This is a genomic window from Sphingobium sp. FG58, from assembly GCF_057809055.1.
Genome location: NZ_JBMDJF010000008.1, coordinates 55660 through 169500, shown reverse-complemented (window position 1 = coordinate 169500; position 113841 = coordinate 55660). Strand labels below are relative to the sequence as shown.

Genomic DNA, 113841 nt, shown 5'->3' with positions numbered 1-113841 from the left:
GATAGGGCCGCCCCTGATCGACATCGCGCAGACGCGGCATGTCGCCCGGCGGCCCGATCAGCCGTTCTTCGAACACATCGCCATCTTTGGTCAGGTCGAAGGTCCATCGGGTCAACCCGCCCTGAATCTCACGCTGGTCACACTGAATACCGCCAGCCTCCCGCATGAAACCAAAGGCGTTGCTGTCCGACAGGCAAAGGTCCAGATGAACGAAGCCGTCCTGTTCGAATGCGTTCACCAGATGGAAGGCCGACACGCCGTTGCGCCCCCTGAACCAGCGCATCTCCTCTACCTTGCCATAACGCGGCATGATGCCGACCCAGCTTTCCAGATCGTGATGATGCGCCCAGTGCTCCCCGCCCGCTTTCAGCCGATCCAGATCGGCTGTGGTCGGAAAGATCGGGAAGATCGCATAATGTTCGGTGATCGCGAAATCATGGACGCTCGAACAATAGGGCTGGTCGAACCATTGTTCGGAGATCAGCTTGCCGTCACGATCCGCGATCGCGTAGGAAATTTTCGTCGAACACAGCCCGTCGGCTTCATAGCCGAAGAAGAAGATCTCGCCGGTCTGTGGATCAACCCTTGGATGAGCGGTGAAGGTTTGGGATTTGAGCGCGCCATCATAATCCCAGCGGCCCAACGTCTCCAGCGTGTCGGGATCGACCTGATAGCCAAGGCCGTCCTCCTTGGTCATCAGCAGCCGCCCGGCGTGCCAGACCGGCGTGGTGTTGGCGACGGTGCGGTCGCAACCGGCGGCGCTGGCGTCGTCGGTGAAGGGGTTGCGATACCGGCCGAAAAGGGCGCGCCGCGCGTCCTTTTCCAGCCGATAGCGTTCGGTTTCGACATAGCGGATCGCATAATCCACCTTGCCGTCATGAATGGCGAATTTCGCGACCATGCCGTCGCCTGACAGTACGACATCATCGTCGAACATCGGCGGATGAGCAGGGTCTGGCACGGCGCGGAAGAAGGCGCCGTCAATCTCGGCAGGGATCGTGCCGATCACGTCCAGATTGCGCGCGGACCATTCGATGCCCACGGGCGTGTTCAGCCCGATGAAATGGATGGTCTGGGGATAGCTTGGCATCGCCCTTGGTTCCTTATTCTCTCCTGGGATTTATACTAACATTCGTTACTATTATTGCAAGCGTAGAATGTATGCCTGTGCAACCTTTATGCCGCCTGCCGCGTGTTGCGGCGCAGGGTCTTGAGAACATGATCCGCACCCTTGTCGCCGATCATGATCGCGGTCGCATTGGTATTGCCCGCCGGTAGCGACGGCATCACCGACGCATCGGCGACCCAAAGCCCGTCCATGCCAATGACGCGCAAATCCGCGTCGACCACAGCGGCCGGATCATCGCGATGCCCGATCCGGGCAGTGCCGACCGGATGATAGAGTGGGATCGACGCCATCTTCACATAGTCGCGCAACTGCGCCGCATCGGTCAGCGCCGCGCCGGGGCGCAGTTCCGATTTCACATGCGCCGCGATGGCCGACTGGCGCAGAATATCGCGAGCGATGCCGATGCCTTCGACGATCTGTTCTATGTCCAGCTCACTGTCGAGTTGCCGGTGCGCGATGACCGGCGGGGCCAGCGGATCGGGCGAACGCAGCGTGATCCGCCCGCGATGGCTGGGCCGCATCAGGCCGACCAGCGTCGACACGGACGGATTTTTCCGCAGCATCAACCGGCCGCGCTCGTCAAAGTCGAAGGCGAAGGCAGCAAAGCTGATCTGGAGATTGGGCGCGGGCAAGTCCGCCCGACTTTTGACGAACGCCTGTGCATGACCGATCGCTGTGGTCAGCGCGCCGCGTTTCGCCAAAGCATAGCGCAGCACCTGCCAGGCCCCGCGCAGTCCCTGCGCATCGCTGTTGAGCGTCGCGCCATCGACTTCGTTGACGACATGGGTGCCGACATGATCCTGCAAATTGCGGCCGACGCCGGGCAGGTCGCGCACAACCTGTATGCCCATATCCGCCAGATGATCGGCCGGGCCGATGCCCGACAGCATCAGCAGGCGCGGCGTATTCATCGCGCCTGCCGACAGCACCACGCCATGCCGCGCGCGCAGGATTTTCTCGACGCCGTCCTGACGATAGACGATCCCGACCGCGCGCTGATCTTCGATCAACAGCCGGAATAATTGCGCCTCCAGCAGGACGGTCGGCGCCTTGCCACCGCGCCGTTCGTGCAGATAGCCCCGCGCCGCTGAACAGCGGGCGCCGTTGCGCTGCGATACCTGGACATAATCGACGCCCTCGGCGCTTTGCCCATTCAGGTCGGTCGAACGGGCTATGCCTGCCTGTTGCGCCGCCGCGATCCACTGGTCGGTGATCGGATAGCGCGCGCGTCCTTCCGACACCGCGATCGGGCCGCCAGTCCCGCGCCATGTATCCGCGCCACGCTCATTATCTTCCATCCGCCGGAAATAGGGCAGCACCGACGCATAGTCCCAGCCGTCCGCGCCCATCGCCGCCCACTGGTCATAGTCCCAGCGATGGCCGCGAATGAACATCATGCCATTGAGCGCGCTCCCCCCGCCCAGCAGCTTGCCCGCGGGCCAGATGTCCGCCCGCCCGCCCAGCGTCGGGTCTGGTTCGACCTGATAACACCAGTCATAGTCCGGATTCTGTACGATCGCGCTGGTCAGTGCAGGCACGCGCGAACGCATATGCCGGTCGGTCTTGCCCGCTTCGATCAGGGTGACGGCCAGCCCGGCTTCGGCCAGCCGCCCGGTCATGGCGGCCCCGGCCGATCCGCCGCCCACGACGATGATGTCGGTATCTTCCATGGATGATCCTAAAAATTCGACATAACGGCGATGCTGGGCGCATCGAGCGGCTTGCCCGCCGCCTTGAGCTTCGTCTCGCGCGCCCGCAACGCGCCCTGCTCGGCGATCAGCCAGGCGTGGATCGCATCGACATCCTGCATCGACAGCAGATCGTCCCAGCGCGGCATCCCGCCCGGTAGCAACAGGCCGTCGCGCACGATCGCGCCGAACATGTCATGGGTCGCAGGCTGCATCCGCCGCAGGTCGGGTGCGGTCGATCGCAACTGGTTGCTGTGGCAGATGGCGCAATTCTGGAAGAACAGCCCCTGCCCCCGCGCGATCATCGCGGGGTTAACCCCCGACTTCTGCGCGGGCGGTGGGGAGGCAACCTCCAATGGCGGCAGCGGCCCGGGCTTCTTCACCGGTGCGCCATCCAGTTTGAACACCAGCAGTCGGTTGGCATTGCCATAGCGATAGGCCGCGGAATATTCCGGCACAAAGCCCCAGCCGCCGCCGCCAAAGCCGGTCGCTACCGCCACATATTGCACACCCTTGACCCGGTAGGTCATCGGCGCGGCCATGATCGAACTGCCGGTATCAATCTCTTTGAGCAGCTTGCCGGTGTCCGCGTCCCGCACCATCAGCTTGCCACCGATCGTGCCGTGAAACACCAGCCCCGACGCGGTGGCCAGCGTCCCCATCCGGTCCTGCCACCCCTGCGTCGGCACTGCCCATTTCGCCTTGCCGGTCAGCGGATCGATCGCGCGCAGTTCGGAACTATAGGGCTTGTCCTCCACCCATTGCATTTCGGGCAGCTTCTCCACCTGATCGCGGATCGCAGCGGGCAGCGTCGGCAGCACCTGTTGCAGCATCGGCGTGAAGATCAGGGTCGTCTGGACGTTCAGCGCCTTGGCACGGCGCGCCTGTTCCGGCGTGCCGGGTGGCGGGCCGAACATGAGATTGCCCATGTCCAGCACATGCGCGAAATAGAGTTTGCGCGTCGGGTCATAAGCGGCGGGATACCAGTTGCGCGCGCCTGCCGAGGCTGGATAGACGATGCGCGGGCCGTTCCAGTAATCGACATTTTTGGGCGTCATCTGCGCAACGCCGTCCTTGTCGAACCCCTTGGTCCAGTTGGTCCGCACCAGCGCATTGATCCGCAGCGGCTTGCCGGTTTCCCGGTCGATCACGAACAGATAGCCGTTCTTGGGCGAATGGAGGATGGCGGGGCGGACCTTCCCCTCCACCTCGACATCGGCCAGCACCATCGGCTGGGTCGCGGTATAGTCCCAACTGTCGCCCGGCGTTTCCTGATAATGCCATTTGACCGCGCCCGTCTTGCGATCCAGCGCGACGATGGAGGAGAGATAGAGGTTGGTGCCGCCCTTGGGCGATCGCGTCTTTATCGCATAGGGTCCGCCATTGCCGACACCGATATAGACAGTGTCGAAGGCCGGATCATAGTTGATCGCATCCCATACCGTACCGCCGCCGCCAATGTCCCAGCGGCTGTCCTTGTCCCAGGTCTTGAGCGCAGCATCGAGCGCGGGATTTTCCTGCGGGCCGGTTTTGGGATCATGCGGCACGGTGAAGAAGCGCCACGCCTGCTTGCCATCGGCGATGCGATAGGCGGTGACATAGCCGCGCGCGTCATATTCCGCGCCCGCATTGCCGATCAGCACCAGATCGCCCGCGACTTCCGGCGCACCCGTGCTGGTGTAGCCGCGGCTGTGATCGGTGACGGTGACGGCCTTCCAGACCACCGCGCCGGTTTTTGCGTCGAGCGCGTAGAGCATCCCGTCGAGCGCGCCGACCATCACCTTGCCATCGGCCACGGCCACACCGCGATTGGCCTGGTCGCAACAGGCCGAACGGTTGGCCTGCATGTCCACTTCCGGCTCGAACGTCCAGAGCGACGCGCCGGTCGCGGCGTCCAGCGCATAGACCCGGCCGAGATTGCCGCTGGTGTACATCACGCCATCGACCACCACCGGGGTGGCTTCCTGCACCCGGTTGGTGCCCAGATCATGCGACCAGGCGAGGCCGAGCCGTTCGACATTGCCCGCGTCGATATCGGTCAGCCGCGAAAAATGGCTGCCGCCGACATCGCCCCCGGTAAAAGGCCAGTCGTCGCCCGCGCCGCCTTTGTCGCCCGCCGCGCAACCCGCCAGTAACAGCAAAGCCAGAATTGCGCCTCTCACAGCGGCCAGCTCCCCTTGTGCGCCAGCATGACCTCGTGCAGCGATTTGGGCTTCTTGCCTGTGATCCGTTCGACGCAATCGGTGGCCTGGGCAAAATAGCCTTCGCGGATCGATTGGCCGAAGGTGACCATGTCATCGCTCGACCAGGGAATGGGGCCATCGGGCGCGATGTCGGACGCATGGCGGGGGATGCCGAGCGAATCGAAATAGGCGAACATGGCGTCGTCATCGACCGGTTCGACGACGATCGGCTTGCCCGCAATGTCGCTGGCCATCGCCATCGCTTGCGGAATGGTGACGAGGTCCGGGCCGGTCAGCGTATAGGCCTTATTTTCGTGACCCGGCTGGGTCAGCACGCCCACGGCGGTGGCGACGCAATCGTCGCGGCTGACGAAGGCGACCGGGCCATCAGCGCAATTGTCGGGCTTGGTCCCGGCGATCAGCGCGGGGATGACCATCGCGGCGGCGACCGCTTCGGCATATTGGCTGTCGCGCAAATGGGTCCAGGCTGCGCCCGACGCCTCGATGATTTCCTCGGTCGCGCGATGATCATATTTGACGATGGCGGGATTGCCCGGTTCGTCGGCGGCAATGATCGACGTATAGACGATGTGGCGCACCCCTTGGGCGACCGCCGCCTCCACCGCGTTGCGATGCTGGCCGACGCGGGTGCCGACGCGGGCGGTGCTGATCAGCAGCATCCGTTCGCCTCCTGCCATCGCAGCGGAAAGAGTTGCCGGAACATCGAAATCGGCGAAGCGGACGTCGGCGCCTTTGGCGGCAAAGTCGGCTAACTTAGCAGGCGTGCGCGATAGCAGGATGATGTCCTGCGGCGCGACCTTGTCCAGCAGCAGGGCTGCGGCGGCGCGGCCGAATGCGCCGGAAGCCCCTGAAATGATGATCTTTCCCATGCACCCTCTCGCCTATCATTCTTATCGCCAGTTGCGCATAATAGTAACGAATGTTATTGTTGCGTCAAGAGAGTGAAAACAGGAGAGTGACTATCATGCCAAGCCTGCCCATCGAGGACCGGATCGCCCTACAGGATCTGATTGCCGCCTATAGCTGGGCGTTGGATACGGGCGATGTCGATGCGCTGGTCGCCTGCTTCACGCCCGATGCGCGGATGGTGGAGGAGGTGTTTGACGAACCCGATATCTGGGAAGGGCATGAGGGGATTCGCGGGATTGCCGAACATTATCGCAACGCGCCGGGCTTTCCGGGTCGCCAGCATCATGTGACGCAGGTTCAATATAGGCCGCAGGACGATGGCGGCTGCACCATGCGGTCCTTCGCCTTCGTCACGGAATGTGAAGGCGAGCCGCCCTACCTGCTGCGTTTTGCAGGCTGGTATGATGATCATGCTGTCAAAGGCGAAGATGGCGAGTGGCGTTTCCGCCGCCGCACCGTGCGGCTGTGGGACGGCGCCGTGCTGAGCAAATTCCCTGGTCGGGGCGAGTGGGTGCCACGCAAGCGGCCGGAGTCGCTGATCATTAAGCGCTAGCCGGTTAGCGGGACCGGACCAGCACCCAGCTGAGCGCCGGTTCCGTTGCTCCTGTCACCGGAATGATTTCGCACTGCTCCACCCCGCCCAGCGCCAGTTCGGCAAAGGCTTCGGGCCAGCGCACGCCAGCGAGGCGTGCCAGCGTGGCGATGGTTGCGCCATCGGGCGCGCAGATCGGCACCATCACGCCGACGGCGCGATGCAGGACCAGCGCGACGCGGCGATAGCCTGCTTCCGCTGCAATCTCGCCGATCAGCAGTTCATCGCTGCGCCGGGTGACGCCGAACATCGATGTCGGTTCGCCGGCCAGCAGGCCGCGCAATTGTCGTACCCGGTCCCCCTCCAGCGCCAGTGACGCACCGCCCAGCGCGCTCGCCCGCGCAGCAAAACGCTGTCCTGCGCCAAGGCCCGGATCATGCAGCAGCAGCGCCCCGCCCGGCCGCGTGGCCATCGCGCCGCCCGATCCGGCGAGGGCGGACGCCACCGCTGCGCTGGCCAGAAAGCCGCGCCTTGTCACGATGGTCATTGTCCCCCCTCCCCGGCTCGCGCCAGATGTTTCGCGATCAGGTCCATGTCCGCGTCGCTCACCTCGCCACGCGGAATGGCGGGCATGTTGCCGATCCCCATGCGCGCGGCCTGCACCACATAATCGACGGTCAGGTCGGTGCGCTTTTCGAGCAAAGGCTGTTCCGTCCGGCGCGCCAGCAGTCCCGTCCCCATGCCGCCCGGCCCATGGCACATGGCGCATTTTTCGAGATAAAGCCGCTCGCCCGGTCCCGCCTTGGGCCGGGACGAAAGGGTTTCAGGCGCGGGCAGCGGCGGCGGTCCCTTGGCCGCCGGTGCCGACGCGCTCTCGTTCGCGCGGCCGCACGCTGCCCCGGCCAGCACCAGGGCGGACGCTACCAATACCATCCATCCCCGCCGCATCATGCCCGGCCTCCCGCCTTGCGGGTGGGCCAGATGCCGCTCTTGCCCGGCGCGATCACGCCGTTGGGATCGAGCGCATCCTTGACCTTGCGGTTGATCTGCCACAGCGCGCCCTTGTTGAAATCATAGGTGGCAGCGACCGCATCCATATAGTCGAGATGGGTCCGATATTCGCCATAGCCCTGGGCCTTGGCGTCGGCGATCAGTTGCTTGAGGAAGGGATCGACCCGGCCCATCAGCGCGGGATCATCCTTGTTGATCAGCACGGCGTTGACGTTGATGAGATGGCGTTCGCCGAACGCAAAGCTGGCCTGATAATCCATGCCAAATTCCTTGTAGCGGGCATAGGTGCGCTGGAACTGCGCCATGGCCGCCGCGCCCGATTGCGGCAATATGGGCGAAAAGCCGACATGGCCGCCGCGCCCGCCATGCCAGTTCGCATTCTGCATCGGCATGGTCAGCGGCGTGCCGGTCCAGCCGCTCGCCTCCATCGGTTCGCCCGCCTTCCAGCTGGTCGGGCGCATCGCCATGGGTTTCAATGCACCCATCGCCTGTTCCAGCACGGCATAAGCCGCCTTGTTCACCGACTCGCGACCATAGAGGCGCAGGCTGACGCCCCACCAGCCGACATTGAATTTCTTGCGGATCGCCGCGATCACATCGTCCGCCAGCGCGCCGGGCTTGTCGGTCCACTGGTCGCGCGTCGTCACCACGGCGGCGGCGCGCAGCCAGTTGCCGATGGTGGGCGACTGCTGCAACAGCCCTTCGCGTCGCAACGGGGCGATGGCGTCGATCAACGGACCCAAATCCTCCGGCCGGTCAAATTCCAGATCCATGCCCATCAGCGATTCGGGCGCTGGCATCAGCCAAAGCCCCATTTTGGTGACGATGCCGAAATTGGACTGAACGAACATCTGGTCCCAGCTGGGACCAAAGCCGAAACGATAGAGCTGCCAGGTCGGTGCGCCGTCGAGCGCCCCCATCCCGGTGCGCACGACCAGCCCATCGGCCATCACCGCTTCGATACCGCAGATGCGCGCCGCATGTTCGCCATAGGGGGTATAGCCGACCCCCCGGTCGAGCGCATTGCCGACGACCGATCCCCAGCTATTGCCCGGCACCGACAGCCAATGCTTCATGCCCTTGGACTTGAGGAAATCATAGAGATCGTAGAAGCCGACCCCCGGCTCCAGCAGCACGGTGCCGTTCGCCTCGTCATAGTCGATCTTCTTCATCCGGCTCATGTCGAGGACGACCGATCCCGCCAATAGAGGTGCGGAACCGCCATAGCCCAGATTCTTGCCCCGGCTGATCGGCCAGAGCGACAGGCCACGTTCCGCCGCAACGCGGACGATCGCCTGCACCTGCTCCACCGTGGCGGGCGCTACCGCACCGGCAGGATGATGGAGCGCGTCGTCGATGGCGAACTTGTCCTGATAGGCAAGCTGGTCCGCTTCATCGAAAAACACATGATCCTTGCCAACGATCGCGGCGAAGGCGGCGATGGCGGCGGGAGGGAGGGGTTGGGCCATGCTGCTAATATGCCTTGTGCTTGGAAAGGGGTTCAGGCCGCTGCCGTCCAGCGGGTGCGGGCCGGGGGGCGCGCGCCGCCGTCCAGCCGCAGCACTTCGGCGTTGATCATCGGGCTGCGGATCAGGAACATGGCGGCGTCGGCAAATTCCTGCGCGGTGCCAGCGCGGCGGGGAAATTCCATGCCGTCGATCAGCTCATCGACCAGCGCGGCGGGCATATGCACGGTCATCGGGGTGGCGAAAAAGCCGGGCGCTATCCCGACGCAGCGGATCGCATGGCGCGACAGGTCGCGCGCCCAGATCAGCGTCAGTGCGGCCAGCGCCGCCTTTGAGGCGCCATAGGCCCCCATCCCTTCCTGTCCTTCAAACGAGGCGATCGAGCAGGCATTGAGGATGATGCCGCGTTCGCCATCCGCGCCGTCGGGGGCGTTAGCGATCATGGCGTGGGCGACATGGGCGGTGACGGCGACCGCGCCAATGAGATTGACGTCGATCACCCGGCGAAAGGCGGCGACGTCGCCTGGACCGGCAGGGGTTGCGATGGAACCAATGCCGCCGATGCCCGCCATATTGGCCAGGATGCCGATCGAGCCGTGGCGATCGACAATGGTGGTAATGATGGCTGCAAGAGCCGCTTCATCGGTGATGTCGCAAGGGATCGACTCGATGTCTGTCAGCGTGGCCAGCTGCCGGTCCAGCACCACGACCCGCGCTCCGGCGTCGCGCAAGGCCAGCGCCACCGCTTCGCCCAGACCCGATGCGCCGCCGGTCACGAGCGCCACTTTGCCCTTCACGTCCATCCCGCCTCGCTCCATCGATCATGTCGATGTTTTTAATAACGATCGTTATCATCTAGTGGCATGTGGACGTTGTCAAGCCAGCGCTATGTCCAGCATTTGACGCCGTCATAAAATTCGCTTGCCAATTCCGCCTCCCGTATTGTATCCCTAGCATACATATTCGGTGAGGCCGCCCCCGGCCCGCCTGTCACAGGACCAGCCAGGGAGCAGGATGATGGAAAACGAAAAAGACGTCGTGTCGGTGCATGTCGATGACCGGATCGCCTGGGTGAATTTCGCCCGCCCCGCCAAGCGCAACGCGATGAGCCCGACGCTCAACCGGCGCATGATGGAGGTGCTGGACGAGCTGGAGTTTCGCGACGATGTCGGCGTGCTGGTGCTCAGCGGCGAAGGCACCGCCTGGTCGGCGGGCATGGACCTGAAGGAATATTTCCGCGAGACCGAGGCTGACGGCCTGCGCGGCGTGCGCAAGTCGCAGCGCGAAAGCTATGGCTGGTTCCGCCGCCTGCGCTGGTTCCAGAAGCCGACGATCGCGATGGTCAATGGCTGGTGCTTTGGCGGCGGCTTTGGCCCGCTATTCGCCTGCGACCTCGCCATCTGCGCCGATGAAGCGCAGTTCGGCCTGTCCGAAATCAACTGGGGCATATTGCCCGGCGGCGGCGTGACCAAGGTGGTGGTCGACCTGCTATCGATGCGCGACGCGATGTGGTTGACTCTGACCGGCGATCTGATCGACGGCAAGCAGGCGTCGGCGATGCGGCTGGTCAATGAAAGCGTGCCGCTCGACCAGCTTAAGGACCGCACTCGCGCCGTCGCCGACAAGCTGCTGTCGAAAAATCCGGTCGCGCTCAAATTCGCCAAGGATGCCGTGCGTCGCGTCAATACCATGACTTATGACGAGGCTGAGGATTATCTGGTGCGGATGCAGGAAGCCGCCAATTTCCACGACAAGACCGAAGGTCGCAAGGAAGGCATCCGCCAGTTCATCGACGAGAAGAGCTACAAGCCGGGTCTGGGCAGCTATGACCTGTCCAAGGCGAAGGCTGACAGCGAAGCCTGATTTCCGCTATCCCTCCTGACAGGCGCCGAACGGGGTTCGGCGCCTTTTTTTCATATCCGTGATATATCCATATCCGCGAAACTGTGGCAGGATGCTCTAAACAGGAGGAGGATCTTCATGCCCATTGCCACCACCCATGTCGGCAGCCTGCCGCGCGGCGACGCGCTGACGCCGCTGTTGCTGGCCCGCGACAAGGGCGAGCCTTATGACGCAGCGGCGTTCGATACATTGGTGCAGGCTGCCGTGTCCGAGGCTGTGACTGCGCAGATCGAGGCGGGCGTATCGATCGTCAGCGATGGCGAATTGGGGAAGGTGGGCTATTCGACCTATATGATCGAGCGACTGTCGGGCTTTGGCGGGCATACCGACCGCAGGCCCGCCGCCGATCTCGCCCCGTTGCCGGACCTTCGGCAGAAGTTGGCTGTGATGATGGGCAGTCAGGATTTCACGCGGGCGTCCTGCATCGGCCCGGTGCGGAAGGTGACGCTGGCGCCGCTGCATGACGATATTCGCCGGTTCAAGGCGGCGCTGGCTCCGCATGGCGAGGGCGTGCGCGCCTTCATGAATGCCGCGTCGCCGGGGCTGATCACCGCGTTCCAGGTCAATCGCCATTATCCCAGCCATGAAGCCTATCTCGCCGATCTGGTCGATGCGATGCGCGAGGAATATGAGACGATCGTGGCGGCGGGGTTCGACCTGCAACTCGATTGCCCAGACCTCGCCATGTCGCGGCATACCGGCTATCAGGATGCGAGCGAAGAGGAATTTCTGAAAATCGCCGCGGCCAATGTCGAAGCGCTCAATGCCGCGACCGCCAATATTCCGCCCGAACGGATGCGGATGCATATTTGCTGGGGCAATTATGAGGGGCCGCATGATCATGACATACCGCTGGAGAAGGTGATCGACATCATCCTGCCCGCGCGGCCAGCCACGGTCCTGTTCGAGGGGGCGAACCCCTGCCACGAGCATGAATGGACGGTATGGCGCGACGCGACCATTCCCGATCACAAAATCCTCGCCCCAGGCCTGATCGATACCTGTTCCAACTATGTCGAGCATCCCGAACTGATCGCCCAACGGATCGAGCGTTTTGCCCGGATCGTCGGCAAAGAGCGGGTGATCGGCAGCACCGATTGCGGTTTCGGCACCTTTGCGGGCTATGGCAAGATCGACCCGGCGGTGACATGGAAGAAGCTGCGGTCGCTGCGCGCGGGGGCTGATCTGGCGGACGCGCGGCTGTGACGGCGGAGGAGCGACGCGCCATCGAGGCGGATTGCGCGCGGTTAGTGGCGCTCTATGCCAATTTGAACGATGCGGGCGACTGGCGGGGTGTGGCGGACCTTTATGCGCCCGACGGGCGGATGGCGCGGCCGACGGCACCTGACGATTGGGTCCAGGGGCGTGAGGCGATACTGGCGGCGTTCCTCGCCCGCCCGGCGCGGGTGACGCGGCATATCTGTTCCAATATCGTGATCGATGTGGTGAGCGCCAGCGAAGCCGTGGGGGAAAGCGCGATGCTGTTGTTCACGGGCGATGGCGCGCCTAAGGTCGGATCGTTTCACGACCGCTTCGTCCTGAGCGCGGCGGGATGGCGCTTTGCCGAGCGGCGGGGCAGTCTGATTTTCCAAGGGAGCTAGCAGCCCATGAATGGCACCACGCCGTCCACCGTCAAATCGGCGATGCGCACCATCGACATCATCGAATATGTCGTCGCGCGGCCCGCTGGCGTGGTGGCGCAGGAGATTGCCGCGGGCCTGACCATTCCGGTCAGCAGCCTGTCCTATCTGCTCGCAACGCTGGTGGAGCGGCATTATCTGGCGCGGGAGGGGCGGCGTTATCTACCCGGCCCGGCGCTGGCGCGGCTGGTGTCGCCGCGCATGGCGCTGTCGCTGGCGGACAAGGTGCGGCCGCTGGTCAAATCGCTGCGGACCCAGACCAATGAGACGGCGTCCTTCTTCGTACGCGACGGGTGGCAGCTGGAAGCCATCGTCACCGAGACGGCGGAACAGTCGCTGCGCTATTCGATCAGCGTTGGGACGCGCATTCCGATGCATAGCCTGGCGGCTGGCAAGGCGCTGCTGGCGACGCTGGCGGATAGCGAGATCGACGCCTATTTCGCGCAGGTGCCGCTGGAGCCGTTCACGCCGCAAAGCCTGACCGACGAGGCAGCGTTGCGGGCCGAACTCGCCGCGATCCGCGCGTCGGGCGTGGGGCGCACGCGGGAGGAATATACGCCGGGCATTTGTGGCCTCGGCATAGCGGCGATGGTCGATGGCGTCGCGGTGGGAGCCTTTTCCGTCGCCATCCCCCTGCCCCGCTTCACGGCGGAACTGGAAGCCCGCGCGGTGATGCAGTTGGAGCAGGCGGTCGAGTTGTTTGCGGCGGCTGAGGTGGGGGCGGAGTGACGGATATGGCGACGCATGATTTGGTCGCCTACCAACTGCAGTTCAGTCCGTCCTAAAGATGACGGATGGCGTCCATGCGGTGGTGCAGGACTCGGATGATGGCGATGCCGTAGCTTGTCTCTCGAAAATAGAGGATGTGCCGCTCGATATTACGTCGCCGGTAGCCGGGTCGGATGTTGGCGCAATTTTGGGCGCGTTGCGGCGCTTCGGCCAGTTCGGCGCAGGCGGCTTCGATGAGATCGGTATAGTGCAGGGCTTGGGAGAGACCCCATTTCGCTACCGTATAATCAAATATCCCTTCCAGATCGCGCTGCGCCCGCGGACTGAGGCGATATTCAGCCATGCTGGGCGGATTTGCGCTGCTTGAACGCGGTAAAATCAAAGGGTTCGGCTTCGCCGCTCTGTTCACCCTCGATCAGGGCCTGGCGGATCGTTTCGACTTCAAAGCTGCGTTCCTGTTCGCGGCGGATAAGATCGCGGATGGCTTCGCTGTCATTGGTGTAGCTTCCCGCCTCGATCTGTGCGGCGATCCAGGCATCCTGCTGCACGGTGAGCGTGATGGTCTTGCGAACGGTTGCCATAAATGCCTCCACATGGGGAACAGTAATCTTATTATTGGTGCAATTTAAGGCAGCCACAGGGTTGCAGCAACCCCAACGAAAACGGGGGACGCCTTTCGGCATCCCCCGTTCCTCCCGCTCACAAAAAGTGATCAGGCCTTCTTCGTGCGCCAGCCGTCGGCATAATTGTCGCGGGCGGCTTCCGAATAGGGGACCGAGGAGACGATCGCCTTGATTTCGGTCTGGACGTGACGTTCGACGGTCGGCTTGGAGGTGCCGCCATTGGGTTCGCCCCACAGTAGGGTCACTTCGGTGCCGGGTTCGGCATATTCGGCATCGACCATCGCCAGCGCCAGGAAGCGGCCGGCGTTGATGGTGTAGCCGATCCAGGTGGACAGGCCGATGGTCTTGCCGTCCTTCAGCACCGCGTCGTAAGGGTGCATACAATAGACCGCGCTGGGGAATTCCAGGAACTTGGCCTTGTCGCCGGTCTGGAGCATCGAACTCATGACGCGGACGATATCTTCATTGTCGAGGGCCAGCGTCACCTTCTGGCGGTGCGGCTGATCCTTGACCTTTTCCAGCGCTTCGCGACCGATGAAGTCATGGTCGAACTTGACCATGATGCCATAGCCCAACTCCCACGGGTTGAGATAATAATCCTCGATATTGTCGGAGACGAAGCTGCCGCCGAGCGAGCACATGCCTTCATAGGATTTGGCGGGCAGCCATTCGCGGAACGCCTTGGAACCTTCGCCGGTATAGGTGGCGGGTAGCGGCGACGGGATCCAGCCCGATTCCAGCGTATTGGACGAATAGGTGCGACCACCGCACAGGGTGAGGCCATAATCCTTGCCCGCTTCGATCAACGCGTTGCGGACGGTGTCATAATCCTTCCAGGGACCAAACAGCTCGTAGCCCGGCTGGCCGGCCATGCCGTGGCGCAGCGCGCGCACTTCGACGCCAGCGATCATGATCGGCGCCATGTGGAAGAATTTAAGGTCCGGCGGAGTCTGGCCCATCGCCTTTTCCAGCACGGGCATGGCGTTTGGCCCCTGCAGCTGGAAGCGATAGTTGCGGCGATAGCCCTGCTGGTCGAGCGGACGGGCGGCGGTGCGTTCGTCGCGTTCGACCTTCACGTCCCACTTGCCGGTCGAGGCCCAATATTCGACCCATTCGATCGAGGGCGCGCGGCCGACCAGCTCGAACTTTTCTTCTTCCAGATAGAAGAGGATGACGTCGCCGATGACATAGCCTTCGGGCGTAACGGGCGCGAACTGCTTGGCGCGGTTCGGCACGAAGCCCTTGAAGCTGTTGGGGGCGAGATAGGCGAGCATGTCGAACGCGCCGGGGCCGGTGACGAGCAGGTCGACCATGTGGAAGCTCTGGTTGAACAGGACCGAGCTTTCCGCCCAGCTGCGCTGTTCGTCGCGCCAGTTGCTATATTCGCCCGGAACGCCCGGATAGGCGTTGGGGCCGACCTGCTGGTTGCGCAGGAATTCGACGATGTCGCCCTTTTCATCGAGCAGTTGTTGCAGGGACTTGTCGGTCATTCAAACCTCTCCTTTGGCATGATTGGAAATATTAGGGAAATCGGGTGCAGCAGGGATGGTGAGCCATTCCCCGACCAACCTGTTGAAAGCCTGTGGCGCTTCGGCGGGCATCATATGGCCCGCGCCTTCGACGATGCGCAGCTGCGCGCCGGGTATCGCGGCGACAATCGCTTCATGCTGGGCGACCGGGGACCATTGGTCCTGGCGTCCGACCATCGCGACCGTCGGGCAGGCTATGGTCGGCAGCAGCGCATCGACGGACGGGCGGCCCAGCAGTGCCTCTATCTGCGCCTCAAACACGGGCAGGCCTGCCGAAACGGCCATTGTGTAGAGGCTGTCCATCAGGGGTTCGTTGCGCAAGCCCGCAAAGCCGACCATCGGCGGCAGCCAGCGTGCGACCAGCGCGGCCATGCCCTGTTCGCGACCAATATCGCGCAGCGCATAGCGCGCTTCGCGTTCGCCGGGTTTCGGGCAGTGAACGCCTGTATCGACCAGCGCGAGTCGCTCGACCCGTTCGGGTGCCTTGCGCACAAGCTCCAGCGCTATGCGCGCGCCCATGGAATGACCGAGTAGCGAGACGCGCGCGGGCATCCGCGCCAGCGCATAGTCGGCCATCGCCTCTATCCGGTCGCACCCGGCGTAAAAGCCGTCAATCACCTGGGCTGCGGGGAAAGCAGCGACCAGTTCAGCGAACATGCGCGAATCGCACATCAACCCCGGAAGGATGATGAGCGGCGCGGCCTGGCTGCCCTGATCGGACGTTTTCGTATCCATGAAGTTTTCATCTATACGAATGTTTACGGATAGGCTAGGGGAAAATGCGCCGGGGAGAGGCACGCCGCATTCGTCCTGCTGGCCACCCCTGATCGAATGCTACCGGGAGAGAGACATGAGCCTGCCGTCGATCCATCCGAACTGGGATTTGCCGCCAAAGGGCATGACCGATGGCTATTCGCTGGAAATTACTGCGAAAGACATTGATGCACTGCGCGAGGCCGCGCCCGCCATGGCCCCTGAAACCCCGGTCGCCGTCACCTTCCTGCCGGGCGAATCGCTGGAGGCGCGGATCGAGGCAGCGCGGACGGTGCGGGCGCTGGGTTTTGAACCGATGCCGCATTTTTCCGCCCGTCGTCTGGAGTCGGGCGACGATTTCGAGGCCTATCTGGCCGCTGTGGTGCGGGAGGCGGGCGTCACCCGCTGCTTCATCATTGCGGGCGATCCGCCTGAAGCCGCCGGTCCCTATACAGACAGCATGTCGCTGATCCGCACCGGGGCGTTCGAGCGGGCGGGGATCAAGGCGATCGGCATTGGCGGCCACCCGGAGGGTCATCCCAATATGACGCCCGACCAATGTTTCGACATATTGATCGCCAAATGCGCCGAGATAGAAGCGCGTGGCATGGCCCCGCTGATCGTCACCCAGTTCAGTTTCGACGCGGCACCCGTGCTGTCCTGGCTGGCGGAGTTGCGCACACGCGGCATAAATGCGCCCGTGCGGATCGGCATTCCCGGCCCTGCGGGGATCAAGACGCTGATGCGCTTTGCCGCGCGCTGCGGCGTGGGGGCGTCCGCGTCAGTGCTGACCAAATATGGCATTTCGATCACCAAGCTGATCGGCACCGCTGGTCCGGATAAGCTGGTCGATGCCCTTGGCAAAGGGCTGGGAAGCCAGCATGGCAAGGTGCGACTACATTTCTATCCATTTGGCGGCCTCGCCCGCACGGTCGAATGGATCAACGATTATACAAAAAGCCGCTAAAGGCGGCGCGATTTGAGCGGAGAAGCGATGTGACCGAGATTTGCACCCTGACCCTGCAATGCGACGACCGGCCCGGCCTGGTGGCCGACGTCGCCGGCTTTCTGGCGCAGCAGGGCGGCAATATTACCGACGCCCAGCAGTTTAACGACAAGCTGACCGACCGTTTCTTCATGCGGGTGGAGTTTGAGGCGGCGGACGGCAGCATCGACGGGCTGCGCGCGGCCTTCACCAACGTGGCGCAGAAGCGTGGCATGGAATGGAGCCTGCGCCGCCGCAGCGAACGGCAGAAGGTGCTGCTGCTGGTCAGCAAATTCGACCATTGCCTGGGCGACCTGCTCTATCGCTGGCGGATCGGCGAGCTGGACATGGATGTGGTGGGCATCATCTGCAACCATCCGCGCGAGGCGCTGACCATATCGCTGATCGGCAATGTCCCCTTCCACCATCTGCCGGTGACGAAGGACACGAAGGCCGAGCAGGAAGCACGGATCAAGGCGATCGTTGACGAGACTGGCGCGGACCTGATCGTGCTGGCGCGCTACATGCAGATTTTGAGTGACGATCTGGCCGGGTTCGTATCCGGCCGGTGCATCAATATCCACCATAGTTTCCTGCCGGGCTTCAAGGGTGCCAAGCCCTATCATCAGGCGCATGAGCGCGGGGTCAAGATGATCGGCGCGACGGCGCATTATGTGACCGCGGACCTGGATGAAGGGCCGATCATCCATCAGGATGTCGAGGCGATCGGCCATGCCGACACGCCCGACGATCTGGTGCGCAAGGGGCGCGACATCGAACGGCGGGTGCTGGCGACAGCCGTGCAGCATCATTTGCAGGGCCGGGTGTTCCTGAACGGCGCGCGCACCGTCGTCTTCAAGGCCTGACCATGGCGCAGGTCATTGACGGGCGCGCGATGGCGCGCGCCCTGTCGGACGAGACCGCCGCGCGGGTGGCGGCGCTGGTCGAACGGACCGGCCAGCCGCCCGCCCTGGCGGTCGTGCTGGTTGGCGATGATCCGGCGAGCCATGTCTATGTGCGCCGCAAGATCAGCGAATGTCGGCGCGTGGGGATCAGGTCCATCGAACATCGGCTGCCGGTCGATTGCCCGCAGGCCGATCTGCTGGCGCTGATCGACGCGCTGAATGCCGATGCGGCGGTGCATGGCATATTGATCCAGCTGCCGCTGCCCGCCGGGATCGATGCGGCGCTGGTGCTGGACCGGATCGATCCGGCCAAGGATGTGGACGGGTTCCATCCGGTCAATGTCGGGCGATTGTCCACCGGGACCGGCGGGCTGGTGCCATGTACGCCATTGGGGATCATGAAGCTGCTCGACAGCGTGATCGACGATTATCGCGGGTTGAACGCCGTTGTGATCGGCAAGTCGAATATTGTGGGCAAGCCGGTCGCCATGCTGTTGCTGGAGCGGGAGGCGACGGTTACCGTCACCCATATCGAAACGCTGCACCTGCCCGACATTGCGCGCAAGGCGGACATCATCGTCGCGGCCGCAGGTGCGCCGCATCTGGTGCGGGGCTATTGGGTCCGGCCCGGCGCGATCGTGATCGACGTCGGCATTAATCGCGTCACCCAAGCCGACAATAGCACGCATATTATCGGCGATTGCGCTACCCATGAACTCGACCATGCCAAGGCGGTGACGCCGGTGCCGGGCGGGGTCGGACCCATGACCATCGCCTGCCTGCTCAGCAACACCGTGCTGGCAGCCGAAAGGAGCCAAGATGCCTGAAACGATCTGCACCACCCGCGTGAAGGTGCGCGACCTGCCCCTGCTGGCTGACATCGGCATCAATCCCGACGAGATCGGCCGTCGCCAGCCGCTGGTGATCTCGGTCGATCTGCTCCTGTCCGCCGACCGGGTGGACGGGATTGGCGACACGGTCGACTATCGCAAGGTCGCGCAGGCGGCCGAGGATCTGGCGCTGGTCCATATTCCGCTGATCGAGACATTCGCGCAGAAGCTGGGCGAGCGCTGCCTGGACTTTGCCTGCGTGGTCGAGGCGCGGATCAGCGTGGACAAGCCTTTCGCGCTGACCCGCGGGCTGGCGGGGGTCGAGGTGACGGTGCGGCGGGACTAATTCTCATCCGAGGGACGGATGCGGGAGGCCAGCAGGACCAGCGCGGCGATGCCTGACCCCAGCGCCAGCAACAGCGAGGTGGTGCCTCGCCCTGCCCCTGCCGCTAGCAATTGCCCCGCCGCGAAGGGACCAAAGGCCGCGCCGAAGCGGCCGAAGCCGATCACCGCGCCAGTACCCGTCGCGCGCAGGGTGGTGGGATAAACGTTAGCGATGAGCGCATAGAGGCCAACCACCGAGCCGTTGGACAGGAAACCCAGGATGAACGCCGCGCCCTGAAGCAGGACCAGTTCGGGCGGTACGGCACCGAAGGCGGCGACCGCCACCGCTGCGCCAGCGAGGCCAAAGATGACGAGCGGGCGCAGGCCAAGGCGGGGCGAAAGCAGGCCCAGCATCAGCCCGCCGATCGCGCCGCCCGAATTCATGAACACCGACACGATCGTCGCGCGCGACGGATCGAACCCCAGCGCCACGACCAGCGATGGCGCCCAGCCAAGCGCATAATAGAAGGTCATCATGTGCAGGCCGTACATGACGATCAGCGCGATGGTGGTGACGCGGTAACGGTCAGCGAACAGGGACCGCATCGATGCTTTGGGTTCGTTGAGCGCCACCAGTTGCGCCGCCTGCGGCTGGCCAAGCCGTCGCAATATCGCGTTGATCCGCGCCAGCGCATCCGGCCCCCCGCGCGTCGCCAGCCAGCCGATCGATTCGGGCAGGCAGGCCAGCACCAGCGGTACCATGATGAGCGTGGCGACGCCGCCGAACAGGAAGATCGCCTCCCACCCCTGCGTCCGTAGCAATTGCGCCGCGCCCCAGCCGCCGATGATGCCGCCAACCGGATAACCCGCCGCCATGATGCTGACCGCCAGATCGCGGCGGCGACGGTTGGCAAACTCCGCCGACATGGCGTTGATCGCAGCCAGCATCGCCCCCAGCCCCAGTCCGGTGAGCGCACGCAGCAGGCCCAGCGACACGACCCCGGTGGCAAAGGCGGACGCGAACATGCCGACCGTCATGATGCCAAGGCAGAGCAATATCTGGCGGCGGCGGCCGATACGGTCGGCCAGTTGCCCCAGCGTCAGCGATCCGATGACCATGCCGACAAGGCCGGTCGAGACGATGATGCCGATCGCGCCCGGCCCGATCGCCCAGTCCTTCGCAATGCCCGGCGCGGCGAAGGTCACCGCCAGCACGTCGAAACCATCGAGCGCGTTCAAGAGGAAGCAGACAGCGATCGCGACGATCTGCGGCAGGCGCATCGGGCTGTTGGCCATGATGCTGCGCGGGTCATCCGCTGGCAGGGTGGCGATGGCCATATTCATCCTCTCCTGTCGCGCCGTGCTGCCGCCATGGCGATATTGTATGCTGACGACACAATTAGGCGATCCTGCCCGCTTGCGCCAGCCCTATGATAAATGTAACGATCGTTATTAAATGGGAAGAGGGTGCGGATATTTATGACCGATGCGAGCCGGATAACGGCCGGGGAACGCACGCAGCCCAGCCTGTTGCTGGGGATCGGCTTTGGCTTTCTGTCGTCGCTTGGTCCCCTGGCGATCGATCTCTATCTGCCCGCCATGCCCGGCATGGCGCGCGAGCTGGCAGCCGATAGTGGCGCAGTGCAGCGGACTTTATCGGCCTTTTTCCTGGGGCTGGCACTGGCGCAGATCCCGCTCGGCACGCTGGGCGACCGGTTTGGGCGACGCTGGCCGCTGATTGGCGGGCTGGCGCTGTTCATCGCTGCGTCAATGGCATGCGCGCTGGCGACCAGTCTGGAGCAGCTGATCGCGTTTCGCTTCCTTCAGGGCATGGGCGCGTGTGCGGGGACGTCGAGCGTGCGGGCCATGATCCGCGACCGGCATAGCGGCCATCGCGCCGCGCAGCTGATGGCGTTCACCTTTCTGGTGATCGGCATTTCGCCGGTGCTGGCCCCGCTGGCAGGAAGCTATTTATTGCAGCTGACAAGCTGGCGCGGGCTGTTCGGGTTGCTGGCGTGCGGCGGCCTCGTGGCGATCGTCGCGGTGTTGCTATTCCTGCCCGAATCGCTGCCATCGGAGCGAAGGGTGACGCGCCAGTCGATGCTGATATCCTATGGCCAGCTGCTGGCGACCCCAGCCTTTGTCGGCTGGACGCTGGTCGCGGGGTTGGCGACGACCATCCCCTTCGCCTTTGTGACCGCAGCGCCCTTTGTGTTCAGCATCGGCTTTGCCCTGAGCGCGCATGAGTATAGCCTGTTGCTGGCGCTGAACGCCGTGACGTCGATCATCGCGACCCAGTTTGCGCCGGGCTTGATGCAGCGCCTTGGCGCGCGGCGGCTGGTACTGAGCGTTGCGAGTATTGCGATTGCCGCCACGGCAGTGATTGCGCTGGTGGCGACGCGGCAGGCCATGCCGTTGTTGCTGTTCCAGCTTTATTCGATGCTGTTGTTCGCGATCGCGGGCCTGATCCTGACCCCGGCGGCGATTTCGGCGTTGGATGCTGCGGCGGGCGGGGCGGGCGCGGCGGCGGGATTGCTGGGCACGCTGCAACTGGCGATCACGGCGCTGGCGAGCGGGGTTGTGTCGCTGTTGCCGTCTTTTACGGTACTGCCGCTGGTCGGCGTGTTGGGGGGGGCGTTCGTCATCATGTGGGTGACGAGCATTGCGATGGGTGCGCGAAGTGGAAGCACCGTTCGTCCTGAGTAGCCGTTGAGCTTGTCGAAATGGCGTATCGAAGGACTGCAATTGGACGCAACCCTTCGATACGGGCCTTCGACTTCACCTTCGGTGAAGTTTATCCTGAGCGCCTGCTGCAAGCAGGCAGTCGAAGGGCTCAGTCCCTACTCAGGGCGAACGGAGTTTAGATAATTTCTAAACCTCTTCGTCGTCGGGGCGGGTGGATTCGAGGAAGCGGCTATTGCCTGCCTCGTCCTTGGCTTCGAGCGTATCGACCAGCGTGTCGAGGAAATGGTTGAGCGTATCGACCTGCGCCGCTTCCAGTCCCGACACCAGATAATCGGCGACCTTGTCGGTCTGGGGACGCATCAGCAGATAGAGACGCTGGCCTTCGTCGGTCAGCACCAGCGTCTTGCGCCGCTTGTTGCTGGCGTCGCGCTCCACCGTGATGCGGCCATGTTTTTGCAGGGCGGCGACAGCGCGGGAAACGCTCATCGGGTTCACCCCGGTCATCTCCGCCAGTTCGTGGCTGGCGGAATTGGGGAAGCGGCCGATCAGCATCAGCAGGCGAAATTCATTGAGGCTGATCTTGTAGCGATGCTCCAGATAGGTGGAGAAGGGCGCCATCAATTTATTGGCCAGCCGCAATATGCGGTGCAGCGTATCGGACTGGCTGACTTCGTCAGCACGGGACCGGGGCGACTTGCGCGGTGCGGTCGGGCTTTTGGGCGCAGAACTGTTCGACATGGCTATCCGATAGGACATTTGCCGGGCCGCAAGTCAAGCCGGGCATGGGGAAAGACAAACTCTCAGGCAGGGACGATCGCGCAGCCGACGCTGGTGAAGCGGTCGTTGGCGACATGATAATGGATATATTGGCGCATCTCCTGCACCTCGCCTTTTTTGATCGGGACGAACTGATCCAGCCCCTGCTCGTGCAAAGCCTCAGCGGTCAGGTCCTGGGTTGCCTCCACCCGGATGATGCCTTCCAGCGCGACCAGCTCTTCGCTGGCGGCGAAGCGCTCAATCGTCAGGGTTTCGATGACATGGGCATGGAGAAAGCCGTAGAAGCGCTTGAACGCCTCGCGCGTGCCAAGATCGACGCCAAAGAACTGGATCGTCGCGCCCGGCGCATAGAAATCGAACACCGTGTCATAATCGCGATTGTTGAAGGCGTGCGCGTAACGCTCATAATCGGCGCGGTTCATATTGGCCTCTCCTGCTTTCCGGGCGGCGATTTTTCCCCTGCCCGCTTGCCTTATTAATAACGATCGTTATCGTAAGGGCAAAGGACGATCAAACGCCAGCAAAAAGATGGGAAGAGGATGATATGGCCCGCACCGAGCAGGAAGAGCGCAATCTCAAACTGGTCATGGCGATGTTCGACCATGTGCTAAAACCCATGGATGCCGACGCGGTGGACCGCTATCTGGCCCCCGATTATATCCAGCATAACCAGTGGGTCGATACCGGGACGGAGCCGCTCAAGGCATTTTTGCGGCAGGTGCGTGGGGAAAACCCGGACGCCGTGCATGACATCAAGCGCTGCTTTGTCGAGGATGACCATGTCATCGTCCATTATCATGTCCGGCGGCGGCCGGGCGATCCGGGATTTGCCGTCATCGACATTTTCCGCGTCGAAAACGGCCTGATCGCCGAACATTGGGATGTGGTGCAGGATGTGCCGGCCGACAGCCCCAATCCCAATTCCCCCTTTTGACGGAGAGCGACATGCGGTTCAGCGACAAAATCGTTCTGGTCGTCGGTGGCAATAGCGGTATTGGCCTCGCCAGCGCGCAGGCCTTTGCAGCCGAGGGCGCGATCGTGCGGTTGACCGGGCGCGATCAGGCGACGATCGACGCGGCGGTGGCAGGCATCCCCGGCGCGAAGGGCTATCGCGCGGACATTGCCGATCTGGACGCGATGGACGCGGTCATGGCCGACATGGCGGCGCAGGACGGGCGGATCGACACGCTGTTCGTCAATGCAGGCGTCGGCGGTTTCGCGCCCTTTCGCGACCTGACGCCCGCAGACTGGGACCATGTCCATGGCGTCAATCTGCGCGGCTGCGTATTTGCGATCCAGAAGGCGCTGAAGCTGATGCGCCGGGGCGGGTCGATCGTCGCGACCGGATCGATCGGCGGTCATGCCTTCGTGCCTGGGAACACGGCCTATGCCGCGGCCAAGGGCGGGCTCTATGCCGCAATGAAGGTGATTGCGGGCGAATTGGTGGGCGAGGGTATTCGCGTCAATCTGGTCAGCCCCGGCCCGATCGAGACGCCGCTGCTGCATCGCAATCCGGGGATGAGCGACGCGGATGTCGTGGCGATGCGCGAGATGATGATCGAGGCGGTGCCGATGAAGCGGATGGGCCGGGCGGACGAAGTGGCGCGCGCGGTGCTGTTTCTGGCATCGGATGAGGCGAGTTTTATTACAGCGGCAAATCTGTTTGTCGATGGTGGAACATTGGAGCTTGGATAATGGAAAATCTGTTTTCGACGCTGGATAATCCACGGCTGGAATTTGCGATGGAGGTGCGGCTGCAATTTCCGCGGGTGCAGACCATCGTGAATACGCCGATGGGGGGCAATCGCAGCGCCGTCTATGTCGATGGCGGGACGTTTGAGGGGCCACGGATCAAGGGCAAGGCGGTGCCGGGATCGGGCGGCGACTATGCCTATTTCCGACCCGACGATGTCGCGGTGTTCGACGCACGCTATATGCTGGAGGAGGAGGATGGCACGCTGATCCTGCTCAACAATCGCGGTTTCCTGTGGGGGCGCAAGCCCGACACGATGGCGAAGTTGCGCGACTGGGCCTTTGGCGAAGGGCAACCGGTGGAGCAGCAAGACTATTATCTGCGTGGCAATCCAACCTTTGAATGTCCGGTCGGCAAGCATGACTGGCTGACCAAACATGTGTTCATCGGCGTGGGCGAGCGGCGCGCGGATGGCAATGTGCTGCGCTATTATGCGCTGACCTGAAATGCACCATCAGCCGTTCGCTTCGAGCGAAGGCGAGAAGCTTTGAGCGGAGTGCTTGGCGTTTCTCGACGTAGTTTATCCTGAGCGCCTGCCGTAGGCGGGCAGTCGAAGGGCTCGAAACGAACGGAGGTAACTTAAAGCGAAATCAGCGCGTCGAGCGCCAGCGCGCCCTGTCCTTCGGGATAGACGATCACCGGGTTGAGATCGACCTCGCGGATAGCGGGGGTGGCGGCGACCATGCGGCCGAGGCGCTGGACCACGTCGGCGACTGCGCCGATGTCCATGATCGGCGCACCGCGGAACCCGTCAAGCAAGGGGGCCATGCGCAGCGTGCGGATGCGGGCGATGATAGCGTCGCGCGGCAGGTCGGCTGGAAGCAGACAAACGTCGTGCAGCAATTCCGCCGCGACGCCGCCGAAACCGACCAGGATGGTCGCGCCCCAGTGCGGATCATTGCGCGCGCCGACAATGAGTTCGACACCCTTATCCGCCATCCCCTCCACCAGCACGCCGTCCAGCACCAGACCGGGGCGGGACGCGGCGATATTGGCGGCGAGGCGGTGCCAGCCTTCGGCCAGTTCATCGCTATTCTTGAGGTTGATGATGACACCGCCGGCGTCGCTTTTGTGCGGCAGGTCTGGTGATTGGGCTTTGAGAACAACGGGATAGCCCAGCGTATCGGCGGCGGCGATCGCCTCATCCACGCTCTGCGCCATGGCGAAGCGCGGGAAGGCGATGCCGTGGTCCGCCATGATCGCCTTGGACCGATATTCGGGGATGGAGTGGCCGACCTGCGCCAGATCGGCGATCGGCGCAGCATCCAGCGGGGCTGTCGTGAAATCGCGCGCGGCAGCGGCGCTGATCCGGGCGAGCGCGCGAACGGCGCGTTCGGCGGTGGGCAGATAGGTCACGCCTGCCTGGCGCAGGGCGGAAAGGTCGTCCGCGAACACGCCGCCGCCTTCATCGACGCCGCCAACGATGATCGGCTTGTCGGGACGCAGGCTGGCGAGAGCGTCCAGCACGGCGGCGAATTTGATGTGGGATGTGCCGGTGTCGGTCTGGATCAGGGTCAGCAGGATGGTGGCGATGCGCGGATCATCGACCAGCGCGGCAAGCGTGCGGCCATAGAGGCCGGGATCGACCAGCCCCTGCGCCGTGACGTCAAGCGGGTTGGTGACGGGGACGAAATCGGGCAGCGCCGCGCGCAGCGCCGGGCTGTCGGCATCGGACAGGGTCGGCAAGTCGAGCGCGACCGCTTCGGACAGGTCGAGCATCATCGCCTTGAACGCGCCGGATTCGGCGATGACGCCGGTGCCGCCCGTGCCGATCGACGCATTGCGGGTCAGCATTTCGGCGACGTCGCCCAATTCTTCGAGCGAGTCGACCAGGATGACGCCGGCGCGTTCGACATGGACGGCCATGACGGCATGATCGCCCGCCATCGCGCCGGTGTGGGTGGCGGCGCTGGCCGCACCCGCCGCACTGCGGCCGGGATGGAGCAGCACGACCTGCTTGCCTGCAGCCCGTGCCGCGCGGGCAGCGGCGAGGAAGCGGGCGGGGTCGCGGATATGTTCGGCGATCATGGCGATGACCATGGTTTCGGGTTCATCGACCAAATGGGTCAGATAATCCTCGATCCCGCTGGCGGCTTCATTGCCGGTGGAAATGTAGCAGCTCAAAGGGACGTCGCGATGGATCATCGTCGTTGCCAGCACTGCGGCCATCGCGCCCGATTGCGAGACGATGCCAACGCGGCGGTCGCCCTGCGCCTTTGCTTCGGGCATTTCGATGAAGGTCAACGAGACATTGTCGCGGAAATTGACGAGGCCCAGGCAATTTGGCCCTTCGACCACCATCCCGGCGTCGCGGGCGATGCGGGCGATTTCCTGCTGGTCGGCCAGTCCCTGCGGCCCGTCCTCGGCAAAGCCTGCTGAAAAGATCACCGCCGCGCCGACATGACGACGAGCCAGGCCGCGCATCGTATCCAGCACGCCTGCACGCGGGATGGCAAGGACAGCGACATCGACACCTTCGGGCAGGTCATCGACCGAGGCGACGCAGGGACGGCCACCAATCTCGGAACGCTTGGGATTGACCAGATGGATGGCCCCGGCAAAGCCCTGCCGCACCAGATTGGCCAGCACCGATGCGCCCAAAGCGCCCGGCTTGTCCGACGCGCCGACGATGGCGACGGAGCGGGGCCGCAATAACCGGTCGAGCGACGGGGCGGCCATGGACGATGCGGGCCGGTCGAGGTCGATCATGTCGGTCAAGCGTATCTCTCCCCAGAAATCAGGTCATGGAAGCGGGTCGAATCAGCCCCTCCCTGACGCTGATATTGTGCGCCTGTGATACAATTTGCGCAACCGCTTTTGCGCTGCCCCGTCCTTTAGTCGGTGCTAGCGGCGCGCGGCGCGGGGCCGAGTTTGCGAAGCAAAGCACTAAGCGTGCGGACTTCCTCCGCGCTCAGCCGTGCCGTCATTCGGGCGTCCGACACGCGCAGCGCATCCACCATGACCGGCACCTGCGCCTGACCATCGGACGTCAGCCACAGCGCATTGGTCCGCAAGTCTCGCCCCGGCCGCCTTTCGACCAGGCCGCGTTCTGCCAATATGTTGACCAGCTTCATCGCGCTCGACCGGTTGATACTGAGCGCCCTGCCCAGCGCAGTCTGGTCGCAGCCAGGATTGTCACGGATCAGGATGAGCGCGGTCAGCTTGGCAGGCGACAGGTCATGCGCGGCCATTGCGGCGCGCGCGTCCGTGTCGATCACCAGATGTGCGCGCTGGATCTGATAACCGACCAGCCCACGAAGATCCGCCCCCTGTTTCATCGCTGCCTTTATCCTCTTGCCAAAATTGTATCACAGGCGCACAAATACATGCTACAGGCTAGCAGCGCACAAAGCGATAGCCAAAGCCGTTCCGAATCAGGATTTGCAGTCAAGGAGAGCGATAATGGATCATGAATACCGCCTGTTGATCGACGGCGAACTGGTGCCGGGCGTCAGCATGTTCGACGTGGTGAACCCCGCGACGGGCGCTGCCTTTGCATCCGCACCCAAGGCCGACGAGGCGCTGCTGGAGCGCGCTGTTGCCGCCGCCAAGCGCGCGCTGCCCGCATGGTCGGCGCTGCCGGTCGATGAACGGGCCGCACTGGTCAATAAGCTTGCCGACGCGCTGGAAGCGCGAATTGGGGAATTTGCCAGCCTGCTGACCGCCGAACAGGGCAAGCCGCTGGATCAGGCCGGTTATGAGATTATGGGCAGTGTGTTCACGCTGCGCGGTTTTGGCGCGATGCGGATCGAACCCAAAGTGCTGAAGGACGAAGGCGGCAACCGCGTTGTCGAACATCGTACCCCGCTGGGCGTGGTCGCGTCGATCACGCCATGGAATTTCCCGATGATCCTGCTGATGAACAAGCTGGGTCCGGCGCTGGTCACCGGTAATACGATGATCGCCAAGCCCGCGCCGACAACGCCGCTGACCACATTGCTGTTCGGCGAGCTGGCACAGGCGATCCTGCCGCCAGGCGTGTTCAACATCGTGTGCGACCAGAATGAGCTGGGCGCCCTGATCACCGGCCATCCCGATATTGCCAAGGTCGCCTTCACCGGATCGACCGCAACCGGCAAGAAGGTGATGGCATCGTCGGCGGGTACGGTGAAGCGGGTGACGCTGGAACTGGGCGGCAATGACGCAGCGATCGTGCTGGACGATGTCGACGCCAAGCAGGCGGCGAAGAAAGTCTATCAGGGAGCGATGACCAATGCCGGGCAGATCTGCGTCGCGATCAAGCGCGCCTATGTCCCCACCCCGATGTATGACGAATTTTGCGATGAGCTGGCCAAGCTCGCCAATGAAGCGATCGTCGACGACGGGGCCAAGCAAGGGACGACGATCGGCCCGGTGCAGAACAAGATGCAGTTCGACAAGGTCAACGCCCTGATCGAAGATGCGCGCACCCGCGGCACGGTGATGACCGGTGGCGCGCCGCTCGACCGGGCGGGCTATTTCATTGCACCCACGATCGTGCGCGATCTGGACGATGATGCGCCATTGGTGCGTGAAGAGCAGTTCGGCCCCGTGCTGCCGGTGCTGAAATATGACGATATCGACGATGTGATCGCACGCGCCAACGACAGCGATTACGGGCTGGGCGGCACGGTGTGGGGCAAGGATCTGGCCCGCGCCACGGCGGTCGCGATGAAGATCGACAGCGGCACGGTGTGGGTCAACCAGCATCTGGCGATCGACGCCAACATCCCGTTCCGGGGCGTGAAACAGTCCGGCCTGGGCGCGGAACTGGGCGAAGCGGGGCTGCTGGAATATACCCAGGCGCATATCGTCAATTCGGTGGAATTTGCCGACGCCTGATGGACAGGGGACCTTTGCTTAACTCACTCACCTGTAACCGTTCGGGCTGAGCCTGTCGAAGCCTTGTCCTTCTTCTCAAGAAGTACGGCCCTTCGACAAGCTCAGGGCGAACTGATGAATTTGACTATCCCTCATGCAGGGCAAAAAGGGTCGGAGAAGCAGATCGCTCCTCCGGCCCTCTCTTTTTGACATTTTCGCGTCGCCCATATGACGTATTCGGAATTTTCGTTCGCGCGGTCATCATAGCCTCAACCCAGGAATTGGCCCCCTTTGTCGAGGAACTTCCCTATGCGTTTCGCTCCTATGGTGACTGCCGCCGTTACCGCTGCCACTCTGATCGCCGCCACCGTTCCTGCCAGTGCGCACGGCATCTGGTTCGCCCAGCGCGCGCGCCAGATTGCCCTGATCTACGGGGTCGGCGCGGACGATCTGGATGCGGTCAAGCGGCTACCGATGATCAAGTCCGTCGCTGGCTATGATGCCGATGGCGCGCCGGTGATGACCTCGCTGCGTGCGGCTGGCGCAATTCCAGTAGTGGACAGCGACGAGCCTGTCACGATCGTCGCGGCGGTCATGGATTATGGCCTGTGGAGCCGGACGCCCGATGGAGAATGGCATAATAAGGGCCGTGACGAGGTGCCGACGGCGGCACTAGCCGAACATAATTGGAAATATGCCGTCCATCTGACGCAGGTGCCGACCAAGGCGCTGCCGATGATCCCAGGGCATATGCTGCAGATCGTTCCGGTCGATCCCGCCATCCCGCAGAAAATGGGCCAGCCGATGAAGGTGCGCGCCCTCTATCAGGGCAAGCCGATGGCGGGCGTCACGGTCATGACCGATTATGTCAATGATCCCGACGAAGCCGCGGTCAAGACGGGCGCTGACGGTACAGCGACCATCACGCTGCGCAATCAGGGTCTGAACGTGCTGATGGGCATTTATGTCGGCCCGGCAGACGACAAGACGAAGGTCGACCATGTCGAACATCGCGCGTCGCTGTCCTTCGTCCTGCCGCATCTGCCCGAATGATCCGCCTTTCCAGGGAGAACCATGTCATGAACACCGCTTTTTTCCGCACCGACATCGCCGCACTCGCCCTGATCGCGGCGCCCGCCATGCTGCACGCCCATGGCAGCATGAAGCCGCAGCATGGCGGCCTCGTCCAGATGTCGGGTGAGACGATGATGGAACTGGTCGCTGGGCCAAAGGGCGTCGACGTCTATCTGAGCGAGGAGGATGAACCGCTGGCAGCAGCGGGCTATACCGCCAAGCTGACCCAGAGCGTCGCCGGGGCCAAGACCGAGGCAGCGTTGAAACCGGCAGGCGGCAACAAGCTGACTGCACCGGGCTTCAAGACCGCCAAGGGGGCCAAGCTCGTCGTCGCGCTGGTCGACAAGAGCGGCAACAAGATTTTCGCAACCTTCCAGGCGAAATAAGGAACACAGCCGATGCGCAACGCGACCCTCCCCCCGTCTCTCTCTCCAGGCGTGCGGCGGGTCGCGCTGCTGCTGGTATCGTTGCTGTTTGCGCTGCTCAGTCAGGCGGCGATGGCCCATGGCGTCGATGAGAATGACAAGGCCTTCATAGAAGGCGCGTCGGGCGTCAATATCATCCCGTACATGTATCTTGGGGCCAAACATATGGTCACCGGCTATGACCATCTGCTGTTTCTGGCAGGGGTCATTTTCTTCCTCTACCGGATGAAGGATGTCGGCGCTTACGTAACCTTGTTCGCGATCGGCCACAGCACGACTTTGCTGCTGGGCGTATTGCTCGACATTCGCGCCAACCCCTTTCTGATCGACGCGATCATCGGCCTGTCGGTGGTCTATAAGGCGATCGACAATCTGGACGGGTTCCGCACCTGGTTTGGCATAGCGCCCAATCCCAAGGCGGCGGTGCTGATCTTCGGTTTCTTCCATGGCTTTGGTCTGGCGACCAAATTGCAGGAGTTGACACTCGCGAAGGAAGGAATGATATATAATCTCATTAGCTTCAACGTCGGGGTCGAGCTGGGCCAGTTCATGGCGCTGGCGATCATCCTGCTGCTGATGAATCTGTGGCGCATGAGCGGCAATTTCCAGCGCTCCGCCATTTTCGCCAATGCCGCACTGATGACGGCGGGTTTCGTCCTGGTCGGCTTTCAGCTGGCCGGTTATTTTACGCAAGGGGCATGACATGACAGCATCTGCGCTTCCCACCCGCATCACCCCGTCGCCTGCCACGCTGGCCAAGGCGACCGGTGGCGCGGCGATCGCCGCCGTGGCGATCCTGACCCTGTTCGTGCTGCCGGCCGAATATGGCATTGACCCTACGGGAGTCGGCGGCGCGCTGGGCCTGACTGGCATGGTCGCGGCCAAGGCGGATGCGCCGCAAGCTGCTGTCGCCGTACGGACCGCGGCTGCACCGGCGCTGCCGACAGGCGCGAGCATCGCGCGCACCGGCACGCTGCGGCAGGACAGCATGACCATCACCCTGGAGCCGCATAGCGGACAAGAGGTGAAGGCGCATATGCAGGCGGGCGACAGTTTCGTGTTCAGCTGGACCACCACCGGCGGGCCGGTGAAGGTCGATATGCATGGCGAGAAGCCCAATGCCGCCGAGGGTGAATTCACCAGCTATTGGGAAGAGCGCGAACAGACCGGGGCGCAAGGTAGTTTCACCGCGCCTTTTGCCGGCACCCATGGCTGGTACTGGCGCAACAAGGGCGACACGCCCGTAACCGTGACGGTAAAAACCGCCGGTTTCTACAAGGATCTCTTCCAGCCCAAGGGCGCGTGAAGCAGAGGATAGAGGGACAGACTATGAGCAGCATTGCGGGCCACGCGCCCCCCACCGCCTTCGGCCCAAGTGCCACCTCGCCGGTCGCGGCGGCCAAGGCGCGCACGCGACTGATCGCCATCGACGCGCTGCGCGGCCTTGTCATGCTGTTCATGCTGGTCGATCATGTGCGCGAGACATTTTTCCTGCATTTGCAGGTCACCGATCCGGTCGATGCCAACACGACCGATCCGGGGCTGTTTTTCACACGGCTGCTGTCGACCTTCTGCGCGCCGACCTTCGTCGCGCTGACCGGCCTGTCGGCCTGGCTCTATGGCCAGTCGCACAGCAAGGGTCAGGTGTCCGAATTTCTGCTCAAGCGCGGACTGTTCCTGATCTTTCTGGAAATGACCGTTGTCGGCTATGCTTGGCCGACCCAGGCGCCCGCATTTCCCCCCACGGCTATCTGGTTGCAGGTGATCTGGGCGATCGGCATTTCGATGGTCGCGCTGGCGGCGCTGTTGCATTTGCCGCGGGCCGCGCAATTTGGCGTGGGGCTGGCGATCGTCTGCCTGCATAATCTGCTCGATCCCATTCGGCTGACCGCGGACCAGCCGGGCTATGTCGCCTGGGCGATCCTGCACCAGCGGTCGCTGATCGAATTTGGCGGCGCGGCGATCAAGACCACCTATCCGGTGCTGCCGTGGATCGGCGTCATCCTGCTGGGTTATGCCTGCGGGCCGTGGTTTGCCAAGGGCAGCGATCCGCAGCGGCGCATCCGCCGTCTCGTCAAGCTGGGACTGGGGCTGATCCTGGGTTTCGTTGCGATCCGCTATCTCAATTTTTACGGCGACAAGCCCTGGTTCGTCGCGGAAACACCGTTGCGCACGGTGATGAGCTTTCTGGCCCTGACAAAATATCCGCCGTCCCTACTGTTCCTGATGCCGACCGTGGGCGCTGGCTGCCTGCTGCTAGCCCTGTTCGAGACATATGAGGACAGCGCGGTCATGCCGCATCTGGCGCTGCTGGGCGGGGCGCCGATGTTCTATTATATCCTGCATCTCTATGTGCTGAAGCTGATCTATAATATCGCGCTCGTCCTCTACGGGCCGACCAAAGGGACGGTGTTCGGGGTCGATAATCTGTCCACCGTATGGATCTGGGTCGCGCTGTTGATCCTGCCGCTTTACTTTCCCACCCGCTGGTTCGCGCAGCTGAAACAACGGCGCAAGGACATATGGTGGCTGAAATATCTGTAACGGGGTCACATGGCGGCTTCCGTTACGGAGGCCGCCATTTCCGGGGGATTTCGCCGTCTTTGCTGCGAAAATCGGGCGCAGCATTTTAATGCCGTAACGATCACCGATTCACAATTTTGCGCCGTCCTATGAGCCAAGTTTGACGGAATATTTCTGGAACTCATCCTAGCCTCGAACTCAAGAAGAGGTGAAACAAGCACCCCGTGGCCCGGCACCCGATGACAGGACCAACAGTCCGCACCGGACATAAAAAGACCAGCCGGTCCCCACTTCGCAGGACGTTCGGAACAGCGATTTTTTAAGGGGATTTCATCATGCGACCATCATCCAACATCCGCCTGGCGCTGATCGCCAGCACCGCCGTCATCGCACTGCCGTCTGCCGCGATCGCGCAGGCACCCTCCGCCGAATCCAGCGACATCGTCGTCACGGGCCTGAAGCGCCAATATTTTGGCGACACGCCGGTCAAGGAAATCCCGCAGGCGGTCCAGTTTCTGGAAGGCAAGCTGCTGGATGATTTGAACATTACCCGGCTGGACACCGCGCTGGAACTGGCCAGCGGCATTTCCAAGCAGAATAATTTTGGCGGCCTGTGGGACAGCTTCGCAATCCGTGGCTTTGCCGGCGACGAGAATTTTCCAAGCGGCTTCCTGGTCAACGGCTTTAACGGGGGCCGTGGTTATGGTGGTCCGCGTGACGCATCGAATGTGGAGCGCATCGAAGTACTCAAAGGTCCGAACTCGGCACTGTTCGGGCGCGGTGAACCAGGCGGCACGATCAACATCGTCAGCAAGAAGCCAACCTTCAAGGAAGGCGGCAGCTTTTCGATCGCGGGCGGCAAATGGAACACCTACCGGGTCGAGGGCGACTATAATCTGCCCATCACCGACACGGTTGCGATCCGCCTGACCGGCGCGGTCGAAGATGCCGAAAGCTTTCGCGATACGGTGGAAACACGCAAATATGTGCTGAACCCATCCTTCCTGGCGAAGCTGTCCGAACAGGATATCTTCACGTACGAGCTGGAATATGTGAAGCAGGACGTGCCATTCGAGCGCGGCGTCGTTGCCATCCCGACTGTTCAGGCCAATGGAACTATCAACTACAAACTCGGCGCAATTCCCAACACCCGCTACCTAAGCAACCCCAATGATGGCCCAACCAAAGTCGAAGTGTTGGGGCATCAGGCGCAATATCAGCATGAATTCGGCAATGACTGGACGTTGATGCTGGGCGCGGGCTACAGGGATACGACATTCAAAGGCTATTCCAGCGACCCGGAACTGGTGCTAAGTCGTCAGATGCTCGATAATGACGGTCGCACACTTTCGCGCCAGCGCCGGTATCGCGATTACAGCACCACTTATATGGTGTTCCGCGGTGAAATCAGTGGAAAGCTGGAAACTGGGTCGATCGTCCATAATATCCGTGTGGGCGCCGACTATGATCGGTTCAAGATCGACTATTTCCAGACACGCTACCGGCCAACGGCGGCCGACCAGAGCTATTCGATCGACATCTTCAATCCCAGTTACACCATCCCGGCCCCCATCCCGACGGCCGTGATCCAGAACGCCACCGAGGTTCAGAAGGCCTGGGGCATCTACGCCCAGGACCAGATTGAAATCGCAGAATGGCTCAAGGTGCGCTTTGGTGGCCGTTATGACGATTTCAGCCAGAATATCGACCTGCGCCTGAACGGCACTAATCCGAAAAAAGCCTATACCAAGTTCAGCCCGATGGCCGGTTTGGTGATCGAGCCGACCAGCAGCCTGTCCTTCTACGCCAGCTATGGTAAGGGTTTCCGCCCGAACAGCGGCGTCGGTGCCAATGGCCAGCCATTCGATCCGGAAATCAGCACATCCTATGAAGTGGGCGCCAAGTTTGTGACGCCCGACGGACGCCTGACCAGCACATTGTCGCTCTACAAGATGAAAAAGACCAATGTTCTGTCCACCGATCCAGGCAATCCCGGTTTCTCCAAGCCAGTGGGCGCAGCCGACAGCAAGGGCGTGGAGTTTGACGTCAACGCCAAGTTGCCAGCGGGGTTCGAGCTGTTCCTGACCTATGCCTATATCGATGCGGGCTGGGCCACCAACGTGTTCGACCCCAATTTCGGCCTGCCGATCCTGAAGGGCGATCCGCTGATCAATATTCCCAAGCATCAGGGCAATATCCTGCTGTTCAAGAATTTTTCGATCGGCGGTCATGAAGCGATGCTGGGTGGTGGCGTCAGCCATGTCGGCAAGCGCCTGGGCGAGACGGCGACAAAATTCTTCCTGCCCAGCTACACCATCGCCAAGCTGATGGGATCTGTCACGATCAACGACCAGTTCAAGCTGTCGGCCAATGTCGATAATCTGTTCGACAAGAAATATTATGCCAGTTCCTATGCAGCCCTGTGGGTGCAGCCTGGCACGCCCCGTTCCTTCACGGTGCGCGGCACGTTCAACTTCTAAACAGGTGCCGGGGAGGCGTTCGCGCCTCCTCTTTCAGGGCCGCTGGCGACATTTCTTCTCCTGTCGTCAGCGGCCTTTTTCGTTGCAGAGGGATACCCCATGAACCGCGCGCTGATGTTGCGCCTGCACCGGATCATCGGCCTGACCATGGCGGCGTTTCTGCTGGTGCAGGCGCTGAGCGGCGCGATGCTGGTCTATCGCGGGCCGTTGGCGCGGTTGATCGATCCCGTGGCGATGACCAGCGGCGGCGCGGAGCCGGAGATTTCTGTCGGCGCGGCGGTGGTGCAGGCGAACCGGTCCGCGGCGGGCTTTGCGGTAACACGTCTGTTCGCGCCCGACGCGGACGGCGCGACCTGGTTCGCGCAACTGGGCAATCGTGACGGCGCGGTGCGCTATGCGTCGGTCGATCCGGCGGGCGGCGCGGTGATGCGGTCCGGCAGTGTGTTTGCCTTTCCGGTCGAGGCGGCATTGCAGATCCATTATCGGTTGATGACAGGCAAGGTCGGCATGGCGGTGATCGTGCTGAACGGCATAGCTTTGCTGACAATGGTCGTGAGCGGGCTGGCCTATTGGTGGCCCAAGCGCGGCAAGATGGGCAAGGCGCTGGAGATACGCTGGACATTGTCGCCCCGATTGGTGCTGCGCCAATGCCACCGCACGGCTGGCGTCGTGCTGAGCGCGATCCTGCTGTTCATGGCGACGACAGGCCCGTTGCTGGCGGTGCCGGAATTATTGGGCAGCGGCGCGGCCAGTACGCCGTCGGCCGCATCGGCCGCGGCGATCGACCGCAGTTTGGTGCTAGCGCAGACCGCCTTTCCCGAAGCTGCGCTGCGTGACCTGCGGATCGACGGCGACCGGCTGATCGTCAATTTCCATGCGCCGGAGCGTAATGCGCGCGCGATCCATCGTGTCATCGTGACGCTGGCGCAGCCGCGTATTATTAGCGCAATCCGTGCGGATAATAACAAGGCGCTATGGATAACCGTTCTGCCGCTTCATGCGGGCGATGCCTTTGGCGCTGTTGGTAAGGCGCTGCTGCTGATCGTCGCGCTGGCGCTGGCGGCGCTTGCTGTTTCCGGTCCTCTCATGTGGTGGCAGGCTCAGCGCGCCCGCCGCCAAGCTCCCGCCCGAAAGTCTGTGTCATGACCCTGCTCTATACCTCCGACCCAGAACGTGGCCGCATCTGGCGCGAAATTTTTGGGGCTGAGGCGGGCGATATCGGCTTTGCCGATCCAGCCGACGCAGCTGACCCCGCCACGATCCGCTATCTGGCCGCGTGGAATCCGTCAGCCGACCTGATCGCCACCCTGCCCGCGCTGGAGATACTGTTTTCGATCGGTGCGGGGATCGACCAGTTCGATATGTCCCGCCTGCCGCCCCATGTCCGTGTCGTGCGGATGATCGAGCCGGGGATTGCGCAGGGCATGGTCGAATATGTCACTATGGCGGTGCTGGCGTTGCATCGTAATCTGATCGACCATGGGATCGCGCAGCGCGAAGGGCGCTGGTCGCCGATCAAGCTGACGCCAGCCAGCCAGCGCCGCATCGGCGTGATGGGGCTGGGCAATCTGGGGCAGGCGGTGCTGGGGGCATTGCGGCCGTTCGGCTTTCCGCTGTCGGGGTGGAGCCGGTCGGCCCATGCGGTGGAGGGCGTCGATTGTTTTGCGGGCGAGGCGGCGTTGCCGACTTTCCTGTCAGGCTGCGATATCCTGATTTGCCTGCTGCCGCTGACGGACGAGACGCGCGGCATTTTGTGCCGGGCGACGCTGGCGCAGCTGCCGCGCGGAGCGGGCCTGATCAATGTCGGGCGGGGCGGACATCTGGTGGAGCAGGATCTGCTGTCTCTGCTGGACGATGGGCATCTGTCGGGCGCGGTACTGGACGTGTTCGATCCCGAACCGCTGCCCCAAGGCCATGCTTTCTGGGCGCATCCGCGCATCATCATGACCCCTCATGTCGCCAGCATGACCCGCGCGGACAGCGCGGCACGCGCGCTGATCGCCAATATCCGCCGCCACCAATCGGGCGCGCCGATGGAAGGCGAAGTCGCGCGCGACCGTGGCTATTGAGGGCGCGGCAATCTATGCCGAAAGGGTAGCGATAAAAGCCCCATATATGCGTCCGCACCCGCAGAAATGGGCTTCATGTTCCGGTGCGCCCATGTCGTAATATGGCAGTCACATGGCCAACAGGCCGACCGTTAAGAACCCGCAAAGGACGATCAGCCGATGCCCAATTTCCGGCCTAAATATATCAGCTTCGACTGTTATGGCACGCTCACCCGTTTCCGCATGACCGAGATGGCGACCGCCTTCATGGCCGATCGTATCGACGCGGAAAAACTGCCCGCCTTTTGCAAGGACTGGAGCGCCTATCGCTTCGACCAGGTGATGGGGCCATGGGAACCCTATCAGGAGATCATCCGCAACTCGCTGCGCCGGACGTGCGAGAAGTGGGGTGTGGCTTATAATGAGGCAGACGCGGACGCTGTTTACAACGCTGTGCCGACCTGGGGTCCGCATGACGATGTCGCCGGTGGCCTGTCCAAGATTGGCGACAAGATTCCGCTCGTCATCCTGTCCAACGCGATGAACGACCAGATCCATCATAATGTCGGGATGCTGGGCGCACCCTTCCATGCGGTCTATACCGCGCAGATGGCGCAGGCCTACAAGCCGCGGATGCAGGCGTTCGAATATATGTTCGATCAGCTGGGCGCGAATCCGGAGGATATGATGCACGTCTCCTCCAGTTTCCGCTATGACCAGAATACGGCGACCGACCTGCATTTTGGCTGCCGCGTATTTGTGGGCCGGGGGCATGAGCCGTCCAACCCCTTCTATCGCGACGTCGAAATTCCCCATATCGGTTGCCTGCCCGCAGTCGTGGGTCTCTGATCGTTCGATGAGCGCCTCCCCCCTCTCTTACTGGCTCGCCAGCGCGCCGCCCTTCATGGGCGGGGCGGAGGGCGGGGTCGACGGGTCGGCCGATGTCGCCATCATCGGCGGCGGCTTTACCGGCGTGTCGGCGGCGCTGGCGCTGGCGAAGCGCGGCGCGAACGTCGTGCTGCTGGAGGCAGGCCAAGTTGTGGGCGAGGCGTCTGGGCGCAATGGCGGCCAGTGCAATAATGGCACCGCGCATGATTATGGTGCCTTGTCGGCCAAGTTTGGCAAGCCGGTCGCCAAAGCCTGGTATCGGGCGCATTGCGATGCGGTCGATACGGTCGAGCGGCTGGCGCGGGACGAAGGCATTGACTGCAACTTCACCCGGTGCGGTCGGGTGAAGCTGGCGGCCAAGCCCCAACATTATGACAAGCTGGTCCGCGCGCATGACCTGCTGGCCGCCGAAGTGGACGAGAATGTCCGGCTGGTGCCGCCGGAGCGCATCCGTGAGGAAGTCGGATCCGACGCTTTCCATGGCGCGCTGATCCAGACGACGAGCGCGCAGATCCATCCCGCTAGGTTCGGTGTCGGGCTGGCCGAGGCGGCGGCGCGGGCTGGCGCGAAGATTTACGAGGGTGCCGAGGTCACAGGGCTGGATCGGTTGCCGACCGGGTGGCGGGTCACGTCTTCGCGCGGGACCGTCAGCGCGAAACAGGTGCTGGTCGCGACCGGTGGAGCGCCTGCGGCTGCGCCGTTCGGTTTCTTCCGTCGCCGGATCGTGTCGGTCGGCAGTTTCGTGATCGCCACCGAGCAGCTGGACGATGCGCTGATCGCGCGACTGCTGCCGGGGCGGCGCAATTATGTGACCAGCAAGAATATCGGCAATTATTTCCGCCTGACCCCCGACAACCGGCTGATCTTCGGCGGGCGGGCGCGCTTTGCGATCAGCGATCCCCGGTCAGACATGAAGAGCGGGCGCATCCTTGAAGACACGCTGGGGGAGATTTTCCCGGCGTTGAAGGGCGTGGGCGTCGATCATGTGTGGGGCGGGATGGTAGACCTGACAGCTGACCGGCTGCCGCGCGCGGGCGAGACGGACGGGTTGTATTATTCCATGGGCTATAGCGGCCATGGCGTGCAGATGGCGACCCATATGGGGCAGCAGATGGCGCGCGTGATGAGCGGCGAGCCGGACGCCAACCCCTGGGCCGATCTCGACTGGCCGAGCGTGCCGGGGCATTTCGGCGAGCCATGGTTCCTGCCGCTGGTGGGGCTATGGTATAAATGGCAGGATGTGATCCATTGATGGACGGTCAGCCGCCTTTTTCGCGCCGCGAGATGATCGGTGCCGGGCTGGGGCTGGGTGCCGGGCTGCTCTTGCCCGATGGCGCGCTGGCGGCGAGCAAACCCCGCGTCGGTGGGCGCATTCGCGTCGCCAGCCTGTCCAGCTCGACCGCCGATACGCTCGATCCGGCCAAGGGTGCGCTGTCGACCGACTATGTGCGCCATTATATGTTTTACAGCGGGCTGACCCAGCTCGACCGCAATCTCGTCCCCCGTCCTGCGCTGGCGGAGCGGATGGAGAGCGCGGACCAGATCAACTGGCATGTGCGTTTGCGCAGGGGCGTGGCATTCCATAACGGTGCGGAGCTGACCTCTGCCGATGTCGTCTGGTCGCTACTGCGGCACAAGGATGCGGCCACCGGGTCCAAGATGGCGCAGATCGCCGACCAGTTCGCACAGGTGAAGGCGACGGGTAGGCATGATCTGACCATCCGCCTGACCGGGCCCAATGCCGATCTGCCGACCATATTGGCGCAATCCCATTTCCTGATCCTGCGTGCGGGAACGCGCGATTTTCGTACCGCCAATGGCACCGGTCCCTATCTATGTGCGCAGTTCCGGCCCGGTGTGAGAACGCTGGCCCGGCGCAACCCGAATTTCTGGAAGCCGGGCAAACCCTATCTGGACGAGATTGAGCTGATCGGGATTCCCGACGAGGTCAGCCGGGTCAATGCGCTGCTGTCGGGCGACGTGCATCTGGTGATTGCGGTCAATCCGCGATCGACCAAGCGGATCATGGCGTCGCGTGGCCATGGCCTGCTGGAAACCCAGTCGGGCCTCTACACCAACCTCATCATGCGGCAGGACCAGTTGCCGACCGGCAACCCGCATTTTGTCGCGGCGATGAAATATCTGCTCGACCGACCACTGATCAAGCGGGCGCTCTATCGCGGCTATGCGACGATCGGCAATGACCATCCGATCCCGCCCTTCCACCCCTATTATCGCGCCGACCTGCCGCAGACGAGCCTGGATCTGGACAAGGCGAAATGGCATTTGCAGCGGGCCGGCCTGACCGGCGTGCGCCTGCCGGTCTATGCGTCACCCGCCGCTGACGGATCGGTCGATATGGCGTCGATATTGCAGGAATATGGGTCGCGCGTGGGCTTGAAACTGGCGGTCAACCGGGTGCCGGGCGATGGATATTGGTCGACCCACTGGATGAAGCATCCACTGGGCTTCGGCAACACCAATCCGCGCCCGACCGCCGACCTGCTGTTCAGCCTGTTTTATAAATCAGATGCGGCCTGGAACGAGAGCGGGTGGAAGAATCCGCGCTTCGACCGACTGTTGCTGGAGGCGCGGGGCGAGGCGGATCAGGCGCGGCGCAAGCAGCTTTATGGCGAAATGCAGGGGCTGGTGCGCAGCCATTGCGGCGTCGGTATCCCGGTATTTATCAGCCTGATCGACGGATATGATCGGCGGTTGAAGGGGCTATATCCTGTGTCGCTGGGTGGGCTGATGGGTTATCAATTTGCCGAACATGTGTGGTGGGAAGGCTGATGGCGGGCGCATCCACCCGGAGCGGCATGAGCGCCGCGCTGACCTTGATCGGCAAGCGGTTCGCGTCATCACTGCTGACGCTGCTGCTGGTGTCGATGACGATCTTCGTGATCGCGCAACTGCTGCCCGGCGACGCGGCGCAGGAAGCATTGGGGCAGAGCGCCACGCCGGAACAGGTCGCGGCGCTGCGCCATGAAATGGGCCTCGATCGCCCGGCCCATGTCCGTTACGTCAGCTGGCTGGCGGGCATGGTGAGCGGCGATCCGGGCCAGTCTCTGGTCGCCAATATGCCGGTGTCCGAAGTGATTGCCGAGCGGCTGCCCAACAGCCTGTTGCTGGCCGCACTGAGCGCACTGGTCGCGGTGCCGGTCGCGCTGGCCATCGGTATCGGGTCGGCGATGAACCGGGGCGGGCGGATCGACCGGGCGCTCAATATCGTCACGCTGTCGATGGTCGCGGTGCCGGAGTTTTTGGTGGCGACGATCGCGGTGCTGATCTTTTCGGTCAAGCTGCGCTGGTTGCCGTCGATCGCGATGGCATCAAGCGACATGGGATGGGGCGATTATCTGCGCGGGGTCGCCATGCCGATTCTGACGCTGAGCGTCATCGTCATCGCGCAAATGGCACGGATGACGCGGGCGGCGGTGATCGACCAGATGGACCGGCCCTATGTCGAAATGGCGGTGCTGAAAGGCGTTGCGCCGGTCAGGATCGTGCTGCGGCACATCATGCCCAATGCGATCGCGCCGATCGTCAATGCGATGGCGCTCAGCCTGTCCTACCTGCTGGGCGGGGCGGTGATCGTGGAGACCATCTTCAACTATCCGGGGCTTGCCAGCCTGATGGTCAATGCCGTCACCAGCCGCGACATGCCGCTATTGCAGGCGTGCGCGATGATTTTCTGCGCCGCCTATCTCATCCTGATGCTGATCGCGGATGTCACCGCGATCCTGGCCAACCCCAGGCTGCGGGCGCAATGATGGGTAATGCTTTCCAACGGGCTAAAGCCCTGCCGCTGTCGGGCAAGGTGGGACTGGCGCTGGTCATCTTCTGGCTGGCTGTCGCGCTGTTCGGGCCGATGCTGGCCCCCTATCCGGTCGGCGCGTTCGTGGCCTATGACGTGTTCGACGGCCAGTCGGCCAAACATTGGTTGGGCAGCGACTATCTGGGCCGCGATGTGCTGAGCCGGTTGCTGTCAGGCGCGCGCTATACGGTGGGGCTGGCCGCGGCGGCGGCGTTGCTCGCCAGCACGACCGGCACCGCGCTGGCGCTGACGGCGGCGGTGGGCGGGGCGAAGGTGGATGAGCCGCTGTCCCGCTTCATGGACATGCTGATTTCTATCCCGTCCAAGATATTCTCGCTGGTGCTGGTCGCAGCGTTCGGGTCGTCGCTGGGGCTGCTGCTGCTGATCGCGGCCTTCACCTATGTGCCGGGCAATTACCGGATCGCGCGGGCATTGGCGGTCAATCTGGCGCAGATGGATTATGTGCAGGTGGCGCGGGCGCGCGGAGAAGGGCGCTTCCATATCGCCATCGCCGAAATATTGCCCAATATGATCCACCCGCTGCTCGCCGATTTCGGCCTGCGCTTCGTGTTCATCGTGCTGTTGCTGTCGGGCCTGTCTTTCCTCGGCCTTGGCGTCCAGCCGCCTGACGCCGATCTGGGGTCGCTGGTGCGGGAGAATATTTCGGGGCTGGGTGAAGGCGCGCTGGCGATCCTGGCACCGGCCGTCGCAATTGCGACGCTGACCGTCGGGGTGAACCTGTTGATCGACGCGATCGGCTTTTCGGGCAAGGGGAAAGGCCGATGAGCGCGACTCCCCATGTTGAGGTGAAAGGCCTAACGGTCACCGCGCGCAATGCGGCGGGGGAGATATTCCCGATCGTCAGCGGCATTGATTTCGCGCTGAAGCGCGGCGAAGTGCTGGCGCTGATCGGCGAGAGCGGGTCGGGCAAGACGACGATAGCGCTCACCCTGCTGGGCCATGCCCGGCCCGGCGCGACGATTGCGGGCGGGTCGATCCGCGTGGGCGAGCGTGACCTGACCAAGCTGGATCGCAGCGCGCTGGCGCAGCTGCGCGGCAATCGCATCGCCTATATCGCGCAGAGCGCAGCGTCCGCCTTCAACCCGTCGCGCACGATCATGGATCAGGTGATCGAACCCGCGCTGATCCATGACCTGATGTCGCGTGCGCAGGCGGAGGCCAAGGCGGTCGAGCTGTTCCGCGCGCTCGCTTTGCCCTTTCCCGACACGATCGGCGCGCGTTACCCGCATCAATTGTCGGGCGGCCAGTTGCAGCGGCTGATGGCGGCGATGGCGCTGATCACCGACCCCGAACTGGTGATATTGGATGAGCCGACCACAGCGCTGGACGTAACCACGCAGATCGAGGTGCTGCGCGCATTCAAGGCGGTGGTGCTGGAACGCGGCGCGACGGCCATCTATGTGTCGCATGATCTGGCGGTCGTCGCCCAGATGGCGGACCAGATTGTGGTGCTGAGCCAGGGACGCATCCGCGAGGCCGGGGCGGCAGCGCAGATCCTGCACGCGCCTGCCGACGACTATACCAAAACGCTGATGGCGGCGGCGCGGCCCGCGATCCGCCCAGCGCCCGAAAAAATCGCCCTGCCCGCTGCGCCTTTGTTGGAAATACGCGGCATGACGGCGGGCTATGGCAAGATCGGCAAGGATGGCCGACCGCGCATCCCGGTGCTGCGAGACATCAACCTGACGATCGAGCGCGGCGCGACCTTAGGCGTGATCGGCGAAAGCGGGTCGGGCAAATCGACCATCGCGCGGGTCATCGCCGGGTTGCTGCCGCCCGCCAGCGGGCAAGTGCTGCTGGATGGTGAGGCTCTGCCGCCGGGGTTGCAGGGGCGCAGCCGCGACCAGTTTCGCCGGGTGCAGCTGGTATTCCAGAATGCCGACACGGCGCTGAACCCTGCGCATAGCGTCGGGCGGATATTGGCGCGGCCTTTGGCCTTTTATCATGGCCTGAAAGGCAATGCCGCGCGGATGCGGGTGCTGGAGCTGCTGGACCTTATTCGCCTGCCAGCGACGCTGATCGACCGACCGATCGGCGGCCTGTCGGGTGGACAGAAGCAGCGGATCAATCTGGCGCGGGCGCTCGCGGCCGATCCGCAGCTGATCCTGTGCGATGAAGTGACTTCGGCACTGGATACGGTAGTCGGTGCGGCGATATTGGAGCTGATGGCGGAGTTGCGCCGGGAATTGGGCATCGCGACCATGTTCATCAGCCATGATATTTCGACGGTGCGGGCGATTTGCGACGACATCCTCGTCCTTTATTCCGGCACGATGGTGGAGACGGGACCGCGCGCCGCTTTCGGGGTTGCGCCCTTCCATCCCTACACCGACCTGCTGATCGGGTCCGTGCCGGAAATGCGCGCGGGCTGGCTGGAGGAAAGCCATGCCGGGGCCGCGCCGCCGCCGATCGGGGAGACAGGCGATCATCCCGACCTGTGCCGTTTCCTGCCGCGCTGCGCCGCACGGGTGGATGGGCTGTGTAACACCACGCCCCCGCCCCGCCGTCCGCTGAACAAGGGCAGCCAGATATTGTGCCATCATGGAGATGAAAGCTTGATCCCCTCATGAGCCGCTTCGTTCGCCTGGGCGAGACTGACCGCCCTGCCGTCACCGTGCATGTCGATGGTGCGCCCGTTGAGGCGTTGGAGGGTGACACGTTGATGGTCGCGCTGCTGAGCCAGGGCGGCGTACTGCGTCAGTCGGAATTCGGGCCGGAAAAGCGCGCGGGTTTCTGCCTGATGGGCGCGTGCCAGGATTGCTGGGTGTGGACCGAAAGTGGCGATCGCCTGCGCGCCTGCTCGACTCTGGCCGCAACGGGCCAGCGCATCCTGACCAGCCAGCCGGAGGCATCATGGCCGAACCACGCATAATCATCGTCGGTGCCGGACCAGCGGGGACGCGCGCGGCGGAAGCCTGTGTGCAGGCGGGGGTTCGCCCGATCGTTCTGGACGAGGGGCGGCGCGATGGCGGGCAGATTTACCGTCGTCAGCCCGATAATTTCACCCGGCCCTATGCCAAGCTTTACGGCAGCGAAGCCGGGCGGGCGCAGGCATTGCACGAAACGTTCGACGGGCTGAAGGGCGCGGTCGATTATCGGCCTGAAACATTGGTGTGGAACATATCGGGTGGACAAGTCTGGACAGCGAGCCAGACATATGCGGACACGCTGCCGTTCGATGCGCTGTTGCTCTGCACCGGGGCGACTGATCGGTTGATGCCGGTCAAGGGCTGGCAATTTGCGGGCAGCTATAGCCTGGGCGGATCGCAGGTGGCGCTCAAGAGCCAGGCGGTGTCGATCGGGCACAAGGTCGTGTTCATGGGATCGGGGCCGCTGCTCTATCTGGTCGCCAGCCAATATGTCGAGGCGGGGGCAAATGTCGTCGCAGTGCTGGATACCGCGCCCTATAGCGCGCGAATCAAGGCGTTGCCCGATCTGCTGGCAGTGCCGTCGGTGCTGTGGAACGGCGTGGCGCTGACGATGAAATTGAAGCGCGCGGGGGTGGCAGTGCATAATGGCATCAAGCCATTGGAAATAAAAGGTGATGCTGAAAACGGCGTAAGCGGTGTCCGCTTTCGCACGGGGGCGGGTGCCGAGCAGGAGCTTGCCTGCGACGCGGTGGCCATGGGGCATCATCTGCGACCGGAAACCCAGCTGGCCGATCTGGCGCGCTGTGCCTTCGCCTTCGATCCCGGCACCCGGCAATGGCTGCCGAAGCGGGACGGCGATGGGCGGTCGAGCGTGGCGGGCGTCTATCTGGCGGGCGATGGCGCGAAGATATTGGGCGCGCGGTCGGCGGAAGCCAGCGGACGGCTGGCGGCGCTGGCGGCACTGGGCGATCTGGGACTGCCCATCGACAAGGGCGAGATGGCGTCGCTGCGCGGCGATGTCGGCACCTATGCGAAATTTGCGCGGGGATTGGCGACGGCCTTTCCATGGCCCGTTGAACAGGCGGCGGCGCTGCCGGATGATGCCATATTGTGCCGGTGCGAGGGGGTGACGGCGGGCGACCTGCGCGGCGTTATGCGCGAAACGGGCGCGAAAGAGGCGAACCGGGCCAAGGCGTTCAGCCGGGTCGGCATGGGACGCTGCCAGGGGCGCTATTGCGGGCTGGCGGCGGCGGAGCTGATCGCGGCGGAAGCAGACATTCCGATCGAGCAGGTCGGGCGATTGCGCGGCCAGGCGCCGGTCAAGCCCCTGACCATTTCGATCGGAGACGATCAATGAGCGCGGCCAGCGACGTCATCATCGTGGGCGGCGGGCTGATGGGGTCATCGGCGGCCTTGTTCCTGCGTGGCCATGGCCTGTCGGTCACCTTGCTGGAAACCGACCTGATCGGGCGGCAGGCGAGCGGCACCAATTTCGGCAATGTCCGGCGGCAGGGGCGACCCATTCACCAATTGCCTTTGGCCAATCGCGCCATCGCGATCTGGCGGCAATCACGCGAACTGCTGGGGGCGGATGTCGAATATCTCCAGTCCGGCCATATCCGCGTCTGTTACCGCGAGCGGCCCGAACTGGTGGGGTCGATGGAGGACTATGCTGCCAAGGCGCGCGAGGAAGGGTTGGAGCTGGAATTGCTGAGCGGCAATGCGCTGCGCGACAAATTCCCCTTCTTCGGGCCGGACGTGCTGGCCGGTTCCTATTCGGCGACAGACGGTCATGCCAATCCACGGCTGGCCGCGCCTGCCTTTGCGCGGGCAGCGGCGCGGCTGGGCGCGGTGATCCATGAAAATACGAAAATTGTGGACGCGCAGAAGGTCGGCGAAGATTTCATCGTCACCGCCGCGGACGGGCGAACATTCCGCGCACCCATCCTGCTGATCACCGCAGGGGCGTGGGGCAATGCGCTGTCTTCGCAATTTGGCGAGCCGGTGCCGATCACGCCCAAAGGCCCGAATATGAGCGTGACCGAGCCAGTGCCTTACGGCATCCTGCCCGCCGTCGGGGTGATGACCCCGATCGAGGAGGAGACAGTCTATTTCCGGCAGGTCGCGCGCGGCAATATCGTGCTGGGCGGCAGCACGCGCGGACCATCTTTCCCCGACCAGTATCGCGCCTATGTCGAGCCCCAGAACACGCTGAGCCAGTTGAGAGAGATCAGGCGGCTGGCCCCGTCGTTGGGGAAGCTCAACATCATCCGCGTCTGGTCCGGGATCGAGGGCTATATGCCCGACAGCCAGCCGGTGATGGGACCGAGCGCGACGACCAGCGGGCTTTATTATGCGTTCGGCTTTTCCGGGTCGGGCTTCCAGATCGGGCCGGGCGTGGGCGAAACGATGGCGGAGATCATCGCCAAGGGCGCGACCGACATTCCGATCGAACCCTATCGCATCGAACGCTTCGCCACGCCGACCTGACATTGCCGATTGCGCGCCATCCCCCCAGGGTCAGGCTCCATTGATTTGGTCTGACGGCTGTGATTCAGGCTCGCGGTGGTCGGCGGATGGAGCCGCTTCCGGTCAAGCGACGGCATCACGCGCGACAATGCGACGGCGGGGCTGCTGGTGAGCGGGCGGGCGCGCAGCGGGGGAGGCTGACGATGGACGGCGTGAGCGCCTATCGCGCCCGTACGGAGTTTGACGGCATGTTCAGTTTCGAGCGGGTTCGCTATGGCCGCTACCGGCTGAAGGTCGCGCAGGGCCGCCACCCCCATGTCGAGCAGATGGTCGAACTGGGTCAGACACGTAGCATGGTGCGGCTGGGCGTGATCGACGTGCGCGCGGCGGCGCAGTTGGCCGCGCGCTGATCAAAATTCGATCAGCGCCACCTTGGTCTTGAGGTTGGCGACATAGGCTTCGCGACCCAGATCCTTGCCGATGCCCGATTGTTTGAAGCCGCCAGTGGGCAGAATGAAATCATTGCTGCGGCCATAGCGGTTGACCCAGACGGTGCCGGCCTCCAGCGCGCGGGTGGCACGCAGGGCGCGGGTGAGGTCGCTGGTGTGGACGCCTGCCGCCAGCCCATAGGCGCTGTCATTGGCCAGCGCATAGGCTTCGCCTTCGTCGGCGAAGGTCTGGACGGTCAGCACGGGTCCGAAAATCTCGCCCTGCACCACCTCGCTATGCTGCGCAGCATTTTGCAGCAAGGTCGGCTGGAAATAGCTGCCATCCTGCGGCGCGGTGGCGCGGGTGCCGCCGGTCAGCACTTGCGCGCCATCAGCCATAGCGCGCTGGACGATACCGTCGATCCGGTCCAGCTGGCCTTCGGAAATGATCGGGCCAAGCGTACTGTCGCTGGCCCAGGTCGGTCCCGCCTTGTGCGCAGCAAAGGCCGTCATGATGCGGTCGATCACCTGATCGGCCACCTTGTCCTGCACCAGCAGGCGCGATCCGGCGACACAGACCTGACCTGCGTTGAGCGTAATCGCGCGGGCGACGATGGCCGATGCCTTGTCCAGCCCTGCGTCGGCAAAGATGATCTGCGGGCTTTTGCCGCCCAGTTCCAGCGTCACCGGCTTTGGCCCGGTCTGGGCGCAGGCGGTCATGATCGCCGCGCCCGTGGCGGTCGATCCGGTGAAGGTGACCTTCGCGACTTCAGGCCGCCGCACCAGCGGATCGCCGACGCTGCGCCCGTCCCCCTGCACGATGTTGAAGATGCCAGCGGGCAGCCCTGCCTCGATCGCCAGTTCAGCCAAGCGAACGATGCTGAACGGCGTCATTTCGGAGGGCTTGAGGACAATGCTGTTGCCTGCCGCGATGGCAGGCGCGATTTTCCACGCGGCCATCACCAGCGGCAGGTTCCACGGCGCGATCGCCGCGACCACGCCATAGGGTTCGTGGATCGTGAGGCCGAGCTTGTCGGGTGTGGTCGCTGCGACCTCGCCGCCAATCTTGTCCGCCCATTCGGCAAAGAAGCGGACGGTTTCGGCGGTATAGGTCACGTCCCAGGCGCGGATTTCGTGGATCATCCGGGTGGAGCCGAGCGCTTCGAGCGGGGCCAGCACCTCCATATCCGCCTCAATGAGGTCGGCCCAGCGGCGCAGCACCCGCATCCGCCCGCGCGGATCGGTCTGCGCCCAGCCGCTGCTCTTATAGGCGCGCTGGGCGTCCTCGACCGCTTGCGCCAGTTGCGCGTCGTCCACGCTGTCGAGATCGGCATAGACCCGCCCGTCCGAGGGACGCCGTACGGGTATCGCCTGCCCGCGCCCGATAACGCGTCGCCCGCCGATGAAATTGCTGCCCTGCGGCAAGGCGATCAGATCGGGGTTGAAAATGTCCACGGCGCGGCTCTCCTTCATACAGGCTATATGACAGAATATGGATCGCGCGCGGCATGTGTTGCAGTTGCGCGGGAAAATCTGCGCGATAATCTTCCAAAATCAGCGCGAAGGCAGCAGCCAATGCTTGAGGGTGCCGATTAAGCTTGCCCCAAGTGATTCCTAATCTGGGCAGGCGGACGACCCTTTTCCGCCGGGGAGCAAGACGCATGGCGACAGGCATAGAGGCGATGGTGGACCTGCGGGCGATGACCGTGGATGATCTGACCGCCGCCCACGCGCTTTCCAGCGAGCAGAAATGGCCGCACCGGATCGAGGATTGGGACATGCTGCTCAGTCTTGGCTTTGGCTATGTGGCAGAACGCGACGGGGAAGTCATCGGCACGGCCATGGCGTGGCTGTACGGGACCAACGCCGCGACGCTGGGGATGGTGATCGTGTCGCCCGCCGCCCAGGGAATGGGGCTGGGCCGCCGGTTGATGGAAGCGGTGATGGCCGACCTTGGCGACCGCACGATCCTGCTCAACGCGACCGATGAAGGCGCGCCGCTCTATCGCAAACTGGGGTTCGAGAGCATCGGCCCGGTGTTTCAGCATCAGGGCGCGGCCTTTGCCGTGCCGGTCGCCGAGCTGATCCCCGACGAACGGGTGCGGCCGCTGGGGGCGAAGGATATGCCGACGCTTCATGCGCTGGCGCGGCGGGCCAGCGGCATGAACCGCGATGCGCTGCTCGATGCGCTGGTGCCGGGCGCGCAGGGCGTGGTGCTGACACGCGCCAACGAGCCGGTGGGCTTTGCCTTGTTTCGCCGCTTCGGGCGCGGCTATGTCGTCGGGCCGACCGTGGCACCCGACACCGGTGGCGCAAAGGCGCTGATTTCGCATTGGCTGGGTTCCAACAGCGGCATTTTCTGTCGGCTCGACGTGCCAGAGGAAAGCGCACTGTGCGGCTGGCTCGATGAACTGGGCCTGCCCTGCGTCGGCCGGGTGATGCGCATGGTACGCGGCCCGATGCCGCAGACCGACCCTTCGATCAAAGTCTTTTCCCTCACGACACAGGCGCTCGGATGACCCTTTCCCTTTCCAACCCTGCCCTTTTCGTTGAGCGCGCCTATATAGGCGGCGCATGGGTCGGCGCGGCGTCCGGCGCCACGGTGCCGGTCGACAATCCCGCGACCGGCGCAATCATCGGCACTGTGCCAGATTGCAGCGCGGCCGATACGCAGGCGGCGATCGATGCAGCAGAAGCGGCCTTCCCGGCGTGGAAAGCCCGGACGGCGGGCGATCGCGCCGCCGTGCTGGAGCGGTGGCACGCGCTGGTGCTGGACAATGTCGCCGACCTTGGCCGGATCATGACCGCCGAACAGGGCAAGCCGATCGCTGAGGCCGAGGGCGAAATTCGCTATGCGGCAAGTTTCATCAAATGGTTTGCCGAGGAAGCCCGGCGGATCGAGGGCGGCATCATCCCTGCGCCCGAAGCCAATCGCCGCATATTGGTGATGAAGGAACCGGTCGGCGTGTCCGCCGCGATCACACCGTGGAATTTCCCTGCCGCGATGATCACCCGCAAATGCGCGCCTGCTTTGGCGGCTGGTTGCCCGGTGGTCGTGAAGCCTTCGGAACTGACCCCCTATAGCGCGCTGGCCATGGCGAAGCTGGCGGAGGAAGCGGGTTTCCCGGCAGGCGTGTTCAACGTCGTCACCGGCCTGCCCACCGCGATCGGCGGGGCGCTGACCGCCAGTCCGGTGGTGCGCAAATTGTCCTTCACCGGATCGACCCGCGTGGGCGCGCTGCTGATGCGGCAGTGCGCCGACACGATCAAGCGGGTCAGCTTCGAGCTGGGCGGCAATGCGCCGCTGATCGTGTTCGATGATGCCGACATCGACCTGGCCGTTGCCAGCACGATGGTCAGCAAATTCCGCAATGCCGGCCAAACCTGCGTCTGCGCCAACCGAATATTGGTGCAGGACAGCGTCTATGACCAGTTTGCCGAGAAACTGGCCAGAGCGGTGTCGGCGCTGAACGTTGCGCCCGGCGACATGCCTGGCAGCACGATCGGTCCGCTGATCAACGCCGCCGCCGCCAACAAGGTGAAGGCGCATATCGACGACGCACTGTCCCACGGCGCGACCCTGTTTGCGCAATCGCCCGAAGGGGCGAGCGGTGAACGCTTTGCCCGCCCGGTGGTGCTGACCGGTGCGACGCGCGACATGCGGCTGGCCGAAGAAGAAACGTTCGGACCGGTCGCGCCTTTGTTCCGCTTTACCCATGAGGATGAAGCGATCGAACTGGCCAATGCGACCAGCTATGGCCTGGCCAGCTATTTCTACACCGAAAATCTGCACCGCGCCTTCCGCGTGGCAGAGCGGCTGGAGGCGGGCATGGTGGCGCTCAACAGCGGGTCGGTCGCCATGGAGGTCGCGCCCTTCGGCGGGGTGAAGATGTCCGGCCTGGGTCGCGAGGGCGCCCATGCTGGGATCGAGGAATATCTGGAAACCAAGGCGTTCCATATCGCCGGGCTGAAACTGTAAAGCCATGAGTTCCCGCGAAGGCGGGAACCCAGCCCTTCCCTCTGAACTGGGTTCCCGCCTTCGCGGGAACACGTCCGTTGTAAAGGATGTATCATGCGCAACTACGACATCTCCGTCATCCCCGGCGACGGCATTGGCAAGGAAGTGATGCCCGAAGGCATCCGCGTGCTAGAGCGGGCGGCGAGCCTTTATGGCTTCACCATTTCGCAAAAATGGCAGGATTTCGCCTGCTGCGATTATTACGCCAAGCATGGCCAGATGATGCCGGACGACTGGAAGGAGCAGATCGGCAAGCCTGACGCCATCTTCTTTGGCGCGGTCGGCTGGCCCAACACGGTGCCGGATCACATTTCGCTATGGGGATCACTGCTCCAGTTCCGCCGCGAATATGACCAATATGTCAATCTGCGCCCGGTCCGGCTGATGCCCGGCGTCCCCTGCCCGCTGGTCGGGCGCAAGCCGGGCGACATTGATTTCTGGGTCGTGCGCGAAAATACCGAAGGCGAATATAGCTCGGTCGGCGGCAAGATGTTCCCCGGCACCGACCGTGAGATCGTCATCCAGGAAACGGTAATGACCCGCCATGGCACCGACCGGGTGCTGCGCTATGCGTTCGATCTGGCCGCCACGCGGGACCGCAAGCATGTTACCTCCGCCACCAAATCCAACGGCATCGCCATCACCATGCCTTGGTGGGACGAACGGGTGGAGGAGATGGCCAAAAATTATCCAACCGTCACCCATGACAAATATCATATCGACATTTTGACCGCGCAATTCGTGCTGAACCCCGACCGGTTCGACGTGGTGGTCGCGTCCAACCTGTTCGGCGATATCTTGTCGGACCTTGGCCCGGCCTGCACCGGCACGATCGGCGTCGCGCCGTCGGGCAATATCAACCCGGACGGCACCCACCCTTCGCTGTTCGAGCCGGTCCATGGCTCTGCCCCCGACATTGCTGGCAAAGGGATCGCCAATCCGGTCGGCCAGATCTGGTCGGCAGCGATGATGCTGGAGCATCTGGGCGAGGCGGACGCCGCTGCCGCGATCATGCGGGCGGTGGAAACCGTTCTGGCGGAACCCGGCCTGCGCACCGGCGACCTCAAGGGCAAGGCCAACACCGAGCAATGCGGCAAGGCGATTGCCGACGCACTGGCGTGACCTCAAGCGGCGCAGCATAATATGCTGCGCCGTTTCGCTAATACGGCCAGACACAGGCCCACAACCGGCAAGATTGAGACTTTCCCGCTGCGGCACAAGGATAGGCTGCATCCCATAACCACCATGGCGAGCCCCCCAACGATGCACCAATCCAACCGTTCTTTGCTGGACATCGACCGCGATCACCTGATCCATTCGGTCACATCCTTCCGCGCCCATGAAGCGCGCGGCGCAACCATGCTGCAAAGCGGCAAGGGCATGTGGCTGACGGACATGGACGGGCGCGAGGTGCTGGACGCCTTTGCGGGCCTGTGGTGCGTCAATGTCGGCTATGGGCAGGACAGCATTGTCGAGGCCGCGGCGGAGCAGATGCGCCGCCTGCCCTACGCCACCGGCTATTTCCATTTCGGTTGCGAGCCTGCCGCGCGGCTGGCGGAGCGGCTGGTCGCCCTGTCGCCAGAGGGGCTGGACCATGTCTATTTCACGCTGGGCGGGTCGGACGCGGTGGACAGCGCGATCCGCTACATCACCCATTATTATAACGCGATCGGCAAGCCGACCAAGAAACAGTGCATCGCGCTGGAGCGGGGCTATCATGGATCGAGCAGCACGGGCGCGGGGCTGACGGCGCTTGCCAATTTTCATCGCAATTTCGACCTGCCGCTGCGCTGGCAGCATCATATCGCGTCACCCTATCCCTATCGCAGCGACTTGGAGGGCGATGACGCCGCCATCATCGCGCGGTCGGTGCAGCAGTTGAAGGACAAGGTTGCGGAACTGGGCGCAGACAATGTCGCCGCTTTCTTCTGCGAGCCGATCCAGGGATCGGGCGGCGTCATCGTGCCGCCGGTCGGCTGGCTCAAGGCCATGCGGCAGGCGTGCGATGATCTGGACATATTGCTGGTCGCCGATGAGGTCATCACGGCGTTCGGGCGCACCGGGCCGATGTTCGCCTGCGAAGCCGAAGGCGTGACGCCCGACCTGATGACCGTCGCCAAAGGACTGACCGCCGGCTATGTGCCGATGGGCGCGGTGCTGATGTCGGATAAAGTCTATCAGGGCATTGCCGACGGCGCGGCAGCCGATGTCGTGATCGGCCATGGCGCGACCTATTCTGGTCATCCGGTGAGCGCGGCGGTGGGGCTGGAAGTGTTGCGCCTCTATACCGAGGGTGGAATTTTGGCGAACGGGCAGAAGGTCGCGGCGCGCTTTGACGCAGGCCTTGCGGGGCTAGCGGACCATCCGCTGGTCGGTGACACGCGCGGGCGCGGCTTGCTGGGCGCGATCGAGCTGGTGGCGGACAAGGGGACGAAGGCGCGGTTCGACCCGGCGCTGAAAATCGCCGACCGTCTGTTCAACGATGGCTATGCCAATGGCGTCATTTTCCGTGCCTTTGCCGACAATATCATCGGCCTCGCCCCGGCGCTGTGCGCGACGGACGCCGAGATGGACGAGATATTCGCGCGCATCAGGAAAACACTCGACGGCTTGCTCGAACAGGCCGATATTCGAGCGGCGCTGGGATAAATATAAGGGGGAACAAGGACATGTTGGGCGGACCCAGACTGGACAGGATCGACCTGAAAATCCTGACGCAGCTTCAGCAGTCGGGCCGGATCACCAATGTCGAGCTGGCCGATGCGGTCGGCCTGTCCCCCAGCCCGTGCCTGACCCGCGTGAAGCGACTGGAGAAGGCGGGCTATATCACCGGCTATGGCGCCCATATCAATCTGCACAAGCTGGGCGAATTTCTGACCGTCTTTACCGAAGTGACGCTGAGCGAACATCGGTCGGGCGACTTTTCCCGGTTCGAAACCCGCATCCGCAAGCTGGACGAGATTGTCGAATGTCATCTGGTCAGCGGCGGATATGATTATCTGCTGAAATTCGTGACGCGCGGCGTCGGCCATTATCAGTCGATTATCGAGGGGATGCTGGAAAGCGATTACGGCATCGAAAAATATTTCAGCTATGTCGTGATCAAATCGCCCTTCATCAAACATCATTATCCGATCCAGCATCTGTTCGGCGAGCAGCGTTAGGGTTGAGGTCTATCTGGAGCGCAACGTGCTCCCGCGAAGGCGGGAGTCCAGTTGAGACAGTGGGACTGGGTTCCCGCCTGCGCGGGAACACGCTACTCTTTGGATCATATAGTTTAGGCTGCTCCCATGACCGACATCACCGACCTGATCGAACCGCTTGTCGCCTTCCGCCGCGACATTCATGCGCACCCGGAACTCGGCTTTTGCGAACATCGCACCGCCGGGCGCATTGCCGAGCAGTTGCGCGCGCTGGGACTGGAGGTGCATGAGGGGATCGGGCGGACCGGCGTGGTGGGCGTATTGCGCAACGGAACGTCAGGGCGCAGCATTGGCCTCCGCGCGGACATGGACGCGCTGCCGATCGAGGAACAGACCAACCTGCCCTGGGCCAGCAAGACGCCCGGCATCTTCCACGGCTGCGGCCATGACGGGCATGTCGCGATGCTGCTGGGCGCGGCGCAGCAACTGACGCGCAGCCGCAATTTCGACGGGACGGTCAACTTCTTCTTCCAGCCCGCCGAAGAGGGGCAGGGCGGCGCGCGCGAAATGGTGAAGGAGGGACTGTTCGAGCGCTTCCCCTGCGACCGGGTGTTCGGGCTGCACAACTGGCCAGACCTGCCCGCAGGCACCATCGCCACCCGCCCCGGCCCGATCATGGGGGCGGCGGACAAGTTCGAGATCGTGCTGGAAGGGCGCGGCGGCCATGCGGCGATCCCGCAGGATACGCCGGATGCGATTTTGGCGGCGGCAACACTGGTGACGCAGATGAACGCGATCATATCGCGCCGGATCGCGCCGACCGCATCTGCCGTGCTGTCGATCACGCAAATCCATGGCGGGCATACGCATAATGTGATCCCGGCAGAGGTCCGCATTGGCGGAACGGTGCGGACGTTCGACCCGGCGGTACAAGACAAGATAGAGGCATCGATCCGCGAAATCGCGGCGGGTGTGGCGCTGGCAAACGGGCTAAGTGCGAGTGTCGATTATCAGCGCTACTATCCCGCCACGATCAACGATGCGGAGGCGGCGCAGGAAGCGCTGGATGCGGCGGCGACCGTAGGCGTGGCGCAACTGGCGCCAGACCCCGCCTTCACGTCGGAAGATTTCGCCTTCATGCTGCAAGCGTGCAAAGGCGCCTATATCTGGCTGGGTCAAGCCAAGCCGGACGGCGGCGCGCCGCTGCATAACCCGCATTATGATTTCAACGATGATGTGCTGGGGCTGGGTATCCGGCTGCATGTCGCTTTGGTTGAGCGGCATTTGGGCGCGTAACACCACCCAAGTCATTCCCGCGAAGGCGGGAATCTATCTCCCAGCTTTCCGACCAGACGTTATGTTGGGAGATGGATCCCCGCCTACGCGGGGATGACGAGGTTAGTTATGCGTGGGCCTGCCCGGTCAGAACCAGAAACGCACACCCATAACCAGACTCGTGGCCGACGCACTCTCCCCCGCCACGCGCGCATAACGCGCCGTATCGCCCAGCTTGCGTTCCCAATGGACGCCGACATAGGGCGCAAATTCGCGGGCGAATTCGTAGCGCAGGCGCAGACCCAGTTCGATGTCGGACACACCCGACCCGATCCCCAGTTCCGGCACATCCTGCGCGGCGATGTTCATTTCGGCGGCAGGTTGCAGGATCAGGCGCTGGGTGATGCGCTGGTCATAGCTGCCCTCCAGCCGCAGATGGGCGTCGCCCTTGTCGGAGAGGAACGCCTGTGCGCCGACCTCGAACCAGTAAGGGGCGAGGCCTTCGATCCCGACGACCGCATAGGTGCGCTGGGGTTGCGGGCGGAAATCCTGCCGCACGCCCGCTTCGACATTGAACCAGGGGTTCAGCGCCCGGCTGTAGAGCGCCTGCACTTCGGCACTTTCCAGCGGGCCACCGATTTCGCCCTCGCCTTCCGTCTTGAACGCGAAGCGGTTGATATCGCCGCCGAACCAGCCTTCGCCTTCCCAGGCATAGCCATTCGCACCCCTGTGCGCCCGATATTCCAGGCGATCGAGCATCAGTTGCGAGAAGCTCATGCCGCCGCTTTCCTTGATCATCGCGGCGCGGGCGCGGGCCATGGTGGCGGCGGGGTAGAAGGCTTCGGCAGCGTGATCGGCCGGGATTGGCGGGGCGACGCCCTGCGGCACGCTGTCGTCGGTTGCGGGCATGGCGTGACCAGCATGGGGGTCGGCGGGCGCTTGCGGCGCGGGCGGCGTCTGGTGCGCGCTATGGTCCATCTGGCTATGGTCCATTTGCGCCAGCGCGGGCGTGGCCGTGCTGGCCAGCAGCAGGGCGGCGATCAGGCGCGTCATGCCGCGTCCTCCCCGTGGCGGACCGTGACGACGCGCATCATTCCCGCGTGCATGTGCATCAGCATATGACAGTGGAACGCCCAGTCGCCCAGTGCATCGGCGGTCAGATCGAAACTGATCTTGCCGCCGGGCAACACATTGACCGTATGCTTGCGCGGATTATGCGCCGCATCCTCCCCGGTCAGCAACTGGAAGAAGTGGCCGTGGATATGGATGGGGTGCGGCATCATCGTGTCGTTGATGAGGGTGACGCGCACCCGCTCCATATGACGGAAGGCGATGGGCTCCGCGCCGTCGGACAGCTTCACCCCGTCGAACGACCACATATAGCGTTCCATGTTCGCGGTCAGGTGAATGTCGATCGACCGGGTGGGCGCACGAATATCCTCGTTGGGTTCGAGCGCGCGCAGGTCGGCATAGGTCAGCACGCGATGGTCGACATCCTCCAGCCCCGTGGGCCGGTCCGCCGTGCGATCGGCGGGCATGGAGGATAGCGTCGCCACCCCCGGTCCCATCGGCACGTTGGGCGCGACCGAAGGGTCGAGCATTTTCATGCTATGGCCGGACATGCTGTCATTGGCGGGTTGGGACAGGTCGATCACGCCCCCCTGCCCCATGTCCATGCCGGACATGTCCATCCCCATATCCTTCATGGTCAGCAGCGGCCGGGCGCGCAGCGCGGGGATGGCCGCTACCATGCCAATCTGTGGCGCAAGCGTCGCGCGGACAAGGCCGGAACGGTCGATGGCTTCGGCGATCAGGGCATAGGCGGTGGCGTCGGTCGGCTGGACGATCACGTCATAGGTTTCGGCAATGCCGATCTGGAACTCGTCGGTTTCGACCGGCTGGACATGCTGGCCGTCGCACTGCACAACGGTCATCGCCAGGCCGGGCAGGCGAACGTTGAAATTGGTCATAGCCGACGCATTGATGATGCGCAGCCGCACCCGCTCGCCCGGCGTGAACAGCCCGGTCCAGTTTTCCGCCGTGCCATGGCCATTGACCAGAAAACTGTAGGTTGAGCCGGTGACGTCCGAAATGTCGGTCGGGTCCATCCGCATCTTGCCCCAGTCGATCCGGTCCTTGAGCGGCTGGTCCTTGCCCTTGAGCAATCCGGCAAGCGTCTGGCGCTGCATATTATAATAGCCGCCCGATTGTTTCAGCCGTTTCAATTGGACATGGGGGTGGACCGGCGACCAGTCGGACAGGACGATCACATGCTCGCGCGTCGCCTGCACCGGATCGGCGCCTGCGGGGTCGATGACGATCGGACCATAATGGCCCATCGCCTCCTGCATCCCCGAATGGCTGTGATACCAGTAGGTGCCGGACTGGCGGATCGGGAATTCATAAGTGAAGGTTTCGCCCGGCGCGATGCCGGGGAAGCTGACGCCAGGCACGCCGTCCATCTGGAAGGGGACGATCAGGCCGTGCCAATGGATCGACGTATCTTCTTTCAGATGGTTGGTCACGGACAGCCGGACATTCTGCCCTTCTCGCAGCCGGATCAGCGGCGCGGGGACGGTGCCGTTGATGGTGATGGCATGGGCGGATCGGCCCCCGGTCGCAAAATGGCTGTCGGCGACGGTCAGCGCGATGCTCTCGCCCGACAGGATGCCGGGCGCTGGATGCAGCCCGTGGGTGCCGCTTTGCGCCCAGGCGGGGAAGGCGTTGGCGAGGCTGAGGGCAGCCGCGCTCTTGAACAGGGTCCGGCGGTCGAGAGTCAGGTTGGTCATGCCCCTTCATACGCGGGGCGCGGCGTCATCCCTCAAACTTTCCGACAATTTTGCACGCGCGCGATAAAGGCGGGTTTCGACCGCTTTTTCGGTGAGGCCGAGCACGGCAGCGGTGTCCGCCTGGCTCATCGCCTCGATCGTGCGGAGCAACAGCACATCCTTGAGCGCAGCAGGCAGCGTGGCGATGGCAGCGTTAATTCGGGTAAGGGCCGCCTGTGATTGCAGCGCCTGTTCGGGGTCGGGCGCGGCGTCGGCAATGTCGCCCGCTTCGTCGATCGGGCGTGCAAAGGCGAAGAAGCGCCGCACCGCACGGCGGCGGCCCCAGTCGCGGCATTTGTTGAGCGTGATCCGCGCGATCCAGCTGCGAAACGGCCGCGCGCCATCATAGCGGGCCAGCGCGGCAAAGGCAGCGACGAACACCTCCTGCGTGATGTCGAGCGCTTCGTCGCCATCGCCGATAGCCCCACGTGCCAGTCGCCACACAGCATTGCGATGCCGCCGCATCAGAGCGGTATAGGCGTCCTGATGCCCGGCCAGCGCCCGCGCTGCCAGCGCCCTGTCATCGGGTTCGGCTGCGCTCACCGGGGGGCGGGCTGGGTCAGTGCCTTGACGACGGCGCTGTCAAACTGCGCAGCCTGATCGGGGCGCAGCACCGCGCGCATCGCGAAAATATGCTGGAGCGTCTCCTTTTGCAGCGCGCCCATGACATGATGGGTGCGGTCCACGGCTTGGCCGACTTGCGGGCCATAACCATGTTCCGCCGCAATCGCCTGCGCCAGCCGCGCATTGTCAGCGCGCATTTCCGCCTCCAGCGCTTCGCGGCGAATGGCGAACGCAGCTTCAAGTTGATGGATGCGCTGTTCCTGTGCCGCATCGAGCGTCAGCTTTTCATGCAACAGCGCATGGACTTCGCTTTCCACGCGGGGCTGCGGCGCGATCCAGACGCGCGCGACCAGCACCGCCGCCAGCGCCGCGGCGAAGGCGACCAGCGCGACGAGCAGATAGCGCTTCAAGCTCATTGGCCGAGCAGGCGCGAGGGTGCATAATCCGACATGCCGATCGGCGCGGCTTGGGCGGGGACCGACGGCACGATACTGCCCGCCCAGCCGATGCCGAGCGCCAGCAGGCCGGCCAGCATCATGCTACGCCGCGCCACGCCCCTTTCACGGCGGCGGGCAACGCCCTGCATCACCACGCCGTCCATTTGCTCCAGCCGGGCGTCGACAGGCATCGCCCGCATCTGCCCCAGCAACTGATCGAGATCACTCATCTGCACATACTCCATCCTCATCGCGGCATACGCGCGGCGCGCGCTTATCCCTCACCCGATGGCGACGAAAAAAATCATGCACCTGTGATGAGGGGTCGGGCAAGTCCATGCGTAATATCCCCTAACCACCATCATGGAGAAGCCCCGATGTCCCGTTTCCTGACCGCCGCCATCGCCCTGTCGATCGCCATCCTGCCCGGAGCCGCTCTGGCCCATAGCAAGCTGTTGTCATCCAGCCCTGCCGCCAATGCGACGGTCGCCAAGCCGACCAAGCTGACGCTCACTTTTTCCGAGAAATTCCTGGGTCCGCTTTCGGGCGTCGATCTGGTCATGACCGGGATGCCGGGCATGAGCGATCATGCGCCTATGCCGATCAAGGGGTTCAAGACCGTGGTGGCGCCCGACGGCAAGACGATGATCGTCACCCTGCCCCGCGCTTTGCCCGCCGGCAGCTATGACCTGAAATGGCATATTGTCGGCGCCGACCAGCATAAGATGGAAGGCGGCTACAGCTTCAAGGTCAAGTAAGCCGTCATGGACGGGGGGATGCTGGCACCCATGCTGCTCCTGGCGCGCTTTGGCCTGATGGTCGACCTTGCCCTGCTCATGGGCCTGCCGCTTTTCTGGTGGGCGATGGGCATGGCGGGGCAGCGCACGCTGCTGGCGGCGCTGGCGCTGGGCGGCATTGCGCTGTCGGCGCTGTGGCTGCTGGCGAGCGCCGCGAGCATGACCAGCACCCCGTTGCTGCCGCCCGACTGGGCGACGGCAGAGATTTTGCTGACGATGACGCCGATCGGTCCGGTGCTGGTGGTGCGCGGCATAGCGTTGCTGGCCGCGCTGGGGCTGGCTGTGGCCGGGCGGGATCGCTGGGTTCTGATCCCCGCCGCCATTGCCGCTGCGACGATCGCCTGGACCGGCCATGCCGGGGCAACTGAGGATGTCGCAGGGACCGTTCACCGCGCTGCCGATGTCGCGCATATCTGGGCGGCGTCAGGGTGGATCGGCGCGCTGGCAGCGTTGCTGCACGCCGTGACGATGCGCCGACCGAATGTCGAACGGGTCGCAGTGATGCTGGCGAAATTTTCGCTGCTGGGGACCGTGTTTGTCGCCACTTTGGTCGTGACCGGGGTGGTCAACAGCCTAATTATCGTGGGCGTCACTGACCTGCCGATGCTGGTAGACAGCCGCTATGGCTGGCTGCTGGGCGCGAAGCTGGCTGTGTTCGGCGGGATGCTGGGGCTGGCGGCGCTCAATCGCTGGCGGCTGACCCCGGCACTGGAGCGGGGGGCGGACGGCGCGGTGCGGGCCTTGCGGTTGTCGCTAGCGGTCGAAACGGGCGCGGCAATTGCGATCTTGGCGCTGGTCGCTTGGTTGGGGACCTTGGATCCGATGGCCTAGAAACTGATGAGGCACAGCGTGTTCCCGCGCAGGCGGGAACCCAGCTCATAGGCTGGACTGGGTTCCCGCCTGCGCGGGAACACCGATGCTTGTGGTTCGAGGCTTTCAGGCCGGGCGGTAGATGGCGTACACCTTCTTGACGTGGACCTGGCTATCCCAGCTGCATGATGCGCCCTGTTCGACCAGGAAGATGTCGCCCTTGCCAAACGTCCCTGCCGCGCCTGCACCATCGACGAAGGTCACGCTGCCATCGAGCAGATACATCAGCTCATAATGACGATAGGCCATCGGGCGGCGGTGATATGGTGTGGAATCCCAGGTGCCGCAGACAAATTCGCCGTCAGCCGAGCGATAGTCGGTGAAATTGCGGCAGGACGGCGTTGGCCCGACCAGCAGTTCAGCCAGCGGCGCGCCTGACGGTTCGAGCGGCGCGCTGGTGTCGATCGGGATGATCGCGCCGTCGGCGGCAGAGCCACCGGTACGGCGCACGAACAGGAGGCGTGCGTCAGCCGTGACTGTCCAGCCAAAACTTGCGCCTTCGCACAGGACGATGCTGTCACCTTCATTGAGTCTGCGCTGGTCAATCTGTACGCTGCCCGATTCAACGATGACAAATTCGTCGGCAGGCATCGCCGCGATTGATCCGCTGCCCTGCGACAGGGCGATCAAGCCGATCGACACCGGCCCTTCCGGCTGGGGCAGCACAGCGCGGGCGGACAGGAAGGCGTCGCCCTCCCCTCCTCCGACCATCACCCCCGCCGCCCATGCGCGCAGATCGACAAAGGAACGGGTGGCGGTCTGGCTGGTCGTCATGCTGGCTTCCCTCAACAAATTTGCGGCAAGCTAGCGCAATGCAGGCGGCAGGTTGCACCAAGCGCACGTGGGGGAAACGCACCCAGTGCCGTTTGCGTCCGGCGCGACGTTCAAAGCTGCCGCAGGGCGCTGGCCGGACGGACGGACAGCAGCGGGATCGACCCGGCAAGACCAATGCCCAGCGTCAGCAAAGCGCCGCCGCCCAGCGTTGCCAGCACGACCAGCCAGTCGGGCGACCAGCTGAATTCGAAAATCTGGACGATCACGAACCAGGCCGCGCCGGACCCCAACGCCAGCGCAACCAGCGCCAGCATCGTGGCGAGCAGGCCATATTCGAGCGCCTGCCCGCCCAGCAACTGCGCACGGGTCGCGCCGAGCGTTTTCAATATCACGCTGTCATAGCTGCGCGCCTGTCGCGATGCGGCGATCGCGCCGACCAGCACGGCTATGCCCGCCAGAATCGCGACCGAAGCGGCAGCGACGATCGCTGCGGACATTTGCGTCATGATCGCGCCAACCTGCGCGATCACTTCGCCCACCGCGATGACCGACACGCCGGGGAAGGCGGCCAGCAGATCGCGGGTGACGGCGCTGTCGTGGCGCGTGTCCATGGTGATGGTCGCGGCCAGGCTGTGCGGCGCGGCGGAGACGATGCCGGGGGAAAAGACGAGGATATAGTTGAAGCCCATCGTCTCCCAGTTGATTTTACGCAGGGAGGCAATGCGCGCGGTGATTTCCCGCCCCAGCAGGCTGACAGTCAATGTGTCGCCGACGCCGATGTTGAGGATTTTCGCGGCTTCCGCGTCGAAGGAAACGAGCGGCGGCCCGGCATAATCGGCGGGCCACCATTGCCCCGCGACCAGTTCGCTGCCCTGCGGCAGGGTCGCGCTGTAGGTGACGCCGCGCTCGCCGCGCAGGAACCAGGCGCCTTCGGGTGGCTCCTTCAGGTCGGCGACGCGCTGCTTGCCATAGGCGACGATGGTGCCGCGCAGGGCGGGGACAATGTTGAACTGCGCGTCGGGGGCCTGTTTGCGCACGATGGTGCGGAAACGATCCGCTTGCTCCGACGGGATATCCAGCACGAACTGGGCCGGGGCGGTCTTTGGCACGACATTGCGGATTTCACTGTCGAGGCTGGTCTGGATGCCCGCCAGCGTCACGAACAGTGTGAGTGCCAGACCCAATGCAACGATCAGCGCGGCGGTCTGCGCGCCGGGGCGGTGGAGATTGGCCAGCGCCAGCCGCAGCAAGGGCCGTCGCGGACGCGGCGCGCGCAGGGCGATCTGGCGCACAGCCCAACCGATGCCGAGCAGGAGCAGCAGGACCGCCGCAGTCGCCCCCAGCACGGCGGCGGAGAAAAGCGGCTCGCGCGCGGTGCCGAGCGCCAGCGCTACCAGCAGCGCGCCCGCCGCCGCCATGGCGAGAATCGTGCGTCGGTCGATGCCGTGGCGCGGATCGACAACGCCGCGAAAGATCAAGGCGGCAGGCTGGGTCCGGGCGCGGGCAAGTGGCGGCAGGGTGAAGAGGAAGGCGATCAGCAGGCCATAGGCGGCGCTGGTGACGAGCGGCAAAGGATGGAGGCGAAAGCCGGGGCTGACCGGCAGCACATCGCCCGCCAGCGCGACAATGGCAGACGGCAGGAGCGCGCCAACCGCCAGCCCGCAAATGATACCAAGCAAAGCGACGCAGCCGATCTGGAGCAGATAGATGCGCGCTATGTCGCCCGACGTTGCGCCCAAAACCTTGAAGGTCGCGATGCCGGCGCGTTTCAATGCGAGATAAGAGGCGACGCCATTGCTGACGCCGATGCCCGCGATCACTAGCGCAGCGAGGCCGATCAGTGAAAGAAATTGCCCCATGCGCACGATGAAGCGGCTGGCACCGGGAGCCGCCCGATCGCGATCCTTGAACTCCCAACCGGCGGACGGATAGCGTTTTTCCAGATCCTCGCGCACCGCCTGTGCATCCGCTCCAGCGGGCAGGCGCAGGCGATATTTGCTGTCATAAAGGCTGCCTGGCTGGATCAGGCCAGTGCGGCGCAGCCCGTCGAGCGAGACGATCGCAACAGGGCCGAGGGTGAAGCCCTCGCCCAGCCGGTCGGGTTCGTCGGATATGATCGCGGCGATGGTGAAGGTGACGGTGCCATAGACCAACCGGTCGCCGGGCTTGACGTTCAGCCGGTCGGCCAGCGCAGGGCCGATCAGGATGCGGTCGGGCGCTAGCGGCGCGCGATAGCGCCCACCTTGCAGCGCCAGCGTGCCATAGAGCGGATAGGCATTATCCACGCCCTTGAGTTCGGTCAGCACGGCCGGTCCGTCGGCTCGTTCGCCCCGCGCCATGGCGCGCAGGCGGATGGTTTCGCTTAATGTGCCAAGGCGGCGGAAGGCCGCTTTGTCGCCCTCCGCCGCTTCGCGCTGGGTCATGGCGATTTCGACGTCACCGCCAAGCAACCCCTGCCCGCGTTCGCTCAGTTCCTGCGTGATCGCCGACGTCAGGCTGCCGATCGCGGCCAGCGTAGCGACACCCAGGAACAGGCAAAGAAACAGCAGCCGCAATCCCCGGAACCGGCCCAGAAGGTCGCGCCGGGCGATGCGCCAGCTTGTCGCCCAATCAAGCGCCATCACGCTGCGCGGTCCGATACGATCCGTCCGTCGCGCATCTCTACGATCCGGCCGCAGCGGTCGGCCAGTGCCGGATCATGGGTGATGATGACCAATGTTGCGCCCGCCGCCCGCTGGCGATCGAACAGCAGGTCCATGATGGTGACGCCGGTGGTCGCGTCGAGATTGCCGGTCGGTTCGTCAGCGAACAAGATGGTCGGGCGCGGCGCGACGGCGCGGGCGATGGCGACGCGCTGTTGTTCGCCACCCGACAATTGGGCGGGATAATGGTCCAGCCGGTGGCCAAGCCCGACGGCGCGCAATTCTTCGGCTGCGCGGGCGAAGGCATCAGCTTCCCCCGCCAGTTCCAGCGGCACCGCGACATTCTCCAGCGCGGTCATGGTGGGGAGCAGGTGGAAACTTTGCAGCACGATGCCGATGCGCCCGCGCCGCGCGCGGGCCAGCGCATCCTCGTCCAGTGCGCCAAAATCGACCCCGCCAATATGCACGTCCCCGCCGCTCGCCCGCTCCAGCCCACACAAGACCGCCATCAGCGAGCTTTTGCCCGAACCCGATGCGCCGAGGATCGCGATACTTTCACCGCGCAGTAAGGTGAGGTCGACGCCCTTCAAAATCTCGACGGGCGCATCGCTTGTGCCAAGCGAAAGGGTGACATTGTGCGCGCGGATCGCGATAGTGGCCGGATCGATGGGCATGTGCATGAAGAAGGAGCGCTCCTTGGCGGGCAGATTTTTGCAATATGGGGCGCTGGCGCTGTTTGTCCAACTGGCTTGCGCCTGTTCGGACAAGGCACCGCCCCCGCCACCGGTCGCCAACAGCGCCCAAGGCATGTCAGCTTCCACGCCAGCCGCTGCGCCGGTGGCCGATGGCAAGCTGGTCGTGGCGTTCGGCGACAGCCTTTATGCCGGTTATAATCTGGATCAGGGCAAGGGGCTGGCCCCGGTGCTGGAGCAGGCTTTGGCCGCGCGCGGGGTGAAGGCGCAGGTCGTCAATGCCGGCGTGTCGGGCGATACCAGCGCAGCGGGTCTGGCGCGCTTGGCCTTCACGCTGGACGGGCTGGCGCGCAAGCCCGACCTGATGCTGGTGGGGTTGGGCGGCAACGACATGCTGCGCGGCTTAAGCCCGGAGGCGACGCGGGACAATCTCGACGCGATCCTGGCAGAGCTGAAGAAACGCGGCATCCCCGTGCTGCTAACCGGCATGTTGGCGTCGCCCAATATGGGGCCGGATTATGCCGCTGCCTTCAACCCGATCTTCCCGGCGCTGGCGAAGAAATATGACGCCGCCTTCTATCCCTTCATGCTGGACGGGGTGATCGGTAACCGGGCGCTGCAACTGCCCGACGGCATCCACCCCAATGACAAGGGGGTCACGGTAATCGTCGGCAAGCTGGCACCCATCGTTGAGGGGAAATTGCGTGGCTGATGTGATCCGCGTTGGGCTGGTGGGCTATGGTCCGGCTGGCCGTATCTTCCATGCGCCGTTGCTGCGCGCCGTTCCGGCGATGGCGCTGATCAGCATCAGCACCAGCAAGGCCGATGAAGTGGCCGCGCTCGACCCCGCTATCCGTTGTGTCGCGACCGCTGCGGAGATTTTCGCCGACCCCACCATCGATCTGGTGGTGATCGCGACGCCCAGCGCCACCCATGCACCGCTGGCCGCGCAGGCGCTGCGGGCGGGCAAGCATGTCGTCGTGGACAAGCCGTTCGCGCTGACGCTGGCCGAGGCGCAGGATCTGGCGGCGCTGGCGGCCCAATGTGGCAAACAGCTGGCGGTGTTCCACAACCGGCGTTTCGACAGCGATTTTCGCAGCATCCGCGCGGCGATCGAGGAGGGCTTGGTCGGTCGGGTCGCCCATTTCGAATCCCATTTCGATCGCTTCCGGCCGGAGATACGCGATCGCTGGCGCGAGGATGGGTCGCCGGGGTCGGGTCTGTGGCTCGATCTGGGACCGCATCTGGTGGATCAGGTGCTGGCGCTGTTCGGACGGCCTGATGCGGTCAGCGCCGATTTTGCCGCATTGCGCGACGGCGCGGTATCGGACGACTGGGCGCATGTCGTGCTGCGCTACCCCCAAATGCGGGTAGTGCTGCACGCGAGCCTGACCGTGCCGGGGGCCGAGGCCGGGGGTAGCCCACGCTTCATCGTCCATGGCACCGGTGGGACTTTGATCAAGCGGCTGCTCGATCCGCAGGAGACGCAGCTGGTCGCAGACCTCCGACCGGGCGATAGCGGCTGGGGCGTCGATCCCGATCCGCTGGAAATCTATGATAAGCAGGGCGGGATGACCACGCGCCCGGCGCTGTTGGGGTGCCAGGAACGCTTCTACGCGCAGGTCGCCGCCGCGATCCAGTCCGGCGGCCCTTTACCCACGCCGGTGGAGGACGCGCTTGCGGTGCAGGCGGTGATCGAAACGGCGCAACGTTCCGCCAGCGAAGGTCGCTGCCTGCCGCTCCGCTGATATCATCGCCCCCGCGCCGAACCGGCGCGAAGCTGGCCAAGAGCGCGGCATCGGATTACGGGTCAAGGCGGGATCAAGGAAAGGATGAGCGTGGCGACAGCTGACGATGATGCACCGCTGCACCGGCGGCATCTGGCCGCCAAGGCGACCGAGCAGTTGCGCGACATCATATTGGCGCAGCCGCCCCAGACCCAGATCGGGGCGTTGCCCGACATCGCCAAATTGCTGGGCGTGGGCATCGCCACCGTGCAGCAGGTCGCCCGTGTGCTGGAGCATGAAGGATTGCTGGAAGTGCGCCGGGGTCCGGGCGGGGGCTATTTCGGCACGCGACCCGATGTCGCGGCGCTCGAACGGTCGGTCGCGGCCTATTTGCGAGTGCGCGGGTCGGACGCCTATGAGGCGCTGGAAATGATGACGCTGCTCGATTGCGAGCTGATGCCTGCCGCCGCCACATGCGATGACGCCGCGCTGCATGAGGCGCTGGCGATGCTGGCGCAACGAGTGGATCAATGCGCGGATGGCGGCGCGCGGCTATTGTTCGAAGATGACCTGCACGATATCCTGTTCCGCATGGTCGACCGGCCGCTGATCGAACTGCTCGCCCGCGTCAGTATGCGCTATTATCGCAGCGCGCCGATCGCACCGATTTTCGACGGCGCAGACGGGTTTGCAGCATGGCGGCAATGGCGCAGCGGTATCATCGAGGCCATCGTCCGCCGCGATCCCGAACTCGCCCGGTTCGAGGCGGAACGCCATCGGCGCAGCCTGTTACAGCGGCTGCGCCAGGCGATGGCGGCGGGCTGATTCACGCCATCAGCGCCGATACCGGCTTGTTCGTTTCCATACTGTCGGTCCCCCATGTATCGACCGGCACACCCATCAACTGTTGCAGCGTCAGGCCGACGCGGCTGACCGGTGTGCCTTCGCCTGCAATGTGCAGACCGGTCTTCACCCGCCCGCCTGCCGACCCGGCGGTCATCATCGGGATATTGTCTATCGTATGGAATTTGGCGAATTCGGTTTCGCTATGGGCAAAAACCAACGTGTTATCGAGCAGGGTCCGGTCCCCTTCCTGCACCGCGTCCAGCGCCTTGATGAAATAGGTCCAGGCTTCCATACATTTGTTAACGTAGAAGGTGACCTCCGGCTGATAGCCCAGGCGATTGTCCATCACCTCCTCATGGGTCAGCTGATGGTGGGTGATGGTACTGCCGATGCGCGTCAGCGACGATGCACCATTGTTGAAATTCATGTTGAACACGCGGACATTGTCGCACGCCAGCGCCATGACCAGCAGGTCGGTCATCACCTGATGATTGGCCATGACATTTTCGATTTCCGCATTGACCGGACGGTCGGCGACGGATTGCGGCACGACGCAGCTTTGCATCGGTTCGGGCTTGGTCAGCTGCACGTCGAGCTGCTTTTCCAGCTGGCGCACGGATGTGAAATATTGGTCAAGCTTCTGCCGATCCGCCGCGCCCAGCCGCGCGTTGAGCGCCTGTCGCTGGTCCGCGACGCCCGACAACACGCTGCGCCGGGCGAGAAGGGCAGGATCGGGGGTGAAAGTCGCGCTGTTGGGATCGCGGAAGTCGGGGCCGAAGATACGGGTATAGAGCGCGGCGGGGGAGACTTCAGCCGGGTTGAGATTGCCATTGCCGCGCCCCGACAGCGAATTGCGCGGGTCGCCAGTCGCCGACAGTTCGAGCGAACGGAAGCGGGTGCGGGTGCCGATGACGTCGCCGATCGCCACGTCGAAGGAGGGCGCGGGCAGCCCCCGGTCGGACGCGATCGCCATGCCGGTGCGGATGCCGATGCCGCCGCTGATATGCGGCAGGTTCGGCTTGCCATCCAGCGGCAGGCTGAAATCGCCCAATATGTTGACCTTGTGCTTCAGGGGCGCAATCGCGGCCAGCTCTTCCTTCAGGTCATAGTCCGCGCCGATCTTGCTGGGATACCAGCGGGGCGGATTGACCCCCAGACCCCAAAACCAGGTGCCAAAACGCACCGGCACCGGTGCGCCGGTCGCGGCCATCGCTGCGCCATTACCGTCCAGAAATGCGTCGAGCAGCGGCAGGCCGACCGCGACCGCCATGCCATTGACCATGCCGCGCAGTGCGGTGCGGCGGTTCAGGGTGAAGCTCATGGATGGACTTCCTTGCTTGTGGTCATGGCGATTTTGGGCGCAGCGAGCGGCGTGGCGGCTATGCGATAGGCCTCCGGCATGGTGGCGACGCGCAGGAAGAGCGACGCGATGCGATAGCCATCCTTGGCAAAATCCTGCTCGATCCCGCCCGCCAATCCACCATCATCCTCCGGCACGCGGCCAGTGGCATATTGGAAGGCGCGGCCTGCAACACATTCGGTGGTGGACTTGCTCGCGGCGAGCGCCTTGCCCAGGCCGACATTGCCCTGAAACGCGACCCCTTCGAACAGGCCCGCCGTATCGATCGGCGCGCCATTTTCGCGCGGGCGAAACGCACCGATGCCATCGAATTTTTCGAGCGGCAGGCCCAGCGGATCGGTAATCCTGTGACAGGCGGCGCAGACCGGGTCGCTATTATGCGCGGTCAGACGCATTTTTGCGGTCGGCATGGCGGTGCTGGTCACGTCCTGCACCGCGGTGAAATTGACGTTGCCGGGCGGGTTGGGGACGGGTTGGCACAGCAGCAATTCACGGATCGCCCGACCGCGCAGGGTCGGCGAGCTACGCCCCGAATGGGCGTAGAGCGCGAGGAACCCCGCCTGCCCCAAAAGACCCGCACGGTCATCACCCGGCGCGAATTCATACGGCACCCAGCCCTGCGTCGATGTGACCTTGGCCTGATAGAGCGGTCCCAGCGCGCGGTTGATGAACGTGCGGCGCGTGGTGAACAGGTCGCGATAATCGCCTTTTTGCGTCACCAGCTGATCGACGATCATCCGCAGCATCTGTTCGGACAAAGCCGATGCGACATCGGGGTTGAAGCGGGGATAGACGATCTGGTCCTTGGCCATTTCGTCGAACTTCTCGAACAACAGCATGTCGGCGAAGAAGGCGCGCACGCCATCCTCCAATCGCGGGGAGCGGACCATGCGCCCGGCGATGGCGGCGAGTTGCGCCGGGTCGGTCAGCTGGCCCTGCTCCGCCGCCTTCAGCAGCGCTTCATTGGGCGTCGTGTTCCACAGCAGGAAGCTGAGCCGCGATGCGCGCGCCAGATTGTCGAGGCGCAGGCCACCGGGACTTTCGGGGTCGGGTTCCGCGCTTTCAACGACATAGAGGAAATGCGGCGACACCAGCATCGCGGCCAGCGCCAGTTCCAGCCCCTTGTGGAAAGACCCGCTCGATTCCGTCGCCTTGCCCGCCATCATGACATAGGCGGCAACCTCCTCCTGCGTCATGGGTCGGCGGAAGAGATAGCGGCCCACCGGCACCAGCACGCGCGCGGCGCAATCGGGATCGGGGGCCGCCGCGTCGCGCGGGGCGCAGGCCATGAACTGGGCGCGGCGGTCGGTATCGAATATTTGCGCTGCGATGGCGCGGGCCATGGCGTCAAATTGCTCAATGCCCGCGGGCGATATGGTGGAGGATGCCGCGCCGGTCGCGATCAACTCATGCACCGGGCGGACGATCGGCTCGAACCGGCCCGCCACGCGGATGTCGGGGCCGAATATGTCGGCGATGCTGTTGCGATATTGCGCTTCGGTCAGGCGGCGCATCGCGACGATCTGGCCCAGCGGTTCCTTGAGCGGGGCAAAAGATGGCTCAGCCGATGCACTTTGCGGAGCCTTCTCTGCCGAGCAGGCGGTCAGACCCAGCGCGACGAGAAGGGAGAGCGCGCGGATCATTGTTGCGCCACCTTGGTCGCGGGCGGAGTATCGTTGACGAAGGCGGGAATGGCCACCGCCTCCATCGCGCTGGAGATACGACGGCACTGGCCGGTCGCCGGATCGCGGTCGCCATCGGCCAGTTTCTTCAGCGCTGCGTACATGGCGGCACAATCAAAACCTGCAGTCGTCGCTGCCCCTTCTCCACCGATCGACAGTGACGCCATGATGTTCCAGATCGGCTGATAACCCCCGACCAGTCCTTTGAGCGACCCGTCCGGCTGGAACGCCAGGCGCAGGCGGGCCTTGGCCATGTCATATTCGGTGCGCTTGCCGCGAATGTCACGTTCGGACCCCTGCCCCCATGTCTGGCGCAGGCGGATATGGGCCGGATCGGTCATCAACACGCCGCCCACGATACGGCCTTTCAGCACATTGCGATGCTGCGCATTGGCAACGATGGTGTAGCTGGCGTCGGGTACGACATTCTGCTTTGAATCTATGACGGCGCGGTCCTCGCTATTGGCATAGATGACATCGACATCGGGATCGTCCTGCAAACTGTCCACGCCCGTGAGCAGCAACACCTGCGTATGTTCGCCGCTGATCAGAAACTGGTTCAGGCCGCGCACGATGTCGCCGCCCGTGCCATCGACCCCGCGCCATGTCCGCACACAGCCCATGGCGCGCCATGTCTGATTATCGATGCCGGTCTGCCCGGTCGGGCTGGTGAAGGGGTCATGGCCGCAGCCTTGCGCCTCCGCGCCCGCATCCAGATCCAGCCCCTGCGCCACCTTGCCCTGCACGGTCCGCTGCGGCGGACGGTCGAACAGGGCGGGATGGGTGCAGATATTGGTGCCGTTCGGACCAAAGGCAGAGCCGGTCCAGCGCTTGGTCAGTTCCGGCTCGTTCACCTTTTCAAGCAGACGCAACCGTTCGGCAGGCGCCTGGGTCTGGATGTAGTTTTCACGCAATGTGGTAACCGGACCATCCGGGCAATCCTGTTGCCCCTGATAGATGGCGGGCGCGAAATGGGTGAATACGAAACCCAGTTCGCCATTCGCCGGCGCTGCGGGCAAAGTCGTCGTGTCTGCCTGCGCGATCGGGGCGAGGAAGCTTGCCGCGCATAGGGCTGCGATCCTGTAGGCGATCATGATGCTCTCCTTCATCAGGGGGTCAGCGCCACGCCGTCGGCGGGTACGGGCTGGCGCGGGGCGGCGCGATAGACGGGCTTGCCGCGATAGACCCATTGGGCGAAATCGGCGGTCTGACGGACGCTCCACTGCCCCACGCTCCCCCGCGCCATGCCAGTGGAATGCGGACGCCAGCCGCAGGGATCGGCGCAGTCGGCGGATTTCGGGCTGAACAACCAATTGCCCTGCGCATCGGCCAGCACATAAGCGCCATCGGCCAGACGCGCGGTAACGTCCGGCGGCGCGACCAGCTTAGGCGGCGGCGGCAGATATTTCAGGCTGTTCCACAAATAGCTATCCGCGCCGTCATGCTCGGTCGATCCGGGTCGGGCGTCCTTCCGGGTGAACACCAGATGGACCTTCTTATAGACCCATTGCGGCCCGGCCGGTCCTTCCACCACCGTCCAGTCGGGGTTAGCGGAGGCGGGTTCTACGACCGGCGCTTCCTGACGCGGTCCGCCAAAGGCGCGCGGGAGAGGGGAGATGGGCGCACCGCGCGGGGCCAGCAATGGCTCCCATTGGGTCAGGCAATCACCGCTACAATAAAGCGCGGGCTGGCCGGTGCGGCCGGTCGCGGCGCGCATGTCCATGCCATAGAGGGTCAAGCCGCGCCGGTCGGTATAGACGCGCGCCTTGACCGAAATGCCGCGCGGAAAATGATCAGCCGCTGCGACCGGAATGTCGAGGTCAGCCGCCTGCGCCCAGAGCGGTGCGGGGGAGAAAGCCAGCAGGATGAGCGCGCGGCGCATCAGCGCTTGTCCTCGACCCGAAAGCTGCGATGGCAGGTCGCGCAACTGCCGCCCAGCGCCTTGGCCGCGACCCGCATTTTCGCCACGTCGCCGCTGCCTGCGACCCCGGCAAACGCATTGGCCTGCGCCACGAAGCCGTCCTGCGCCTTTTTGAAGGCAGGTGCCTGGCTCCAGATTTCGGCCTTCGCCGCTGTCTTGACACCGGGGCGCGGACCGCTGCCCGCCGGGAACCAGCCGACATGCTGACGCGCATAATCGCGGATTTGGCGCGCGGAAATCTGCACCACATAAAGCTGTGGGCTGCCCGATTTCAGTTCGTCATTGATATTCTTGAACGCCGCACCGACTTCGCGGAAGCCCGCGATCCGGGTGGCGACGATATCGCCGGGCGCGGCGATCAGCGGCGATGTGAGCAGGGCCGCAAATCCGGCTGCGATCAGCAATGTCCGCATGGCATATCCTTTCATGGGTTCAGAGCGCCGACTGCGCAAACAGCCACCAGGCGAGTGCCGCCGACAGCGACAGCGCGACGACCAGCGCCAATGGTCCGGCCCGGCGCATCGTCATCGGGGCCTGGGCGGCGGTGCTGCCTGTGACCATCGGTCCGATCAGGTTACGCCTTCGCACCACGAGGTAGAACAGGACCGCCAGCACATGCAGCACGATCAGCGCTTGCAGCACCGTGAAGCAGACCCCGTGAATGGCGGAGGCCAGCCGCCCCTGATCGAAATCGACAAGGTGGGAAAGCGGCCCGGACTCGATACCGTCTATATCGACCGCAAACAGACCGCTCACCACCTGCATGCCCAATATCGCCAGCATCGCGACCACGCTCCAGCCGCCCAGCGGGTTATGGCCGACGCTGGCAGATGCCTGTTTATCGGCCAGATAAGCGCGGATGGCGCGCGGGCCTTTCAGGAAATAGGCAAAACGCGCCGTGTCGGATCCGACCAGGCCCCAGAACAGGCGGAAGGCGATGAGGAACAGCACCGCCTGACCCGACAGCCGATGCCAGTCCATGTGGTAATTTTCCGCGCTCCACCAGGAAAAGCCGATCAGCACGACCAGCGCCCAGTGGAACAGGCGGACGGGCAAGTCCCAGACGAATTGGCGGGGCGCGCGCGTCATCGCAATCAGCCCTTCTTCGCCCAGCTGTCACACACGCCATTGGCGGGGACAATGCCGCCGCTCAGCAGCGCGCATGGACCGCAATCTGCACCCTTCCCGGTAAAGAAGGCGCAGGTCGCGCAATGTTTGGCAGGATCAGGCGCGGGAGATTTGAAGCCGAGCGACTTGCGCATACTCTTCTGCGCAGCAGAGAGAGTGGCAGGATCGGCACAGGACGCCGCATGGGCCTGAGCGGCGATCGCCAATGGCGCGATCGCGACCAGCCCCAATATGGTCCGGCGTGTCAGCATCCCATCGCTATCCGGCATAACCCTGTCTCCTGCATCGGGCCGGTCGAGCGGCCTCTATCCGCGAGGCTTTAGCAGATGGGGCGCCGACTAATTTGTCTGCGTTGACACAGAGGGGCGAAAAGGCGGGCGTCACTGTCCCTGCGATGGCTGTCACGCCACAATTGAATCGCCACCGGAAAAGACCGACAAGAGGAGCCAGGAGAGGAAAGCCGCCATGTCGGACGTCGAAGCCCCCGCCCGCCCCCGGCTGCTGATTGTCGATGACGATCCGGCGCTCCGCACGCTGATCCGCGATTTCCTGATCGCGCAGGGCTATGATGTGGATGAGGCGGAGGATGGGCGCTCCATGCGCGCGGCGCTGGCGCGGCAGGCCGCTGATATCGTCATCCTCGACGTGATGATGCCGGGCGAGGACGGGCTGTCGCTGGCGCGGACGCTATCGGACACCGCCGATGTCGGGATCATCATGGTGTCGGCGCTGGGGACGGAGACGGATCGGATCACAGGCCTTGAGGGCGGTGCCGACGATTATCTGCCCAAGCCCGTGTCACCGCGCGAATTGCTCGCCCGCATTCGCGCACTGGAACGGCGGCGGCGGCCGGTAGCGGGCGGGAGCGCCGAGGCGACCGCCCATTACCAGTTTGACGGATGGCGGCTGGACCCGGTGCGCCGCGTGCTGCGCGATCCGGGCGGGATCATCATCGGCCTGTCGGAGGGGGAGTTTGGCCTGCTGCTGACGTTCATCGAAAAGCCGCAGCAGATATTGAATCGCGACCAGCTGCTGGAACTGGCACGCGGCGAGGATTCGGATGCCTTCGACCGCGCGATCGACACGCAGGTCAGCCGGTTGCGGCGGAAACTGGGCACCCGCACCCATGGTGAAATCATCCGCACGGTGCGCAGCGAAGGCTATATATTCCTGCCGCTGGTCACACGCGCATGATGACGCGCCTGCGCCAATGGGCCAACTCGATCCACGCCCATATGCTGGCCATGGCATTTGGCGTCATCGCCATGCTGACCCTGTTCAGCCTCTCGACCCTCTTCCTGATCCACCCGCCCGCGCGCATCCCGCTGTCCGTCTATGAAATCGCCCGGATCGTGCGGGGGCAGCCCGTGCTGCGCGACAAGCCGATCCTGCAAACCCGCGTGCAGCCAACGACGCCGCGGGCAATGACCGACCGGACCGAAAAGCTGGTTGCGGCCATGCTGGCGCGACGGCTGGGCGTGCCGCAGGCGGATGTGCGCATCTATCTGAACAGTGGCGATCAGGCCCGTTTCGACCAGATCATCCACGAAATAACACTTTATGGCCGCGACGGCAGGGCCGATCCCTTCATATTGGGCACGTTCACGGCAGCGGTTAAGCAGCCCGACGGCGCATGGCGCATGGTGACGCGCGAATCGCGCAGGCCAGACACCATCTGGAACCTGACCGGGCGGGACACATTCCTGTTCAGCCTGCTGTTCATCATTCCGGTCAGCATGTGGTTCAGCGCGCGGCTGACCCGCCCGATCCGCAGCTTCGCCGCGTCGGCCGAACGGCTGGGAGCCGGGGTCGAGGCAGCGCCGGTGCCGGTCGAGGGACCGACCGAAATCCGCATGGCCGCCCGATCGATCAACGACATGCAGGCGCGCATCGCGCGGTTCGTGCAGGAGCGCACATCGGTTGTCGGCGCGATCGCCCATGATCTGCGCACGCCCCTCTCCCGCCTCCACTTTCACCTTGCCACAGCCCCAGACCCGATCCGCACCGCCGCGCAGGAGGAAATCGCGCAGATGGAGCAACTCATCAGCACCACGCTGGATTTCGTCGACAATGAAAGCCGCCCGCGCCTGATGGAGCCACTCGATCTTGGACTGCTGGTCGAGGGGCTGGTCGATGATTTTGCCGATATGGGCCATGCCGTCACCATCGCCGACGTCGTCCCTATCACCATCCACGGCGACATGATCCTGCTGCGACGACTGTTCACCAACCTGATCGATAATGCCGTCAAATATGGTGACGCCGCCCACGTCACGGTGCGAACGGAGGGCATGATGGCAGTGGTCGAGGTGGCCGATAATGGCCCCGGCATGAGCCAGGACCATCTGGCCCGTGCGTTCGAACCGTTTTTCCGCGGCGAACCCTCCCGCAACCGGCGCACCGGCGGGGTGGGCCTAGGCCTCTCCATCGTCCAGTCGGCGGCGCAGGCGCATGGCGGCCATGTCATACTGGCAAGCCAGGCCAAAGGCGGCCTGCGCGCCAGCGTATATTTGCCGCTGCCGGGTTAAGCGGGCTTTTTGGGCAACTCCACTTCGCCCTTGGCGGTCGCCAGCGTCACGCCGACCTGATTCATCAACCGGCATTCCACCTGCACTATGTGACGGCCTTCCTCATCGACGAGCTTGTCGAGGATGATGCCGGTCGTCACCGTGATGTCGCCTGTCAGCGCCGGGCCGCGATAGTGGCAGGCGGAATGGCGGACCATGCCCCACTCCCCGGCCCAGCCCGCGAAATAATCGGTGATCCACGCCCCCATCGACGCGCCATAGCCATAGCCGCGCGGCATCCCGATAAAGCGCGCCCAGCGCGGGAACAGATGCCCGCGTGACGGACCGATATAGGCGCCGTCAGTAAATTCGGGATTGATCGCCTCCATCACCGGGTCATTTTCATGCCCCGCCATTTCCTTGACGAAGCCCAGCGCTTCCATGTCGAGGTCGGTGCGCCGATGGGTGCCGCCCCATTGGGTGAACATATAGGCGCGCCATTCGGTGGTGAAGGACACGATCGAATGGGGACCGATCACCCGCTGCGGCAAGGCCGCGCCGACCACCACATCATCCCACCAGCGCCGGTCATGGCCCAGATCGTGCAGCATCTGGATCCATTCCATCTTGCGCGCTTCGAGCGTTTCCAGCTCATCGTCGGTCCAGACCGGATCGTCAAAGCCATCGGTGGGCGCATTATCCTTGCCCGCTGCCTGATCATAGCGGATCGTCGTGGAACGCTGCTTGGCGATCAGATCGCCGTCATGATTATAGTAGAAATTGTCGCCGCGCTGGAAACAGGTAGGCCCGGCGAATTTGGTATCCTTGATCGTATAATCGAACGGGATGCGCTCGTTCCAGATACGGTCGCCACCCTTCATGCGGGGCCCATAAAACCACCATTCGTCGCCACCGAACAGCAAATGGCTGTTGGGAATGCTGCCGACGCAAGCGGGCGCGGAACCATGGGCACAATCCATGGTGACGGCGAAACTTTGCGGCGCGACCAGCGCGCCCCAGCGGCTTTGCGCGGCATAGCCTGCATCATAATGGAGCCGGTTGGGATAGCGCATCCCCTGCACCCAGCGCCGAATATCGCTATTGGCGATCGGCTCCACCATGCGGGCAGGCTGGATCGGCTTGCCCAGATATTGGTCGATATCCGAACAATCGAGCGTCGGGCTGGTCATCTCTCTCTCCTGTCATGCGTCGCGCGCCGCAGTTGGACTGGTCGGCGGGATTGCGATGCAGGCTAGCAGCGGCACCAGCGCAGCTGCTTGACGGATTTGGACAGTGCAGCTTCAGGCGCGTGCCGCCGCGCGGATCGCGGTGGGCGCGGCGCCAAGCCACAAATGGCAACTGCGGGTCAGCACCGACTGTTCGGCAAAACCCAGCTTTTCGGAGATGACCATGACGTCCAGATCGGTCTGGCGCAGATAATAAAGCAGCATGTCGCGGCGCACCTCATCCTTGATCGTCTGGAAGGCAGTGCCTTCGGCGCGCAACCGCCGATGCAGGGTGCGCTGGTGCAGGCCAAGCTGCACGGCGACCTGCGCATTGGAACAATCGCCGACGCCCAGCCCCTGCATGATCAGGCCACGCACCTGCGCGTGCAACGGGGGATGATGATCGGGGAAGTGCTGGCGGATATAGGCGGTTACCGCGCTTAGCGCATCTGCATCCGGCGCGACGATCGGGCAGGCCATGTCCCGGTCGGCAAAGCTGATGCCATCCTCGCTCTGGCCGAAATGCACAGGACAGCCGAAATGGCGGCGATAGAGGGGAAGCGGCGAGAGCGGCTGATGTCGGAAATGGACCCGGCGCGCGCGGGCTCGGCTCCCCGTCAGGTCCATCGCGGTCAGATGCCCCAACAGCAATATCTGCTCCATCGCCTGCGCCCGGTCGGGCATGGCGTCGAGCAAGATGTCATGGCCGACAAACACATGACGGACCGAGGGAAAACGCCGCAGCCAAAGCCGCGCGGCCAGGCTGTGGGCATAGCTGTGGCGGCTGGCATAATCGAGCGCATTGCCCAGCGTCGGCGAATTGCGCATCGCCTGCCCCAGCGGCCCGAACATCGCCCCGCCCCGCTGACGCAGGGCCAGGCGCAGGCCGAAATCGGGACGGCCCAGCGCGGTCGCGCTGCACTCCAGCAGCAGGACCAACTGACGATAACCGATGCTGGGGTCCGCCGGATCAAGCCCGGCTTGATGCAACAGCAGGACAGGATCGCCGCCCAGATCACGCACCAGTTCGGGGTAGAAACGCAGCAGGCGGGCATGGACGGCCTCGAACGGATCGCTCCTCTCAGTCATGATGATTCTCTCTTCCGGGGCCGCGGCGATGATGGGCGCATGTCCAGATTCGTCAAGCCAATCACCACGCCGCTGCGCGATAATCGCGGGAACGAAGGAGAGGATCATCATGCCCGACGATGCGGCGACATGGCGGTTTTTGCACGACCGGCAGCAGATCGGCGACTGTCTGGCGAGACTGGCGCGGGGTGAGGACCGGCGCGACGCGGCGCTGATCAGCGCCAGCTTCTGGCCGGACGCGACGACGGACTATGGCATATTTGCGGGCGATTTCGCCGCCTATCTCGCATGGGTGGTGCCGGGGTCGGATGCCATCGCAGTGACCCAGCATATGTTGGGACAAAGCCATGTCGTGATCGAAGGCAACGGCGCACGAGTCGAAACCCAGGTCAGCGCCTACCACCGCATCGACGCGGGCGAAGGCGCGCGCGATATCTGGCTGGGCGGGCGTTATCTCGACGTGATGGAACTGCGCGCGGACGAGTGGCGGATCATTCGCCGCATGATGGTTTATGACTGGTTCCGCGATGATGGCCCGGCGGTCGACTGGTCGCAGGGGCTGATGGGCATGGCGTTCAGCGGCCCGGACTTTACCGGCCGCGCCCAAGGCGATGTCAGCACGGCCTTTTTCGCGGGCCGCGATTAGAAATATAAGGAGTAACACGGGATGGGACAGCTGACAGGCAAGGTGGCCGTCGTCACCGGCGCAAGCCGGGGGATCGGCAAGGGCATTGCGCTGGCGCTCGCAGAGCAGGGCGCGACCGTCTATGTGACAGGCCGCACGGTAAACGCCGGCGATCATGATCTGCCCGGCACGGTTGGCGAGACAGCGGCACAGTGCGACGCACGCGCGGGCCATGGCATCGCGGTCGCGGTCGATCATGGCGATGACGCCCAGGTCGCCACACTGTTCGACCGCGTCGCGGAGGAGCAGGGTAGGCTCGACATTCTCGTCAACAACGCCTTCGCCCTGCCGGAGGATCTGACCACCCCCCTGCCCTTCTGGGAAAAGCCGCTCTCAAACTGGGATATGGTGGATGTGGGGGTGCGGTCCAACTTCACCGCCGCCTGGCACGCGGCAAAGATCATGACGCCGCAGCGATCAGGCTTGATCGTCGCGATTTCGGGCTATGTCGGGGTCACCTATACTTATGGTACGGTGTTCGGGACTTGCAAATCAGCCGTTGACCGGATGGCGCGGGACATGGCGATCGAACTGGAACCGCATAATGTCGCATCGATCTCGCTCTGGCAGGGGCTGACCTTTACCGAGCGGGCCAACCGCAATCTGGCAGCTAACCCGGCGATGAAAAGCCGCACCGTCACCAATCCGCTGGTCGGCTGCTCGCCCGAATTTGCCGGCCTCGTCATCGCTGCGCTGGCGGTCGATCCAGCGATCATGGAGCGGTCAGGCGGCACCTTCATCACCGCCGAGGTCGCGCAGGACTATGGTATCACTGATATCGACGGGAAGATCATCCCGTCGCTGCGGGCCGAACGCGGATCGCCAATCTGGCGCCCCATCAAGGAGTCCGGCCATGGACGCTGATCGTATCGCCCGCCTCGACGCGCTGCTCGACCGGCAGGACATCGCCGATTGCATCACCCGCTTTGCCCGCGGCATGGACCGGTTCGATCGGGCGCTGTTCCTGTCGGCCTTCCACCCCGACGCCACCATCGCTGCCGGGCCATTTGTTGGGGAACCCGCGCCACTCTACGACTGGGCGACGGGCCTGCATGAGGCCGGGCAGGAGGCCACCCACCATAATCTGCTCAACCAGACGATCGACATTGACGGCAACACCGCCCATGTCGAAACCTATTATCTATTCGTCGGCCGCAACCGCGACGCCAGCAACTGGATCGCGGGCGGGCGCTATCTCGACCGGATGGAACGACGCAACGACGCTTGGAAAATCGCGCTGCGCACCAATATCATCGAATGGTCTGGACTGGGCCCCACCCTCCCCCTGCCCTTTGCCGACTGGCCGGGCATCAACGCCAATGGCATATCGGCCCGCGACAGAAGCGATCCGTCCTATCAACGCCCGCTCGTCAATCATCGCCCCGCCCATATACCCGCAATGGAGCATGATTAGGCCCAAAACACAGCGTGTTATCACGTCGCATCCGACGTGGTTTCAGAATCGCTCCAGCGTGTTTTCAGGTTGGATCGGACGTGGGATCGGTTTTGCCTGCCCCTGCCCGACTCATGGAAACGGGCCGAAAAAAGCACCGCTGACCAAGCCCTAACCCTGCTAATCCCAGAATAAATCTCTAAGCCCATGGTCAGGCGCGGCAAAACAGAACGGCAAGGTTGGCCATCCATCGCAACCATGACATCAGGATTGAGGTTGATGGGCTATCAAGAGGTTCCAAACCCATCCGCCGCGACCCAACGCCGAGGTTATGGTTTGACGATATCGCAGTGCAACAAGTCGGTATTATCGGCGACTCGCACCGCTGGTTTGACTTTCAAGGCAAAATAGGCGCATTAAACGCCAACCAATTTACTGCCCATGATTCGGCGATGCGAGGCACCATGTCGTTTACAGTCAACACACTGCGTAACGTCACCACAGCCTGCCAGCAAATGCGCGATCATATCAAGACGATCGTGTTCCGGCCGGACAATCACAAGACGCTCGATATCACTTTCGGCCCGACCGTCGCTGCCGAACTGATCGGCCGGACCCCCGAAGCGCTGGCCAAGGCGGAAGCCAAGGGCCGCCTGCCCCAGCCCAAGCAACTGCCCAATGGCCGCCGCTATTACACGCTTGAGGATCTGACCCAGATTCGCACCGCGCTCGGCATACAGGTGGGCAAGCAGCCGGACGAGGATGCGGTCGTGCTGGCCGTGCAGAATTTCAAGGGCGGGGTCGGCAAAAGCACGATTACCAAGCATCTGGCCGACTATCTCGCGCTGCATGGGTACAGCGTGCTGGTGATCGATTGCGACCCTCAGGCCTCCACCACCACCATGTTCGACATCCAGCCCGAAACGCTGATTGATGACGAGCAAACGCTTGGCGCGTTCCTCTCACCGCGCAGCACCTTCAGTGATTTTTCCCAGACGATCCGCGACACGCCCTGGCCGACCATCAAGATCGTGCCATCGAGCCTTGGCCTGCAGGACGCCGAATGGGATCTGACCGCGACGTTGCGCGAAGGCGGGCAGGCCGTACGCGAAGGGTTGCAGGCGTTGCGCATCGGCATTGCCAGCGTGACCAAGGATTTCGACGTCATCCTGCTCGATCCGCCGCCAGCCATGGGTTTTCTGGGCCTCAACGTTATGGCCGCCGCGACCGGCCTGCTGATCCCCGTGCCGGCGCGCCAACTCGATTATCTCTCGACCATCCATTTCATGGACACGATCGCGGACAATATCGAGATTCTCGAAGAAAATGGCACGCCAGTGGACTATGGCTTCATCCGCGTTGTCTGTTCCGCCTTCTCCCCCAGCAAGCCCGGTGAGAATGATATGTGGCGGATCATGCAGGCAACCTATGCCGGGCTGCTGCTGGGGCAACCGATCCTGGCGTCCGAGGAAATCAAGAACGCCACGCAGGCGTTCCGCTCCATCTATGAATCCAAGCCGTCCGCCTCGCACCAGACCTATACGCGCTGCCGTGACAATCTCGATGCTGTCTTTGCCGAGGTCGAACAGCAGATCCGCCAGCAATGGCCATCGACCAGCCTGACCGCTGACGCCAGCGTGGGGGTCGCGGCATGAGCCGTCGGTCCCTGATCAGCGAAGCGTTAGCTGCCTCGCTCAACGATCCAGCGCCCACGCCCGTCCCGGCGAGCGATGCCAATCCTGCGGCTCCGCGCCCCAATTTCACCAACAAGCGGCTCGAAGCCTTTGGTGAGGCGGCGCGGATCGTCAAGCGCCCGACGATCCGGTTGAAGCCGTCGGAATGTTCGATCTGGTCGGGCAATGCGCGCGACTATTCGCTCCTCGACGAGCATCGTCTGCGCAGCCTGATCGATTCTATCCTGGCCGAGGGCGGCAATCGCATCCCCGCCGTGGTGCGCCGCACGCCGCAGGGCGAACTGCCCTATGAGTTGGTCACCGGTACGCGGCGGCACTGGGCGATCGCCTGGCTCAACGCCAATCACTACCCCGACATCGAACTGATCGCGATCATCGAGGATCTGGACGATGAAGCGGCCTTCCGCCTGGCCGACATCGAAAATCGCGAGCGGGAGGATATTTCCGATCTCGAACGCGGTGCGAACTACAAGGCCGCGGTCGATCGTTTCTATGGCGGCGTACAGTTGCGCATGGCCGAGCGGCTCAAAATCTCCAAGTCGCAGCTGTCGCGCTATATTGCGCTCACCGAAATTCCGCCGTTGCTGGTCAGCGCCTTTCATTCGCCGATGGACCTTCAGGCCAAATATGCTGAAAAGCTCCTGCCCCTGCTGCGCGATCCAACGGCCCGCGGCAAGCTGGAGGCTGCGGCCGACCAGATCGCGTCGGAACAAAGCTTTCGCCGCTCAGGTGACGAACAGCCCATTGCCGGTTCGGAAGTGCTGGCGCGCCTGCTCAAGGCTGTGACCGTCAAGGGCCGGGTGCAGAAGGCGACGATCGCAGCTGCGGACGGCGCAACCGTCGGGCAGGTCGACAAGGACCAGCAAAAGCTTTTGACACTGTCACTGATGCCGTCCGACCTGTCGACCGACGCCATCTTGGAGGCGTTGCGCCCGGTGATCGAACAGGCAAAGATCATGCGTTCGCGGCGGCGTTAAGGGCCAAGGGATGAAAAGCTGAAAAATCCTCTTTTATTGTTATATTTCAGAATGTTATCACAATTTTCCCCCTGGAGGGAACACAGGACGGGACCAATAGGGTGGAGATTGAGGGCGAACTCAAGACGGCGCTGAAAGAGCGCAAGGTCCAGTTCGAAATGTTCTTCACCCTGCCTGATTTCAGCGACATTTCGTTGCGTGATTATCAGGAGACGATGCAGCGGCCCTTCTTCAGCCTGTCGAAGCGCAAACGCATAAAGCCCATCGATTATACCAGCCCCGACAAGTCGGTGAGCGTCCATGTCTCACCCAATCCCGCCTATGGCATGGCGACGATCTGGGACGCGGACATTATGATCTACCTCGCCTCCCACCTCAACGAATTGCGCGAACGCGGGTCCAATGATCTGTCGCCGGTGATCCGGCTGCAACCGGGCGACCTGCTCAAACGCATCTGCTGGGGGACGAGCGGCCGCGCCTATGAGCGGCTCGTCAATGCGCTGGATCGACTTCAGGCGACCACGATCAAGACCAATATCCGCGCCAGCGCCAAAAGCCGCGAGACGACTTTCTCCTGGATCGACAGCTATACCCATCTGGTCGACGAACGCACCCAGCGGTCGCTGGGTATGGAAATCACTTTGTCCAAATGGTTCTTCGACGGGGTGATGGACAAGCGCAACGTGCTATCGATTTCACCGCTCTATTTCGAGATTACCAGCGGCCTTGGTAAATGGCTCTATCGCGCCTCGCGCAAACATGCCGGGGGCAATGGCGCGGACGGCTTCACCATCGGTTTCGAGACGCTGCACCAGAAGAGCGGCAGCGAGAGCCTCTATCCCGTATTCAAGCGCAAATTGCTGGATCTCGCCCGCGTCAATGACCTGCCCGATATCAGTCTGGAAGTGATTGACGGAGATGGCCCGCGCCCCAAGATGAAGATGGTGATGCGGCGGCATCTGAGCGAGCGAGCCAGAACCCGGCGACAGGCCGCCCTCCCCTCCCCCGCCCAGGACGATCAGGATATGGTCGATCCGCGTCTTGCGCTGGGTATGATTTCCAGCCTGTCCAGGGGAATGCGGGTCAGCACAGATGACGCGCCGCGACGTGTGATCGGAACGCCACCTGCACGCCGATCCGACTTTGCTGCCCGCACGACCGCCAACAGAATGATCGACCCTGAAATTTATGCCGCCATTCGTACCGACTTTCCTGGCTGGGACTATGACGAGCTGCTGCGCCGCTTCGATGCATTTCTTGGGGCTAATCCCTCGGAACTGCCGCGCAACTATTCCAAGCGCTTCTATGGCTTCGTCAAGGAACATCACCGGCGCAATAAATATCGCCTGTGATCGTAGGTCGACGCTGATACAGAACGCGTGACCTGAACGTGTTTTTAGAATCGCGTTCTGGACGAGGTTCTTACTGCTGCGCTAGTGTCATTTCGGTCTGATGGCTCCTGCCCTACAGGCACCCTGCCCGCTCAAACGCCGCAGATGCTCGCCTTTCGCACAATGCGATACTCGTCGTTAGAATTGGTGGTCAGAAAATGAACACGCCGCATCAGTGATTCTGAAAACACGTCGAGTCGACACTTGCGCAATGCTGTTCGTTAAATTGTGACAGCGGGTTTTGCCGACAACGCACCAGAATTCCCTCGCCCATGGACGCATTATGTCCGACGCATTGAACTCAACGTGTTTTCAGATTCGTGCGCTCTCATCGAGCGACACCGCTCGTGCATAGTTTCAGAAGCGTGAACAAAAGACGAAAATGGCAGAAATGGCCCTGAGAGCCTCTTGGAGCGCGTCTGGTTGTCCGGCATATCTCCGGTCATCCATCGTGCGAAATGGCGCTCAGAGAGGCTCTGGCGAGGTGTCATTTTCAGACTCATCCGACCAAAAATCGTTCATGAGCCAATCTGAAGGCCGGTGCGAACGTTGTGGGAAGAGTGGCGTCATGCTGACGGGCAAGGCATAGCTGCGGTAGCTGGCCTGCCCGGATTGCTCGATCAGCAATCCTTCGCCCACTGCGATGGTCAATAATTTGATCGCACCCGCTGATGTCAGGCCCAATGCCTTGGCCACCGAGCTGCTCGATATGCGTGGATGGGCCATGGCCAGGCGCAGCACGTCCTTCAACCCACCCGGCCGCCGCCGCCGCTCAATATGCTGCGCCGCCCGCCAGGCATAGGCACGCAACCGCGTTTCCAGATCGAGATGGGCGTGTGCGCCGGTGCTGATCGCGTCGATCCAGAGCCAATCCAGTCGGTCGCCCGTCGCCCGCTTCCATGCAGCTTCACCGCTGTCCAGCCCCAGCGCGATCAATCCTCCAGCCGAGCCGGTCCATCGCCCCGGACCCCAACGATCGCCGATCAGCAGGCTGGCGACAAGATCGCCCTGCCCGATCGGCGCATAACGTCGCCAGAGCTGGAACAGCTGCGCGCCATGAAGCAGGGGCGGGGAGGCGGGGAGTGCCGCGACATCGCGCTGCCATGCAGCAACAGCTAGCAAAATGTCCGCCGCATTGCGGCCTGACCGTAAAATAGAAGTCGGATCAGTCCCGATCGACGGGACCACACCAAGCCAGCGCAGCACCTCCAGGCCGTCATTAAGAAGTGCGTCAAGTGTGATCGACGCACCAACCGCCTGTCGCCAATGGCTGAGATCGAAGGCGGAGGTCGAGACGGCACCACGACCATCAATCGTAAAATCCCGATCGTCGATAGGGCTATTGTCGATCCGCGCCAACGCTTGCCGTTCGGCTATGAGTGTGCGAATCCGCCAGGGATAGCGAACCGGGCTAAGCTTGCGCCGCTCCTCCAGCCGTTCCAGCGCCCCTTGCGCTTCGGCATAGGCAAGGATTAGCCCATTTTCATGGTTCGAGCGCAGATTAGAGGGTTGCATAGTGTCAATCACACCGAATTATACGCAAAAAATAAGCTACGTAATAACAGTAGTATGATCGATAATATTAAACGATATATTCTTTATAGCAAGTCTACTCCTACACCGCCTCGCGACGGCTGCCCGCTCATCGCGGGGTCGATCCTTAATCGCCCGCGTTGACGCATAGCTGCGCGCTGGCCAAACCATCCATCCAAATTGCCACCCGCCGGAAAGCTGACATCATGACCATCGCCCTTGCCGATCCATCGCTGTTGCGCGACCAGTGCCTGATCGACGGCCTCTGGACCGGGGTGCCGACCATTCCCGTGATCGACCCGGCGACTGGCGCGACCATCGCTTCCATCCCCGATCTGGGCGTGAGCGAAACCCACGCCGCCATCGCCGCCGCCGATGCAGCGCTCCCGGCATGGCGGGCGAAAACGGCGGCGGAGCGCGCCCGCATCCTGCGCCGCTGGTTCGACCTGCTGATTGCGCATCAGGATGATCTGGCCATGATCCTGACCCGCGAGCAAGGCAAGGCGCTGGCCGAGGCCAAGGGCGAGATCGGCTATGCCGCCAGCTTCATCGAATGGTTCGCGGAGGAGGCGCGGCGTGTCTATGGTGAAATCATCCCGTCCCACCGCGCCGACAGCCGCATCGTCGTCATCAAGCAGCCGGTCGGCGTCGTCGCCGCGATCACGCCCTGGAACTTCCCGGCCGCGATGATCACGCGCAAGGCCGCTCCGGCGCTGGCGGCTGGTTGCACCATGGTGTTGAAACCCGCCACGCAAACGCCGCTCACTGCGCTGGCGCTGGCGGTGCTGGCCGAGCGGGCAGGGGTGCCAGCGGGCGTGTTCAATGTCGTTACGGGATCGTCACGAGTTATCGGCGGCGAACTCACCGCCAATCCCCTGGTACGCAAATTAAGCTTCACCGGATCGACCGAGGTTGGCCGCACATTGATGGCGCAATGCGCGCCGACGATGAAGAAATTGTCGATGGAACTGGGCGGCAATGCGCCCTTCATCGTCTTTGCCGACGCCGATCTCGATGCCGCAGTCGAAGGGGCAATCGCGTCCAAATATCGCAACAGCGGCCAGACCTGCGTCTGCGTCAACCGCATCTTCGTCCATCGCGATATTGCCCTGACTTTCGAACAGAAACTGGCCGAAGCCGTGGCGAAGCTGAAGGTCGGACCAGGCATCGATGCGGGTGTGACCCAGGGGCCGCTGATCGACGACAAGGCGGTCGAAAAGGTCGAGGAGCATCTCGCCGACGCCCTGGCCAAGGGCGCCCGGCTGGTCAGCGGCGGGCGTCGCCATCCGCTGGGCCACAGCTTCTACGAACCGACCATCATTGCAGGCTGCACCCCCGCCATGGCGCTGGCCAGCGAGGAAACATTCGGCCCGCTCGCCGCGCTCTTCACCTTCGATACGGAGGAGGAAGTGATCGCTATGGCCAATGATAGCGAAGTCGGGCTGGCGGGCTATTTCTACACGCGTGATCTGGGTCGCGTGTGGCGGGTAGGGGAGGCGCTGGAGGTTGGCATGGTCGGCATCAACACCGGGCTGATCTCGACCGAGGTCGCGCCCTTCGGCGGCATCAAGCAATCCGGCATGGGCCGCGAAGGATCGCGCCATGGCATAGAGGACTATGTCGAAATCAAATATATGTGCATGGCGGGCATCTAATCGGGATCACAGAAGGGCAGGGCAATGGCAGGCATAGTAGCAGTTACGGGCGCGGCGGGCGCATTGGGGCGCAAGGCGGTCGAGATATTGAGCGACGCCGGATGGACAGTGGTCGGTATCGATCTGGGCGATGTAGCGCCCGATGGCGTTGCATTGGCGCTCGGCGGCGTGGACCTCACCGATGAGGCGGCGGTGACGGCAGCGGCGGCGCGGATCGAAAGCGAAGTTGGGCGGCTCGACGGGCTGGTCAATATCGCGGGCGGTTTCGCCTGGGAAACCGTGGCGGACGGCAGCGTCGCGACATGGGATCGGCTCTATGCCATGAACGTCCGCACCGCCCTGATCGCCAGCCGCGCGCTGTTGCCCCTGTTGCGCGCCAGTCAGGGGGCGATCGTCAATATCGGCGCAGCGGCATCGGTGAAGGCCGGGGCGGGGATGGGCGCCTATGCCGCCTCCAAATCCGGCGTCGCGCGCCTGACCGAGGCATTGGCCGAGGAGTTGAAGGACGAAGGCGTGCGCGTGAACGCCATCCTACCCAGCATCCTCGATACGCCCGCCAACCGCGCCGACATGCCAGACGCGGATTATGCGAAATGGGTGTCGCCCGCGCAGCTTGCGGGCGTGGTGGCTTTTCTGTTGTCGGCAGAGGCCACGCCGATCACCGGCGCGCTGATCCCGGTGACGGGGCGGGTTTAACAACCCGCCTCACCCCAGCTGCCGGTCCGCAAAGGCGAACACCGCGTCGTTGAATGCATCATTGGCGTCGCCCGCGACCATATGGTGGGCGCCGTCGATATGGACATAGTCGGCGTGCGGCACCATTTCCATGAAGGCCCGCGCGCCCTCTTCGGTGACGATACGGCTGCGCCCGCCCCGGATCAGCAGGGTAGGGATGGTCAGGCCACGCGCTGCGCTTTCCAGCACGGTTGGTCCCTCGGCCTGTTGTTTCACATCCGCGCCCATCGACATGAAGGCGGGGTCCCAATGCCAGTACCAGCGATCACCCCGCTGGCGCAGATTCTTGGCCAGCCCCTTGCTGCTGCGCGGCTTGTCGCGATGGGGGAGATAGGCGGACACCGCATCCGCGGCCTCCTCGATCGAGGCGAAGCCGTCCGCGCCCGCGCTCATGAACGCGATCACCTCGTTCGCGCCTTCCATGTCGACATGAGCGGTAATGTCCACCAGCACCAGCGCGCGCAGCGCCGCAGGGTCCGCCGCCGCCACCATCATCCCGACAATGCCGCCCAGCGACGCGCCCACCACCACCGGCGGCTGCTCCAACTGCGTCAGCACGGCGCGCAGATCGTCGGCAAACAGGTCGAGATCATAGCGCCCGTCCGGCGACCAATCGCTGTCGCCATGGCCGCGCAAATCCAGGCTGATCGCGCGAAAACCATGCCGCGCGGCCTCCACCAGCGCCTTGCCCCAGCTTTGCCGCGTCTGCCCGCTGCCATGCAGAAACAATAAAGGTTGCCCGTCCACAGGGCCAGTCGCATCGGCAGCCAGGTCCAGGCCTGCGCCGCGCAGGGTCAGTCGTTCGATCGCGCTCATGGCACTGGCTTTACGCCTTTATGGCCGCGCGGAAATCCTCATTCTTCAGGAATAGCGACGTATTGTCCGCCCCCAAATGGGTCCATTTCAGGTTCAGCCCGCCATCGACAAGGATGGTCTGCCCGGTGATATAGCTCGACAGGTCGGACAGCAGGAAAGCGATGGCCCCGGCCTGCTCCTCCGGCTGGGCGCGGCGGCCCATGGCGATGGCGGCCTGATCGCGGGCGACATCCTCGTCAATATAGGCACCCGATCCCGGCGTGATCGTCGTGCCGGGGGCCACCGTGTTGACGCGAATATTGTCGAGCGCCAATTCGGTCGCCAGCGTGCGCGTCGCCGCGACGATCGCCGCCTTCGCCGTGCCATAGGCGACATGATAGGGCGCGCTGTTCAGCCCGCTGATCGAGGATACCCCCACGATCGCACCCGGATTGCCGCGTGCGCGCAGCTCCCGGGCCACCGCCTGGCTCATGAAGAACATCGTTTCCAGATTCTGCTCGAACAGCGCGCGCCAGTCCGCGCGCGTCACCCGTTCCGCCCGCATCCAGGTCTGCGGCGCGGCCCCGCCTGCGACATTGGCCAGACCATAGAGGGTGCCGGGCGCGGCCAGCGCCGCCTCCATCACCTTCGCCACACCCTCGTCCGTGCCGACGTCAGCAATCACCGGCACAATCGCCAGCCCCTGCGCGATCAGCGGCGCGATATGCGCGTCGAACTTGGCCTGGGTCCGTCCGGCGGCGATCACGGTCGCGCCCGCCTGCGCCAGCATCTTGGTCGTCGCGGTGCCGATGCCGCCGCCTGCTGCGCCGGTGACGATGATCGTGCGTCCCTCAAAACTCATCAGCGGCTGCGCCATACTCTGTCCTCTCATTCTCTTGTCGGTCGCGGTTCTAGCGCGAGGCGAGGCGGGCAAAATAGGTCAGACAAGAAAAGATCGCCACAGCGCTAACCGGGCGCTCTGCGTTGCAAATGAACAGTAGTGTTGATTAACTCCCCGCAACGATAGAATCCATGGAGCGGATATGAGTTGCAAGCCCACGCGGACGCCAGCGCCCGATACATTCGATATCCCAGCGCTGCGCGAAAAATATCGCGAGGAGCGCGACAAGCGTCTGCGCGGCGACGGGCAGGGACAATATCAACCCACGACCGACGACACGACCCACAGCTATGACGATGATCCCCATCAGCCGGTCGTTCCGCGCGATCCGATCGTCGAGGAACTGGACGTGCTGGTGCTGGGCGGCGGCTTTGCCGGGGTGCTGGCCGGCTATCATCTGACCAAACAGGGCGTCACCAATTTCCGCAATATCGACCATGCTGGCGACTTTGGCGGCGTTTGGTACTGGAACCGCTATCCCGGCATCCAGTGCGACAATGACGCCTATTGCTATCTGCCGCTGCTCGAAGAAACCGGCTTCATGCCGTCCAAGAAATTTGCCGACGGCGCGGAAATTCAGGGTTATATCAAGCAGATCGCGCAGACTTTCGGCTTTCACGACCGCGCCCTGTTCCACACCCTCATCACCTCGCTGAAATGGGATGAGGGCATCCATCGCTGGCGCGTCGCCACCAGCCGGGGCGACGAATTTCGCGCCCGCTTCGTCATCATGGGCTGCGGCGTCCTCAACATGCCCAAGCTGCCGGGGATCGAAGGGATCAACCAGTATAAGGGCAAGATTTTCCACACCGCCCGCTGGGACTATGGCTATACCGGCGGCAGTTACGAAAATCCGGTGCTGGACAGGCTGGGCGACAAGCGCGTCGCCATCCTCGGCACTGGCGCCACCGCGATCCAGGCGGTGCCGCATCTCGCCCGCTACGCCCAGCAACTCTATGTCATCCAGCGCACGCCTTCGACCGTGGACGAACGGCCCAATCCGCCGACCGATCCCGATTGGGCCGAATCGCTGCAACCGGGCTGGCAGGCGGAGCGGCAGGCCAATTTCCACCGCGCCGCGATGGAATTTTTCATGCCCGGCGAGCAGGATTTGATCTGCGACATCTGGACAGAAATCGCGCGCAACCTCCATGCCGAGCTGGAAGCCGAAGGCTGGCCGCAACTCTCGCCTGAAGAATTTATGGCCCGGCGCGAAGTGGTGGATTATCGCGTCATGGAACGGCTGCGCGCGCGCGTCGATGAGATGGTGAAGGACGAGGCGACCGCTGCCTCGCTCAAGCCCTGGTATCGTTTCCTGTGCAAGCGTCCGCTGTCCAGCAACGATTTTTACGCCGCCTTCAATCAGCCCAATGTGAAGCTGATCGACGTTGCGGATTCGCGCGGGCTGGAACGGATGACAGAAAAGGGCTTCGTGTCGAACGGCGTCGAATATGAAGTCGATGCGATGATCTTCGCCAGCGGCTTTGAAGTCACCAGCGATCTCAAGCGGCGCTGGGGTATCGACGTGGTGGAGGGGCGGGGCGGCCTGTCCATCTACGATCATTGGGCAAACGGTCCGCTGACTCTGCACGGCACCATGACCCATGGTTTCCCCAACCAGTTCTTCATTGGCTATATTCAGGGCGGCCTCAATGCCAGCGTCACCGAACAGTTCGGGCGGCAGGCGCAGCATATCGCCCATATCATCCATGCGACTATGGAAAAGGGGGCAACCTCGGTCGAAACCACCAGGCAAGCGCAGGACGCCTATGTCCAGCACTTCCACGACGTGGAATATGACACCTCCGCCTTCCAGATCGAATGTACCCCCAGCTATTTCACCAATGAAGGTCAGGTGAAAGCCCCCTGGGCGCTGTTCCGCAGCTACGGGCCGGGCTGGGCCGCGTTCCAGACCTTGCTGGAGGATTGGCGTGCAAAGGGCGATCTGGCGGGCATGGAGTTGACCCGCTGATCGCTGGGGGGATGATCGCAGGGCCTGCGCGTCTTTCGGTTGGGACGGGCAGGGCCATGCGATACGAGATGCAAACCCCTGTCTGTAGCGGATGCGTGCCATGTCTGTGCGCGCACGCAACCAACCGGGCCAAAGACCAGGCTGGCTCTATTTGCCGGAGGATGTCGTGAACAAACCGATGAACATCGATGTGGACGATCTGACCAAGCCACTCACCTATCCGACCGAGGCATTCCTGTCGAAGGACTATGCCGCGGCGGAGAAGGAATATCTGTGGCCAAAGGTCTGGCAGATGGCGTGCCGGGTCGAGGAGTTGCCGAACGTCGGCGATTGGCTGACCTATAATATCTGCGACGATTCGATCATCATCGTGCGCACCGCGCCAGATCGGCTGAAGGCCTATTTCAACGTCTGCCCGCATCGCGGCCGCCAGCTGGTCAATACGCCCGACACCGTCCATTCGGTGCGCGGCAACGGACGCAGGAATTTTATCTGCGGCTTCCACGGCTGGACCTTCGATATCGAAGGCAACAACACATATATTCTCGATCCGCAGGACTGGCAGGGCGCATTGACGCCAGACTGCACCCATTTGTCGGAGGTCAAGCTCGACACATGGGGTGGCTGGGTCTGGGTCCATATGGATATGGACGCGCAGCCGCTGGTCGCATTTCTGGGCGATGCCGGGCGCATATTGTCGCATTTCGAACTGGACAAGATGCGCTACAAATGGCGCAAATGGGTGGTCTATCCGGCCAACTGGAAAACCGCGCTCGAAGCGTTCATGGAACCCTATCATGTCGCTGGCACCCACAGCCAGCTGCTCGCCTATGGCGATTATTACGCCTATAGCGCCGCCTATGGCCTGCACGGCGTCAGCGGCTTCGACCAGCGCGACCCGGCCTTCAGCATGAGCCAGAGCAGCAGCGTGACCCGCGCGGGCAAGGGCGACGATCCGCGCCGCTCGACTTACGAACTGATCCGTGAAAATTACGAAACGCTCAACTATGCGGCCTCTACCGAGACGCTGGTGAATGCCGCCAGCCGTCTGGTGGACGAACTGCCCGAAGGCACGCCGCCTGCCGATGTCATTGCCCATTGGCTGAAATCGGCCAAGGCCGACGATGCCGCGCGCGGCGTCATCTGGCCGGAAATTCCGCCCGAAATCATGTCGGAAGCGGGCCTTGCGTGGAACGTCTTTCCCAACATGTCGGTGCTGCACGGGATCACCTTCGCGCTTTGCTATCGCACGCGGCCCTATGGCGACGATCCCAATATGTGCATTTTCGAATCCTACGCGATCGAGCGTTTCCCGGAAGGCGAAGAACCGCAGACGGAGTGGGACAATGCGCCCGCGACCGCCGAAGGCTGGGGCGCTGTCCTGGCGCAGGATTTTTCCAACATGGAATGGGTGCAGAAGGGGATGAAGTCGCGCGGTTTCCGCGGGCCGCTGCCCAATCCGCATCAGGAACGCAAGATCACCAATTTTCACCGCAACCTAGCCGCGTACATGGGTACGGGCGCACCGAGGCACCTGAAATGAGCTATGACGATCCCAAGCCCGCCGCTGCCGCTGTGACCGCATCGGGCAAGCCGGGCACCCCGGTTTACAAGCGCGTCCTCGACCTGTTCGAGGCTGAGGGCATCAACACGCTGTTCGGTATTCCCGACCCGAATTTCGTCCATATGTTCCTGGAAGCGGAACGGCGCGGCTGGACCGTGGTGGCCCCGCACCATGAAGCCGCCGCCGGTTTCATGGCCGAAGCCGCCTCGCGCATCACCGGCAAGCCCGCCGTTGCCATCGGCACGCTGGGGCCGGGCATCGCCAATATGGCGCCCGCCATCCAGTGCGCGCTGGTCGAACATTCGCCGGTCATCTTCCTGTCGGGCCAGCGCGCCCGCGTCACCGAACAGCGCGTCCGCCGTGGCCGCATCCAGTTCGTCAAGCAAATGCCGCTGTTTGAAAATTCGGTCAAATATGCCGCATCGATCGAATATGCCGACCAGACCGACGAGGTAATTCGTGAGGGCATCCGCAAGGCGATGGGCGGCACGCCCGGCCCGGTCTATATCGAATATCCCAGCCACATCATCCTGGAAGAACTGGACCTGCCCGCGCCGCTGGTGCCGGAGCGTTATCGTCTGGTCAATCAGGGGGCGGACATCGACCGGGTGAAGGAAGCTGCGGATCTGATCCGTGCGGCGAAGAACCCGATCCTGCTAGTCGGCCATGGCGTCCACACCTCGCGCTCCGGCGCGGCGGTCAAGGAGTTGGCGGACCTTATGAACTGCCCCGTCATCCAGACGTCGGGCGGCACCAGCTACATCAAGGGGCTGGAAGATCGCACCTTCCAGTACGTATTCTCCAAGGCGTCGATCGAGGCGGTGACCGAGTCCGACCTTGTGCTGGCGCTCGGCACCGAACTGGGCGAGCCGGTCCATTTCGGCAAATGGCGCTACTGGATGAAGAATGAAGCGATCCGCAAGTGGATCTATGTCGAGCAGGATCCGTCGGCGATCGGCGTCAACCGCCCGATCGACGTGCCGCTGGTCGGCGATCTGCGCGGCGTCGTGCCGCAGCTGGTTGCAGCGCTGAAGGACACGCCGCGCGCGCCCGCCCCGATGCTGGCAGCCTTCATGCGCGACGGTCAGGCTGAACTGGACGAGCTGGCGGCGGAATCGCTGACCAAGAGCGACGGCAGCGGCGACGTCGCCATCCATCCGGCCCGGCTGGCGGTAGAAGCGACCCAGGCCTTCCCCAAGGACGGCATCCTGATCCGCGATGGCGGCGCGGGCGTCGTGTTCCAGTGGACCTATTCGCAGTGCAAGCCCAACGACGTCATCTGGAACCAGAATTTCGGGCATATCGGCACCGGCATCCCCTATGCCACCGGCGCGATGCTGGCGGATCGGGCAGCGACCGGGGTCAGCCGTCCCGGCATGTTGCTGACGTCGGACAGCAGCTTCATGTTCCACATCGCCGAACTGGAAGTCGCCGCGCGCACCAAGCTGCCTTTGGTCTGCGTCATTGGTGTCGACAATCAATGGGGTCTGGAAGTCGGCGTGTACAAGCGCACCTTTGGCCCTGGCACCGAAGAAACCGGCACCCACTGGAGCAAGGATGTCCGGTTCGATAAGATTGGCGAAGGCTTTGGCTGCCACGGCGAATATGTGACCCGCGCGGAGGACATCAAACCCGCCATCGAACGCGCCTATGCCAGCGGCAAGGTGGGCGTGGTCCATGTCGTGATCGACCCCAAGGCGAATTCGGAAGAAATGCCCAAATATGCCGAATTCCGCACCTGGTACGCCGAAGGCACGCAATAAAAACCTCATCATTGAGGGCAGGGCTATCACATATGACCCCCCTCTTTCACCGTCACCCTGAACTTGTTTCAGGGTCCATTGCTCCGGCTCAAGCCGTTGTTTGTGACGAGAAATGGATGCTGAAATAAATTCAGCATGACGTTGGAGGGATAGCGAAAAGTCATGTGAGACAGCCCTCGCCTAAAGGGGGGAGGATATAAAGACGGAGAGACCCATGCGCGACCATCTGCAATTCTACATCGACGGCCAGTGGGTCGATCCGGTCGAACCCAAAACCGCCGAGGTCATCAACCCGGCGACCGAGCAGGTTGCCGGCCACATCGCGCTGGGTTCGCCAGCCGACGTGGACAAGGCCGTCGCCGCCGCCCGCCGCGCTTTCCCCGCCTGGTCGGAAACGACGCGGGAACAGCGGCTTGACCTGCTCCGCGCGATCCAGGCCGAATATCAGCGCCGCCTGCCCGATCTGGGCGCGGCCATCCGCGAGGAAATGGGCGCGCCATCGGGCCTCGCCAACGGTTTCCATGTCGGCCTTGGCGCAGGCCATCTCCAGACCGCCATCGAACTGCTGGAAAATTTCGCGTTTGAGGAACTGCGTGGACCCACCATGATCCGTCGCGAGCCGATCGGCGTCTGCGCGCTCATCACGCCCTGGAACTGGCCGATGAACCAGACCTGCGTGAAAGTCTTTCCCGCGCTCGCTACCGGCTGCACCATGATCCTCAAACCGCCACAACTCGCGCCGTTCTCCGCCCAAATCCTTGCCGAAATCATCGACGCGGCGGGCGTGCCAGCCGGCGTGTTCAACATGATTCAGGGCCAGGGCAGCGTCATCGGCACGGCGCTCTCGACCCATGCAGATGTCGATATGGTGAGCTTCACCGGCTCCGAGCCGGTCGGCGTGCAAATCCAGAAGGATGCTGCCACCACGGTCAAGCGCGTCGGCCTGGAACTGGGCGGCAAAAGCGCGTTCATTGTGCTGGACGACGCTGCGCTGGCGGACAACGTCACTGGCGCAACCGCGGGCATGATGGGCAATAGCGGCCAGACATGCAGCGCCGGATCGCGCCTGCTCGTCCCCGCCGCCCGCCTCGACGAAGCGCTCGCAGCGGCCAAGGCGGCTGCTGACGCCGTGACTGTTGGCGATCCGGCAGGCGATGTCGCCATGGGTCCGGTCGTGTCCAAGGCGCAGTACAACATCATCCAGGACTATATCGCCAAGGGCGTGGCCGAAGGCGCGACCCTGATCGCGGGTGGCCCCGGTCGCCCTGACGGCATCGAGCGGGGCTGGTTCGTCCGCCCGACTGTGTTCCTTGGCACCAACGACATGATCATCGCGCGCGAGGAAATTTTCGGTCCGGTGCTGGTCATCATCCCTTACACTGATCTGGACGATGCCCTCGCCATCGCCAATGACAGCCCCTTTGGCCTGGCGGGCTATGTCAACGGCCTCGACACGGACACGGTCCACGCCGTCGCCCGCCGCCTGCGCACCGGCTGGGTCAGCATGAATGGCGGCTTCGATTTCCACGCTCCCTTTGGCGGCTACAAGCGCAGCGGCAACGGGCGCGAATGGGGCGAGTTCGGCTTCCACGAATATCTCGAAGTCAAATCCATGCTGGGTTACGGCTGATATGAATGGCCGCATCGCGCCCAGCGGCATGACGGCGGGGGAAGGGTGGAGCCTTGAAAGGCTCACCCCGCCCAGTCGCCTCTATGGCGCGAACGGCCTCGCCACCGGCGCGGATGGTCGCCTCTATGTCGCGCAGGTCGGCGGCAGCCAGGTCAGCGCAATCGACGTGGACACAGGCGCCATCTCCACCATCAGCCCGATGGGCGGCGCGATCGTCGCGCCCGACGATCTTGTGTTCGATGAAGCGGGCAATCTCTACCTCACCGAAATCACCGAAGGCCGCGTGTCGATGCTGACGCCCGGCGGGCAGGCGCGTATCATCCATGGCGACATGCCCGTCGCCAACCCGATCACCTGGCATCAGGGTCGGCTGATCGCGGGCGAATGTCGCATGGGCGCGCGCATCATGGAATTGCCGCTCGACGGCGGCGCACCGCGCCTCATCCTCGACAATGTGCCGATGGCCAATGCCTTTCAGGTGGGGCCGGACGGCAAACTCTATTTCCCCGTCATGGGTGCCAATGAAATCTGGCGCGTGGACCTCAACGGCGGCGCGCCCGAAATCGTCGCGGGCGATCTGGGTGTGCCGGACTCGGTCAAGTTCGACAGCAAGGGCCGCCTCGTCACCACCCAGGTTGCGAGCGGTCAGGTGCTGCGTATCGACCCGGTCAGCGGCACCCGCGAAATATTGGCCGATCTTGGCCCCGGCCTCGACAATGTCAGCTTCATCGGCGACCGCATCTTCGTCTCCAGCATCCCCGGCGAGATCACCGAATTGATGGGCGACGGCAAGGTCCGCTCCGTCGTCCCACGCGCATTGCAATGGCCGCTTGGTCTGGCGGTGGACGGGGCAGGGACGATCTTCGTCGCCGATGGCACCTTCGGCTACACGCTGCGTCCCGGCGCTGCGCCCCAACTGGCGGGCATGATCTTCTACCCCGGCTGCCCCGGCTATTTGCGCGGCGTGGCACCCGGCGCGCAGTCGGGCGAATGGATCGTCACCACCGGCACCGGCAGCCTTGCGCGTTATCGACCGGGGGAGGGGGCCAGCGACTTCATGAGCCATGGCCATGACCGGCTGATGGGCGTCGCGGTCAATACCAGCGGCGCGATCGTCTTTGCCGAACAGGGCAGGGGGCAGGTGCATGTCGCTGAAAATGGCGGGGTGCGCGAAATCGCCAGTGGTCTCGACCAGCCGATGGGCGTCGCGGTGGATGGCGACACCGCCTATGTCGCCGAAGCGGGCAAGGGGCGCATCGTCCGGCTCCAACAGGGCAGCAAGCCGGAAACGGTCGCTGAAGGACTGGGCCGCCCCGAAGGCATCGCGATCAGCAACGGCACCCTCTATGTCGTCGACACTCAGACGAAATCGCTGATCGCACTTGATCCCGCCAGCGGCGCGCAGCGCGTCATCGCCACCCATCTGCCGGTCGGTGCCCCTGTCGGCATCACCCCCAAATATCTCGGACCGATCGGCGACATGGCGGGACCGATGATCAATTTCTGCGGCCTCACCGCCGGACCCGACGGCACCCTCTATCTGTCGGGCGACGCCGAAGGCAGCGTGCTGGCGCTACGCCCCGCTACATAAACCTCCGTTCGTTTCGAGCCCTTCGACTGCCCGCCTGCGGCAGGCGCTCAGGATAAACTACGTCGAGAAACCTGCGCGCAGGTTTCTCGACTTCGCTCGAAATGAACGGATTTTGTGCTAAGCGCCGCCGCCCAACTGCCCCGACAAAGCACCCGCCGCCTCCACGAGCGCCGCCTGCAACGCGCCAAGCTCCCGCCCCAGCGCCGCGCCGATGCCGATTGCGACCAGCGCATGAACCGGGCGTCCCGCGCCTTTCCACACCGGCGCGGACACCACGGTCGCGCCCGCAATATATTGCCCCTCATCGACCGCGAAGCCCTGCGCACGGGTCTGGCGCAACTGCTCCATCCAATCGTCAAAGGCAGGTGGATCGTCCCAGCGCAACTGGTCGAACCGCGCCTTCAACTCTTCAACCGGATAATCGCCAAAGGCCGCGATGCAGCGCCCCGTCGCACTGATCAACGCCGGAAAACGACTCCCGACCTGCGTGCTGAGCTGAAACCCGCTGCCCGACTGCGCCATGGCGACGACGATCATATGGTCCAGCCCCACCGCCTGCACCCCCAACATGGTCAGGCCAAAACGCCCCGCCAGCCGATCGAGATGGGGCTGCGCCAGATCGTTGAACAGGTCGCGCCGCAACCAGTGCCGCGCCAGCGTCAGCACGCCTGCCTCTAGCGCATAGCGTTTGGTGTCGGGATCGAACGACACTAGTTCCTCCTCCGTCAGCGCGCGCAGCACATAAAGGCAGGTGGACGGCACCAGCCCCAATTCCTTGGCAATCGCCTGCACCCCCAGCGGTCGATCGCTCTTGCCCAGCAGCCGCAGGATCGCCGCCGCACGGGTGATGGCGGGCGCCTTGCTGTCCTTCACCGCATTGGCGACCTTGCGCACGGTGGAGGGTGGCCGGGGGCGGGCAGGGGGCAGGGGATCGCTCATGGTCCATCCCTATCGCACCGCCGATCAGCTGTCATTCAAAATATCGAACATCATTCACCATTTACAACAGATGAGTCGGTATGACATCCAGCAATCACCGTGGAGGCGGGCCGCAAGCCTGTTCGATATAGTGAATGGATATATGTGATGGTGAAGCTCACCGACTATAGCAGCTATGCCGATGCGCAGGCCCATGCGACGTCCAATGCGCCATGGGAGCTGTTCGACGGCAACCGCGAAGAGATGAACATCGCGCATGAGTGCATCACCCGCCATGCCGATGGATCGGGCCGTCCTGCGGTGCGGATCGCGCACGCTGATGGCCGCGACGAAATATTGAGCTTCGACACGATTTCGGCTGGCGCGGCGCGCTTTGCCCATTGGCTCGATGCAGAGGGCGTTCAACCCGGCGAACGCATCGCGTTCATGCTTGAACCCTCCTTACCTTTCTATGTCTGCCTGTTCGGGGCGATGCAGACGGGCGCGATTTCGGTGCCGCTCTTCACTTTGTTTGGCCCCGATGCGCTGCGCCTGCGGGTCGATGACTGCAAGCCGACGATCCTGATCACCAATAGTGAAAAGGCGGACCTTGCCCGCAGCATGAACGGCCCGCGCGTCGTCGTCGCCGACGATGGCCTGCTGGACGAGATTGAAAAATATCCCGCGACCTACACGCCGAAAACCAAAGCGAACGACCTGGCCGTGTTCCAATATACGTCCGGCACCACTCGCGAACTGCCTGAAGCCGTCAAGCACAGCCACCGCGCGCTCGTGACGCTGATGTTTGCCGCGCTCTACGGCACTGGCATCCGTCCGGGCGACGAATTTTTCTGCCCCTCCTCGCCCGCCTGGGGTCATGGATTGTGGCACGGCACGCTGGCCCCGCTGGGCATGGGCGTGACGACCGGCACCTTTGCGGGCCGGTTCGATCCGGTGCGGCTGATGAAGGCGCTGGATGATTATGGCATCACCAACATGTCGGCTGCCGCGACCCATTATCGCATGATGAAGAATAGCGGCAAGGCAGGCGATTACAGCTTCCATTTCAAGAAGCTGTCCTACACCGGCGAACCGATCGACCCGGCGACGCTCGACTTCATCGACACCTATTTCAAGGTGCCTGCCTGCTCCATGTATGGCACCACCGAAATCGGCGTGGTGCTGGTCAATTATCCCGGTGCCGACGATTTCACCGTCAAGCCCGGCTCGCTTGGCAAGGCGGTGCCGGGCCAGAAACTGCAAGTGCAGCGCCCCGATGGCACGTCGTCCGACCCCGGCGAAATCGGCGAACTGATGCTGTGGCGGCGCGACAAGTGGGAAACCACCAAGGATCGCGCGAAGATCGACGCCGACGGCTATTTCTACCATTGCGGCCGCGCCGACGATGTCATCATTTCGGCTGGCTGGACGATGAGCGCGGTGGAGATTGAAAACACCCTGCTCAAGCATCCGACCGTGCTGGAATGTGCCGTCATCGGCGTGCCCGATCCGCAACGAGGGCAGGTGGTCAAGGCGTTCGTCATCGCCAATGTCGATGGCAGCGACGCGCTGGTGAAGGAACTCCAGACCTTTACCCGCGAAAAACTCGCCCAGCATGAATTTCCCCGCGTCGTGGAATTCGTGACCGAACTGCCCAAGACCCCGGCGGGGAAAGTCCACCGCAAAATCCTTCGAGATCGTGAGGCTGCAAAAGCAGCCGAACTCGTCAACTGAACCCCAGGAGAAGAAATATGGCAACTTTGGCGGAAGCCCCCACCAATAAATTCCCCAAGATCACCGAGGAAGGCCTCGACGATCTGCGCAAGCGCATTGGCGTGAAGATCGAAAATACGGTCGAACCGTGGAATTATGAAGCGACCCGCGACGCGATCCGCCACTATGCCCATGGCATTGGCGACGATAACCCGCTGTGGTGCGACCCGGCCTATGCCGAAAAGACCAAATATGGCTCGGTCGTCGCACTGCCCAGCTTCCTGTTCACCACCAGCCGCATCATTTCGGGCTATTGCGGTGGCCTGTCGGGCGTCCACGCCATGTGGGCGGGTGCCGACTGGACCTGGCACAAGCCGGTGCTGCGTAACGACACGATCCGCACGGAGGCCTATCTCAAGGATCTGGTCGAGCATCAGACCAAGTTTGCCGGCCGTTCGTTCCAGCAGATCTACCATGTCGACTTCTTCAACCAGTCGGGCGACAAGGTGGCCGAAGGCGACAGCTGGGTATTCCGCACCGACCGCGACGAAGCCCGCGAACGCGGCACCAAATATACCGAAGCCCGTGGCCGCGTGGAGCAATATACCGAGGAAGAACTGGCCGAATTCACCCGCCTGTATCAGGAGGAAGAAATTCGCGGCTCCGTTCCCCGTTATTGGGAAGATGTGAAGGTCGGCGACGAACTGCCGCGCATGATGAAGGGACCGATGACGGTTACCGGCTTCATCTGCTATGCTCAAGGGTGGGGCGGCCTCTACATCCGCGCCAACAAGCTCGCCAACCAGATGCAGCAGGCGCATCCTGGCCTGGGCATCCGCAACCGCTTCAACGTGCCGGATTGCCCTGAGCGGGTTCACTGGGACGAAGCCTTCGCGCTCGAAGTCGGCGCGCCGGGGGCTTATGACTATGGTCCAGAGCGTTGCAGCTGGCTGACCCACCACATCACCAACTGGATCGGTGACGATGGCTTCCTGACGCGCAGCAAGTGCCAGATCCGCCGCCACAATCCCGATGGCGACGCGATCTACATCGACGGCAGCGTGATCCGCAAGTTCGAGGAAAACGGCAAGAAGTTCGTCGAGATCCAGCAGCAGGCGACCACCCATCGCGGTGAAGTCTCGGCCTTCGGCACCTCGATCGCGCAATTGCCCAGCAAGCCAGCCTGATCCTCCAGGGGTAGGAGAGGAAGGGTCGTCGCCGCAGCGATATGCGGCGGCGGCCCTTTTTCGTTGCGTCCGTACCGCTAAGATCGGGCCAAAGTGAGTTGAGAGGGTCGCAGGATGGATGAAATGCGCTTTGACGGCCGGGTGGCCGCGATCACCGGGGCGGGCCGTGGGTTGGGCCGCGCCTATGCGCTCTTGCTGGCGGCGCGCGGCGCAAGGATCATCGTCAACGATCCGGGCGTGTCGATGCAGGGGGAGGGGCGCGATGCCGGTCCCGCCCAGGCCTTGGTCGATGACATCCGCGCCGCCGGGGGCGACGCCATCGCCTCGACCGACAGTGTCGCGACGCCGGAAGGCGGGCAGGCCATCATCGACGCTGCCATCACCCATTATGGCCGCATCGACATCCTCATCCACAATGCCGGCATCGTCCGTCGCGGATCGCTCAATGACTTGAGCTATGCCGATTTCGAAACGGTGCTGGACGTTCATATGCGCGGCGCTTTTCACGTCGTGCGCGCGGCCTTCCCGCATATGACGGCTGCCAATTATGGCCGCATCGTCCTGACCGGATCGATCAACGGCCTCTATGGCAATGCAGGCGTCGTCAATTATTCCATGGCCAAGGCCGCGATGACCGGACTGTCCAACGTCGCCGCGATCGAGGGGGCAGCGCATAATATCAAGAGCAACATCATCCTGCCCGGCGCGGTCACCCGCATGGCCGATGGCCTCGACACCAGCGCCTATCCACCGATGGACCCGGACCTGGTCGCCCCCACGGTCGGCTATCTGGCGCATGAAAATTGCGCGGTATCGGGCGAAATGCTGATCGCCATGGCAGGCCGCGTCGCCCGCGCCTATACGATGGAAAGCAAGGGCATGTTCCGCCCCGACTGGACCATCGAACAGGTCGCGGACAATCTCGACACCATCCGCGCCACCGACGACGCGCTCCATTTCCCGCCCGTGCCGGACGGCCATATGGACCATCTGCGCTACTGCTTCGCGATGGCGCGGGCGGGGTAAAGCACCCAAAACCGTTCGTGCTGAGTAGAGCCTGAGCGGAGTCGAAGGCTCGTATCGAAGCATCAAGCGCTGTGCCTGATCCTTCGATATGCCGCTTCGACAAGCTCAGCGTCTACTCAGGACGAACGGTGCTTGATTGCAGCCTCAAACCTTACACTTGATCCCGAACCGCTCGGTATAATCCTTGAAATGCGCATGGATGCCCGCGCGGTCCAGCCCGTAATCGGCCAGGTCATAGCTATGCTTGCCATGCTTGCCCTGCGGATTGGCGTCCAGCATCGCCTGCATCGCGGTTTCCGCCTCTGCCGTCAGCTCCGTGTCGAACCGCGCATAGAGCCGCTTCATCTCGCCGATCGGATCGCGCAGCTGCGCGTCATATGGGATGTCGTGGATCGACTCCGCGCCATGCTTCTCGCGATAGGCCATCATCCGCTCGATCATCAGGTCGAAGGTGCGCAGTTGCGACTTGCCGACTTCGACCGGGTCGACATCATCGCTGAACATCTTGCGCACCTGATAGACCAGGCTGCACGCCGAAGCGACGACATCGGCGGGATCGCGATGGGTCATCACCAGCTGCGCGTCGGGATAGATGGTGGTCAGGTCGTTGAGAAACAGCGGATGCCACGGGTTCTTGAGCGTCCACTGCCCACCATTATTTTCCTGCAACAGCTGGAACAGCCGCTTCTGATAGCGGAAGGCAGGCAGATAGCTCGTGGAGAACAACCACTTCTGATAGCTCGGAATATTGAGGACCGAGTCATAATATTGCGCGCAAAAGGATGGCGACATCGAGAATTGGCACTCGGTCGGGCTGTCGGCATCCTCATGATGCATCGCCGAAATATGCGGCGCATATTGGAGCATCATGTCGAGCCGCGCCTGCTCCGCGACATAGCGCGGATCGCTGCTCAGCGCGCCCTTGGCCGCAGGCGGCACGCTGTTGAACGCTTCCCAGCGCAGGAAGCAACGCCGCACCGGATCAGCGTTCAGCAAATTGATCGTCAGCGTGGTCCCCGTGCGCGGCAGGCCGAATACGAACAGCGGCTTTTCGACCGGCGCGTCCAGCAGCGCAGGATGCCTGGCCAGATAATCCTCGACCTGCAAGCGGTTCGCCAGCGTCGCTATGATCTGCTGCGCCCAGCGGCCCTGTGCCGCCTCGGTCAGCTTGGCTTCCCGGTTGATCGCGTCGATCAGGACATGCAGCCCCTCCAATATCGCATCGTCGCCCAGATCATTAAGGCCCGTCTGTTCACGCGCGGCGGCGATCAGTGCATCGGCGTCCAGCCCTGCGGTTGTGGTGGTCATCATCCTTCTCCCTTATCTGTTTGGCTGGCGAGGCGTTTCTCCGTCTCGGCGATTTCCGCCTTCAGCCACATGGTTTCCGACAGGTTGGTGCTGCCGCTCGCGGCCAGCAATTGCTCCAGCGCGGCCTTGCGTACGGTCAGGCCAGCCTCATGATCGGGCGTCACGCCGAGCGCGATGTCGATCAGATGCAGCGCCTCCAGCGGTCGACCCGCCGCCGCATGAACATGGGCGCGGCCCACGATCGCGCCTGCGCCACCCGCCAGTTCGACCAGATCGGCACTCACCGCCGAACGCGGCACGCCATAGAGCGCCGTGGTGCCATCGGCATAGTGGAACCAGCCGCTATTTTCCTCCCAGATGGCGCGCACCACCCAGCTGGTCTTGCCGTGGAACTCGCCGATTTTCAGATCGGCGGGCAGGGCAATCTCGCGCATCAGATCCTGCACCGTCCGGCCCGCATTCATCCCCGCGATCGTCTCGCGCTCCAGATAGCTGACCGCCGCGTGCATCGCGTCGAGGTCCGCGCGGATCGTCTCTGCCCCCCGGATCGGATCGCCATGGCCGGTAATCAACAGTTCCGCGCCCAGCGCCCGCACCTGCTCGACCGACCGCAGATAGGCGCGCACCAGCCGGGGCTTGTCGCCGCGCATCGTCACCAGATTGGGCATGGCCCGCCACACCGGGCCGAACAGATTGCCGGTAAAGACGGTCCTTTCGCCCGGCATCCACACGAATACCGAATCCAGGCTTTCGCCGCCTGGCGTCTTGACCACCTCGAACCGGCGACCGCCCTGTTCGAACGCCAGCGTGGTCGCGACCTCCACATCCGGCACAATCACCGGCGGCTTTGGCGGCGGCCCGTCGCGCCGGGTCATGGACGCCCATAATTTGCCCGACCGGCGACCGAGGAACGGCGCAAGCCGGTCGAAATAATCCACCGTCTCGGTAAAGCCCGCCCCGACTATGATCTGCGTGCCGTCCTCCTTCTGGTCGGGCAGCGCGCCATAATGGTCGGCATGGGCCTGCGTCACGATGATGCGCCGCAATGGCCCTGTGCGATGCGCGGCAAACAGCCCCTTGTTGCGCGCGCCATTACCCAGAAAGCCCGTATTGACCAACAGGTCGCCGTCGCCCGTCGTCACCAGATAGGCGTTGGAAATATCCTTCACCATGAAGATGCCGTCACCGATCCGCTCAGCGTCGCTCTGGCCCTGACCCGCCATCACCAGCGCGCCAAGCGGAGTCTGGGGGGGCGTCTGTTGCTTCTCGCTCATGCGCTGGCGCTTTCAAATTCGATCATCACCTTGGCCGATTGTGGCCGCGCGGCGATGTCCAGCCCTTCGATCACCCGGTCGAACGGCAATGTGTGGCTGATGAGCGCGGCGATCTTGTCCTTCAAACGCGGCATAGCGGCGATCACGTCGGGCATTTCGGTCGGGTAACCGACCGCCGTGGTGATCGTCATTTCGGTGGTCAGCATCGGCCCGGCGGGCAGTTCAATGGGCTTGAGATAGGCGGCGGTAATGACATGGCGCGCATGGCTCTTGGCCAGCGTCACCACATCATGCAGGATCGATGGCGCACCCGCCGCGTCGATATAGGCGTCGGTCAGCGACTTCTCCCGCCCGAACACCATGACCGTGCCGTGGATCGCCTTGATCCGGGCGATCGCATCCTCGCTGGCCGGATTGATCGTCGTCGCCCCCAGCGCCCGCGCTCGCTCCAGCCGCTCCTCCGCCAGATCCAGCGCGATCACGTCGCACCCCCGGTCCACCGCCCACAGGATCATGCCCAGACCAATCGGCCCGCAGCCGAAAATCACGATCTTGTCGCCCGCCTTGGCCTGCGCCCGGTTGACCCCGTGCATCGCGACCGATAGCGGCTCGCACATCGCCGCGACATCATAGGGGAGGCCGTCGGGAATGGGCAGCAAACTGTCGCCCAGCCGGGCGTCGCGCACCAGCAATTCCTCGGTAAACGCTCCTTCCGGCCCGCCGCTGCCGATATAGCTGGGCGTCATCATCGGGTTGATGATGACGCTCTGCCCCACCGACACGCCGGTCACTTCATCGCCCACGAACATCAATTCGCCCGCGCCTTCATGGCCCAGCGCGGTGCGTTTGCCCGGCGTCGGGATGCCGCCATTTTTGATGTAGCTGAGGTCACTGCCGCAAATGCCGCAGGCCTTCATCTTGACGACCACATCCTTCGGCCCGGCTTCGGGCCGTTCATAGGAGTCCAATCGCACGTCATTGACGTCATGAATGGTGAGCAGGCGCATAAGGGCGGTTCCGATCAGAAAGCGTAGGGGGGATAGATCAGGCTGCCGCCGTCGATCACGATGGTATCGCCGGTGTGGAAGCGCGACGCGTCGGAGCAGAGATAGGCACCGATCCCTTCAAAATCTTCGATCGCGCCGGGCCGGTGGATCGGCGTCTTGGCGGAAAAATGCGCGTCCACAGCGGCCATGCGCGCCTTCATCTCCTCCGTCATGCCCTGATCGCCGCCGATGCCCGTTTTGACATAGCCGGGCGCGATGCTGTTGGCGCGGATCTCATATTTGCCCAGTTCCGCCGCCATGCCACGCACCGCTGCGCCCATGCCGCCCTTGGACGCGGCATAATTGTTGATGCCCGGCATCCCGTGAAACATCGACAGGCTGCCGCAATAGACCAGGCTCCCGCCCGGCTCGCCAGCCTCTGCCCGCGCGACCATCGCCTTGGCTCCTTCGCGCAGGGTGAAGAAGGCGCCGTGCAGGTTCACCGCCATCAAATCATGCCATTCCGCTGAATCCAGTGTCAGCACTGACCGGCTGCGTGACGCGCGGCCGGAATTGGCGAATACGCAATCGACCCGCCCGAAATCGGCGAGCAGCTGCGCATAGCCTGCAATGATTGCTTCTTCGGAGGCCACGTCGACCTGATAGGTTTCGACCCGGCTTGCGCCCGCTGCCAGCAGGTCCGCTTTGGCCGCCTCATTCTTCTCCGCATTGCGCGCCCAGATGGCGATCTTGCCGCCCATCTTGGCGACCCCGCGTGCAAAGCCCAAACCAATGCCGCCATTGCCGCCGGTCACCAGCGTCACTTTATCCGAACAGTCGAAAAGACCCGCCACCTGTCGCTCTCCTATGAAAGAATGTCGCCGCCCCTTGGCGGTCCTGTGCTGGCGGCGATTGTCGGTCAGCACGGGCTGCCCCGCAATTGACCTGACTGTAGATATCAGGCCATAATCCACCGATAGGGCCAAGACCAAACAGGGAGGTGAGGGCGATGCCGCGAAACGAAACTTACGCCCAATCCATGTTCGAGGCGGAACTGATCGTCCCCTCGGCGCAGGTGCGGATCATGCGGCTGCGTCTGGAACAGCCGACCGACCGGCTGTTCCGCCGCGCCGACCATTATTGGCTCGACCTGTGCCTGACCCCCCGCCCGGAAAAGGCGCGCGGCTGCTATCGGGAGCGATGGGGACCGCATCGCTACGAACCGTTGGGCGAAATCTTCCTCGTGCCGCCTGGCGAAGCGATCCATATCCGCAGCGAATCGGGTGGGCGGCAGGCATCGGTGGTGTGTGAAATTCCGGCCGAGGCCATCGACCGCTGGCTCGATGACGGTGGCATCGAATGGACCGACCGGCGGCTGGCGGCAGGCCTCGACATCGCCCACCCGCATATGCGCGCCTGCCTGCTCCGCCTGGCGCAAGAGGTGCGCCATCCCGGTTCGGGTAGCGCGACCCTGGCCGAACTCATCGCCCAGCAACTCGCGATCGAGGTCGCGCGCTATTGTCAGGCGATTGCCGAGGGACCGATCAGCGGGGGTCTAGCCTCCTGGCGTCTGCGCCGCATCGACGAACGGCTGCATCAGCCCGGCCCGCCACCCGCGCTGGAGGAGCTGGCGACCCTGTGCAACATGTCCCCGCGCCAGCTGACCCGCGGGTTTCGCGCCTCGCGCGGCCATTCGATCGGCGACCATATCGCCCAGACCCGCATCGACATGGCCAAGCGCCATCTGGCCACCAGTGAAAGCATCAAGGAAATCGCCTTCGCGCTCGGCTTTGCCTCCCCGTCCAGCTTCGCCTTCGCCTTCCGCCGCGCTACCGGCTCCACCCCGCGCCAATTCCGCCAGCGCCAGCTCCGACCTGTGGCTTGAGAGCGATAGTATGTCTCGATAAGGACATAAACTGGTCTTGGAAAAACCGCTTCACATTGTCCAACTCACTGTCGGGATAATCAAAATGACAGATCAGGGGAGGGCAGGACGATGATCGTCGGTCGCCATTATCAAAACGCCTATGTGACCCGAAACGTCGACAAGGCCGTCGCAGAGTTCAAGGAACGCGCCGACATCCGCACCCTTTTGGAAACGCAAGTCTCGGTCAATCTGTGGACCCCGCAGGGCGAAGGCGTCGGCGTCCAGAAACTCGCCTTCGTCTGGGTCGGCGACCTGCAATGTGAACTGATCCAGCCGATCGAAGGCGATGTCCTGTCGCTCTATCGCGACGCTCTACCCGCCGATGACAGCCTGACATTCCATCATGTCTGCCAGTTGGTGGATGATTGGGACGCCTTCATGGCGCGGGTCGATCAGCAACCCTTTCCCGTCGTCCTGAAAGGCGGCACGCCGGGGATGCTCGAATTTCTCTATCTCGATACCCGGCCATGGCTTGGCCATTATACCGAATATGTATGGATGGTGCCCGACCGCTGGGCCGCTATGGGAGGACGACCGGCATGATCACCCTGGCCCGCTTCGGCACAAACGACCTTGATCGCGCCAAAAGCTTCTATGACGAACTGGCCACGCTACTGGGCGCGGTCCGCGCCTTCGACCGGCCCGACGTCGTGGCCTATAAGGCGGCCGACGGCGGCATGTTGCTGATCGGCAAGCCCTTCGCTGGCGACGCCTCCCCCGGCAACGGCAACCAGATCGGCCTCCAGGCCAACAGCCGCGCGCTGGTCGATGCCGTCCACGCCAAGGCGATTGACCTTGGCGGCCAGTGCGAAGGCAAACCCGGCATCCGCGGCGATGATCCCAACGGCTTCTACGGCGCTTACTTCCGCGACCCGGACGGCAACAAGCTGGTTATCTTCCGTTTCGGCCCTCCCGACTAGGCACTGGGAAACGGGCCATAAATCGCGTCAGAATCGCAGCGGCGATATATAAACACCCCTGTTCATTAGCGACTCCGCAAGCCGACATTATCGGGCATAACAACCCTCACAAAAGCACAATGACGATCGCGCCCAGCCGGACAGCATGATTCGGGGCGGCGCCTATTTGGGGAGGACATTTCTATGAAGCGCATGACAGCCTATTATCTGATGGGCGCCAGCATGGCGGCCCTGACCCTGCCGATGCAGGCAATGGCGCAGGAAGCGCCGCAGGACTCCTCGTTCGACGCGCCCACGATCATCGTGCAGGCCCGTCGCCGCGAAGAAGATGTGCAGGACGTTCCGGCCGTCATCAACGCGGTGACCGCCCAGTCGATCGCCAACCTCAATTTCCGTGAATTTGCCGAAGTCAAATCGCTGGCGCCGGGTCTGGAACTGACCACCAACGCCAACGGCATCGGCGGCAATGCGCGTCTGCGCGGCGTCAATTTCGACGCCAATGCCAGCGGTAACAACGGTACGGTCGAATTCTACTTCAACGACGCGCCGATTTCGCCGGGCGTGATCCTCCAGCAAATGTACGACATCGGCCAGATCGAAGTGCAGCGCGGGCCGCAGGGTACGTTGCGCGGCCGCGCTTCGCCGTCCGGCTCGATCACCATCACCACGCGCAAGCCCGACCTCAACCAGTTTGGCGGCTATGCCGACTGGACCGCCAATGACATCGGCACGCTCAACTTCAAGGGCGCGCTCAACGTACCGGTCATTGAAGGCATTGCCGGTATCCGCGTGTCGGGCGTGTGGGACGAAAATGAAGCCGATCGCGTCCGCCCCTTGGTGCGCACCGCCGGCGCACCAGATCCCCATTCGCGGACCAAGAGCTACCGCGTCGTTGGCCTGATCGAGCCGGCGGACTGGATCAGGCTGGAAGGCACCTATCAATATATGGACCGCGATGCGCGGACCTATGATCAGGCGATTTCCTTCAGCGAAGCCAATCCCGCCGCTGCTGCCAGCCCGGTGCTGATCACGGCCAAGGATCGCCTGTCGATCCAGGAACAGCCGCGGATCATCAACCAGCGGTTCGACATCTATAACTGGCGCGCGGAACTGGCGCAGTGGGGCCAGCGGCTGATCTATCAGGGTCAGTATAGCAAGCAGCAATTCTATTCGACCGACAATGTCGATGACGGCAATTTCTTCGTCGGTCGCGACGTCAACCAGACGACCAGCAGCGTGGCCAAGGGTACGTCGCATGAAATCCGCCTTCAGAATGAAGAGCGTGTTGCAGGCATTTTTGACTATGTTGTCGGCTTCTTCGACAGCAAGCTGAACCCGCCCACCAACCTGACCTCGCCGACGATCGTGGGTCTGGTGAGGCCAAATGCGGCTCCGGCCATTGCGGCGGTGGTCACCACCAATGTGGCGCGCACGGGCCGGGCGCATGAACAGTCGATTTTCGGCAATCTGACCGCGCATATCGGCGAAAGCACGGAAGTGTCCGGCGGTCTGCGCCAGATCAAATATAGCTCGCGCAATTTCCTGGCCGTCAATGGCAACACGATCGCCGCTGATACGCAGGATCTCAAGAAGGTGATTTACAACGCGTCGGTGAAGCATAATTTCTCCCCCGACTTCCTCGTCTATGCCGCGACCGGCAGCTCGATGCGGCCAGGCATCAATGTTGTGGGTGATTTCAACATCGCGAAATCGGCGCTGGAAAACAGCTTCCTCAACCTGCCGCCGGAAACGTCGAAATCCTACGAAGTTGGTTTCAAAAGTACGTTGATGGGTGGCCGGGCGCGTTTCAACGTCACCGCCTATCACCAGACCTTCAAGAATTTCCCGTATCGCGTACCCAATAACGGCGTCTACTATGTGAACACCGTTGCGATCCGCAACGCCACTGGCGCCGTGACTGGCACGGCGCAGCAGGTCAGTTCCTTCAACTTCGTCGGTGCCGTACCGGTGGAAGTGAACGGCATCGAAAGCGAACTGAACGTCGATGTCGCCCGCGGCTTCAACGTCGGCCTGACCGCCAGCTATTCGCTGGGCAAGATCAAGGGCGGCAACATCCCGTGCAACGATCTGAACGCCGATGGCATCCCCGATACGGTCGGTGCCGCGCCATCGCTGGCGCAGTTGCAGGCGGCAGTCGGTGCGAACAATCTGTCGAGCTGCGCCGTCTCGCAGCGTTCGTCCTTCATGCCGCCCTTCACCGCGACCTTGCAGAGCGAATATCACACCGCTTTGTCGGGCAAGGTCGACGGGTTCTTGCGTGGGCTGGTCAACTATAACGGCAAGTCCCTGGGCGATCCCGGCAATAATTTCGACGATGTCGGTGGCTACGCCCTTGCCAACCTCTATGCGGGTATCCGTTCGCCCGATGGCGGCTGGGAAATCGCCCTGTTCGCCAAGAACCTGTTTGATACGACCAAGGTGCTGACGCGTACCACGCCGCTCTTCACCGGCTATCAGATGATTACCGGTGCCACGACGACGGCCGCTGCGACCTTCAACAGCACCTACACCGGCGCCACGGTCACGCCGCCGCGTGAAT

At 63.5% G+C, this 113841-nt stretch carries 108 protein-coding genes (2 of these 108 cut by a window edge); 65 read left to right on the top strand and 43 right to left on the bottom strand.

Going from position 1 to position 113841, the window contains the following annotated elements; translation table 11 throughout:
- The 4 genes from nov2 to ACODR8_RS12275 form a co-directional block, all read right to left on the bottom strand.
- Positions 1–1090 carry the 5' portion of a lignostilbene-alpha,beta-dioxygenase NOV2 gene (nov2, locus tag ACODR8_RS12290; protein WP_489007502.1) on the bottom strand. 395 nt of this gene lie to the left of the window's left edge, so only the first 1090 of its 1485 coding nucleotides appear in the window; it begins with the start codon at positions 1088–1090; its stop codon lies beyond the left edge, outside the window.
- An 86-nt stretch (positions 1091–1176) separates the two neighbouring features.
- The gene (locus tag ACODR8_RS12285; protein WP_489007501.1) at positions 1177–2799 is read right to left on the bottom strand and encodes a GMC family oxidoreductase; all 1623 of its coding nucleotides are present in this window, start codon (positions 2797–2799) and stop codon (positions 1177–1179) included.
- Between the two features lie 8 nt (positions 2800–2807).
- Positions 2808–4979 carry a PQQ-dependent dehydrogenase, methanol/ethanol family gene (locus tag ACODR8_RS12280; RefSeq protein WP_489007500.1) on the bottom strand — a complete coding sequence of 724 codons (2172 nt, stop codon included), beginning with the start codon at positions 4977–4979 and terminating at the stop codon, positions 2808–2810.
- Positions 4976–5890 (bottom strand): NAD(P)H-binding protein, encoded by a 915-nt coding sequence (locus tag ACODR8_RS12275; RefSeq protein WP_489007499.1) that lies wholly within the window; start codon positions 5888–5890, stop codon positions 4976–4978. Before ACODR8_RS12275 ends, ACODR8_RS12280 begins: the two co-directional genes overlap by 4 nt.
- Positions 5891–5985: 95 nt before the next feature.
- Between ACODR8_RS12275 and ACODR8_RS12270 the strand changes: the two genes are divergently transcribed.
- Positions 5986–6483 (top strand): nuclear transport factor 2 family protein, encoded by a 498-nt coding sequence (locus ACODR8_RS12270; RefSeq protein WP_489007498.1) that lies wholly within the window; start codon positions 5986–5988, stop codon positions 6481–6483.
- Between the two features lie 4 nt (positions 6484–6487).
- Here the strand turns inward: ACODR8_RS12270 and ACODR8_RS12265 are convergent, their stop codons facing one another.
- The 4 genes from ACODR8_RS12265 to ACODR8_RS12250 are packed head-to-tail and all read right to left on the bottom strand — an operon-like array spanning position 6488 to position 9742.
- Positions 6488–7009: a hypothetical protein gene (locus ACODR8_RS12265; protein ID WP_489007497.1), complete on the bottom strand. Its 522-nt coding sequence runs from the start codon at positions 7007–7009 to the stop codon at positions 6488–6490.
- Positions 7006–7413: a c-type cytochrome gene (locus ACODR8_RS12260; protein WP_489007496.1), complete on the bottom strand. Its 408-nt coding sequence runs from the start codon at positions 7411–7413 to the stop codon at positions 7006–7008. The genes ACODR8_RS12265 and ACODR8_RS12260 overlap by 4 nt, the downstream gene beginning before the upstream one ends.
- Positions 7410–8942: an FAD-binding oxidoreductase gene (locus tag ACODR8_RS12255; RefSeq protein WP_489007495.1), complete on the bottom strand. Its 1533-nt coding sequence runs from the start codon at positions 8940–8942 to the stop codon at positions 7410–7412. The genes ACODR8_RS12260 and ACODR8_RS12255 overlap by 4 nt, the downstream gene beginning before the upstream one ends.
- A 32-nt stretch (positions 8943–8974) precedes the next feature.
- The gene (locus ACODR8_RS12250) at positions 8975–9742 is read right to left on the bottom strand and encodes an SDR family NAD(P)-dependent oxidoreductase (RefSeq protein ID WP_489007494.1); all 768 of its coding nucleotides are present in this window, start codon (positions 9740–9742) and stop codon (positions 8975–8977) included.
- A 211-nt stretch (positions 9743–9953) separates the two neighbouring features.
- Between ACODR8_RS12250 and ACODR8_RS12245 the strand changes: the two genes are divergently transcribed.
- From ACODR8_RS12245 to ACODR8_RS12230, 4 genes are all read left to right on the top strand, one after another.
- Positions 9954–10802, top strand: coding sequence for a p-hydroxycinnamoyl CoA hydratase/lyase (locus tag ACODR8_RS12245; RefSeq protein WP_489007493.1), 849 nt, complete (start codon positions 9954–9956; stop codon positions 10800–10802).
- 117 nt (positions 10803–10919) lie between these two features.
- Positions 10920–12047: a cobalamin-independent methionine synthase II family protein gene (locus ACODR8_RS12240; protein ID WP_489007492.1), complete on the top strand. Its 1128-nt coding sequence runs from the start codon at positions 10920–10922 to the stop codon at positions 12045–12047.
- A complete protein-coding gene (locus tag ACODR8_RS12235; RefSeq protein WP_489007491.1) occupies positions 12044–12442 on the top strand; it encodes a nuclear transport factor 2 family protein in 399 nt (132 codons plus the stop codon). Before ACODR8_RS12240 ends, ACODR8_RS12235 begins: the two co-directional genes overlap by 4 nt.
- A 6-nt stretch (positions 12443–12448) precedes the next feature.
- Positions 12449–13210, top strand: a complete 762-nt coding sequence (locus ACODR8_RS12230) for an IclR family transcriptional regulator (RefSeq protein ID WP_489007490.1) — start codon at positions 12449–12451, stop codon at positions 13208–13210.
- Positions 13211–13262: 52 nt separating this feature from the next.
- Here the strand turns inward: ACODR8_RS12230 and ACODR8_RS12225 are convergent, their stop codons facing one another.
- The 4 genes from ACODR8_RS12225 to ACODR8_RS12210 all read right to left on the bottom strand — a co-directional run bounded on the left by ACODR8_RS12225 (position 13263) and on the right by ACODR8_RS12210 (position 16097).
- Positions 13263–13553, bottom strand: coding sequence for a type II toxin-antitoxin system RelE/ParE family toxin (locus ACODR8_RS12225; protein ID WP_489007489.1), 291 nt, complete (start codon positions 13551–13553; stop codon positions 13263–13265).
- Entirely contained in the window at positions 13546–13791 is a 246-nt protein-coding gene (locus tag ACODR8_RS12220) for a type II toxin-antitoxin system ParD family antitoxin (protein WP_489007488.1), read from the bottom strand. Before ACODR8_RS12220 ends, ACODR8_RS12225 begins: the two co-directional genes overlap by 8 nt.
- 131 nt (positions 13792–13922) lie before the next feature.
- Positions 13923–15323, bottom strand: a complete 1401-nt coding sequence (desA, locus tag ACODR8_RS12215) for a syringate O-demethylase (protein WP_294134062.1) — start codon at positions 15321–15323, stop codon at positions 13923–13925.
- Complete coding sequence (locus ACODR8_RS12210) at positions 15324–16097, bottom strand: alpha/beta fold hydrolase (RefSeq protein ID WP_489007487.1); 774 nt, start codon at positions 16095–16097, stop codon at positions 15324–15326.
- Positions 16098–16212: 115 nt separating this feature from the next.
- On the opposite strand from ACODR8_RS12210, the gene ACODR8_RS12205 reads away from it, so the two are divergent.
- From ACODR8_RS12205 to ACODR8_RS12190, 4 genes are read left to right on the top strand one after another with little or no spacing between them, the layout of a single operon-like run.
- The gene (locus ACODR8_RS12205; RefSeq protein WP_489007486.1) at positions 16213–17082 is read left to right on the top strand and encodes a methylenetetrahydrofolate reductase; all 870 of its coding nucleotides are present in this window, start codon (positions 16213–16215) and stop codon (positions 17080–17082) included.
- Positions 17083–17111: 29 nt separating this feature from the next.
- Positions 17112–17966 (top strand): formyltetrahydrofolate deformylase, encoded by an 855-nt coding sequence (gene purU / locus ACODR8_RS12200; RefSeq protein WP_489007485.1) that lies wholly within the window; start codon positions 17112–17114, stop codon positions 17964–17966.
- A 2-nt stretch (positions 17967–17968) separates the two neighbouring features.
- On the top strand, positions 17969–18832 hold the full coding sequence (locus ACODR8_RS12195; RefSeq protein ID WP_489007484.1) for a bifunctional 5,10-methylenetetrahydrofolate dehydrogenase/5,10-methenyltetrahydrofolate cyclohydrolase: 864 nt from the start codon (positions 17969–17971) through the stop codon (positions 18830–18832).
- Positions 18825–19181: a dihydroneopterin aldolase gene (locus tag ACODR8_RS12190; RefSeq protein WP_294134076.1), complete on the top strand. Its 357-nt coding sequence runs from the start codon at positions 18825–18827 to the stop codon at positions 19179–19181. Before ACODR8_RS12195 ends, ACODR8_RS12190 begins: the two co-directional genes overlap by 8 nt.
- Here ACODR8_RS12190 and ACODR8_RS12185 read toward each other — a convergent pair.
- Complete coding sequence (locus ACODR8_RS12185) at positions 19178–20497, bottom strand: MFS transporter (protein ID WP_489007483.1); 1320 nt, start codon at positions 20495–20497, stop codon at positions 19178–19180. The genes ACODR8_RS12190 and ACODR8_RS12185 overlap by 4 nt on opposite strands.
- Positions 20498–20638: 141 nt before the next feature.
- Between ACODR8_RS12185 and ACODR8_RS12180 the strand changes: the two genes are divergently transcribed.
- Positions 20639–21865, top strand: a complete 1227-nt coding sequence (locus ACODR8_RS12180; RefSeq protein WP_489007482.1) for a multidrug effflux MFS transporter — start codon at positions 20639–20641, stop codon at positions 21863–21865.
- 165 nt (positions 21866–22030) lie between these two features.
- On the opposite strand, the gene ACODR8_RS12175 is transcribed toward ACODR8_RS12180, so the two are convergent.
- Both ACODR8_RS12175 and ACODR8_RS12170 read right to left on the bottom strand, forming a co-directional pair.
- Positions 22031–22582 (bottom strand): MarR family winged helix-turn-helix transcriptional regulator, encoded by a 552-nt coding sequence (locus ACODR8_RS12175; RefSeq protein ID WP_489007481.1) that lies wholly within the window; start codon positions 22580–22582, stop codon positions 22031–22033.
- Between the two features lie 62 nt (positions 22583–22644).
- Complete coding sequence (locus tag ACODR8_RS12170) at positions 22645–23043, bottom strand: nuclear transport factor 2 family protein (RefSeq protein ID WP_489007480.1); 399 nt, start codon at positions 23041–23043, stop codon at positions 22645–22647.
- A gap of 122 nt (positions 23044–23165) precedes the next feature.
- On the opposite strand from ACODR8_RS12170, the gene ACODR8_RS12165 reads away from it, so the two are divergent.
- Genes ACODR8_RS12165 through ACODR8_RS12155 form a run of 3 tightly spaced genes read left to right on the top strand, consistent with a single transcriptional unit; the run spans position 23166 to position 24819 of the window.
- Complete coding sequence (locus ACODR8_RS12165) at positions 23166–23555, top strand: nuclear transport factor 2 family protein (protein ID WP_017181847.1); 390 nt, start codon at positions 23166–23168, stop codon at positions 23553–23555.
- Between the two features lie 11 nt (positions 23556–23566).
- Positions 23567–24316 (top strand): SDR family oxidoreductase, encoded by a 750-nt coding sequence (locus tag ACODR8_RS12160; protein WP_489007479.1) that lies wholly within the window; start codon positions 23567–23569, stop codon positions 24314–24316.
- Complete coding sequence (locus ACODR8_RS12155) at positions 24316–24819, top strand: DUF3237 domain-containing protein (protein WP_489007478.1); 504 nt, start codon at positions 24316–24318, stop codon at positions 24817–24819. The genes ACODR8_RS12160 and ACODR8_RS12155 overlap by 1 nt, the downstream gene beginning before the upstream one ends.
- A 134-nt stretch (positions 24820–24953) precedes the next feature.
- Here ACODR8_RS12155 and ACODR8_RS12150 read toward each other — a convergent pair whose 3' ends face one another.
- Positions 24954–27083, bottom strand: coding sequence for an acetate--CoA ligase family protein (locus tag ACODR8_RS12150; RefSeq protein WP_489007508.1), 2130 nt, complete (start codon positions 27081–27083; stop codon positions 24954–24956).
- A 125-nt stretch (positions 27084–27208) separates the two neighbouring features.
- Positions 27209–27652, bottom strand: a complete 444-nt coding sequence (locus ACODR8_RS12145; RefSeq protein ID WP_489007477.1) for a MarR family winged helix-turn-helix transcriptional regulator — start codon at positions 27650–27652, stop codon at positions 27209–27211.
- Between the two features lie 124 nt (positions 27653–27776).
- On the opposite strand from ACODR8_RS12145, the gene ACODR8_RS12140 reads away from it, so the two are divergent.
- The 19 genes from ACODR8_RS12140 to ACODR8_RS12050 all read left to right on the top strand — a co-directional run bounded on the left by ACODR8_RS12140 (position 27777) and on the right by ACODR8_RS12050 (position 48199).
- Positions 27777–29195 (top strand): aldehyde dehydrogenase family protein, encoded by a 1419-nt coding sequence (locus ACODR8_RS12140; protein ID WP_489007476.1) that lies wholly within the window; start codon positions 27777–27779, stop codon positions 29193–29195.
- 288 nt (positions 29196–29483) lie between these two features.
- Positions 29484–30227: a DUF4198 domain-containing protein gene (locus ACODR8_RS12135; RefSeq protein ID WP_489007475.1), complete on the top strand. Its 744-nt coding sequence runs from the start codon at positions 29484–29486 to the stop codon at positions 30225–30227.
- 26 nt (positions 30228–30253) lie between these two features.
- A complete protein-coding gene (locus ACODR8_RS12130; protein ID WP_489007474.1) occupies positions 30254–30634 on the top strand; it encodes a hypothetical protein in 381 nt (126 codons plus the stop codon).
- A 12-nt stretch (positions 30635–30646) separates the two neighbouring features.
- A complete protein-coding gene (locus ACODR8_RS12125; protein WP_489007473.1) occupies positions 30647–31375 on the top strand; it encodes a HupE/UreJ family protein in 729 nt (242 codons plus the stop codon).
- 1 nt (position 31376) lies between these two features.
- The gene (locus ACODR8_RS12120; RefSeq protein ID WP_489007472.1) at positions 31377–31979 is read left to right on the top strand and encodes a hypothetical protein; all 603 of its coding nucleotides are present in this window, start codon (positions 31377–31379) and stop codon (positions 31977–31979) included.
- Between the two features lie 23 nt (positions 31980–32002).
- Positions 32003–33217 carry an acetyltransferase domain-containing protein gene (locus tag ACODR8_RS12115; protein WP_489007471.1) on the top strand — a complete coding sequence of 405 codons (1215 nt, stop codon included), beginning with the start codon at positions 32003–32005 and terminating at the stop codon, positions 33215–33217.
- A gap of 314 nt (positions 33218–33531) precedes the next feature.
- On the top strand, positions 33532–35676 hold the full coding sequence (locus tag ACODR8_RS12110) for a TonB-dependent siderophore receptor (protein ID WP_489007470.1): 2145 nt from the start codon (positions 33532–33534) through the stop codon (positions 35674–35676).
- Positions 35677–35775: 99 nt separating this feature from the next.
- Positions 35776–36822: a PepSY-associated TM helix domain-containing protein gene (locus tag ACODR8_RS12105; RefSeq protein WP_489007469.1), complete on the top strand. Its 1047-nt coding sequence runs from the start codon at positions 35776–35778 to the stop codon at positions 36820–36822.
- Positions 36819–37745 (top strand): 2-hydroxyacid dehydrogenase, encoded by a 927-nt coding sequence (locus ACODR8_RS12100; RefSeq protein WP_489007468.1) that lies wholly within the window; start codon positions 36819–36821, stop codon positions 37743–37745. Before ACODR8_RS12105 ends, ACODR8_RS12100 begins: the two co-directional genes overlap by 4 nt.
- 159 nt (positions 37746–37904) lie before the next feature.
- Positions 37905–38573, top strand: a complete 669-nt coding sequence (locus ACODR8_RS12095) for a haloacid dehalogenase type II (protein ID WP_119746574.1) — start codon at positions 37905–37907, stop codon at positions 38571–38573.
- Positions 38574–38580: 7 nt separating this feature from the next.
- Positions 38581–39864 carry an NAD(P)/FAD-dependent oxidoreductase gene (locus tag ACODR8_RS12090; protein WP_489007467.1) on the top strand — a complete coding sequence of 428 codons (1284 nt, stop codon included), beginning with the start codon at positions 38581–38583 and terminating at the stop codon, positions 39862–39864.
- A complete protein-coding gene (locus ACODR8_RS12085; RefSeq protein ID WP_489007466.1) occupies positions 39864–41405 on the top strand; it encodes an ABC transporter substrate-binding protein in 1542 nt (513 codons plus the stop codon). The genes ACODR8_RS12090 and ACODR8_RS12085 overlap by 1 nt, the downstream gene beginning before the upstream one ends.
- Positions 41405–42385, top strand: coding sequence for an ABC transporter permease (locus tag ACODR8_RS12080; RefSeq protein WP_182913940.1), 981 nt, complete (start codon positions 41405–41407; stop codon positions 42383–42385). The genes ACODR8_RS12085 and ACODR8_RS12080 overlap by 1 nt, the downstream gene beginning before the upstream one ends.
- Positions 42382–43215, top strand: a complete 834-nt coding sequence (locus ACODR8_RS12075) for an ABC transporter permease (protein WP_489007465.1) — start codon at positions 42382–42384, stop codon at positions 43213–43215. Before ACODR8_RS12080 ends, ACODR8_RS12075 begins: the two co-directional genes overlap by 4 nt.
- On the top strand, positions 43212–45020 hold the full coding sequence (locus tag ACODR8_RS12070; protein WP_489007464.1) for an ABC transporter ATP-binding protein: 1809 nt from the start codon (positions 43212–43214) through the stop codon (positions 45018–45020). Before ACODR8_RS12075 ends, ACODR8_RS12070 begins: the two co-directional genes overlap by 4 nt.
- On the top strand, positions 45017–45322 hold the full coding sequence (locus ACODR8_RS12065; protein WP_489007463.1) for a (2Fe-2S)-binding protein: 306 nt from the start codon (positions 45017–45019) through the stop codon (positions 45320–45322). Before ACODR8_RS12070 ends, ACODR8_RS12065 begins: the two co-directional genes overlap by 4 nt.
- Entirely contained in the window at positions 45304–46677 is a 1374-nt protein-coding gene (locus tag ACODR8_RS12060) for an FAD/NAD(P)-dependent oxidoreductase (protein ID WP_489007462.1), read from the top strand. The genes ACODR8_RS12065 and ACODR8_RS12060 overlap by 19 nt, the downstream gene beginning before the upstream one ends.
- Positions 46674–47810, top strand: coding sequence for an NAD(P)/FAD-dependent oxidoreductase (locus tag ACODR8_RS12055; protein ID WP_489007461.1), 1137 nt, complete (start codon positions 46674–46676; stop codon positions 47808–47810). The genes ACODR8_RS12060 and ACODR8_RS12055 overlap by 4 nt, the downstream gene beginning before the upstream one ends.
- A 182-nt stretch (positions 47811–47992) precedes the next feature.
- Positions 47993–48199 (top strand): hypothetical protein, encoded by a 207-nt coding sequence (locus ACODR8_RS12050; RefSeq protein ID WP_489007460.1) that lies wholly within the window; start codon positions 47993–47995, stop codon positions 48197–48199.
- On the opposite strand, the gene ACODR8_RS12045 is transcribed toward ACODR8_RS12050, so the two are convergent.
- Positions 48200–49690: an aldehyde dehydrogenase family protein gene (locus ACODR8_RS12045; protein ID WP_489007459.1), complete on the bottom strand. Its 1491-nt coding sequence runs from the start codon at positions 49688–49690 to the stop codon at positions 48200–48202.
- A gap of 188 nt (positions 49691–49878) precedes the next feature.
- Between ACODR8_RS12045 and ACODR8_RS12040 the strand changes: the two genes are divergently transcribed.
- From ACODR8_RS12040 to ACODR8_RS12015, 6 genes are all read left to right on the top strand, one after another.
- On the top strand, positions 49879–50736 hold the full coding sequence (locus ACODR8_RS12040; RefSeq protein WP_489007458.1) for a GNAT family N-acetyltransferase: 858 nt from the start codon (positions 49879–49881) through the stop codon (positions 50734–50736).
- Positions 50733–52196, top strand: coding sequence for an NAD-dependent succinate-semialdehyde dehydrogenase (locus ACODR8_RS12035; protein WP_489007457.1), 1464 nt, complete (start codon positions 50733–50735; stop codon positions 52194–52196). Before ACODR8_RS12040 ends, ACODR8_RS12035 begins: the two co-directional genes overlap by 4 nt.
- A 93-nt stretch (positions 52197–52289) precedes the next feature.
- Positions 52290–53357, top strand: coding sequence for a tartrate dehydrogenase (locus tag ACODR8_RS12030; RefSeq protein ID WP_489007456.1), 1068 nt, complete (start codon positions 52290–52292; stop codon positions 53355–53357).
- A 123-nt stretch (positions 53358–53480) separates the two neighbouring features.
- Positions 53481–54884 (top strand): aspartate aminotransferase family protein, encoded by a 1404-nt coding sequence (locus ACODR8_RS12025; protein WP_489007455.1) that lies wholly within the window; start codon positions 53481–53483, stop codon positions 54882–54884.
- Positions 54885–54904: 20 nt separating this feature from the next.
- Positions 54905–55399 carry an Lrp/AsnC family transcriptional regulator gene (locus tag ACODR8_RS12020; protein WP_037490126.1) on the top strand — a complete coding sequence of 165 codons (495 nt, stop codon included), beginning with the start codon at positions 54905–54907 and terminating at the stop codon, positions 55397–55399.
- Positions 55400–55525: 126 nt separating this feature from the next.
- Positions 55526–56674, top strand: coding sequence for a M20 aminoacylase family protein (locus ACODR8_RS12015; protein ID WP_489007454.1), 1149 nt, complete (start codon positions 55526–55528; stop codon positions 56672–56674).
- Between the two features lie 126 nt (positions 56675–56800).
- Here the strand turns inward: ACODR8_RS12015 and ACODR8_RS12010 are convergent, their stop codons facing one another.
- The 5 genes from ACODR8_RS12010 to ACODR8_RS11990 are packed head-to-tail and all read right to left on the bottom strand — an operon-like array spanning position 56801 to position 60712.
- Complete coding sequence (locus ACODR8_RS12010) at positions 56801–57706, bottom strand: copper resistance protein B (RefSeq protein WP_489007453.1); 906 nt, start codon at positions 57704–57706, stop codon at positions 56801–56803.
- Positions 57703–59442 carry a copper resistance system multicopper oxidase gene (locus ACODR8_RS12005; protein WP_489007452.1) on the bottom strand — a complete coding sequence of 580 codons (1740 nt, stop codon included), beginning with the start codon at positions 59440–59442 and terminating at the stop codon, positions 57703–57705. The genes ACODR8_RS12010 and ACODR8_RS12005 overlap by 4 nt, the downstream gene beginning before the upstream one ends.
- Before the next feature lie 6 nt (positions 59443–59448).
- Positions 59449–60024, bottom strand: coding sequence for an RNA polymerase sigma factor (locus ACODR8_RS12000; RefSeq protein ID WP_489007451.1), 576 nt, complete (start codon positions 60022–60024; stop codon positions 59449–59451).
- Positions 60021–60461 carry a periplasmic heavy metal sensor gene (locus ACODR8_RS11995; protein ID WP_489007450.1) on the bottom strand — a complete coding sequence of 147 codons (441 nt, stop codon included), beginning with the start codon at positions 60459–60461 and terminating at the stop codon, positions 60021–60023. The genes ACODR8_RS12000 and ACODR8_RS11995 overlap by 4 nt, the downstream gene beginning before the upstream one ends.
- Complete coding sequence (locus tag ACODR8_RS11990; RefSeq protein WP_489007449.1) at positions 60458–60712, bottom strand: hypothetical protein; 255 nt, start codon at positions 60710–60712, stop codon at positions 60458–60460. The genes ACODR8_RS11995 and ACODR8_RS11990 overlap by 4 nt, the downstream gene beginning before the upstream one ends.
- Before the next feature lie 147 nt (positions 60713–60859).
- Between ACODR8_RS11990 and copC the strand changes: the two genes are divergently transcribed.
- Positions 60860–61240, top strand: a complete 381-nt coding sequence (gene copC / locus ACODR8_RS11985) for a copper homeostasis periplasmic binding protein CopC (protein ID WP_489007448.1) — start codon at positions 60860–60862, stop codon at positions 61238–61240.
- A gap of 18 nt (positions 61241–61258) precedes the next feature.
- Positions 61259–62110 carry a copper homeostasis membrane protein CopD gene (copD, locus tag ACODR8_RS11980; RefSeq protein ID WP_489007447.1) on the top strand — a complete coding sequence of 284 codons (852 nt, stop codon included), beginning with the start codon at positions 61259–61261 and terminating at the stop codon, positions 62108–62110.
- A gap of 105 nt (positions 62111–62215) precedes the next feature.
- Here the strand turns inward: copD and ACODR8_RS11975 are convergent, their stop codons facing one another.
- The 3 genes from ACODR8_RS11975 to ACODR8_RS11965 all read right to left on the bottom strand — a co-directional run bounded on the left by ACODR8_RS11975 (position 62216) and on the right by ACODR8_RS11965 (position 66245).
- A complete protein-coding gene (locus ACODR8_RS11975) occupies positions 62216–62923 on the bottom strand; it encodes a cupin domain-containing protein (protein WP_489007446.1) in 708 nt (235 codons plus the stop codon).
- A 110-nt stretch (positions 62924–63033) separates the two neighbouring features.
- Positions 63034–65547 (bottom strand): ABC transporter permease, encoded by a 2514-nt coding sequence (locus ACODR8_RS11970; protein ID WP_489007445.1) that lies wholly within the window; start codon positions 65545–65547, stop codon positions 63034–63036.
- Complete coding sequence (locus ACODR8_RS11965) at positions 65544–66245, bottom strand: ABC transporter ATP-binding protein (protein ID WP_489007444.1); 702 nt, start codon at positions 66243–66245, stop codon at positions 65544–65546. The genes ACODR8_RS11970 and ACODR8_RS11965 overlap by 4 nt, the downstream gene beginning before the upstream one ends.
- Between ACODR8_RS11965 and ACODR8_RS11960 the strand changes: the two genes are divergently transcribed.
- The 3 genes from ACODR8_RS11960 (at position 66244) to ACODR8_RS11950 (ending at position 68809) form a co-directional block, all read left to right on the top strand.
- Complete coding sequence (locus tag ACODR8_RS11960; RefSeq protein WP_489007443.1) at positions 66244–66969, top strand: arylesterase; 726 nt, start codon at positions 66244–66246, stop codon at positions 66967–66969. The two genes, ACODR8_RS11965 and ACODR8_RS11960, sit on opposite strands and share 2 nt — an antisense overlap.
- Positions 66962–68005 carry an oxidoreductase gene (locus ACODR8_RS11955; protein WP_489007442.1) on the top strand — a complete coding sequence of 348 codons (1044 nt, stop codon included), beginning with the start codon at positions 66962–66964 and terminating at the stop codon, positions 68003–68005. The genes ACODR8_RS11960 and ACODR8_RS11955 overlap by 8 nt, the downstream gene beginning before the upstream one ends.
- Before the next feature lie 90 nt (positions 68006–68095).
- The gene (locus tag ACODR8_RS11950) at positions 68096–68809 is read left to right on the top strand and encodes a FadR/GntR family transcriptional regulator (RefSeq protein WP_489007441.1); all 714 of its coding nucleotides are present in this window, start codon (positions 68096–68098) and stop codon (positions 68807–68809) included.
- Position 68810: 1 nt separating this feature from the next.
- Here ACODR8_RS11950 and ACODR8_RS11945 read toward each other — a convergent pair whose 3' ends face one another.
- Genes ACODR8_RS11945 through ACODR8_RS11915 form a run of 7 tightly spaced genes read right to left on the bottom strand, consistent with a single transcriptional unit; the run spans position 68811 to position 75190 of the window.
- Positions 68811–70151: a DUF1552 domain-containing protein gene (locus tag ACODR8_RS11945; RefSeq protein ID WP_489007440.1), complete on the bottom strand. Its 1341-nt coding sequence runs from the start codon at positions 70149–70151 to the stop codon at positions 68811–68813.
- Positions 70148–71833 (bottom strand): DUF1592 domain-containing protein, encoded by a 1686-nt coding sequence (locus tag ACODR8_RS11940; protein WP_489007439.1) that lies wholly within the window; start codon positions 71831–71833, stop codon positions 70148–70150. The genes ACODR8_RS11945 and ACODR8_RS11940 overlap by 4 nt, the downstream gene beginning before the upstream one ends.
- On the bottom strand, positions 71830–72966 hold the full coding sequence (locus tag ACODR8_RS11935; RefSeq protein WP_489007438.1) for a hypothetical protein: 1137 nt from the start codon (positions 72964–72966) through the stop codon (positions 71830–71832). Before ACODR8_RS11935 ends, ACODR8_RS11940 begins: the two co-directional genes overlap by 4 nt.
- Before the next feature lie 14 nt (positions 72967–72980).
- Positions 72981–73754 carry a hypothetical protein gene (locus ACODR8_RS11930; protein WP_489007437.1) on the bottom strand — a complete coding sequence of 258 codons (774 nt, stop codon included), beginning with the start codon at positions 73752–73754 and terminating at the stop codon, positions 72981–72983.
- On the bottom strand, positions 73754–74206 hold the full coding sequence (locus ACODR8_RS11925; protein ID WP_489007436.1) for a c-type cytochrome: 453 nt from the start codon (positions 74204–74206) through the stop codon (positions 73754–73756). Before ACODR8_RS11925 ends, ACODR8_RS11930 begins: the two co-directional genes overlap by 1 nt.
- Before the next feature lie 19 nt (positions 74207–74225).
- Positions 74226–74882, bottom strand: a complete 657-nt coding sequence (locus ACODR8_RS11920; RefSeq protein ID WP_489007435.1) for a cytochrome b/b6 domain-containing protein — start codon at positions 74880–74882, stop codon at positions 74226–74228.
- Between the two features lie 5 nt (positions 74883–74887).
- A complete protein-coding gene (locus ACODR8_RS11915) occupies positions 74888–75190 on the bottom strand; it encodes a high-potential iron-sulfur protein (RefSeq protein WP_489007434.1) in 303 nt (100 codons plus the stop codon).
- A 196-nt stretch (positions 75191–75386) separates the two neighbouring features.
- Between ACODR8_RS11915 and ACODR8_RS11910 the strand changes: the two genes are divergently transcribed.
- On the top strand, positions 75387–76115 hold the full coding sequence (locus ACODR8_RS11910; RefSeq protein ID WP_489007433.1) for a response regulator: 729 nt from the start codon (positions 75387–75389) through the stop codon (positions 76113–76115).
- The gene (locus ACODR8_RS11905) at positions 76112–77449 is read left to right on the top strand and encodes a sensor histidine kinase (RefSeq protein ID WP_489007432.1); all 1338 of its coding nucleotides are present in this window, start codon (positions 76112–76114) and stop codon (positions 77447–77449) included. The genes ACODR8_RS11910 and ACODR8_RS11905 overlap by 4 nt, the downstream gene beginning before the upstream one ends.
- Here ACODR8_RS11905 and ACODR8_RS11900 read toward each other — a convergent pair.
- Both ACODR8_RS11900 and ACODR8_RS11895 read right to left on the bottom strand, forming a co-directional pair.
- Entirely contained in the window at positions 77446–78618 is a 1173-nt protein-coding gene (locus tag ACODR8_RS11900) for an FAS1-like dehydratase domain-containing protein (protein ID WP_489007431.1), read from the bottom strand. The genes ACODR8_RS11905 and ACODR8_RS11900 overlap by 4 nt on opposite strands.
- A 111-nt stretch (positions 78619–78729) precedes the next feature.
- The gene (locus tag ACODR8_RS11895) at positions 78730–79743 is read right to left on the bottom strand and encodes an AraC family transcriptional regulator (protein WP_489007430.1); all 1014 of its coding nucleotides are present in this window, start codon (positions 79741–79743) and stop codon (positions 78730–78732) included.
- Between the two features lie 109 nt (positions 79744–79852).
- Here ACODR8_RS11895 and ACODR8_RS11890 point away from each other — a divergent pair, with 109 nt between their 5' ends.
- The 6 genes from ACODR8_RS11890 (at position 79853) to ACODR8_RS11865 (ending at position 85844) form a co-directional block, all read left to right on the top strand.
- On the top strand, positions 79853–80389 hold the full coding sequence (locus tag ACODR8_RS11890; protein ID WP_489007429.1) for a nuclear transport factor 2 family protein: 537 nt from the start codon (positions 79853–79855) through the stop codon (positions 80387–80389).
- A gap of 21 nt (positions 80390–80410) precedes the next feature.
- On the top strand, positions 80411–81292 hold the full coding sequence (locus ACODR8_RS11885) for an SDR family NAD(P)-dependent oxidoreductase (RefSeq protein ID WP_489007428.1): 882 nt from the start codon (positions 80411–80413) through the stop codon (positions 81290–81292).
- Positions 81282–81842, top strand: coding sequence for a nuclear transport factor 2 family protein (locus tag ACODR8_RS11880; RefSeq protein ID WP_489007427.1), 561 nt, complete (start codon positions 81282–81284; stop codon positions 81840–81842). The genes ACODR8_RS11885 and ACODR8_RS11880 overlap by 11 nt, the downstream gene beginning before the upstream one ends.
- 443 nt (positions 81843–82285) lie before the next feature.
- Positions 82286–83476 (top strand): AAA family ATPase, encoded by a 1191-nt coding sequence (locus ACODR8_RS11875; RefSeq protein WP_119746810.1) that lies wholly within the window; start codon positions 82286–82288, stop codon positions 83474–83476.
- Positions 83473–84492, top strand: coding sequence for a ParB/RepB/Spo0J family partition protein (locus ACODR8_RS11870; protein WP_489007426.1), 1020 nt, complete (start codon positions 83473–83475; stop codon positions 84490–84492). The genes ACODR8_RS11875 and ACODR8_RS11870 overlap by 4 nt, the downstream gene beginning before the upstream one ends.
- Before the next feature lie 101 nt (positions 84493–84593).
- Positions 84594–85844 carry a replication initiator protein A gene (locus ACODR8_RS11865; protein ID WP_489007425.1) on the top strand — a complete coding sequence of 417 codons (1251 nt, stop codon included), beginning with the start codon at positions 84594–84596 and terminating at the stop codon, positions 85842–85844.
- 504 nt (positions 85845–86348) lie between these two features.
- On the opposite strand, the gene ACODR8_RS11860 is transcribed toward ACODR8_RS11865, so the two are convergent.
- Positions 86349–87398, bottom strand: coding sequence for a hypothetical protein (locus tag ACODR8_RS11860; protein WP_489007424.1), 1050 nt, complete (start codon positions 87396–87398; stop codon positions 86349–86351).
- 224 nt (positions 87399–87622) lie between these two features.
- Here ACODR8_RS11860 and ACODR8_RS11855 point away from each other — a divergent pair, with 224 nt between their 5' ends.
- Both ACODR8_RS11855 and ACODR8_RS11850 read left to right on the top strand, forming a co-directional pair.
- Positions 87623–89071 (top strand): NAD-dependent succinate-semialdehyde dehydrogenase, encoded by a 1449-nt coding sequence (locus ACODR8_RS11855; RefSeq protein ID WP_489007423.1) that lies wholly within the window; start codon positions 87623–87625, stop codon positions 89069–89071.
- 24 nt (positions 89072–89095) lie between these two features.
- Positions 89096–89767, top strand: coding sequence for an SDR family NAD(P)-dependent oxidoreductase (locus tag ACODR8_RS11850; RefSeq protein WP_489007422.1), 672 nt, complete (start codon positions 89096–89098; stop codon positions 89765–89767).
- A 9-nt stretch (positions 89768–89776) separates the two neighbouring features.
- Here ACODR8_RS11850 and ACODR8_RS11845 read toward each other — a convergent pair whose 3' ends face one another.
- Positions 89777–90622: an alpha/beta fold hydrolase gene (locus tag ACODR8_RS11845; RefSeq protein ID WP_489007421.1), complete on the bottom strand. Its 846-nt coding sequence runs from the start codon at positions 90620–90622 to the stop codon at positions 89777–89779.
- Positions 90623–90632: 10 nt separating this feature from the next.
- Positions 90633–91478: an SDR family NAD(P)-dependent oxidoreductase gene (locus ACODR8_RS11840; RefSeq protein ID WP_489007420.1), complete on the bottom strand. Its 846-nt coding sequence runs from the start codon at positions 91476–91478 to the stop codon at positions 90633–90635.
- A gap of 166 nt (positions 91479–91644) precedes the next feature.
- Here ACODR8_RS11840 and ACODR8_RS11835 point away from each other — a divergent pair, with 166 nt between their 5' ends.
- The 5 genes from ACODR8_RS11835 (at position 91645) to ACODR8_RS11815 (ending at position 100022) form a co-directional block, all read left to right on the top strand.
- Positions 91645–93474, top strand: coding sequence for a flavin-containing monooxygenase (locus ACODR8_RS11835; protein ID WP_489007419.1), 1830 nt, complete (start codon positions 91645–91647; stop codon positions 93472–93474).
- Positions 93475–93640: 166 nt separating this feature from the next.
- A complete protein-coding gene (locus ACODR8_RS11830) occupies positions 93641–95017 on the top strand; it encodes an aromatic ring-hydroxylating oxygenase subunit alpha (protein ID WP_489007507.1) in 1377 nt (458 codons plus the stop codon).
- Positions 95014–96801 (top strand): thiamine pyrophosphate-binding protein, encoded by a 1788-nt coding sequence (locus ACODR8_RS11825; RefSeq protein ID WP_489007418.1) that lies wholly within the window; start codon positions 95014–95016, stop codon positions 96799–96801. Before ACODR8_RS11830 ends, ACODR8_RS11825 begins: the two co-directional genes overlap by 4 nt.
- A gap of 214 nt (positions 96802–97015) precedes the next feature.
- Positions 97016–98431 (top strand): aldehyde dehydrogenase family protein, encoded by a 1416-nt coding sequence (locus tag ACODR8_RS11820; RefSeq protein ID WP_489007417.1) that lies wholly within the window; start codon positions 97016–97018, stop codon positions 98429–98431.
- Position 98432: 1 nt separating this feature from the next.
- The gene (locus ACODR8_RS11815) at positions 98433–100022 is read left to right on the top strand and encodes an SMP-30/gluconolactonase/LRE family protein (protein ID WP_489007416.1); all 1590 of its coding nucleotides are present in this window, start codon (positions 98433–98435) and stop codon (positions 100020–100022) included.
- Between the two features lie 117 nt (positions 100023–100139).
- Here ACODR8_RS11815 and ACODR8_RS11810 read toward each other — a convergent pair whose 3' ends face one another.
- Entirely contained in the window at positions 100140–100961 is an 822-nt protein-coding gene (locus ACODR8_RS11810) for an IclR family transcriptional regulator (RefSeq protein WP_489007415.1), read from the bottom strand.
- A 147-nt stretch (positions 100962–101108) separates the two neighbouring features.
- On the opposite strand from ACODR8_RS11810, the gene ACODR8_RS11805 reads away from it, so the two are divergent.
- From ACODR8_RS11805 to ACODR8_RS11795, 3 genes are all read left to right on the top strand, one after another.
- Positions 101109–102674, top strand: coding sequence for an acetate--CoA ligase (locus ACODR8_RS11805; RefSeq protein ID WP_489007414.1), 1566 nt, complete (start codon positions 101109–101111; stop codon positions 102672–102674).
- A gap of 17 nt (positions 102675–102691) precedes the next feature.
- Positions 102692–103840, top strand: coding sequence for an FAS1-like dehydratase domain-containing protein (locus ACODR8_RS11800; protein WP_489007413.1), 1149 nt, complete (start codon positions 102692–102694; stop codon positions 103838–103840).
- A gap of 114 nt (positions 103841–103954) precedes the next feature.
- On the top strand, positions 103955–104866 hold the full coding sequence (locus tag ACODR8_RS11795) for an SDR family NAD(P)-dependent oxidoreductase (protein ID WP_489007412.1): 912 nt from the start codon (positions 103955–103957) through the stop codon (positions 104864–104866).
- Positions 104867–105010: 144 nt separating this feature from the next.
- Here ACODR8_RS11795 and ACODR8_RS11790 read toward each other — a convergent pair whose 3' ends face one another.
- From ACODR8_RS11790 to ACODR8_RS11775, 4 genes are read right to left on the bottom strand one after another with little or no spacing between them, the layout of a single operon-like run.
- Positions 105011–106174, bottom strand: a complete 1164-nt coding sequence (locus ACODR8_RS11790) for a sulfotransferase family protein (protein ID WP_489007506.1) — start codon at positions 106172–106174, stop codon at positions 105011–105013.
- Positions 106174–107448 carry an MBL fold metallo-hydrolase gene (locus ACODR8_RS11785; protein ID WP_489007411.1) on the bottom strand — a complete coding sequence of 425 codons (1275 nt, stop codon included), beginning with the start codon at positions 107446–107448 and terminating at the stop codon, positions 106174–106176. The genes ACODR8_RS11790 and ACODR8_RS11785 overlap by 1 nt, the downstream gene beginning before the upstream one ends.
- Entirely contained in the window at positions 107445–108455 is a 1011-nt protein-coding gene (locus ACODR8_RS11780) for a zinc-dependent alcohol dehydrogenase (protein ID WP_489007410.1), read from the bottom strand. Before ACODR8_RS11780 ends, ACODR8_RS11785 begins: the two co-directional genes overlap by 4 nt.
- 14 nt (positions 108456–108469) lie before the next feature.
- A complete protein-coding gene (locus ACODR8_RS11775; RefSeq protein WP_489007409.1) occupies positions 108470–109288 on the bottom strand; it encodes an SDR family NAD(P)-dependent oxidoreductase in 819 nt (272 codons plus the stop codon).
- 155 nt (positions 109289–109443) lie between these two features.
- Here ACODR8_RS11775 and ACODR8_RS11770 point away from each other — a divergent pair, with 155 nt between their 5' ends.
- From ACODR8_RS11770 to ACODR8_RS11755, 4 genes are all read left to right on the top strand, one after another.
- The gene (locus tag ACODR8_RS11770; protein ID WP_489007408.1) at positions 109444–110319 is read left to right on the top strand and encodes a helix-turn-helix transcriptional regulator; all 876 of its coding nucleotides are present in this window, start codon (positions 109444–109446) and stop codon (positions 110317–110319) included.
- Between the two features lie 111 nt (positions 110320–110430).
- Positions 110431–110904, top strand: coding sequence for a VOC family protein (locus ACODR8_RS11765; protein ID WP_489007407.1), 474 nt, complete (start codon positions 110431–110433; stop codon positions 110902–110904).
- Positions 110901–111281: a VOC family protein gene (locus tag ACODR8_RS11760; protein ID WP_489007406.1), complete on the top strand. Its 381-nt coding sequence runs from the start codon at positions 110901–110903 to the stop codon at positions 111279–111281. The genes ACODR8_RS11765 and ACODR8_RS11760 overlap by 4 nt, the downstream gene beginning before the upstream one ends.
- A gap of 183 nt (positions 111282–111464) precedes the next feature.
- Positions 111465–113841, top strand: the 5' portion of a protein-coding gene (locus tag ACODR8_RS11755; RefSeq protein WP_489007405.1) for a TonB-dependent receptor. The gene runs 38 nt beyond the window's last position; 2377 of the gene's 2415 nt are visible here — the first part of the coding sequence; the start codon lies at positions 111465–111467; its stop codon lies beyond the right edge, outside the window.

Coding starts and splice junctions, on each gene's coding strand:
- ACODR8_RS12285 (WP_489007501.1), bottom strand. CDS start 2,799: ATGGAAGATACCGACATCATCGTCGTGGGCGGCGGATCGGCCGGGGCC.
- ACODR8_RS12275 (WP_489007499.1), bottom strand. CDS start 5,890: ATGGGAAAGATCATCATTTCAGGGGCTTCCGGCGCATTCGGCCGCGCC.
- ACODR8_RS12270 (WP_489007498.1), top strand. CDS start 5,986: ATGCCAAGCCTGCCCATCGAGGACCGGATCGCCCTACAGGATCTGATT.
- ACODR8_RS12265 (WP_489007497.1), bottom strand. CDS start 7,009: ATGACCATCGTGACAAGGCGCGGCTTTCTGGCCAGCGCAGCGGTGGCG.
- ACODR8_RS12260 (WP_489007496.1), bottom strand. CDS start 7,413: ATGATGCGGCGGGGATGGATGGTATTGGTAGCGTCCGCCCTGGTGCTG.
- ACODR8_RS12255 (WP_489007495.1), bottom strand. CDS start 8,942: ATGGCCCAACCCCTCCCTCCCGCCGCCATCGCCGCCTTCGCCGCGATC.
- ACODR8_RS12250 (WP_489007494.1), bottom strand. CDS start 9,742: ATGGACGTGAAGGGCAAAGTGGCGCTCGTGACCGGCGGCGCATCGGGT.
- ACODR8_RS12245 (WP_489007493.1), top strand. CDS start 9,954: ATGATGGAAAACGAAAAAGACGTCGTGTCGGTGCATGTCGATGACCGG.
- ACODR8_RS12240 (WP_489007492.1), top strand. CDS start 10,920: ATGCCCATTGCCACCACCCATGTCGGCAGCCTGCCGCGCGGCGACGCG.
- ACODR8_RS12230 (WP_489007490.1), top strand. CDS start 12,449: ATGAATGGCACCACGCCGTCCACCGTCAAATCGGCGATGCGCACCATC.
- ACODR8_RS12225 (WP_489007489.1), bottom strand. CDS start 13,553: ATGGCTGAATATCGCCTCAGTCCGCGGGCGCAGCGCGATCTGGAAGGG.
- ACODR8_RS12220 (WP_489007488.1), bottom strand. CDS start 13,791: ATGGCAACCGTTCGCAAGACCATCACGCTCACCGTGCAGCAGGATGCC.
- desA (WP_294134062.1), bottom strand. CDS start 15,323: ATGACCGACAAGTCCCTGCAACAACTGCTCGATGAAAAGGGCGACATC.
- ACODR8_RS12210 (WP_489007487.1), bottom strand. CDS start 16,097: ATGGATACGAAAACGTCCGATCAGGGCAGCCAGGCCGCGCCGCTCATC.
- ACODR8_RS12205 (WP_489007486.1), top strand. CDS start 16,213: ATGAGCCTGCCGTCGATCCATCCGAACTGGGATTTGCCGCCAAAGGGC.
- ACODR8_RS12195 (WP_489007484.1), top strand. CDS start 17,969: ATGGCGCAGGTCATTGACGGGCGCGCGATGGCGCGCGCCCTGTCGGAC.
- ACODR8_RS12190 (WP_294134076.1), top strand. CDS start 18,825: ATGCCTGAAACGATCTGCACCACCCGCGTGAAGGTGCGCGACCTGCCC.
- ACODR8_RS12185 (WP_489007483.1), bottom strand. CDS start 20,497: ATGGCCATCGCCACCCTGCCAGCGGATGACCCGCGCAGCATCATGGCC.
- ACODR8_RS12180 (WP_489007482.1), top strand. CDS start 20,639: ATGACCGATGCGAGCCGGATAACGGCCGGGGAACGCACGCAGCCCAGC.
- ACODR8_RS12175 (WP_489007481.1), bottom strand. CDS start 22,582: ATGTCGAACAGTTCTGCGCCCAAAAGCCCGACCGCACCGCGCAAGTCG.
- ACODR8_RS12170 (WP_489007480.1), bottom strand. CDS start 23,043: ATGAACCGCGCCGATTATGAGCGTTACGCGCACGCCTTCAACAATCGC.
- ACODR8_RS12165 (WP_017181847.1), top strand. CDS start 23,166: ATGGCCCGCACCGAGCAGGAAGAGCGCAATCTCAAACTGGTCATGGCG.
- ACODR8_RS12160 (WP_489007479.1), top strand. CDS start 23,567: ATGCGGTTCAGCGACAAAATCGTTCTGGTCGTCGGTGGCAATAGCGGT.
- ACODR8_RS12155 (WP_489007478.1), top strand. CDS start 24,316: ATGGAAAATCTGTTTTCGACGCTGGATAATCCACGGCTGGAATTTGCG.
- ACODR8_RS12150 (WP_489007508.1), bottom strand. CDS start 27,083: ATGATCGACCTCGACCGGCCCGCATCGTCCATGGCCGCCCCGTCGCTC.
- ACODR8_RS12145 (WP_489007477.1), bottom strand. CDS start 27,652: ATGAAACAGGGGGCGGATCTTCGTGGGCTGGTCGGTTATCAGATCCAG.
- ACODR8_RS12140 (WP_489007476.1), top strand. CDS start 27,777: ATGGATCATGAATACCGCCTGTTGATCGACGGCGAACTGGTGCCGGGC.
- ACODR8_RS12135 (WP_489007475.1), top strand. CDS start 29,484: ATGCGTTTCGCTCCTATGGTGACTGCCGCCGTTACCGCTGCCACTCTG.
- ACODR8_RS12130 (WP_489007474.1), top strand. CDS start 30,254: ATGAACACCGCTTTTTTCCGCACCGACATCGCCGCACTCGCCCTGATC.
- ACODR8_RS12125 (WP_489007473.1), top strand. CDS start 30,647: ATGCGCAACGCGACCCTCCCCCCGTCTCTCTCTCCAGGCGTGCGGCGG.
- ACODR8_RS12120 (WP_489007472.1), top strand. CDS start 31,377: ATGACAGCATCTGCGCTTCCCACCCGCATCACCCCGTCGCCTGCCACG.
- ACODR8_RS12115 (WP_489007471.1), top strand. CDS start 32,003: ATGAGCAGCATTGCGGGCCACGCGCCCCCCACCGCCTTCGGCCCAAGT.
- ACODR8_RS12110 (WP_489007470.1), top strand. CDS start 33,532: ATGCGACCATCATCCAACATCCGCCTGGCGCTGATCGCCAGCACCGCC.
- ACODR8_RS12105 (WP_489007469.1), top strand. CDS start 35,776: ATGAACCGCGCGCTGATGTTGCGCCTGCACCGGATCATCGGCCTGACC.
- ACODR8_RS12100 (WP_489007468.1), top strand. CDS start 36,819: ATGACCCTGCTCTATACCTCCGACCCAGAACGTGGCCGCATCTGGCGC.
- ACODR8_RS12095 (WP_119746574.1), top strand. CDS start 37,905: ATGCCCAATTTCCGGCCTAAATATATCAGCTTCGACTGTTATGGCACG.
- ACODR8_RS12090 (WP_489007467.1), top strand. CDS start 38,581: ATGAGCGCCTCCCCCCTCTCTTACTGGCTCGCCAGCGCGCCGCCCTTC.
- ACODR8_RS12085 (WP_489007466.1), top strand. CDS start 39,864: ATGGACGGTCAGCCGCCTTTTTCGCGCCGCGAGATGATCGGTGCCGGG.
- ACODR8_RS12080 (WP_182913940.1), top strand. CDS start 41,405: ATGGCGGGCGCATCCACCCGGAGCGGCATGAGCGCCGCGCTGACCTTG.
- ACODR8_RS12075 (WP_489007465.1), top strand. CDS start 42,382: ATGATGGGTAATGCTTTCCAACGGGCTAAAGCCCTGCCGCTGTCGGGC.
- ACODR8_RS12070 (WP_489007464.1), top strand. CDS start 43,212: ATGAGCGCGACTCCCCATGTTGAGGTGAAAGGCCTAACGGTCACCGCG.
- ACODR8_RS12065 (WP_489007463.1), top strand. CDS start 45,017: ATGAGCCGCTTCGTTCGCCTGGGCGAGACTGACCGCCCTGCCGTCACC.
- ACODR8_RS12060 (WP_489007462.1), top strand. CDS start 45,304: ATGGCCGAACCACGCATAATCATCGTCGGTGCCGGACCAGCGGGGACG.
- ACODR8_RS12055 (WP_489007461.1), top strand. CDS start 46,674: ATGAGCGCGGCCAGCGACGTCATCATCGTGGGCGGCGGGCTGATGGGG.
- ACODR8_RS12050 (WP_489007460.1), top strand. CDS start 47,993: ATGGACGGCGTGAGCGCCTATCGCGCCCGTACGGAGTTTGACGGCATG.
- ACODR8_RS12045 (WP_489007459.1), bottom strand. CDS start 49,690: ATGAAGGAGAGCCGCGCCGTGGACATTTTCAACCCCGATCTGATCGCC.
- ACODR8_RS12040 (WP_489007458.1), top strand. CDS start 49,879: ATGGCGACAGGCATAGAGGCGATGGTGGACCTGCGGGCGATGACCGTG.
- ACODR8_RS12035 (WP_489007457.1), top strand. CDS start 50,733: ATGACCCTTTCCCTTTCCAACCCTGCCCTTTTCGTTGAGCGCGCCTAT.
- ACODR8_RS12030 (WP_489007456.1), top strand. CDS start 52,290: ATGCGCAACTACGACATCTCCGTCATCCCCGGCGACGGCATTGGCAAG.
- ACODR8_RS12025 (WP_489007455.1), top strand. CDS start 53,481: ATGGCGAGCCCCCCAACGATGCACCAATCCAACCGTTCTTTGCTGGAC.
- ACODR8_RS12020 (WP_037490126.1), top strand. CDS start 54,905: ATGTTGGGCGGACCCAGACTGGACAGGATCGACCTGAAAATCCTGACG.
- ACODR8_RS12015 (WP_489007454.1), top strand. CDS start 55,526: ATGACCGACATCACCGACCTGATCGAACCGCTTGTCGCCTTCCGCCGC.
- ACODR8_RS12010 (WP_489007453.1), bottom strand. CDS start 57,706: ATGACGCGCCTGATCGCCGCCCTGCTGCTGGCCAGCACGGCCACGCCC.
- ACODR8_RS12005 (WP_489007452.1), bottom strand. CDS start 59,442: ATGACCAACCTGACTCTCGACCGCCGGACCCTGTTCAAGAGCGCGGCT.
- ACODR8_RS11995 (WP_489007450.1), bottom strand. CDS start 60,461: ATGAGCTTGAAGCGCTATCTGCTCGTCGCGCTGGTCGCCTTCGCCGCG.
- ACODR8_RS11990 (WP_489007449.1), bottom strand. CDS start 60,712: ATGAGTGATCTCGATCAGTTGCTGGGGCAGATGCGGGCGATGCCTGTC.
- copC (WP_489007448.1), top strand. CDS start 60,860: ATGTCCCGTTTCCTGACCGCCGCCATCGCCCTGTCGATCGCCATCCTG.
- copD (WP_489007447.1), top strand. CDS start 61,259: ATGCTGGCACCCATGCTGCTCCTGGCGCGCTTTGGCCTGATGGTCGAC.
- ACODR8_RS11975 (WP_489007446.1), bottom strand. CDS start 62,923: ATGACGACCAGCCAGACCGCCACCCGTTCCTTTGTCGATCTGCGCGCA.
- ACODR8_RS11960 (WP_489007443.1), top strand. CDS start 66,244: ATGAAGAAGGAGCGCTCCTTGGCGGGCAGATTTTTGCAATATGGGGCG.
- ACODR8_RS11965 (WP_489007444.1), bottom strand. CDS start 66,245: ATGCACATGCCCATCGATCCGGCCACTATCGCGATCCGCGCGCACAAT.
- ACODR8_RS11945 (WP_489007440.1), bottom strand. CDS start 70,151: ATGAGCTTCACCCTGAACCGCCGCACCGCACTGCGCGGCATGGTCAAT.
- ACODR8_RS11940 (WP_489007439.1), bottom strand. CDS start 71,833: ATGATCCGCGCGCTCTCCCTTCTCGTCGCGCTGGGTCTGACCGCCTGC.
- ACODR8_RS11935 (WP_489007438.1), bottom strand. CDS start 72,966: ATGATCGCCTACAGGATCGCAGCCCTATGCGCGGCAAGCTTCCTCGCC.
- ACODR8_RS11930 (WP_489007437.1), bottom strand. CDS start 73,754: ATGCGCCGCGCGCTCATCCTGCTGGCTTTCTCCCCCGCACCGCTCTGG.
- ACODR8_RS11925 (WP_489007436.1), bottom strand. CDS start 74,206: ATGCGGACATTGCTGATCGCAGCCGGATTTGCGGCCCTGCTCACATCG.
- ACODR8_RS11920 (WP_489007435.1), bottom strand. CDS start 74,882: ATGACGCGCGCGCCCCGCCAATTCGTCTGGGACTTGCCCGTCCGCCTG.
- ACODR8_RS11915 (WP_489007434.1), bottom strand. CDS start 75,190: ATGCCGGATAGCGATGGGATGCTGACACGCCGGACCATATTGGGGCTG.
- ACODR8_RS11910 (WP_489007433.1), top strand. CDS start 75,387: ATGTCGGACGTCGAAGCCCCCGCCCGCCCCCGGCTGCTGATTGTCGAT.
- ACODR8_RS11905 (WP_489007432.1), top strand. CDS start 76,112: ATGATGACGCGCCTGCGCCAATGGGCCAACTCGATCCACGCCCATATG.
- ACODR8_RS11900 (WP_489007431.1), bottom strand. CDS start 78,618: ATGACCAGCCCGACGCTCGATTGTTCGGATATCGACCAATATCTGGGC.
- ACODR8_RS11895 (WP_489007430.1), bottom strand. CDS start 79,743: ATGACTGAGAGGAGCGATCCGTTCGAGGCCGTCCATGCCCGCCTGCTG.
- ACODR8_RS11890 (WP_489007429.1), top strand. CDS start 79,853: ATGCCCGACGATGCGGCGACATGGCGGTTTTTGCACGACCGGCAGCAG.
- ACODR8_RS11885 (WP_489007428.1), top strand. CDS start 80,411: ATGGGACAGCTGACAGGCAAGGTGGCCGTCGTCACCGGCGCAAGCCGG.
- ACODR8_RS11880 (WP_489007427.1), top strand. CDS start 81,282: ATGGACGCTGATCGTATCGCCCGCCTCGACGCGCTGCTCGACCGGCAG.
- ACODR8_RS11875 (WP_119746810.1), top strand. CDS start 82,286: ATGTCGTTTACAGTCAACACACTGCGTAACGTCACCACAGCCTGCCAG.
- ACODR8_RS11870 (WP_489007426.1), top strand. CDS start 83,473: ATGAGCCGTCGGTCCCTGATCAGCGAAGCGTTAGCTGCCTCGCTCAAC.
- ACODR8_RS11860 (WP_489007424.1), bottom strand. CDS start 87,398: ATGCAACCCTCTAATCTGCGCTCGAACCATGAAAATGGGCTAATCCTT.
- ACODR8_RS11855 (WP_489007423.1), top strand. CDS start 87,623: ATGACCATCGCCCTTGCCGATCCATCGCTGTTGCGCGACCAGTGCCTG.
- ACODR8_RS11850 (WP_489007422.1), top strand. CDS start 89,096: ATGGCAGGCATAGTAGCAGTTACGGGCGCGGCGGGCGCATTGGGGCGC.
- ACODR8_RS11845 (WP_489007421.1), bottom strand. CDS start 90,622: ATGAGCGCGATCGAACGACTGACCCTGCGCGGCGCAGGCCTGGACCTG.
- ACODR8_RS11840 (WP_489007420.1), bottom strand. CDS start 91,478: ATGGCGCAGCCGCTGATGAGTTTTGAGGGACGCACGATCATCGTCACC.
- ACODR8_RS11835 (WP_489007419.1), top strand. CDS start 91,645: ATGAGTTGCAAGCCCACGCGGACGCCAGCGCCCGATACATTCGATATC.
- ACODR8_RS11825 (WP_489007418.1), top strand. CDS start 95,014: ATGAGCTATGACGATCCCAAGCCCGCCGCTGCCGCTGTGACCGCATCG.
- ACODR8_RS11820 (WP_489007417.1), top strand. CDS start 97,016: ATGCGCGACCATCTGCAATTCTACATCGACGGCCAGTGGGTCGATCCG.
- ACODR8_RS11815 (WP_489007416.1), top strand. CDS start 98,433: ATGAATGGCCGCATCGCGCCCAGCGGCATGACGGCGGGGGAAGGGTGG.
- ACODR8_RS11810 (WP_489007415.1), bottom strand. CDS start 100,961: ATGAGCGATCCCCTGCCCCCTGCCCGCCCCCGGCCACCCTCCACCGTG.
- ACODR8_RS11805 (WP_489007414.1), top strand. CDS start 101,109: ATGGTGAAGCTCACCGACTATAGCAGCTATGCCGATGCGCAGGCCCAT.
- ACODR8_RS11800 (WP_489007413.1), top strand. CDS start 102,692: ATGGCAACTTTGGCGGAAGCCCCCACCAATAAATTCCCCAAGATCACC.
- ACODR8_RS11795 (WP_489007412.1), top strand. CDS start 103,955: ATGGATGAAATGCGCTTTGACGGCCGGGTGGCCGCGATCACCGGGGCG.
- ACODR8_RS11790 (WP_489007506.1), bottom strand. CDS start 106,174: ATGACCACCACAACCGCAGGGCTGGACGCCGATGCACTGATCGCCGCC.
- ACODR8_RS11785 (WP_489007411.1), bottom strand. CDS start 107,448: ATGAGCGAGAAGCAACAGACGCCCCCCCAGACTCCGCTTGGCGCGCTG.
- ACODR8_RS11780 (WP_489007410.1), bottom strand. CDS start 108,455: ATGCGCCTGCTCACCATTCATGACGTCAATGACGTGCGATTGGACTCC.
- ACODR8_RS11770 (WP_489007408.1), top strand. CDS start 109,444: ATGCCGCGAAACGAAACTTACGCCCAATCCATGTTCGAGGCGGAACTG.
- ACODR8_RS11765 (WP_489007407.1), top strand. CDS start 110,431: ATGATCGTCGGTCGCCATTATCAAAACGCCTATGTGACCCGAAACGTC.
- ACODR8_RS11760 (WP_489007406.1), top strand. CDS start 110,901: ATGATCACCCTGGCCCGCTTCGGCACAAACGACCTTGATCGCGCCAAA.